The following is a 109619-nucleotide window of genomic DNA, read 5'->3' on the forward strand; positions in this document are numbered from 1 at the left end:
CGAGCAACATGTGCGTGGCAAATGGGCCTGTCGTCAGTGCGAAACGCTGATCCAGGCGCCCGTGCCGGCCCAGGTGATCGACAAGGGCATTCCCACCGCCGGCTTGTTGGCCCATGTAATGGTGGCCAAGTTCGCGGACCACTTGCCGCTGTATCGCCAGGAAAAGATCTTTGGCCGTGCAGGCTTGGTCATATCGCGTTCGACGTTGGCGCAGTGGGTAGGCCAAACCGGCGTGCAGCTCCAACCCTTGGTGGATGCATTGCGCGAGGCAGTGCTAGCTCAAGACGTTGTACACGCCGATGAAACACCGGTGCAGATGCTGGCACCCGGCGAGAAGAAAACACACAGGGCTTACGTCTGGGCCTACTGCACTACGCCGTTCTCAGCACTGAAGGCGGTAGTCTATGACTTCAGTCCCAGCCGTGCTGGCGAACATGCGCGTAACTTCCTGGACACCTGGAATGGCAAATTGGTCTGCGATGACTTCGCAGGCTACAAGGCTGGCTTCGAGCAGGGCATCACCGAAATCGGTTGCATGGCGCATGCGCGGCGCAAGTTCTTCGACCTGCATGCCGCCAACAAAAGCCAGCTGGCCGAACAAGCGCTGCACTCGATTGGCGGGCTGTATGAAGTCGAACGGCAAGCCAAAGACCTGAGTGACGAGGATCGCTGGCGAATACGCCAGGAAAAGGCCAAGCCCCTAGCCGACACCTTGCATACCTGGATGCTGGCCCAGCGCGAGCTGGTGCCTGAAGGCTCGGCCATCGCCAAGGCACTGGACTACAGTCTCAAACGCTGGGTGGCGCTAACGCGCTACCTGGATGATGGTGCCGTGCCCATCGATAACAATGCGGTCGAGAACCAGATCAGACCGTGGGCGCTTGGCAGGTCAAACTGGCTGTTCGCTGGATCGTTGCGCAGCGGTAAACGGGCTGCAGCGATCATGAGCCTGATCCAGTCAGCTCGCATGAATGGCCATGATCCGTACGCCTACCTCAAGGACGTGCTAACGCGGTTGCCGACGCAGAAGGCTAGCGAGATCGAGCAACTGCTGCCGCATCAGTGGATGCCGGGCTGATCGGCGCAAGGTGTATTCCCCGTACGCTTACCATCGTTCACCGGCTGGGTGGGGTGTGAGTACAACCCTGCGGTGGGGACCAGAGAAGGATTAAGTTGGATCCGCTCCTTTTGCGGCACTAAAAGCGAATAGCGTTTGTCGCCGAGCGGGGGGCAATATGCAAACTTTGCACATTGCTTTCCGTCGTCCCAACGTCCGTCATCCGTTGGGGGCAATGGTCATTGACAGGCTAGTCCGCACTCCAACTCAAGCCCGTCCCAAAAGAGATCGAGAAACTACTGCCGCATCAGTGGATGCCGAGCTGATCGGCGCAAGGTGCCTTCCCCGTGCGCTTACCTTTTTTTATTTTTACCGGCCGGTACGTTGCCCGGTGTTGCTTCTTTCCGCTTTTTGGAATCCGTATGCGAAGCATGTGGCACGTTGCTTGATGCACCGGCGCCGAGTCCCTGGCGCCGTGCAGATTGTTGTTAAACAGTGCGAGGCTTAGTCTGTTGGTGCGTATTTTTGGGGCTTACGCCCTTAGCCGCAGGTTCTGCCGAATACCACACTGGTTTACTTTTCCTGCTGATTCTAACTTTCGAAAGGTCTGCATTGGATGCTGCCTCCGGTAAGGAGAAATTGCGCTTCGTTGCCGTACGCCTGTCTCCATAACGCTCAATCGACCGCGTAGACCGATGCCCCATGATGTAAGCCATGAGCCTGGGGTCGATGCCGGAGGCTTTGAGGTTGGAGCCCATCTGGTGCCGTAAGCTTCTTAGCGTTGGCTGTACTTTACGCCTGGGCCAAAGCTGCCTGCATTGTTCTCGCAGAGTATCCCTGATTGCCGCAGCGCTGCGGTGTGAGTGTCGATACAGGTCTACTGCTTTAGCCGCAAGCTCAAAATCTGTTTGGTTTGGGAACGTAATATCGCGGTCGGCACCCCTGATGCCTTGATCGTCCTTTTTGGCTCCAATAATATGGAACCCCTCACCAGTGACCTGAATCGAGTGCATCTCACAGGGTCGGACGCCGAGCAGCCAAGCTAGCGTAACGGCAGCAAAAACGTCGTAGTTCCGTGTTTTGCCTAGGTGATGCAGAAGTGCGGCAATATCATCCTCGCTCAGGGCTTTAACCGCGTGAAGCTTCTCTTTAGGAGGGATGGTGCTGCCAGGCAAGGTGGTTGGATTAGGCGTTAGCACGATCCGCTTGGCTGCTGCTGGGTAGCCACGTTCACGAACGTCGAATGACAGTGCATTTTTCAGGACTCTGAAGTAGCCGGGTCTGTAGTCTGCTGCACACCCCGTCAATGCTTCGCATATCGCGCTTGTTGAGAGTTGTGTGCCTGGCATTCTCGTTTTGTAGAAGTTTCTTGCAAGCTTTCGGTATCGTTCTTCGGTGCTCTTCAGCATGTTGGCATCCTTATAGTTATTGTTATTTTTTTGATGTCAAAAGCAGCCGCTTCGCGAAGGGGCGCTTGTTTTTTCGCTCCTGGTCGGAGCGAAAAATCATGTCGGCATGGCATTGGCTGGGCCTCACCTCACCGTTGTTCGTGATGCCCTCGCCAACACCATGCCGCCACTGCGCCCCCATACCCGAAGCGCGGGTATGGTGTGTGCGCACGTACTCGCGCGCATGAGCACGTACCGTGGGTACGCGCTCTGGCAGCGCGCTGCCTGGCTTTGTTTGACATCAAATTCGGTAGCCGGCTCGGGCCGGAAATGAGAGCCAGGGCGTGGCACCCACATCAGACCTCTTCGCTGAGTTCTGGATAGACCGGATTTGACGCGCGCAATAAGCTGTAGCGAAAGCTTCATCATATTATTTTTATAGTTCCCATAGCCGCGCATTTTTTATTGCTGCCATAACATCCACAAGGAATAAAACACCGCGCCCGGCCAACTAGGCATCCAAACTTATTTATCCAGATCAGCAGCAAACCAATGACGCGCTGTATTGTTGCAAATAAGGAAAACATAAAACAATACCCAGCTTACAAATATAACCAACTTTGCCATCAGGCTCTGCGGGATTCACTTGAGGGCAGCACGGAATATAGGGAATTCATAAAGAGGGGGTGCGAAAATCGCTATAGGTGAGAGCGAAGTTCGCACTAGGGGAGAGCGGTTTCAATCCTATCGCGCAAGAGACTAGAGCAAAAATCGCAACATTACGACGCCGGCGGCAACAGGTCTCATCTTTATTTGCAGTAGTTATAAGTGAACACTTATCTTCCTGATCCGGCTTTCATCGATATCAGTGAAATTTTCAAGCTGACCTCGACATACCACATTCTTTTTGCAGCCGGTTATCTGGTAGATCTTTTCTTCTACCTTTTTTGCTGCAGCTCTTACTTCGTGAGCATACATAGTCTTGTAACCATCCGTTACGTCAACGCTACTGCCATAACCATCATGATTGCAAAGAACTTTAATCTGGTATGGGCCTATTTCTGAAGATTCAGCAATTGAGATAAATGTCGCCCTGGCAATCTTTCTGGGTAGATGCTGACCAATTCGACCACCAATTTTCATCATGTAATCACGAACAACAGACTCGGGCAGTCGATCCAGCTGAATGCCAGAGAACACGTATCTTGATGTGCTGTGTTTCATCGAAAAAAGAACCTGGCTGTATGCAGTATCATTGAGCATAAGATGAAACTCTTCACCATTTTTAAGCGTATCTTGCTCGTTTTCTTTTGTGCGCTCAGGGAAAACAATGGCGCGCATTTTATGATTAACGTACGCTTTCCTGATTTTTGCAACCTCATCTGGACGAACACCAGTAAACAGCATAAAGAGTACGGCAGCAGATGCGCATGCAAACGCTGACGCGACATTTCGCTCAGGCCCATCATTGCAGATCTTAATACACTCATTAATAAAGCTAGCCAGCTTGTCGTGCTCAATCCTGATTTTGCTTCGACGGTCTTCATGCCAGATGTTCATCTCGCGCATAATCTCGACCGGGTTCGATGTAATCAGTGATTTGCCTTCATGTCTGCTTGTGACTATTGCGAATCGATAGATAGAACCCAACAAGCCGAGGGCCTTATTTGCTGCACGTTTTCGTTCTTTTGACATCGTCCCGTTTGCCCGCAAAACGGGTTTAGTAATGCTCGCGTGAAGCTCTATCACATCTTCATAGTCGAAGTCACCAAGCGATACATCAGCAATAGAAGAGAGGTAGTTTTTGAACGTTCGACGGTAGTCTTCTCGTGTCGCTTGAGTGATCCTTTGCTTCGCCTTCATCATCTTCTCGAAAGTGCTTTCGACCGTCACAAAGCTTGACTGCTTATCTAGTTTTTCTCGCTCAATGATCTCATCTATTTCACCAATCAGCTTGGCGGCCTGATCTCGAATCGACACGATTTTTGCTTTCGAGTCGTACTTGCTGATCGTAATTCGTTTCATTGTGCCGTTGACTCTCTTTATGACAACGAACGTTTTTGCGCCCCTCGCTGTAACCCTAAGCGCGAGCCCGCGTTGAGTTTTGTCGTAGAAGATCTGCTCTGATTTACCTGCGCTGCACTCAAGCGCTCTGATCGCATCGTGCGTGAATTGAAGCTCGGCCTTTGCCACTTTTCTTACCCCCGAAAACCGGATCGCTGTGAAATCCATGGAAACTTCTGATGACATCTGAGCACCTGGAAGCCCCATTACACCTGCGCCCTGATGGAAACCCATGGAAACTTTCATGGAAACTTTCGGCCCAGCTGAGCCCATCTGTGCCCAGCCTTCGATCTCTTGCCGGTCTAGCCAAAATTGCCATGAGATCAAGAGTATCTTGTTGATTTGAAAGGAAAACAAAGCCCTAATCATGCGAACTCAGCTCATGAAGGCTGTACGCAGCTTTTCTCTGCTCAACACAAGATATGGGGGTAGATTGACTTAAAATCCCTCGATGGCAACATCGTGCCGGTTCGACCCCGGCTCCGGGCACCATCTACCACGCGTCTCGCAGCCATCCAGCAGCAAATACCCTTGGTCCGCGAATTAATACCTGCCCGCCATTCCTGGCTTGTCGCCCATGCAGCCTCACAGCCGTACCACCAAGCCAGAACCACGATCCGTTGTCGTACCCTTCGCTCGCCATGCGCCAACGCTGTTGGTGATTCAAATCAGCACATTGGTCGTCCAAATCGCCTATTCTAGACACAACAAGACGAGCGGGGGTGCTGCATGCAAGGTGAGGTTTTCTGGATAACCATTGGCTTCTTTACCGTCAGCCTGCTGTTGATCTGCATTGGCTGGGGCAAGGTAGAAGGCCGGGTTGGAGTGGCACTTATCTGGTTGGGGGCTCTCATCATGCTGGGTCTGATTTTTGTGCACATTTGGCTAGGCGTGGCAATCGAGTAGCCGTCACGGCGGCTCCGGCAAAGCATGCAGCTCCACTCGGTTGCGCCCCAGATGCTTAGCGCGGTAGAGCGCCAGGTCAGCACTGCGTAGCAGGGCATCGATATCACTGCCGTGACGCGGGAAGCTCGCAACCCCCAGTGAAATAGTCGCAGTCAGCTCGGCGCCGTGCCAATCGAGACGGAGATTGGCAAACACCGCGCGGTAGTGCTCCGCTCGCCGTTTCGCGGTATCGGCATCAGTGTTGGGCAACGCGACCAGAAACTCCTCTCCGCCATAACGACAGACGATATCGCTGGCGCGTGAATGCAATGAGAGCACGTCCGCCAGCGCCGTCAATACCAGGTCACCCGCCTGATGACCGTACTCGTCGTTGACCGTCTTGAAGTGATCAATGTCGATCAGAATCAGCGCCAGGGCCTGCTGGTGGCGAGAGCACTGCACCAGCTCGCGCTCAATACTGACATCGAAATAGCGGCGGTTGTACGCGCCGGTCAGCGGGTCGCGATCAGCCTGGGCGCGCAGCTGTTGTTGCAACAGATTGATTTCGGCCAGTTGCTGGTGCAACGCGTGATTGGCCTCCTGCAAGGCCGCCTCACTGGCGCGCAGCTGTTCGCGCGCCTCGCGAATGCGGATGTTGCGCGAGAAGGCTACGTTACCCACCATCATGAGATACAGCGTCAGGCCGACGATGCACAGCAGGTTGGCGAGCCAATGGTTCAGCGTCGTCAGGTAGGGAGGCTGGACCAGCCAGGCGAGGGCGATGCCCAGCATCAGCGCCGTTGCGGCCTGCACCATGCCGAGCGGGCCGCGAAACACCATCAGGTTGATAGTGATGCCAATCACCATGGTGTAGCTGATCCACAGCGGAAAGCCCAGCAGGCTAATCCAGACGCCAAAGAGCAGGGCATCAAGCAGTAGGCTGTTCAATTCGGTACGCAGAGGGCTGGGTGCGCGCCTGGCGCGCCAGTAGATCAGATGGGGATACAGCAGAAACTGCAGAGTCAGCAAGGTCCAGAGCAGCCAGCCCGGCTGGGTAGCGCTCAGGTGAACAGCAATGGCCGAGAACAGCAAGGCGAAGGAGCCGGTGCGGTTCTTGTGGTTGAGCTGCACAATCCAGTGCGAGTTTTCCGGCGTCGTGCCTGTCATGATCGGCTGCAGTGAAATGACCTGCAGCCGATTGTAGCGAGCAACGGTAGACCCGCATAGAGGGCTCTGAACCCTCTGCGCCACAGATCGCTGCTGTCGCGGGTGATTTCCACGTCCTGCTGGGTGTGGCTGACGTCCACGACATCCCCGCATCGGCAAAATCGCTCTCAGCCGTCATCAAGGCTTCACGTGCAATTAACGCCCCTGTCACGGTGCCGTGGCGCAATCGTTACAGCGCAACGCAGGAGCACAATCATGCAGATGACGGTCATCGGCTGTGGCTACGTAGGACTGGTAACGGCAACCTGTTTTGCCGAGATGGGGAACCGGGTGTGCTGTGTCGACAGCAACGCCAAGCGCGTTGATGCGCTGCAACATGGAGTGGCGCCGATCTTCGAGCCTGGCATCGAGCCGATGATCCAGACCAACCAGCGGGCAGGGCGCCTGACCTTCAGCACCGAGCTGGACACTGCCTGCGCCCGCTCAGAAGTCATCTTTATAGCGGTAGGCACGCCGCCTGCTGCCGACGGCGCCGCCGACATCTCTCAGGTGCTGGCCGTCGCCGCCCGGTTGGCTGCCTGCCTGGAGCAACCGACTGTCGTGGTCTGCAAGTCAACCTCTCCGGTGGGCACCGCCTGCCGAGTGCAGAGCATTCTGGACCAGCACTGCCAGCGCCGCGGCCTCAGCTGGCGCCATACGGTGGTGAGCAACCCGGAATTTCTTAAGGAAGGCGCCGCAATCGACGATTTCATGCGGCCCGACCGCATCGTGCTGGGCTGCGAAGACCCGCACGCCGAGGCCGTGATGCGGTCGCTCTACGAGCCGTTCGTGCGCAACCATGACCGCATACTGAGCATGTCACGCCGTGCGGCGGAAATGACCAAGTATGCGGCCAACACCTTTCTTGCCGCCCGCATTTCCTATATCAACGAAATCGCCAGCCTGTGCGAACAGCTCGGCGTGGATGTCGAGCAGGTGCGTAAGGGGATCGGTTCAGATCAGCGCATCGGCCACCACTTCATCTATGCCGGATGCGGCTATGGCGGCTCATGCTTCCCCAAGGACATTCGCGCGCTGCTGCACATGGCTGACGAGCAGGGCATGCAGTTGCCGATTCTCGAAGCGGTTGAGCAGCGCAATCAGCTGCAGAAAACCTGGCCGCTACGCATGCTGCAGCGGGAGCTAGGCAGCCTTTACGGTCGCACATTGGCGATTTGGGGACTCGCGTTCAAGCCGGGTACAGACGATATCCGTGACGCACCCAGCCTGGTCCTGCTGGACGCCTTGCTAGCTGGCGGCGCCCAAGTGCGGGCCTTCGATCCGGCTGCTAGCGACAACATCGCACAGCGGTATCCGGAGGCGGTGAAGAAAGGCGAACTCCAGCTATTCCAGGACCCTTATGCCGTGCTGAACAATGCCGATGCACTGGTTCTGCTGACCGAATGGAAGCAATTTCGACAGCCTGACTTTCACCTCGTTGCCCAGCGCCTGCGTACCCCGCTGCTGATCGACGGCCGCAACCAGTATGACCCGCAAGCCATGGCCGACCTGGGACTGCGCCACGTTGGGGTGGGTCGTCAGGTTGCGCCACCGGCGTCACCGGTGTTGCGCGAGGTGGTCTGATACCAACCGCTTTGCGGTATGCTGGGGCCCTTTCATTCAGCGTAGGCAGGAAGCAAGCCCATGTCCCAGTATGATTTCGACCTCTTTGTCATCGGCGCAGGCTCTGGTGGTGTGCGAGCCAGCCGCATGGCGGCCGGCTTTGGTGCCCGTGTCGCCGTCGCAGAAGACCGCTACCTGGGTGGCACCTGCGTCAACGTGGGCTGCGTACCCAAAAAGCTGTTCGCCTATGCGGCCCACTTCGCGGAGGACCTGGAGGACGCTGCGGGCTATGGCTGGAATCTGACAGCGGACAGCTTTGACTGGCCGCGTCTGGTGGCCAACAAAAACGCCGAGATCATCCGACTGAATGGCATCTACCGCAATTTGCTGACCTCCGCCGGCGTGCAGTTGTTGGAAGGGCGGGCGCGCCTGCTGGATTCGCACCACGTTGAGGTCAACGGCCAGCGCTACAGTGCCGAACGTATCCTGATCGCCACCGGCGGCTGGCCCTTCATCCCTGATTTTCCCGGTCGCGAGCATGTCATCAGTTCCAATGAAGTCTTCTTCCTGGAGCAACTGCCCAAGCGTGTGCTGGTTGTCGGGGGCGGGTACATCGCCATCGAGTTTGCCGGCATCTTCCACGGCCTGGGCTGCGACACAACCCAGCTCTACCGGGGCGAGCTGTTCTTGCGCGGGTTTGATCAAGGCGTGCGCGAACACATGGCGCACGTGCTCAAGGAAAAGGGCCTGGACCTGCGCTTCAACAGCGATGTAGCGCGCATTGAGCGCAACAGTGACGGGAGCCTGGAGGTGCAGCTCGACAACGGCGAATATCTGCAGACCGACCTGGTGTTGTACGCCACTGGCCGACGCCCGCATGTGGATGGCCTTGGACTGGAAAACACCGATGTCGAGCTGGATGCCAAGGGCAATATCCAGGTCAACGCCCACTACCAGACTACCGACCCGTCCATCTTTGCCATCGGCGACGTCACCGACACGGTCGAGCTGACACCGGTGGCGCTGGCCGAAGGCATGGCACTAGCGCGCTGGTTATACAAACCTGACGAATACCGTGCAGTCGACTACGACGACATTCCTACCGCGGTATTCTGCATTCCCAACATCGCCACGCTCGGGCTCAGTGAGGAGGCTGCGCGCGCGAAGGGACACAAGCTAAAAATCTACGAAAGCCGCTTCCGCGCCATGCGCAACACACTCGCCGGCCGCGCGGAGCAGAGTTTCATGAAGCTCATTGTTGACCAGCAGAGCGACAAGGTACTGGGTGTCCATATGGTGGGGCCGGAAGCCGGCGAGATCGTCCAGGGGCTGGCCGTGGCCGTCAAGGCTGGGGCAACCAAGGCGGTCTTTGACGCCACCCTCGGGATCCATCCCACGGCTGCCGAGGAGTTTGTTACCATGCGCACGCCAAGCCGCGAGGACTGATCGCGGCGCCTGTCTGGAGCGCCCCTCACATGACCTGGTTCTACGCTTTCGACCTGTTCGGCGTGGCGGTTTTCGCGATCACCGGCGCCCTGATGGCCGGTCGCAAATCCATGGACCTGTTTGGCGTGCTGGTCATCGCGATCATCACCGCCTTGGGAGGAGGTACGCTACGTGATGTGATTCTCGGCCACCATCCGGTGAGCTGGATTCGCAACGACGTGTACATCCTGGTCGCCACACTGGCCGCCATAGGGACCGTGCTCTGGGTGCGACTGACCCGGCCAATCAACGAAACAGGTCTGCTGGTCGCCGATGCCTTTGGCCTGGCGGTATTCACCGTCATCGGCACTCAAGTAGCACTCAGCCATGAGGTGCCGGTCAGTGCGGCCGTCATCATGGGTGTGATGACAGGGGTCGCCGGCGGGGTGATGCGCGACATCATCTGCAACGAGATTCCGCTGATATTCCATAAGGAAATCTACGCAACAGCCTGCATTGTCGGCTCGCTGGCGTACATCGCCCTGAGCCAGCTCACCCTGCGCGAAGATATCGCCGCCGGACTGTGCATCACCATTGTGCTGGCGATCCGCCTGGCCGCCATTCGCTGGCATCTGGCGCTGCCACGCTTTCACCTGCTGGACCGCAACGACAGGGCTCAGTGATGCTGATGGTGGTGTTCTTCTTGCGCCGATGACGGCTCATCATCGGCTTGCACATTTACCTGGACCTCAACCTCTCCGGTATTGGCGAACTGCAGCGTCAGCGGGTAGCTATCGCCGGCGGCGAGCGGGCGAGCCAGGTTGAACAGCATCAGGTGATAGCCGCCGGGCGCGAAGGTCACGGTGGCGCCCGGTTCAATGACCAGGGATTCGACGCGTTGCATTTTCATCATGCCATCGGCATGCACATGCTCATGGATCTCCACCTTGCCTGCCACCTCGGTTTGCGCACCGAGCAGGGTGTCAGCGCTATCACCGTGGTTGCTTATGCTCAGATAGGCCGCGCCGGCCGGAGCTACCGGAGGCAAGGCGCGAGACCAGGGATGATCAATGTGTAATTGGCCGGCATCAAACTCATGGGCTTGCACCAGTTGCGCCATTGCGCACCCGATCAGTAACAGCGATAGCTTGTTGAAACGCATGGACAGGCATCCTCGTTGTACGCGTGTTGTGGGCTCACCATACCCGGATCCGGCTGCCAGATGAAGCAGTTCACAGTCGGACGATTACAGCGTCTGCAAAATGTGCGGTAGTTATATAAATTGTGCAGAACATAGCTTTTCGCCATTATTCATTTGTCGCACACTGAGGGCAGGTGATGTGACAGCCTCGGGCCGCCTACCGGAAAAATGAGCACGCCATGACAGAACGCAGACGATTGGAGCGACACCAAGTGAGTAGCAGCCTGGAAGTGTTTGACCTCGATACCGGGGACCATCTTGGACGCATTGTAGACCTGCATGTAGAGGGTCTTATGCTGCTGAGTGATCGACCGGTCGATCTGTTCCGATCCTTCGCCCTGCAGGTCAACCTGCCGATGACCCTGAACGGAGTTCGTGAGTTTCTCCTGGATGCCGAAAGCCTCTGGAACCGCGAAAGCATCAACGGCAAGCAGTACTGGACCGGCATGCACTTCACCAACCTGCCCGAGGCCTCGCGCCTGTGCATCGAAAGAATGGTCGCCAGCGTCTGATGCCGGCGACCAGGCGGTAACTGAAGACTGGCAACACTCAGGCGCCGATGAACTGACCCGGTGTCAGGTGGTTGTCCCAGCGGACCGGAAAGCTACCGTGTGGCACTGCCTGATCATTGTCAGCCGACAGCAGATACACTCCACCTAATCCTGACGTCACTACAAAACCTTGCTCGCCAAAGGGCAGAGCGCCGGCAACATCTTGCACGGCAACCCGTTGCAGCAGCTCGCCGGTGCGATAATTGATGATGATGGCACGATTGCCCAGCGGAGCAGTGACAACGGCCAGCGGCGCATGACGGCTGATGGCAATACTGGCCGTGTAGTTACGCAAACCAGCCAGCTCTTCCTGCGGCAACTCAGGTTCGGAAAACACCCCCGTCGCCGTATCCAGCCTGGCCAGCAGCGGCGGCGTTTCCCACTCGGGGCCTTCGTACTGGTACCCGGCGATCACGACGCCGTCCGGACTGACATCCAGGTGGCGACAACTCAATTGATGGTGCGAGGGCGTGTAGCGCGCAGTGACGGCACCAGAGTGCCGGTCCAGCAGCAGCAGGGCTGGCTCCATGCGATCCAGATTCAGCTTGATGCGATCATAGTCCGGATGGGTCTCGATGCCGCCCAGCGCTACGATCAGGGTATCGCCATCCGGGTGCAGGCGCAGCTCGTGCGGCCCGATGCCCTGCAGATCGAAGTCGGCAACCTGACGATAGCCATCAAAAGCGTCGTATACCCGCACCAGACCAGCAGAGGTGTGATAGTTATTCATGGTGACATACAGCAGGCGTGCGTCCGGGCTGTACACACCGTGGCCGTAATAGTGATGACCATCGCCGGCGTGCACGCTGCGCTCCAACTGACCGGTGCGCGTGTTGATCACATGCATCTCACGGCCGGGGCGACGGGCAAACACCACAACATGGTCGCCGTGGGGCTGCGGGCAGCCACCATGGCAACGCTCGGCGACCGGGATCTGAAAGCGCTGCTGGCCGCGGCTATCCACCCCGCTGATGTAGTGCCGTCCCTCCGCGTCGTTAACGGCGCTGACCAGTTCCAGCGGCGCTGGCCGCCCCAGGAGAGCACCGGTGCTGCAGGCACTGGCCGCGGTCACCGAGGCGCCCGCAAGAGACGCCTTGAGAAAGCCTCGACGAGTGAGCATGACTCAGTCCCCGTCGCTCGAGTTGAAGCCGCGAACGATGCCCAGCTTGCTCGCGACCGGACCAGTCAGGATCGCACCGGTGGCGCGAACGTCCTCGAGCAGCGCCGTCAGGCTCGCTACGCCTTCTTCGGTCTCCAGCAGAGGGGTGATATCTGCCGGCAATCCATCAAAATGCGCCAGCGTCTTATTCAGTTGGATGCTGAACTGTTCGGCCAGATCAGCCGCGTTGTTCTCGGCCATCAACAGATTAAGGCCAGGCACAAAGTAGTCGGCCATCCCTTGCAGGGACGCCCGTAAGGTCACCAGTGACTGCTCGCTGCGCCAGGCATCAGCCAGATACGGGTTGGGCCGACCGGTTCCACGCACACCCAGCGGCGCAGCCAGCCGCCAGTCTGCCATGATTTCGAGGGCATGCATGGCAGAGGTGAGGGTGCCGTTGTTGTAATCGTTTACTTCGAGATAACGAGACTGCAGCTGCCCCCAGTCGGCAGACAGCCCTTCGGCGTTCTGCTTCAGGTTGCCGCTGATAGCCCTCAGCAGGGCACAGCTCCGCTCGGCGGGCAACGCACGCTCCCCGTCGGTGATCTGCGGGTCGTACAGCAGATATTCAGCCGCCGGAAAGCCCTGGATGGCGACACTGTCGCGAGACAGAACGTCAACATCAATCGGCTTATCATTGCCCAGCCAGTAGCGAGCCTTGCTCGCAGTCAGATTTTTGGGGTCAGGCCAGAACTGAAACTTCCAGGCCCGCGTGTTCTGCTCAATCGGCCCAAAGTCGACAAAGCGCACCGCCTGCCAGCTGTTGAAGGCGGACAGCCACTGTTCCCTGACCGCCTGCAGCCCGGCATCCGTCGGCTCAGCGCAGTACTCGCTGGTCAGTTGAGCAAAGGTGTTGGTGCTGCTGGCCAGTTGCTCGTAGCCGTGACCAATCTGGGCATGCCATGCAGCACGCGGCGTTTCCGCCATGGCCTGGGCGCTAAGGCCCAGCGTCAGGGCCGCCATCACAGGCAGGCGGAGCAGGGTGGTTGTCGCCTTCATATAAACAGGTATCCCGGTTCAGAGAGAGTTAAGGAAGCGCAGCAAAGCTTCGCGCTCGTTGACTGGCAGCAGGCGGTATTCGTCAGCAGCGGCACGGGCTTCGCCGTCGTGCCAGAGAATCGCATGCTCGACGGTTTCAGCGCGGCCATCGTGCAGGAAGCCCGCCGACGGATTGACCGTCTTGGTCAGGCCCAGCCCCCAGAGCGGCGGTGTGCGCCATTCGGTACCATCGGCCAGAAACTCATCACGCCCATCCGCCATGCCAGGTCCCATGTCGTGCAGCAACAGATCCGTGTAAGGCCAGATAACCTGTTCGCTCAAGTCGGCGCGCTCGTGCTGTCCGGTGGTGTAAGAGGGCGTGTGGCAAGCCGCGCAACCGATCTGGTTGAACAGCTCGGCGCCACGCTGCATCTGAGGATCATCCATGTCGCGGCGGGTTGGAACAGCCAGACTCATGCTGTAGAACTCGATAAAGCCCGCTACCTTGTCGCTGACCTCGGGTAGCCCGCCGTTGGGGAAACGCTCGCACTGTTGCTGCGGCGTACAGTCGGTGGACAGGGCAACGCTCGAGGTCAGCCCCATGTCGCCGGCAAAGGCATCCATGCTTTGCTGCAGCACGTTCGGTTGCCCGGCTTTCCAGCCGAAGCGACCCAGGACGGTTTTCTCCGCAACGCGGTCCCAGACCTGGTTGGCACGTCCGGAAATACCATCACCGTTTTCATCCTCAGGGTCGGCTGCAGCCAGCAGCACGTCCTCAGGAATGGCCTGTAGCAGGCCCAGACCGATCATCGGCGGCGCAACGCGGGGCGAGGTCAGCAGGTCCTCGGACATCTCGCCGTAGTTGGGGTTTTCAATGCGATAAATGGGCTTGCGCATGACCACTTCAGTGCCATCACCAAGCGTCTGGGTAACCGCCTTCCACTCGACGATCAGGTCCGCCTCGGGTTTCATGCCGGGAATAGCGGCCGTCTGCAACTGCCCGCCATAAACCGGGTCTGGTACCACGCCGTGCTCACGCAAAAAGTCTGCGTCGCGCTCGGGGTCCGCCGGAATGGACAACCGCAGAAACAGGGAGACAGAGGGAGCATCGACGGAGGCCGGCGCATGACCACGGCCATCCTTCAGGTGACACCCCTGACAGGAATTGGTGTTGAACAGCGGACCGAGGCCGTCGCGTGCGTCGGTGCTCGAAGGCGCAACCACCCAGGGATTACGAAAAAAACTGTTACCGACGCTGAAATCCAGTCGTCGGGTCATCGGCATGTTGCCCTGAGGCAACGAGTAGGCGTTCTGATCGTGCTGATCGACGCTGCCCGCACCGCCGCTCAGCGGGGTGTCCTGCAATGGATAAGAGGTCTCTGCCGCGTGGCAGAAGGCAGAAAAAAACAGAGCCGCAAAGGAGGCGGCCGAAATGAATTTTGTGTAGAGCATAAAGCCTGTATCACTGTGCGCGGTACTGGTACCAGCGAGATCAATCCTGCTCAACGAAAGCGGCGGACAGGGCTCTCAACCCTGTCCGCCGCTCTGGTTCAAGCCATCAAATCAGAACTGATGACCAGCATCGTCCGGTTCAAGGGACTCGACACCCACCACAGCAGCAACCTGCTCGATAGAGCCGGTTTGCTCGACCAGGGCCGCGATCGCATCGTTGATGACCTTGGCTCCCTCGGCGTTGTCGGGGGCAATCATCATATCAAAGGCAACCGGGTTTTCTGTCCGCTCGGCGGTCTGTTTCATGTGACCCAATGCCGCAACGCTGGCGTCCAGCTGCGCGGTCAACGCCTCATTCAGCTCAGGCTTGTCTGCTACGACCAGATCGGACAGTGATGCACCGCTCAGCTCGGTACCGTCAATACGCTTGTAGGTACCGGTATAGACATTCTGGATACCCAGCGCGTTGTAGTAGTGCGAGTTATGGGTGTTGTCGCTGAAGCAGTCGTGCTCGTCCTCGTAGGAGTTGGCTTCCAGCGCGACCTTCATGCGCTCGCCGGCCAGCTCGCCGAGCGACAGCGAGCCCATGCCGAACAGCATTTTCTGGTAGGCAGCCGACGGTGCCATGGCAGTCAGCTCAGCGCGGTAGTTGTCGTCCACGTCCGGCTTCCACTGGTCAACCATCCACTGCAGGTCGGAAACCAGCAGATCGGTTACCGCGTCCAGATACTGACCGCGGCGCTCGCAGTTACCATTTGTGCAGGCATCACCAGCAGCGTAGTCGGTGGCCTTGCGGTCGCCGGCGCCGGCTTCAAACCCGTTCAGGTCCTGGCCCCAGAGCAGAAACTCGATAGCGTGGTAGCCGGTGGCAACGTTGGCCTCGGAACCGCCCACTTCGTTGAGGCTGGCCAGCAGCTCGGGAGTCAGTGTGGTCAGGTCCATGGTCTCGCCACCGATATTCAGCTCGGTATTGGCGATGATGTTGGCGTTGGCGCCGTCGTTACCCAGCGCATGCTGGTAGTCGTCGCTCTTAACGTAGTCGATCAGGCCTTCATCCAGCGGCCAGGCGTTGAGCTGACCTTCCCAGTCGTCAACAACCGCGTTGCCGAAGCGGAAAACCTCGGATTGCTGATAGGGCACGCGGGCTTGCAGCCAGGCTTCCTTGGCAGCGGCCAGGGTTTCTTCGCTGGGGTTGGCAATCAACGCGTCAGTCGCTTTATCAAGCGCCTGCGCGGTGGTCAGCGCATCTTCAAAAACCGCCAGAGCCATATCGGAGTAGTGCGCAACAACGGCTTCTGGAGCCACCGCAGCGGCAGTGCTGGCAGCCTCTGTCGACGCCTCGGAGGTGGTTGCAGCCGGTGCGCTTTCAGCAGCGGGTGCAGCAGCCTCAGGGGCTTTGGATTCGTCGCTGTCAGAGCAGGCGGTCAGCAGAAAAGAGGTGGAAATTGCCAGCGCAAGCGCCTGCAAAGGAAAACGCGCAGCCATATAAAACTCCCTGTTGGCGTTAAAGGATTAATCAATGATAGTGATTAGCATTCGAGATTATATGCTCCTGCTCATATATTGCAATGCGGTGATCAGGCAGCAATCGGGGTCTTTGCCATACTCAGGACTCATTATCCGAATGTTGAGGAGGCCTGCGATGTCCAATCATCACGTCTACAAGAAGGTCGAGGTTGTCGGCTCATCCACTGAGAGCACTGATGACGCGATTCGGGTGGCGATTGCCGAGTGCGGCAAGACCATCCGCTATATGGAGTGGTTCGAAGTCAAGGAAACACGCGGTCACATAATCGACGACAAAGTCGCGCATTTTCAGGTAGTGCTGCAAATCGGCTTTCGCATCGCCGGCAGTTGAAAGCTCAGCCGGAGCATTGATTGCCTCTGCACGCCTGGCGGAGGCAATCGGCGCCCGCTGCAATCAGCCCTGCAGCGCCTGCCAGTGCAGCTGCATAGCTGCTGCGGCGGCGCTGGCCAGCTCTCGGCCCTTGGTAACAAAGTGCGTGCGGTAGTAAGTCTGGTGCTCAGCATGTTCATGGAAATGGTGCGGTGTGAGCACCGCCGTCAGCACCGGAATCTCGGTCTCCAGCTGCACTTGCATCAAGCCACTGATTACCGCGTTGGCTACAAAATCGTGGCGGTAGATGCCGCCGTCAACCACCAGACCGGCACAGGCAATCGCCGAATAGCGGCCGCTCTTGGCCAGCAACTTGGCCTGTAGCGGTATTTCGTAGGCGCCAGGCACAGCAATCACGTCGACCTTGTCGGCCGCGTAACCGCGCTGGCTGATTTCTTCACGGAAGCCATCCAGGCAGCGCAACACGATATCGGCGTGCCAGGAAGCGTGGATAAAGGCAATGCGCTGTTGCGCAGGATCAAATTGAGTCATCGTCTTGCTCTGATTCATGAGTACGTCTGGTTGCTAGTGAATCAGGGCGAACGGGCAGGGCTACGCGAGCCTGATGGCCACGCAGCATCCAACACGCTCTCTCTTATCCGGACTATTACCGTCGGCTCCGGAATGACACCGGATCTGCTGACCTCTGCTACTGCAGAGCGCTCGCGGGCTGGGAGCGCGAGCATGGCCTGCAGACTCCATCACCGCCGGTGGGGAGTTGCACCCCGCCCCGAGAACGATGCCGCATCACGCTGGACGCGGCGGGGCCCAATATAGGGAACAGCGTGATCGGGGTCAAAGCCGATAACCGCTAAAGTCCCTTCATCACCGACCGATATAGACAGATATCCACCTCTTTTTACAGGACACTTCCATGCGCATCGGCGACTTGACCTGGAGTAACCCGACGCCGCCTTCGGCTGAAGCAAGCGCGACGCCGACCACGGAAGGCACTGCGCCACTGAAGAGCAACCGCGATATAGCCGAGAGCGTCAAGGTGTCCCTGTCCGAGCGCGCTGAGCGTACCCAGCAAAGCCGCAGCACCGAGGACATCGATGACAGCGACCTGCCGCAGTTGATCAAGCGCCTGCTCAAGCAGATTCGCGAGCTGAAACAGCAAATAGCCGAGCTGCAGCAGCAGATGGCCGAGCTGGCTCGTCAGCAGGGGTTGACCGACGAGGAGCGCGCGACCCGCCTGGACGCTCTGCGCACTGAGCTGACCAGCCTGTCCAGCGCCCTTACCAGCGCCTACAGTGCCCTGGCGAAGGCAATGAAGCAGCAGAACCTGAGTGATGAACAGCGCACCAGCGTGCTGCAATTGATGAACGCCTAGGTACGATTTACGCAACAGTGTTTTGAGATAGCCCGCCAATAACGTTCGAGATAACTCGAACAAACATGCGTAACATGGCCTCCTTTCCAACAGGAGGCCCCATGCCTGCAGCCGAGCACCGCGGCATTACCACCGGGTTGATGTTCTTTCTTGCCGCGTGCTGCGGCGTGATCGTGGCCAATCTCTACTACGCTCAGCCGTTGGTAGGGCCCGTCAGTGCATCCCTGGGGCTGGATCCGCAGGCCAGCGGCCTGATTGTCACCCTGACCCAGATTGGCTACGTCATCGGGCTGGTGCTGGTCGTCCCGCTGGCCGACCGTCTGGAGAACCGCACACTGATCAGTGCGATGGTGTTGCTGCTGGCGGTAGCGTCATTGGGCACGGCGCTTTCGAACTCGGCGCAGACCTTCCTGCTGTGCTCGCTGATCATCGGCATTGGCGCGGTAGCGGTGCAGATCATCGTCCCATTATCGGCTCACCTGACAAGTCCGGCGTACCGGGGCAGGGTGGTCGGTAATGTCATGGGCGGACTGATGTTCGGCATCATGCTGGCCCGTCCGGTTTCCAGCATGGTTACCGACCTGCTGGGCTCATGGCGCTGGGTATTCGTGTTCTCCGCAGCGCTGATGGTGTTGCTGGTGCTGGTGATTCAGCGGGTTCTGCCACGCCGCACACCGTCAGCCAGCATGGGCTACTTCGCACTCCTTCGCTCAATGGGCAGATTGGCTGTGGAAACGCCGGTACTGCAACGCAGGGCTTTCTATCAAGCCATGATGTTTGGTGCGTTCAGCCTGTTCTGGACAACCACCCCTCTGTTGCTTGCCGGCCCCGACTATCTGCTGTCACAGTCAGGCATCGCGCTCTTCGCGCTGGCAGGGGTCGCCGGTGCCATCGCCGCGCCGGTTGCCGGTCAACTGGCCGATCGGGGGCTCACGCGCCCCGCGACTATCGGCGCCATGCTGTCGGTGATCATCGCCTTTGCCATTACCCACGTCAGCGCGCCGGGGTCGCACCTCTCGCTGGCGCTGCTGGTGATAGCGGCGGTGCTACTGGACCTGGGCGTGTCCGGCAACGTCGTCCTCGGGCAACGCCTGATCTATGCTCTGGGAGAAGCTGAGCGCAGCCGCCTGAACGCCATCTACATGGCAACCTTTTTTGTCGGCGGTGCGTTAGGTTCGGCGCTTGGCACCTGGGCCTATGTCAGCGGCGGCTGGCTGGCTGCCTCGCTGCTGGGCAGCCTGATGCCGGCAGGTGCGCTGCTGGTCCTCTGGCTTGCGGACCCAGCACCAGCAGCCGATGAAAGGGAAGCCGAGCCGGGCTAATCAGCCAGGGATCGACTAGCCCGGCCGCGTCAGTCGCACGATATCCTCAACGGCCTCCAGGCCGGGTACGGCAAGGAAGTCAGACGCGGCGTAAGCCGGGTTCGGATACTGGTAGTAGCCGCTGCCGGTCTGTAAGCCCATCTTGCCCTGATCAATCAGTTGCTCCTTGATATAGGCTGCATTGCGCAGCGTCTGCGCGTCGCTATGCTGGTGACCCCAGTAGTTCAATACGTCGTAGCAGGTCTTCATGCCGATGACATCCATGATGCCAAATGGCCCCAGCGCCACTCCCCGATTAGTGATCATGTAGGTTCGATCAACCATCTCCGGCGTTGAGATGCCATTGGTTACCAGCGTCTGCGCAGCGCCGAGTAACGGCACCAGCAGCGAGTTGAGCACGTACCCGTTCTGAGGCTTCTGGATGGGGATAGGGACCATGCCGATTTCAATGGCGAAAGCGGCAATGGCGCGCAGGGTCGGTTCCGCTGTGCCGGCATGCGCCATGATCTCGGCAACATTCATCGACCAGATCAGATTGGCGAAGTGCAGGGCGCAGTATTGAGCTGGCCGCCCAGTGTCTTCGGCAAAGTCGCTGGGCAACAACGTGGAGGAGTTAGTTGCAATCAGGCAGTGCGGCTGCAGCAACGGCGCCAGCCGGCAATACACCTGCGTCTTGACTTCGGGGATCTCCGGCACCGCTTCGATCACCAGGTCCGCCTGTGCCACCGCATCAGCCAGATCGGTACTGTACCGCAAGCGCTGACGCGCCTGTTCCAGTTGCTCGTCGCAGGCGCCCAGGTCGGCGCGATAAATCTCGGAGTACTGTTCGTGGGCTACTCTGCAGCGGCCCAGGGCCTCCTCGAACAGGTCGTAAACCACCACATCCTTGCCCATGTAGGCACTGTGCCAGGCAATCTGCCCACCCAAAACGCCGGCACCGAGTACCGTCAGCTTGTTCAGTTCACTACTCATCTCGGTCTCCGCTCAGGCCGCGCGCACATCGCGCGATGTGGGGCCGGGCTTGGCAGCTCGGCTTCGTTCAGTCAGCTCCAGCATTGTGTCCTCGACCGGCTCCTCAAGGAGCATCTCGCGGTCTCGCTCGTAGGCATTTAGCAGCCGCCAGGGCGCGCTGCGGCCCTGGCGCGGCAGGATGGTATTGCCGCGCTGCACATAACCGGACTGCAATGCCCCCATCATGGATTCAGCGGCCACCAGGTTGTTGTCGTGATCACGCGGGGTAGCCACCTGTACGCCAGCGGCGCGCATGTGGTTGAGCAAACGGCAGACCCACTGCGCAGCAATGTCCGACTTGAGCGTCCAGGGTGCGTTGGTATAGCCAAATATCCAGGCCATGTTCAGCACGTCCTGCAGCATGACGCCCTTGTAGGTCATGCGCTGATTGATATCGAACGGCTGGCCGTCGATCAGCATTCGCGTGCCGCCCAGCACCTGCAAAGTCAGACCCGTGGCCGTGATGATGATGTCCGCGTCAAGCTGTGCGCCGGACTTGAGGCGAATACCGCTCTCGGTAAAACAGTCAATCTCATCGGTCACCACAGACGCCTTGCCACTGTTGATCGCCTTGAACAGATCCCCGTCCGGCACCGCACACAGGCGCTGATCCCAGGGCATGTAGGACGGGGTGAAATGCGTCATCTGCGACGGATCATCAAGCTGCTCGGCGAGCTTCTTCAACAGAAAACGACGGGTGCCCTCAGGCCAGCGTTTGGCGGCCTTGAATATCCAGCGCTGAATCGCGATATTGCGCTTGCGTGCCAGACCAAACACCCAGTCATTCGGCAGAACCTTGCACAACATCTCGGTAATTCGATCGTGCGCTGGCACCGTCATGATGTAGGAGGGTGAGCGCTGCAGCATGGTGATATGCCCGACCTGCGGGGCCATTGCCGGCACCAGCGTGACTGCCGTCGCACCACTGCCGATAACCACCACCTTCTTGCCGCTGTAATCCAGATCCTGCGGCCAGTGCTGCGGATGAATACACTGCCCCTGATAGCGCTCGACGCCCGGAAAATCGGGCAGGTAGCCGGCCTTGTGGTCATAGTAGCCGGTGCAACTGATGAGAAAATCACAGCTGTAGTGACGGGTCTGTCCGGTGGTCAGGTCACGCGCGCTGACGACCCACTGCTGCTGTTCGGAGCACCACTGCACCTGCTCGGTCTCGATACCAAAGCGGATCTTCTGCTCAACGCCGTATTCGCGCGCGGTGTCGCTGATATAGCGACGAATCGACTCGCCGTCAGCCAGGGTCTGCAGGTCGTTCCAGGGGCGGAAGGCGAAGCCAAAGCTGAACATGTCGGAATCCGAACGAATGCCAGGGTAGCGGAACAGGTCCCAGGTGCCACCCACCTGCTGGCGGCGCTCGAGAATCGCGATGCGCTTGTCGGGGCAGTTCTGGCTGAGGTGCACGGCGGTACCGATGCCGGACAGGCCGGCACCGATGATCAGTACATCGAGGTGCTCATTCGTCATGATTGTCTCTCTTGTTGTCTGACGTTTTGCAAGGTCACTATAGACTGCCTGCAAGCCATCGCAGCCGACTGGTCGAATGACGACAATTGCTCGGCATTTGCCGCCAACTTCGCGAAGCGCCAATCAGGTCAACAAGAGTCGGCGCCGCCGCGTGACGGCGCTCAAGGGAGATCTCAGCCCAGGGAGGCTCGACGCGGCAACAGCAGCGCCATAATGAGGCTGGCCAGCGTCGAGGCCAGCAGCGCCCCGGCAAAGGGCGCCAAGGTGGGTACCGTATCTGGGAAGCTGGCCAGCAGGATGCCCTGCTGCAGACTGCCGGTATCCAGCCAACCGGGTAGCACAGCACCGACCAGACCCGCCAGCGCGCCGGCAATGGCCGCCACCGCGCTCATGCGCGACCACAATCCAAGCAGCACCGGCACCACCGCAGTGGCACACAGCAGATCGGCAATCAAGAACAACCGCAGCACAGAGTTGCCCTGCAGCGCAACCCACACTACCGGCAGCATCAGTGCCACCGTCAACCAGCGCGCCGAGGCCAGCGACAGACCGCGCTTTTCAGTGACCAGCAGCGACGCGATGGCGTTTTGCAGGGTATCAACAGACGACGCGACCAAAGTCAGCGCCAGCAGCAACGCCGGCAATGCCAGCCAGCCCGGGGCTTCTCGCAGCATGGCAAAGAAGGGTATGGGCGGCGAGCCCACGTCAGCGCCGCTCATCACAGTGACAATGCCCAGGCCGCCAATCACTGCCACCACGGCGATGGTCGCCAGCCCACCGAGCACCGCGCCACGGGCCAGCGCAGCGTCACTTTCGGCCGCCCACACCCGCTGCCAGTAACCCTGGTGGAACAGATTGGCTGCTGTTACCGCCAGCACCAGAGTCAAGGCCACCCCCAGTGCGGCGCTGGCAGGAATACCGGGCATCGCGCCGGTAGCGGTCGCCTCTGGCAGCCGCTGCATCGCCACGGCGCCGACCAGCGCCAACAGGGCGAGCAGCAACCAGGCCTGCCAGCGGTCAGTCGTCATGCTCGCACGCAGGCCACCCCAGGCGGTGTAGAGCAGGGTTGTCAGGGCAACGCCCACCACCACCAGATTGCCGTTGATATCCGACAGCATGCTGGTGATGGCGCCGATCGCGGTCAACTCGGCAATCAAAAAGCAGCTCATGTAGAGCAAAGCAATCAACCCCACCCAACGGCGTACCGCGGAACCGTAAAAGTGCTCGGCAAACTCACCGATGCTGCGCCCCTGCGGCAAGGCCCGACGAATGGCCGGCCCGAGAGCGGCAAACAGCACGAAGGGCAGGGCCGCGCCCAAGGCATAGCCGGCCAACGCCAACGGGCCGACCAGCGCGCCGACTTCCGGCGGGGCAAACAGAATCCAGCCGCCCATGCCCGAAGCAAGAAAAGACAGGCCGATGGCGCGGGCGCCCTGGGAATTGCGAGCGGTAACAAAATCATCCAGGCCCGCCTGGGCAGAGCGCGCCCGCAGACCAATCCAGGCAAACAACAGCAACACGGCAGCCAGAGCTGCCATAGACAGGTACAACATGTCGCACTTCCTCCGCCGGTATGATCCGGATCAGGTTCCAGGGTTTCGGCTGGTGATCAGCGTGTTCTCAGCCCGTGCGATGCGACGCACGGACACCCCTGGCGACGTTGACTAAAGAACGCGGCCGAACAAACGAACAAACCGCTATACGCGGGCCCGAGCTCAGAAGCACTGGCCGTTTTGCGCGCAACATGATGTCACATCTGTATCAACTCGCGTAATCTGACTTCGAGTAGCATCGCCGGTTTGCCTGCAGGGTAGTCGGCGCGCACAGCGCTCAGCCAATAAATCCGAGCTTGCGTCATGGATGAAACCAACCCGTCTCAGCAACAGACCCGCGCCAGCCAGTCCGCCCTGGAAACAGTGCTCGACAGCCTGGATGCGCTGGTTTACGTCGCCGACATGCAAACCCATGAGCTGCTTTTCCTGAACGCCTACGGCCGCGCCAGGTGGGGCGAGGTAGATCACCGCAAGTGCTGGGAGACCCTGCAGCAAGGGCAGGAAGGCCCCTGCAGTTTCTGCAACAACCACCGGCTGCTCGACAGTCACGGACAGCCCGCCGGCGTGCAGGTGTGGGAGTTTCGTAACACCCACAATCAACGCTGGTATCAATGCCGAGATCAGGCCATCCGCTGGCCGGATGGCCGATGGGTGCGCCTGGAAATCGCGACCGACATCTCCGACATCAAGCTCCTTCAGGCACAACTGCGCAACGCGCAGCACCGCGCCGAACAGTTGGCGCACGAGGATGAATTGACCGGCCTGGCCAATCGCCGGGCGCTCTTTGCCCTCGGCCAGAGCGCCATCGAGCAGGCACGTCGACTGGGGCATCCCGTTGCGCTGATAGGTCTTGACGCTGACCACTTCAAGCAGATCAACGATCAGCACGGGCACGCCGCCGGAGACGCTGTTCTGACGGCACTGGCATCCATCCTGCGTAGCCTGACCCGAGCAGCCGATATCTGCGCCCGACTGGGCGGCGAGGAGTTCGCCATAGTGCTGCCCGGCACCGACCTGGCTGCCGCCACCGAGCTTGCCGAACGCCTGCGCCAGGCGATAGCCCACATGCGAGTGGAGTATCAGGGCAAGCAGCTACTGCTCACCTGCAGCTTCGGTGTCACCGCCAGTGAGCAGGGGGCTGCGAGCCTTGAGCAGTTGCTCAGTAGCGCCGATATCGCCACCTACCGGGCCAAGCATCTAGGCCGCGACCGCGTAGCGGTCGAACACATCATTCCGGTCACAAAAACGGAGTAAGCATGATCAGTACGTCCCCTTTGCCCGACGGCATTTCCTGGGTACACAACGCCGCTGGCAAAGCCTTTGTGGAGATCGAGCACCCCAACGTTCGTGCTCGCGTTGCGCTGGAGGGCGCGCACCTGGTGTCCTGTATTCCAAGCGGACAGGCCGATCTGCTGTGGATGAGCCCCTGCGACGCTCAGGCACCGGGTGGCGTACTGCGCGGCGGGGTGCCGCTGTGCTGGCCCTGGTTTGGCAACAGCCGCAGCGGACCGGCCCATGGCATTGCCAGGCGCAGCCTCTGGCAGCTCACCGCCGCCGAGCGCGACGAGCAGTCGGTACGGTTGCGCCTGGAGCTACCCGCCACGACGCAGCATGATGCCTTACCCGACGAATCCTGGGCACTCAGCCTGGAACTGCAACTGGGTACCAGCCTGCAGATGACACTGACCAGTCGTAATACCGGCCGCAGGGCACAAACCCTGAGCCAGGCACTACATACCTACCTGCCGGTCAGCGACATCAGTGAGGTGCGCGTTGCGGGGCTCGATGGCGCAACCTACCTGGACCAGCTGAGCCGCAGCCATCAGGTGCAGCAGGGTGACCTGATGATTGAGCGCGAAGTAGACCGTATCTATCTGCAGCACAGCCAACCCATTTACCTGAGCGACGGGCAGCGCACGCTGGAAATCTGCCGCAGCGGTAGTGCCTCTGTGGTGCTGTGGAACCCGTGGCAAGACAAAGCGCGCAAGCTGGATAACTTTCCAGCCGATGGCTACCGGACCATGCTCTGCATCGAAGCGGCCAACGCCGCTGCAGATAGCCGCACGCTGCAGCCGGGTGAACATCACAGCCTTGGCTGCAGTATTCGGCAAATATAGTCCCGGGAGGTAGCACTCAAGCATTAGCGTCCGCTAGCATGCGCAAGAAGAGCAGAGCCCATCCTGGCTGCGTCCTGCACAGATGGGAAAGCGAGGGTCACCCAGCCTGCGTACTCGAGGCGGCGATGCCTCCCCCGTGAAAAGGATGCACGCCCGATGCGGCAAAAGAACAACAACAAGCAGGACCCAACCGTATCCCCCCCGCACTGGCGCCTGATTCTGCCGGCACTGCTGATCCTCGCAGCCGCCGGTATCTGGTGGCTGACACGAGCAGAACCAAACACCAGCACGCTGGACACCTCCGTCGCAACCCGCTCTCAGCCCTCTGCACCAACGCCAGCAGCCGAAGTGTCGCCGTCGCCAGTCAGCACCCTGTCCACCGGGCCAGAGTATGTCGGCCGCCAAACCTGCGCCAGCTGCCATGCCGAACAGAGCGAGCAGTTCAATGGCTCGCACCACGACCAGGCGATGCAAGAAGCCAACGCGCAAACTGTCTTGGGTGACTTCGCCGACCAGACCTTCAATTTTGGCGGCGTGACCAGTCGCTTCTTCCAGCGCGAAGAGCAGTTTTGGGTCAACACCGCCAATGCCGAGGGCGAGTACAGCGATTACCGCGTGGACTACACCTTTGGCGTCTACCCGTTACAGCAATACCTGCTGGCCATGCCAGGCGGCCGCTATCAGGCCTTCAGCGTGGCCTGGGACGCAAGGCCGGCAGAGGAGGGCGGCCAGCGCTGGTTCCAGCTCAACCCGGATGTGAACGGCGACGATCCCGTGAAGGCGCTGCACTGGACCGGTCGCCAGTTCAACTGGAACCTGATGTGCGCCGAATGCCACTCAACCAATCTGGAACGCAACTTCGATAGCGTTAGCAACAGCTACAACACCGGCTGGAGCGAGATTGATGTGTCCTGCGAAGCCTGCCACGGCCCGGCGTCCAACCACCTGCAATGGGCAACCCACCCTGACAGCCACCCCGAGATGGCCGATACCCTGGGCCTGACTGTACGCTTTGACGAACGCCAGGGTGTCAACTGGCTGCCCAATGCCAGCGGACACCCTGAACGCACTGTGCCGCGCACCAGCGAGAAGGAAATCCAGGCGTGCGCCGCCTGCCATTCGCGCCGCGCCCAGCTCTTCGACGATCGACAGGACGCCGGCCTGCTGGTCGAGAACTACCTGTTGTCCACTCTGGATCAGGGGCTTTACCACCCGGACGGGCAGATTCAGGACGAAGTTTTCGTGCACGGCTCCTTCCTGCAGAGCAAGATGTACCAGGCCGGGGTCACCTGCAGCGACTGCCACAACCCGCACTCGCTGGAACTGCGGCTACCCGGTGACGGCGTATGCCTGCAGTGCCACCAGGCCAACCAGTACCAGACACCCAAGCACCATTTTCACAGCACGGCGGCGGGCAGCGCCTGCGTTGATTGCCACATGCCGGCGACCACCTACATGGAAGTGGACCCTAGGCGCGACCACAGTCTGCGCGTCCCTCGCCCGGACCTCAGCGTCACCCTGGCCCCCCCCAATGCCTGCAATCAGTGCCACACTGACCAAAGCGCCGAGTGGGCAGCCGAGCATGTACAGCAGTGGTACGGCCACACACCACAGGGACTGCAGCAGTATGCCGAGGTCTTTGCCCACGCCCGTGCCGGAGCCAGTGGTGCTGAGCAAGGCTTGCTCGAGCTGCTCGCAAACGAATCCCAGCCGGCCATCGCCCGTGCCACCGCCGCCAGCATGCTGCAATCCTGGCCGGGGCCGGAAGTCGCGCAATCGCTGTTCGTTGCACTGCGGGCCGAGGATCCGCAAATTCGCCTGGGCGCACTGCAGGCGGTGTCCAGCTATCCTCCGATCACCCGCTGGCAACTGGTCAGCCATCTGCTGGAGGCGCCAGAGCGGGTGGTGCGCCTGCAGGCGGCCGCCCAATTGCTGGATATTCCGCCGGAGCAGATGCGCGGCGATGATATAAAACGGCTGCGAGATGCTCAGGACGCCTATCTGGCCGCCCAGCAGGCCAATGCCGACGACACCTCCGCGCAGCTGAATATCGGCGTTTTCTACCAGACCCGAGGACAGCTGGCGCTGGCCGAAGATGCCTACCAGCGCGCGATTGAGCTGGACCCGTACTTTATCGCCGCCTACGTGAACCTGGCTGATCTGTACCGCGCCTCGTTCCGCGACCCGGACGCCGAACGCCTGCTGAAAACAGGGCTGCAGCAACTGCCCGAAGCAGCGCCGCTGCACTTCAGTCTCGGCTTGCTCAACGTGCGCAACAAACAGATGGATCAGGCCCTCAGCGCCCTGCGCCAGGCGGTCATGCTAGACCCTGACACCAGCCGCTACCGCTATGTGCTGGCAGTGGGGCTCAACAGCACGGGGCAACGCGCAGAGGCCTTGGCGGAACTGGAGGAAGGCCTGCAGCGTAACCCCCACAGTCAAACCCTGCTGACCCTGCGCCAGCAACTGCAATCAGGACAACCATGAGTATCGATATCATCAACGGCGATTTGGCCAATCCAGCCCACGCGCACGCGCTTGTTCAACTGCTCAGCGAATATGCCCTGGACCCGATGGGCGGCGGCAAGGCCCTGCCTGCCGAGGTACAGCAAGAGCTAGCGCTACGCCTGGCCGAGCGCACGGATTATCACTTTGTGCTGGCCAGGGATGCATCCGGGTTTGTCGGTTTGATCAACTGCTTTGAAGGTTTCTCGACATTCAAGGGCAAGCCGCTGATCAACATTCACGACGTCATCGTATCGATGCGTGCACGGGGCAGGGGAGTGGCCCGGTTGATGCTGCAGCAGGTAGAAGCGATCGCGCGCGAGCGCGGCTGCTGCAAGCTGACACTGGAAGTGCTGGAGGGTAACCATCCAGCACAAAACAGCTATCGCGCAGTTGGCTTCAAGGGCTACGAGCTGGACCCGGTCATGGGCCGTGCCATGTTCTGGGAAAGGCCTCTCTAGACGCTGCTGACGTTCCGCTTGCCCAGTGGTAGCGGCGTCCCGGACACGACATGTCGTGTCCCTACGGCGGAGTCTGTTCCCCCATGCGTAGGGACGCGACATGTCGCGTCCGCGAGGGTCGGTGCTGCGACCTGTTTTGCTGTGTGCGCTGGCGAAGAGCCCACGGACACGCATGCCGTATCTCTATTGCTGCGCCTGACGCATCGCCTGGCTGGCTTGAACCACACGGTTGGCCGGCACCCGGAGCTGCTCCAGCAAATAGCTGGCAAAAGCGGGGTGAAACGCTTGGCGGGCAATGGCGCGCGCCATACAGTCGAGCCACTGATCACGCAGCTCGGGGCCGACCGCCCAGCGCGCATGAAAGGCGGGAATACTGATGCTGCCAAATTGCTGCTGAAACAAACGGGGGCCGCCCAGCCAGCCTGACAGAAAGGCCGTCAGTTTCTCCCGCGCCAGCGTGAGATCTTCTGCGTGCAGCGCGCGCAGTTTGCGCGCGCCTTCCCAGCTGTCCATCTCCTGATAAAAATCCGTTACCAGTTGACGAATACCCTCAAGCCCACCTGCTGCCTGGTAGGACGCGTCGGCCTGGCCGTAAGTTGGGGAATTGTCTGTCATGCCGGTTTTACCTCAAATGTGACCAGACGCATGGTAGGAAGGAAATACCTGCTGCTCAAGTGACCTGGCGCCGCACCCCGCGACGCGACATAAGGTCGCACCCCTGCGCGGCCATGTCCGCTGCTACGGCATCACGCTACAGCCCGCCCAGACCGCAGGCTACATCCATTGCTGGCCCGCTCAGCCGACCCTGGCTATCACCTGGCACACCCCTGCGCATTGACCTATGTCATGAGTTGTTACAATTGCGAAGCATCTGGAAATACTTTGTAATACTTTCCGCAACAGGTTCCAGGCGTCCGCTCTGGTTCCCCACGGAAGGCGCCGCTCCCGCGGCCGGTTTGGCGATTGATGCTGTACGCCGTCTCAGTCTGCACAAAGACATTACGCTGACCCATAAAAAACACTCGGCAGCACCTGACACGCTCATGCGGGAGCGTCACGGGGTGCTGTTGCGTGGGCTATGGGTCGGCTGGTGGGTACACATCACTGGGGCCTGTTGCACCTCGCTCCCTGTCGGGCGCGAGGGCCTGTTCAACGACTAAGGCTGCAACATGAACCCGAAGCAGATAACTTCACTCCTGAAACGGCTCGCCTGGCTGCCGCTGCTGATGCTTAGTGGCTGCAAGATGGTGTTGCTGGACCCGAAAGGGCAGGTCGGCGTCGACGAAAAGTCGCTGATCATCACCGCCACGCTGCTGATGCTGATCGTGGTCATTCCGGTCATCGTGATGACCCTGGTGTTTGCCTGGAAGTACCGTGCAAGCAACACCAAGGCGACCTACCGACCCAACTGGTCCCACTCCACCGCGATTGAACTGGTGGTCTGGATCATTCCCTGTGTGATCGTCGCCATCCTCGGCACCATCACCTGGAAGACCACCCATGAGCTGGACCCGTACCGCCCGCTCGACTCGGACGTCAAGCCGATCGAAGTGCAAGTGGTATCGCTGGACTGGAAATGGCTGTTTATCTACCCAGAGCAGGGCATCGCCACCGTCAACGAACTGGCCTTCCCGGTCGACACCCCCGTCAACTTCAAGATCACCTCCCAATCGGCGATGAACTCCTTCTTCATCCCGGCGCTGGGCAGCCAGATCTACTCCATGGCCGGCATGCAGACCAAGCTGCACCTGATTGCCAACCATGAAGGCAGCTACGACGGCTTCTCCGCCAACCTCAGCGGCGAAGGCTTCTCGGACATGAAGTTCCAGGCCATCGCCACCGATGAGCAGGGCTTCAACGACTGGGTTAGTCAGGTGAAGGCCAACGCCGAGACGCTGGATCTGAACAGCTACCCGACGCTGGCAGCGCCGAGCAAGGCCGACCCGGTGCGCTACTACGGCAGCGTCAGCCCGATCCTGTACGAGACCATCCTCATGCAATACCACAACGGCGGTAAGCACGCGGCCGGCCACGAAGACCACGCCGGTCACGCAGGCCATGACGCTGATGCAGGCGCCGAAATGGCTGGCATGCCCATGAACGCTGCCGAGGAGACCCACTGATGTTTGGCAAGCTGACACTCGAGGCCGTGCCGTTCCACGAGCCCATTATCATGATCACCCTGGCGGTCGTTGCGATTGCCGGCCTGGGGATCTTTGGCGCCATCACCTACTACCGCAAGTGGGGCTACCTGTGGACCGAGTGGCTGACTTCGGTTGACCACAAGAAAATCGGTGTGATGTACATCCTGGTTGCCCTGATCATGCTGCTGCGCGGCTTTGCCGACGCCATCATGATGCGCGGCCAGCTGGCGATTGCCGAAGGGGCTTCGCAGGGCTACCTGCCGCCTGAGCACTATGACCAGATCTTCACCGCGCACGGTGTGATCATGATCATCTTCATGGCCATGCCGTTCATGGTTGGCCTGATGAACATCGCGGTACCGCTGCAGATTGGCGCCCGTGACGTCGCCTTCCCGTTCCTTAACTCGCTGAGTTTCTGGTTGTTCGTGGCCGGTGCGATTTTGGTCAACGTGTCGCTGGGAGTAGGGGAGTTCGCCCGCACCGGTTGGGTTGCTTACCCGCCCCTTGCAGAGCTGGGCTACAGCCCGGGCGTGGGGGTCGACTATTACATCTGGGCGTTGCAGTTATCGGGGCTAGGGACGCTGCTGACCGGCGTGAACTTCCTGGTGACCGTGTTCAAGATGCGTGCACCGGGCATGAGCTGGATGAAAATACCGGTCTTCACCTGGGCCTGTACCTTCACCAACGTACTGATTGTCGCGTCCTTCCCGATTCTGACCGCCACGCTGGGCCTGCTGAGTCTGGACCGCTATCTGGACATGCACTTCTTCACCAACGAGCTTGGCGGCAACGCCATGATGTACATCAACCTGTTCTGGGCCTGGGGTCACCCCGAGGTGTACATCCTGATCCTGCCGGCGTTCGGTATCTTCTCTGAAGTGATCTCGACCTTCTCCGGCAAGAAGTTGTTCGGCTACACCTCGATGATCTGGGCCAGCGGGGCGATCACCGTGCTCGGCTTTGTGGTCTGGCTGCACCATTTCTTCACTATGGGCTCGGGTGCCAACGTCAACGCCTTCTTCGGTGTAGCGACCATGGTTATCGCGGTGCCGACCGGGGTAAAACTGTTCAGCTGGCTGTTCACCATGTTCCGCGGCCGCGTGCAGTTCACCACACCGGTGCTGTGGACCCTGGGCTTTATGGTGACCTTCACCGTGGGCGGCATGACCGGCGTTCTGCTGGCCGTACCGGGTGCGGACTACGTGCTGCACAACAGCCTGTTCCTGATTGCTCACTTCCACAACACCATCATCGGTGGTGCGGTGTTCGGCTATCTGGCCGGCTTCACCTTCTGGTTCCCGAAAGCCTTCGGCTTCAAGCTGGACGAGCGTCTGGGCAAAGGCGCCTTCTGGTGCTGGATCACCGGCTTCTTCGTCGCCTTCATGCCGCTCTATGTACTGGGCTTCATGGGCATGACGCGCCGTCTGAACCACTACGACAACCCGATGTGGCAGCCGTACCTGATCGTGGCCTTCTTCGGTGCCGGCCTGATTCTGTGCGGGATTCTGTTCCAGCTGGCCCAGCTGGTGGTCAGCCTGCGTAACCGTGAGTCGCTGCGTGACGTGACCGGTGACCCCTGGGGTGGCCGTACCCTGGAATGGTCGACCAGTTCGCCGCCGCCGTTCTACAACTTTGCCGTTACGCCGAGCGTACGTGCACTGGATGCCTTCCAGGACATGAAAGAGCGTGGCGAAGCCTACCTGCGCCCTGATCATTACGCACCGATCCACATGCCGAAGAACACCTCGGCCGGCCTGATTATCGGTCTGCTGGGTGCGGTATTCGGTTTTGCGCTGGTCTGGCACATCTGGTGGCTGGGCGCGGTCAGCTTCATCGGCATGATCGCTACCTTCATCGCGCGCAGCTACAACGAAGACGTCGACTACTACGTGCAGCCTGACGAAGTAGAGCGCATCGAGAACCTGCATCACGCCAACTTTGCGGCGCCGCGTCAGGCGCTGAACACTCAACCCGTTGCGGAGCAGATCTGACATGTCGAGCACTGTAATGCACTCCAACCACGCCGTGGCACATGACGACCACGAGCACCACGACACTGGCGGCAACACCGTATTCGGCTTCTGGCTGTACCTGATGACCGACTGCATCCTGTTCGCCAGCGTGTTCGCCACCTATGCCGTGCTGGTCAACCACACAGCCGGTGGCCCCAGCGGCAAGGACATCTTCGAGCTGCCCTACGTGCTGGGTGAAACCGCACTGCTGCTGGTCAGCAGCTGCACCTACGGCTTTGCCATGATCGCAGCGCACCGCGGCTTCAAAGGGCCGACGCTGGCCTGGCTGGCGGCGACCTTTGTGCTGGGGGCGGGGTTTATCGGGATGGAACTCAACGAATTCCACCACCTGATTGCCGAAGGCTTTGGCCCAGACAAAAGCGCGTTCCTGTCGTCCTTCTTCACCCTGGTCGGCATGCACGGTCTGCACGTGACCGCCGGTCTGGTGTGGATGATCGTCATGATGCTGCAGGTCTGCCGGCGCGGTCTGACCGACCGTAACAACACACGCCTGATGTGCCTGAGCCTGTTCTGGCACTTCCTGGACATCGTCTGGATCTGCGTGTTCACCATTGTCTATCTGATGGGGACTATCTGATGAGTCAAGCGCATTCCGACGCCGGTGCCGGCCACGGCAGCTACGGCTCTTACGCTATCGGTTTCATCCTGTCGGTGATCCTCACTGCCATCCCGTTCGCGATGGTGATGAGTGGGCAGTTCAGCCAGAGCGTCAACCTGATCGGCATGCTCGTCATGGGCGTCGTGCAGATCGTGGTGCATCTAGTGTGCTTCCTGCACATGAACACCTCGTCCGAGGGCCGCTGGAACCTGGTGGCCTTCCTGTTCACCGTGCTGATCATCGTCATGCTGGTGGGGCTGGCCATCTGGATCATGGTCAACGCCGACATGCTGATGATGCCCTGGATGTTCCAGTGAAACTCAAACGCTACCTGCTGGTCACCAAGCCCGGCATCATCTTTGGCAACCTGATTGCGGTGGCGGGGGGGTACTTCCTCGCCGCCCAGGGGCAGATCGATCTAGGTCTGCTGCTGGCGACCGTGATCGGGCTGTCGCTGGTGGTTGCCAGCGGCTGTGTGATGAACAACTGCATCGACCGCGACATTGATCGGCATATGCAGCGCACGCGGGGCAGGGTGCTGGTCACCGGGCAGATTTCGCTGCTGGCGGCACTGGCGCACGGTGTGGTGCTGGGGCTGGCCGGTTTCGGTCTGCTGTGGTGGTACACCACGCCGGTCGCCACCGCGCTGGCGGCCTTCGGCTTCTTTATCTATGTGGGCGTGTACAGCCTCTGGATGAAGCGCCGTTCGGTGTACGGCACATTGGTCGGCAGTCTATCGGGTGCCATGCCGCCGGTGGTGGGCTACTGCGCCGTGACCGGTCAGTTCGACACCGGTGCCGCGCTGTTGCTGTTGATCTTTTGTCTGTGGCAGATGCCGCATTCGTACGCGATAGCGATTTTCCGCTTCGATGATTACAGCGCAGCCGGCATTCCGGTACTGCCGGTCAAAGAGGGCATTCGGGTCACCAAGCAGCATATCGTCTGGTACATCCTCGCCTTTGCGGCGGCAGCACTGATGCTGACGCTGTCCGGGTTTGCCGGCTACGGTTATCTAGTCATCGCGCTGCTGGTCAGCATCTGGTGGCTGGTGATCGCGCTGTCCGGTTACCGCGAAGAGGTGGATGACCGCTTGTGGGCACGCAAGCTGTTCGGCTTCTCGATCATCGCCATCACCGCGCTGAGTCTGATGATGTCGATCGACTTTCGGGTCTTGCCATCGCCAACGCTGTTTGCCGGTCTTTGATTGAATGCGCCTGAGCTTAATGCTCAGGCGCATTTCCCCGCCTTAAGGCTGCTGGAGAAAGCGTAGCATCGCCTCATTTACAGCCTCGGGCGCCTCGTTCTGAAGCCAATGGCCAATCTTCGGCAGCATGACGATGTCGAGGTGCGGAACGCGTGGCGCCATCATGTCACGCAGTGCATCTGCGCCCATGCCTTGAATCACCATGTCTGCAGTACCGGCAATAAACAGCACCGGGCAGGTGATGTTGCTCTCGCGCAGTGGCAGCAGGCGGCGCCAGTTCTCGTCCAGATTGCGGTAGTAGTTGATACCGCCGGCAAATCCGCTGTGCCGATAGGCATTCAGGTAATAAGCGAGCATCTCGTCGGTGAGCCAGGCCGGTTGCTCCTTCGGTACACCCAGGCGGCCAATCCAGCCGCCGCCTTCGGAAAGCGACTTGCCCAGCACAGGAGGGTGGCGCGGCGTATCCGGGGAGCAGTAGAGCGCGCGCAGAATGCCTTCCGGGTCAGCGTCAAACTCGGCTTCGGCAACGCCCGTGTCCTGAAAGTAGACCTGATAGAAGAACTGATCTTTGAAATAGCCGCGCAAAAACTCTATTGGCGGCACATCGGCAACCGGACGCAGCGGGACGCTCATGATGATCAGCCGTTCGACGCTTTCCGGATGCAACTGCACAAACTGCCAGCTGTTGATCGCGCCCCAGTCGTGGCCGATCAACAATACCGGCGCGTCCGGGCTGTACTGCGCGACCAGCGCCTGCATAAAGCCGACAATGCGAGTGACGTTGTAATCATCGATTTGCGCTAGCGCCTCGGTTTCGCCGAAGCCGGGCATGTCAGGGGCGACCGCCGTATAGCCCGCATTGGCCAGCGCCACCATCTGCTGCCGCCAGGAATACCAGCACTCAGGCCAACCGTGAATAAACAGTGCAACCGGCCCCTCGCCAATACTGGCAATACGCGTGTTTACGCCGTCAATCAGACGATGTTCCAGCTGGATGTCGTCAACGCTGTACATGGGCAATCCTTGTTGTTGTGCGATCAAAAGCCCATTAACGTCAACCAGCAGGGCAAGCGTCAACCGTGATTGGTACAGTGAATGATGCCTTTAATGAGCTACAGTAACGCCATCGATCAGGGAGTCCCCACTATGAATGCAAAACAGCATTTATTGATAGCTGTCACGCTCTGCGCCATGCCGGCGCTGGCGAGCGAACCACTGGAGTCGCTCTGTCAGCAAAAAGCGGAAGAGATACAGCGGCAACTGGAAATAGCCGAGCAGGCGCAAAACCGAGGCCAGGTAGCGGGCCTGACACGCGCCCTGCAGGGTGTACAACACAATTGCAGCAACGAGCAATTGCTGAATGACGCAGCCCGTGAGGTACGAGAGCACACCGCCGAGGTGCGCGAGCGCGAGGCGGAGCTCTCTGAAGCCGAGCGCAGCGGTGACGCAGAAGATGTACGCAAGCGCACCGCCAAACTGGAAGAAGCCGTCGAGGAACTCGAGGCCAGCCGCCAGGCGTTGCAGGCACTGGAAGCAGCACAATGAGGTGATCCGGCAACAGCCCGGCTCAACTGGCCGGGCCCACCCTCCAGCATGCCATCACCTGTGAGCGATACCGGTCGTACAGCCAGTTGAACATCAGCGTGTAGGGCAGGAACAACAACACCAGACCGATATCCAGCATCAACGCCTGCAACAGATCAACCTGCATCCACCAGGCAATCATCGGCACCAGCGCCACAATCAACCCGACCTCAAACAGGCAGGCGTGCGCCAACCGCAGGCGCAGCGTGCGTCGCCAGCCGCGACGGCGCTCCAGTGACTCGAAGCCGGCACTGAACAGCATATTCCAGAGCACCGCGACAAAGGACATCATCAGTGTCAGCGCCCCGCTGTGCGCCAGCGACTTGCCGCTGACCAGCGCGATCAGGGGAGAGAACAGCAGCACCGCCAGCCCCTCGAACAGCAGCGCATGCACCACCCGCTCAGACACGGATTTGCGAGGCACCACCACAGCCGTACTCATAAAAATAACTCCTATCCCATCGACAGGCGCATTTTCTACGGTCTATCCTGCAGTTAGAAATTAGTAACCATCGGCAAAACCGATATGAAACTATCCCCGGAATCTCTTGAAGCCTTTGCCCAGACCGCCAGTCTGGGCAGCTTCAGCGCCGCTGCACGGCGCCTGGGTAAAAGCCAGTCCACCATCAGCGAAGCCATCGCGCGGCTGGAAATTGATCTCGGCGTAACGCTGTTTGACCGCAGCGCCAAATCGCCGGTCTTGAGCGAAGCAGGGCAGGGGTTACTGCGTCACGCCAACGCGGTACTGAGCGCAGCAGAGCGACTGCAACAAGCCGCCCACGTCCTGTCGGCAGGCCTGGAGCCTCGCCTCAGTCTGGTGCTGTCTGATGCTTACCAATCAGCCCATTACAGCGCCCGGTTGAACGAACTCGCAGAGCGGTTCCCTGAGCTGGAATTCGAGTGCATCTTTGCTGAGCACGACGACATCATCGACCTGATCAGCAGCGGCCGCGGGACCTTGGGGTTGCTGCCTGTTGCCGGCGCGCACCCGCCGGAAATCGGCCGCGCCAGCGTGGCCGAGCGCGCCGAGTTCTCCGTTTTTGTGGGCAACAGTCATCCACTGGCTGGGCGGGAGAGGGTAGAACTGGACCAGCTTGCACAGCACCGCGCGCTGCGCCTCAATACCTTGAAGGGCAAACGCCAGCCGACAGACGACTTGCCAGACGCCGCCGTACGCAGCTGGATCGCCCCAAACTATCTGATATTGCTGGATCTGGCCTTGCTCGGCTTTGGTTGGGCCAGCCTGCCACGCTGGCTAGTCGACAACTACGGCGCAGGCAGGCTGAGCGAATTACAGGTACCCGGCTGGCCCCGCCAGCAAGCACTGGAGGTCATCTGGTCCAGACAGCAGCCCCTTGGGCCAGCAGCCAGTTGGCTCCGGCAGACACTGCTAGGGCATGACTGAGGACACCCGCCAATAACAAGGCTGCGAGCTGCTATGCTGCAATAGAGTCAAACGTTCGACTGCAAGCAGGACTGCCATGAAGCCACATTATCAGCCGCTGACGACCATCCTACTTGCATTCACCTTGCTGTGTGGCCTGAGCAGCTACAGCAACGCGCAACAGGCCGTTTGGAAGATTACCTCGCTGGAGTGGGAGCCGTACTCCAGTTCCAGCATGAACAACAGCGGCAACGCCATTCAGCACCTGCGCAGCATGCTGGCCCAGTGCGGCATCGAGCTACAGGTAGAGTTCTATCCCTGGCGCCGGGCCAAGGAAATTGCCGGGCGCGACGGCTACCTTGGCTACTTTCCGGCCTGGCCAGACGGCGTAAACGAGGGCTTCGTCGCGTCCGACCCAGTCGACTATTCCGGCCTTGCGTTACTGGCGTTGGCGGGCACAACGATTGAAACAGCCGACCTGGAGCAGTTGTTCGCGCAACATAGCGTCGGCCTGGTCAGCAGCTACGTCTATCCCGCCGAGTTGCGACGCCTGATGGATGCCTATCCAGACAACACCTACCTCGGCGCCACCAGCGACCAAATGCTGCTGAAGATGCTGCTGGCAAAGCGGTTTGACCTGGCCGTCACCGATCCGACCGTACTGCAGTACCTGGCGGACCGTGACGGCACTGGGCAAATCAAGATAGTAAAGGCGCTACCCGATTTACCGCTGGTGATCGCCATGCGCAACACCGCGCAAACCCGGCAACAGATAGCATTGACGCAGCGCCTGCTGCAAAGACAAACACGCAAAGAACCGCTGCAGCCCAGCGACTGCGAAGTCAGATAAGCGAAGGAGGGCGCTCACGCGTGTATTGGCTGGGCCCATTTGAATACTCATCCAAACAGGAGCTGCTTAGCCGGCTCAAGCGGTATCTGGCTACAGCCTCCATTGGCCGGGTTACACACCCGGCCGCTTGATCTGTCGGAACTCGAAACCACCGGCAGCGGAGACACCCTGGCTTTGGTTGACCAGGACATAACCCGGGCGTTTATCGCATTTCACCTGACACAGGCGCAGCTGCAACCATCCAGCAGAACAGCCAATGCCGACAAAGGCGGACGGTTGAAACCGAGAAGGCGCAAAGCAGAGTCAGGCGTGGCGTGACGAGTTGAGTGCGAATAAACAGACAGGGCGGGCGGCGCTTGGCAGATCTGCATAATCGCCATACACATTATTTAACATAATATATATTATGCGAACCCAGATATCGTACGCACAGAACTGGATTTGTCCCCATATCAGGCGTTGAACCGCTGCGCATAGCCTTGGAAGTCACCCGCTGGCATCGGCCGGGAAAACAAATAGCCCTGACCCAGCTTGCACCCCAGATCAATCAACGCTGACTGCACACAGGCTGTTTCGATACCCTCGGCGGTAGTTTGCAGCCGCAGACTGCGCGCCATCTGAATGATCGCCGTCACGATGGCCAGGTTCTGTTCGTTGCTGCTCAGGTCGGTGACAAAGGATTTGTCGATCTTGAGCTTGTCGACCTGAAAACGCTGCAAGTAAGCCAGGTTCGAGTAACCGGTGCCAAAATCATCTATCGCCAGCTGCACGCCAAGGCGCTTGAGGTTTTGCAGGCGCTGCATAAAACGCTCGGAGTCTTCCAGCAGCATGGACTCGGTCAACTCCAGTTCAAGCAACGCCGGATCCAGGCCGCTGGCGTCCAGCGCCAAGGCGACACTTTCTTCCAGATTGCCGCGGTGAAACTGCACCGCCGACAGATTGACCGATACCCGCAGCCCTTGCCAGGTGGCTGCCTGCCGGCAGGCCTCAAGGAGCACCCAGTCGCCGATACTGGTTATCAGCCCAGATTGCTCTGCCACGTCAATAAAGACATCCGGGGCAAGTATTCCGCGCTGTGGATGACGCCAGCGTAACAAGGCTTCCGCCCCTTCCAGACGGCCTTCGGCCAACGCCATGATAGGCTGGAAATACAGCTCGAATTCATTGTGCGCGAGCGCCTGACGCAAGTCTTGCTCAATGCTCAGTCGCTCGTGCGTATTCACGTTCATCTGCTCGTCAAACAGACAGCAGGTATTGCGGCCGGTGGCTTTGGCACGCTGGGTTGCCAGTTCAGCCTTGCGTAACAAGGTGGCAAAGTCATCACCGTCGCGCGGAAACAGCGCCATGCCGATAGACAGCGAGGTCACCAGCTGCATGTCGCCAAGCGTGATGGGCTGTCCGACGATTTCCTGCATGCGACGGGCCACGGCGAGCGCCGTCTCCTGCCCATCGAGGTCGGGCAGCGTCATGATGAATTCATCACCCCCTTGCCGACTGACCGTATCCGATTCGCGCACCGCCCGCTGGAGGCGCTCAGCGATAATCTGCAGCAGTGCATCCCCAGCCGCGTGACCCAGTGAGTCGTTGATAGTCTTGAAGTTGTCGACGTCCACAAATACCAGGGCGAGCTGCCTGCCCTGCCCCCGCGCCCGTTCGATCGCCGACTGCACCAGCTCGCCAATAACCTGTCTGTTAGGCAGGTCGGTGAGCGAGTCATGCTGCCTGAGATGGCTCAGCTTGTCCTATGAGGCGCGCAGACGTTTCACCTCTTGGCGCAGCAACGCCCGCGCACAACGCAGGTCACGCATCAACAAGGAAATGGCCAGCGCAGACACCAGCAGAATGGAGCAGATTACCGTCAGGCGCCCCCAGCCTATCGGCGCCGGCGTGTAGCTGCGTATGCCTGCAACGGAGAGGCTGGTAATCGCGACCACAACGCACAGCATGAAAACCAGCAAGCCGAGAAACAGTCGGCGGGTAGCAACCGTACCCGCCACCACCAACAGCGCCGGAAACGCCAGAATGGCGCCACTATAGAGGCCCTGAGACTCCCACATAGAGATACTGACGGCAGCCGCCACAACGCTCAGCACCAAGGCAACAGCAGCCTCAAGCCGATCTCTCCGATTGAGGATGCGCCCCGCCAGCACGGTGAGCACAGCCACGGCGAGCAAGGCGCTGTTAAACCAGTCCCCCACCCATAACGTGCGTACGGCAATCACCAGCAAGACCAGAATCAACGCATTGGCAATCAGCATCAGCCGCTGCGCCTCGCGAGCACGCCCGTTGCCGTATTTCACGGAGTTCAGATCCGGGTCTAGCGGCAAGTTATCCATGCAATTCGTGCATCCTTTAAGCGAATCTGATGAAAGCAAAGTGACACCAAGGTGCGAAAGCTAACGGATAGCAAACAGGAGATTCAAGCCCCCTGCTCCGCCGCTTAGCCCCTTAAAAAAGCGCGCCCCGCTCTATCTCGGGGCGCGCGTCATAAAAATAGCGTCAAAATAATTTCGCAATATTCTAACCACTTTCACCGCTACGACATAGGTTGAGAACGCAGCGCGTCTCAACCTATGCGCTCCTCACGGCGTAACTAGCCCCACCTCGTCCGGCGTAACACGCAAGGTCAGCCCCTGGGTGGTTAGAAACTCAACCGTCTGGCGTTGCACCGCGGCCATGGTCGCCGGCCCATCGGCGACAGGAAACGCCGCATTGAAAGGCGCCATGCTGTCTGGCCGACCCGGCAGATGCAGAGAGAAGTGACTACCGCCGGTGAAGCGCACTACTCGACGAATAGGACGCTCGCTGGCGCTGCCGCTGGTCAACGCATCCAGGCCTGCGTTCTGCCACAACGGCGTTGTGCCGGACAGCGGCGCCGTCTCCGCTACCTGAGTCTCAGACAGGCCCACCGCACGGAAGATGCCGTTATACAAATCCCCATTCATCAGGTTGTTGGGCAGTACCATATCCGGGGGATTGCCGTCACTGCTGCCGACCATCTCAACCAGATGGACAGCCGCACTCCCTGCATTGATGGCATTGGCAAAGTTGATCGGGTCACCGCTGTCCTGCACCGCCTGATCGAGTGCGAAGTAGCGTTCATAGGCCTGACTGCCGAATTCCAGGCCCTGAGCGGCCAATTGCGGACGAAAGCGCGAGGCAAACACCACAGAGCCGTCAAACAGCTTGGCCATGCCGCCGCCCGGCACATTCAGCGAAAACGCCTGGACCTGCTCGTCTGCGACGGTGCCGGCAAACATGGAGCCGATCACCCCACCCATGGAAATCCCCACGTAGCCTACTCGGCTGCTGTCCAGCTGCTGACCGCCAACGTCAATGGTGTCCAGGCTGGCAAGCAACTGATGCAAGTCGGCAACGGTCTGGCGGCGAATATCACGCGTGGTTGCCGGCGAGCCATTCATCGAATGCGAACCAGAGGCATCCATCGCGCCATCGCCGTCCATGTCGATATAAAAGTGGCGCTCGTTGACCGGGTCCATCAACAAGGGCGCAAGCGGATTGCCACTGACCACACCGTGCAGCGGGTGATCGATTGCCACCATCGCCCAGCCCTCGGCTGCAAATAGGCCTGCCAGCCCAACCATGGCCGAACGATCGCTGCCCTGCCCGTGCTGATATATAACGACTGGCCAGCCGGCGCCCGGCGCAATGCCCGCAGGCACGGACATCAGCAGCGGCAAATTGACCGCCTGCTCGGTCACCGGGCCACGGCCAGCCAGCAGATCAAAACGCGTAACGCCCTGCCCGCGCTCACTGACCCACTGCCCGCTCAGCACCGAGCGAGCATCCGCCTCTGCCGTCAGTCCGCCTGCCGCACCGATGTTGTCCGGCTTGTTGGCCAGATAGTAAGGGACATTCTGCAGCACACCTTTATAGAGATGGGCATTAGCCAACACCGTGCCCGCCGGCGCCGCCAGGCTCAGGCTGCTACTGCGGGCCGGCGCCCGCTCTGCCAGATAGTCGAGCACCGCAGTGGTTGATTGGGTGCTGAATACGAAGCTCAGCACAACCTCATCGCCGTCCAAATTCTGCTGCTCGATGATCTCGCCGATCTGGCCGTAAAGCGCTTTGAGCTGCGCAGTTTGCGTCGAATCGCCAGCCGCAGCCGCAGCTGTGACCTGCGCAAAGCCCTGAGCGCGGCCAACCGGGTCTGCATCCACGCTGTTGAAGCCATCCAGCAGTACAGGCAGGTACCCGTTGGAAAACGCATCACTGCCCAGCTCAGACGCGGCTACCACGCTCTGGTAGAAGGGTCCGCCCTGCTCCAGACAGGCCAGGTCATCGCCGGGAGCCAACGGCCTGATGGGTTTGAGTAGCAGCGTGCTGGCGTCGGTAGCGGCGACGCTGACCGCAAACTGGTCGGTCACCGGGTCCGCGCAGGTGAACTCGGGCACCGGTACCTGGTGGCCTGTCAGCGGTGCATGCGCCAGACTCGCAACCGCCTCGTTGATCAAGCTGGTCGCAGGGGCAGCGCCCTCTTCTGCGTAGCGCTGTGCCGCCAGCTCCAGCAGCTCTGCTGTGGCAGGAGACACCAGGGTGGTACGCAACACCACAACGTTGCCCTCGGCAAAGGCTGGGTCAATTTCAGCGCTGAAGGGGATCTGTACTGGCGCGACGGTGGACCAGCCATCCAGGTCGTTCAACTGAGCCAATAACTGGCGGAATGACGCTGACTCAACATCGACCAACGGAATGTTCAGCGTGCCGTCGGCCGTGCCCTGCATGGCGAGGTTAAGGGGAATTGGCAACGCGTTTTCAGACAGCGACGCAGCCGGATCAAACAAGGGATAGAAGGTAGCGGGCGGCGGAGCATCATCGCCTCCCCCGCCACTACTGAGACAACCCGTCAGGGCAGCGGATAAAACCAGGGCCAGCGGGGCCCGCTTCGCAAACCAGGTATGGCGCATAATGACTCCATTTTTTTGTTATCGACTCTATCCAGAGCCTGCTTGAAGAAATCACATCGCACATTCTTAGTTCATATATAAAATTTGTACCAGATCATTCATTTTCATTAACTGGCTCGCATATCAACATATAAACAGGATGAATCAACATCTGGCACCTCACAGCGGCAGAATCTTCTGCAGACAGCGCCTCAGACATCTATCATAGGGACAACCCATCGTCCGACAGCTATAGACGCCGCTATACCTATGCCAGAAACCCCTGCTACTTCCTCCCCATCTCCAGGCCGCGCCATCGTCAGCCAAAAAAACAGTATTGCCTGGTTTGTTGCCGCGCTGGCGCTGCTGGCCACAGTGCTGTTCTGGCAGTATCAAAGCGAGCGGGAGCAGGAGGCTGCGAGCAGGGAATTCACTCTCCTCACCGACGATATTGCGGTTGCCATCCGCAAACGCATGCTCAACCACGAACAGATACTCCTGGGCGGCGCGGGTCTGATGGATGCAAGCGGTCGGGTCTCGCGGGTTGAATGGCGGGTCATGGTCGAACGCCTGAGGCTGTCCGAGAACTACCCTGGCATTCTTGGCGTCGGTTACGCCCAGGCCGTTGCACCAGAAGGGCTTGAGGAGTTTGAAGAGCGCGTCCGTGCAGAAGGGTTTCCGGACTTTCAGGTGCACCCTGTCGGCCCACGTCCTTTTTACACATCCATTCTGTTTCTGGAGCCATTCCGAGACCGCAACCTCGCCGCATTCGGGTACGACATGTTCTCCGAGCCTGTGCGTCGAGCCGCCATGCAGGCCGCCGCTGAAAGTGGCCACACTCGGATGACCGGGCCCGTCCGCCTGCTGCAGGAAACCCACGGCGAGGTGCAGGCGGGCATTCTTATGTACACGCCGATCTATCATCGTGGTGCGCCGCTCGATACCCCGGCACAACGTCAGCGCGCCCTGCGCGGCTTTGTCTACAGCCCCTACCGCATGGGTGATCTGCTGGAAGGCATCCTTGGCTCACGTACGCCGGGCGTACGTTATCGGATTACCGACACCGAGACCGGCCTGGATTTTCCACAGCTGTACAGCGACCTGACTCCAGCCAGCGCCGAAGCGGCCTACCAACGCACCCATGACCTTCATCTGTACGGTCGCAATTGGCGCCTTGAGTTTGTCAGCACCCCCAGCTTTGAGCGTGCCTCCGGGCCCAGCCCATGGATTCTGCTGATCGGCATGGCGAGCGCCCTGCTGCTATTTGCCCTAGCGTCCATGCTGGTGCTGCGGCGCGAGCAGGCGGAGCGCATTGCCCACCAGATGACCCGACGATTGCGCGCAAGTAACGAAGCCCTGCGCCAGAGCGAAGAACGCAAGCGTCTGGCGCTTCAGGGCAGCAATGACGGCTGGTGGGATGTGGACATGCAGAACTGGCACTTCCTGGCCTCCGACCGCGCCTGGGAAATTATCGGCTACCCGCCACAAGACGCGGCGCAATCGCTGCACCGCTGGCAATCGGTACTGGCGCCCCAGGCACGTCATCAACTGATCAGCTCGCTGCGTGACGTGATGCAGTCCCAGAAGGACACCTTCGCCGAAGAAACCCGCCTTACCCATCAAACCGGTCACAGCACTCCCGTTCTGCTGCGCGGCATTGTGCAGCGCGATGAAGACGGCAAGGCGCTGCGCGCTAGCGGTACCATGCAGGACCTGACTGAAGCCAAGCGTGTGGAGCAGCTTAAGAGCCAGTTCGTATCGACCGTCAGCCACGAGTTGCGCACCCCGCTGACCTCAATCTCCGGCGCCCTGGCCATCGTCAACAGTGGCAGCCTGGGCCCGGTACCCGAGGCAATGCAACGCATGCTGGAAATCGCCCAGGACAACAGCCAACGCCTCAATTTGCTGATCAACGACCTGCTCGACATGGAAAAGCTGGCCGCCGGCAAGATGCAGTTTGAGATGCGCCCCTGCCCCCTCACCGAGCTGATCGATGAGGCGCTAACCGCCAACCAGGCCTTTGCTGCCAGCCGCGACGTTTCCCTGCAGCGCCAGGGCGATAGCGCCTGCTGGGTTCGCGTCGACAGCATGCGCATGCACCAGATACTTAACAACTACCTGTCCAACGCGATCAAGTTTTCACCAGCCGGGGGTGTCATCACGGTCGAGACCGAGCTTGATGGCGGGCACGTCACTATTAACGTGATTGATCAGGGCGACGGCATCCCCCTGGCATTTCAGGAGCAGATCTTCAGCAAATTTGCGCAGGCTGACAGCTCCGACCGTCGTCAGCAGGCTGGCACCGGGCTGGGCCTGGCGATCACCCGTGAACTGGCGCACCAGATGGACGGCGAAGTCGGCTTCAGCTCGTTGCCGGGGCACGGCGCGACCTTCTGGCTACGCCTGCCGGTAGAAGCCGCCGAAGACCAACCCGCCCACGTGTCAGACCCCGCTGCCGAGCGCGCCGTCCTGGTGGTTGACGACGACCCGATGATCGCCGAGTTTGTCGCCCTGGTCGTTCGCCGCGCCGGCTATATTCCAACCACCGCGACCAGTGTGGCCCAGGCCCGCAGCTGTCTGCAGGAGCACAGCTATACCGCTTTGCTGACCGACCTGCGCCTGCAGGACGGCCACGGCCTTACACTGATACGGGATCTGCGCACGGATCCGGCATCGGCGGCATTACCGATTCTGGTGATATCTGCGTACTGCGAAGAAGGTCAACGCCTGCTGCACAACGGCAGTGCGGACCCTGCGCTGGCGTGGCTGGACAAGCCGGTAGATGAGAAGAAACTGGTGAGCGTGCTGGAAGAGTTGTTGACGCGCTGCAGAGCGACAGCCGGCTGAGCAGCCGTCGCCCCGTGCCCGCTTAGAGTGCTGCGAGAGCTGCGTCGTAGTTCGGCTCCTGGCCGATCTCGCTGACCAGTTCGCTGTGCAGAACCTTGTCGTCTTCATCCAGTACCACAACCGCCCGTGCAGTCAGACCAGCCAGCGGGCCATTCTCGATATCCACACCGTAATCACGGACAAACTCGCGGCCACGCATGGTGGACAGGTTAACCACGTTCTCCAGGCCCTCGGCACCGCAGAAACGTGCCTGGGCAAAAGGCAGATCAGCAGAGATGCACAGTACAACGGTGTTGTTCAGTGCGCTGGCCTTGCTGTTGAAGGTACGTACCGAGGTGGCGCAGGTTGGCGTATCAACGCTGGGGAAGATGTTCAGGATTTTGCGCTTGCCGGTCAGGCTGGCGAGGCTGACGTCGGACAGATCCTTGGCAACCAGAGTGAAGGCCGGAGCGCTGTCGCCCTTGGCAGGAAACTGGCCACCAACAGAAATAGGATTACCGCGCAAAGTGACGCTAGACATGATGACTCCTTGAACGTGCCGTAGCACGCAATGGGTGTGGGTACTGATGACAGACTCGGCTGCAGCCCTGCCGGGCTGCATTCAGAAGTCGATACGATAGAAGAAATCGAGCGAGCTGGCAAAGCCGCTGACGGCCTCCAGATACAGGCGCCGGGTCAGCTCGTAGCGCAGCGCCAACTGGTTGGCCGGTTCAAATACACCAACGCCGTAGCGCACGCTCAACTTGTCGGTAATGCTGCCGCTGGCGACCACCTGGGTTTCGTTACCACTGCCCTCGGCCTCGACGGCAAAATCCTCAAGCCCCAGCGCATTACCGATGCCACGGGTGATGGGTGCGCCACCGGCCAGCCCAAGCCCGAGCGCCGCCTGAGCCAGCAGGTTGTTATCACCTTCCTCGCCCAGTGGCCGCCCGAGCACCAAGTAAGACATGGCCTCTTGCTGTGACATACCGGGCTCCGAGAACACCTCAGACGTCGGGCTGGCGGCATTGCCGGTGATCCGCAGACCAGCGATGACGTCATCCACCCGGCGAATGGCCTCGACATTCAGGTACGGCTGACTTATAGGCCCGGAGAACAGCAGCAGCGCGCGACGCAGCTCCAGCTCCTGCCCCAGCCGGCGGAACTTGCCATCCAGGATCTGCAAATCGCCATTGGCGGTGAGGTTCTCCTGTACCTCCAACTGGCCTTTCAAGCGCCCGCGTAAACCAAAGGCGCTCAGGCGCAACTGATCGCCGATGTTCAGCTTGACCCGGGCAGTGATACCTAGCGCCGCGTCTTGTTCTGCTGCTTCCTGCCCGACAATCACCACGTCCGGCGACACGGTCACCGCGCTTGCCGGCAGTTCTCGCACGCGGATATCCCCTTCGGGAATCGCCAGCTCACCACCCACATGCAGGTTGTTGTCACGCAGGGTAATTGCCAGATCAGGTGCAACCTGCAGCTGGGCGTAGGGTTCCACGTTCACCGGCAAGGCGCTGCCGCGCAGCTGCAAATCAACGTCCAGCGGCGCCCAACCGACCTGCCCCGACAGCGTACCCTGACCCTGCTCGCCACTGGTCCAGCGGCTATCGACCTGGGCATTGGTGCCGTCGATACGAATATCGGTCTGCAGTTGCTCCAGACTGATGGGCAGGTTACGGCCGGCCACCAGCCCGTCACGCAGACTCAGAACACCACTGACGACCGGCTGGCTCAATACACCAGACAAGCTGCCAGAGCCGTTCAGCGTCAGCTGCAGTTCATCCACATCCGGCAGCATGGGGCGCAGGAAATCCAGCTTCAGGTCGCTCAACTGATAATCACCCGAGAGTGTCTGCGCCCCAGCAGGGTCGGCGATATCGGCGTTTACCGCCAACTGACCAATGATCTCGCTGCTCAGGCGCACTTCAGCTTGCGCTGTGCGGTCCTGCAGACGGGTATCGACAGAGAGCTGCTGGTAGGGAAAGTCGAGCAGCTCCTGATCATCACGCACCTGGATGACACCGTTTTCACTGCTCACCGTTACCTGACCGACTGGCGCGCGACCCAGCGTCTGAGTGAGTTCCACCTGGCCGTTAAGCAGCCCCTGCCAACGCAAGTCATCCGGCAGCCAGGGTTGCAGCTCGGCCAGATCAAAGTCATTCAGACTGAGGTCTACCTTGCGCTCGGGCATCAGGGTTTGCTGGCCGTTGAAACACAGACTGGCAGAGGCTTGCTGCCAGCAATGACCGGATAACTGCAGCCGCCCATAGCCCAGGCGATAGTCGATATCAGCGCTCTGCTGAAGCACCAGCTGGAACTGCTCGTAGCCAAGCTCGCCGCGCGTCAGGGTACCGCGCCAGGCCGTATCGTCCAGTGCACCGCCCAACGCCAGGTCGGCGTCAGCCACCCCGTTTTGCAGGGACAGCAGCAGTTCGTGTGCAGCGCGGCGGCCCCGCAGGGTCAGCTGCAGGTCACCCAGCTGAGTATCATCGCTGCGTATACCCTGACCAGTAACCGCCAGGTTCAGCGGCAACTGCTCGTTCAGCGTGGTGTTAGCGTCTAGGTTTAGGCTTTCCACCTGCAGGCCATCCAGGCCGACGCCTGCGCCGCGCAGCACGCTGGCCAGTTGCGGCGCGGCACTGTCACCACCAAGCTGCAGGTAGCCACCAAGGCTGCCCTTGAGGCCCGGCCAGAGGGTGGCGAGGTTATCCAGCTGCAGATCAAAACGCCCATCGACCCGCTCGCCCCAGCGCGCCCGGCCATCAATGCTGTTGGCGCCCTGGCGCACCCGCAGTTGCTGCAGCAACCAGTCGTTTTGCAGTTTCTCCAACCGCCCGGACAACGCCAGCGGCTGCTGGCGCAGGCTGCCGCTGATATCCCAGTCCGCTTCCAGGCGCAGTTGCTCACCCTGCAGCTGGCCACGGCTGTTCAGCTGGCCGTTGAGGTCGCCAGGCAGCGCCGCAACAAATACCGCAGGGTCAATACCCTGCAGCTGGAAGCGCCCGCCCCAGCTCACTGCAGGCTCCAGCGTCAGGTCCACCTCGCCATTGGCCTGACCGGCGGCGGTCAGTATCTCCAACGGCGTGACACGAAGCTGCTGCTGGTTACCGGCCACGCCAGCCTTGAGGTTCACCTGCTGACCTGCGACACCGGTCAGGCGTGCCTGCAGGTCCGCTTTCAGCTCCTCACCACGCAGCTGCGCAACCATCGCCAATTGCTGCAGCGACACCTCACCGGTATCAACGGGATACAGCCATTGCCAGGGGAATGCATCCAGAGCCAACTCCCCGTTTGCCTCCAGTGTCTGCTGCCAGCTGGCATCGGCCTGCAGAGCGAAGCGGCGCGCGGGTGCATCGGCAACGTGCATCTGCACAGCCAGCAACGGCACACCCGTGGTGGTCACCTCGCCGTCAACTTCAAGCAGCACAGTACCGCCATCACCGGGCAGGCTGGCGGTGGACTGCAGCAGGTAGCCCTCCTCCAGGTTACCCAGCAACTGCAGCTGCCAGTTATTGAGCGTCAGGGAGGCAGGCAAACTGCCGAGGGCCAGAAACGGCTCGCCCTGCCAGCGCAGATCAACCGGGATGCCCGGCTCGTACAGGTTGGCGCTGGCGTTCAGCTTACCCGGCAGATAGCCTCGACTACTGGCGCGCAGCTCCAGCTCACGCAGGGTGCCGCTGGCCCGCGCCTGCAAGGCCCAGTCGCGGCCATCCACCGGTGGCAGATTCAGGTCGGCGGTCAACTCCAGCGGCCAGTCATCGCGCGTCTGCACACTGCCGTAAAGCTGCCAGTCCAGTTGCGGGCCGATGCCGGAAAAACGCTCGATAACCAGCTGATCGCCGCTGCCGCGTGCAACCAGATCAACATCGCTGAGCAGCGCGGTTTCGCCGTCAAGCGACAGCTCGCCCAGATGCACCTCGCCCAGCTCCAACCCCAAGGGCAGCTGTACTGCCGGCAGGCTGAGCGGTTCGCTGCTTTGCGTCTCTTCGGCCGGCTGACTGACGACCACGATACGCTCCACCGTCAGCCGATCAATGCACAGCGTCTTGCCGAACAGGCACGACGGACTCCAGCGCAGCGAGGCGGCATCCACCCGCAAATCCAGCGCCGGATCGCGCCAGGCAATAAGGGAGAAGTCCCATCCGTGCCAGAAATCGCCGCCTTCAAAGCCTAGAGTCAGGCGTGGTTCCAGCGCTTCGGCTTTGGCAAACAGCCAGCGGTTGACGCCCTCGCTGGCCAGCAAAAAGCCCAGCAAGACCGGAATCATCGCCAGAATAAACAAGCCACGGACAAGCGCCCGAACCAGAAAACGGGTCACAGCTCAGGCCCCATGGAAAAGTGAATCTTGTATCCCTCGTCAGGGTCGGACAATGACCTGGCCAGGTCTACCCGTATCGGCCCGATTGGCGATACCCAGCGCACGCCGATACCCACACTCGTCTTCAAAGGATCGGTCAGCGAGTCAATGGCATTACCGTAATCGACAAAGGTCGCTGCCCGCCACTTGTCGATAAACTCGTACTGGTACTCGGCCGTGCTGGCGATCAAATAGCGTCCGCCAACCGTATCGCCGGTGCTATCGACCGGCGACAGGGTCTGATAGTCATAACCACGGATGCTCTGATCACCACCGGCAAAAAAGCGCAATGAGGGTGGAATACTAGAAAAATCGTTGGTTGCCACCGCGCCCAGCGCCAGACGGCCAAACAGGCGATGATTGTCAAAGGCAGTGTAAAGCCCCTTCACCTGCCCCATCACCCGGGCAAAATCCACGGTCGACAGAACACCCTCCTTGGCACCCTGAACATCCACCAGCATGCTGTAGCCCCGCGAGGGATCGACGCCGCCGGTAGCCTGGGTACGCTGTAGCACCAGACTGGGAATCAATAACGTGGAATTGCCGGAGTCATCGCCCAGCGAGAAGATTTCGTGCTGCAGCCGCAGACCAATGGTGCGCTGCCAGCCGCTTGCCAAACGGGTGTTGAGCTCGGCGCCGACTGCCAGGCTACGGGTCTCGACGTCGTCGATATCCTCATGCTGCCAACCAACAAAGTAGCGCAGATTGTTGTCCAGCGGCGGATCCAGCGGCACCTGGTAGAACGCAGTAACGTTCTGGCGAGGTATGGATAGTTCCATACTGGCACCGCGGCTATGGCCCTTGGGGTTAACCCAGTGCTGGTCCCAGGTGAGCTTGCCACGCACCCCGACATCGGTCGAGTAACCACCGCCCAAACCCAACGAGTGCGGGTCGCGCTCGGTGATTTCAACCTGCACCGGAACGTCCTGGCCATTCGCCCGATCCGCCGGGGCGGTCACCAGCACGCCATTGAAGTAGCCACTGGATAGCAAATCCTGATTCAGCTGGCCAACCAGGTCAGCGTCATAGGGCACGCCCGGTTCAAACGGCACCATGCGCGCCAGAAGCTCGGGGTCAAAAATGGTCTCGGAGAAATTCACCTGCCCCAGACGGTAGCGCGGGCCGGTGTCGTACTGGATATGGATGTCGGCGATATTGCGTTCAGGATCAACCCGCAGCTCACGCTTGAGATACTGCCCCTCAAAGTAGCCGTAACGTAGCGCCTGATTGTTGATCTGCGATTTGACCGTTTCGTAGCGTCCGTGATGCAGCACCGCGCCGGGCTGCAGCATCGCTGCGCTGGGCAGCAAAAAGGCATCGGTACCACGCCCAGCGCCCAGAATATCGATATTCACCTCGCCCAACCGGACCGGCTCACCCAGCTCGACTCTCAGCGTCAGAACGGGGTCATCGCCATCACCACTGATACTCAGCTCGTTACGTGAGTGGTAATAGCCAAGGGCCTGGGCCGCCAGTGTCGCCTGCTGATCGATATGCCGAAACTGGCGTTCCAGCGCCTGCGGGCTGTCGCCTTCAACTACGCCGACATAGGCTTCAATGTTCTCGCGCACAGATTTCTTTGCCGGCACTACCGTGACCTTCAGACTGGCCTGCGCGCCCGCAGCAACCAGCAGCAGACAGATCAAAACTATTGCGCGCCCCATGAGCTCCTTCCCGGCAAAATCAGCAGGCGAATGCTAACACGTTCCCATTGGCATCGCCGTGCTCAAGGGCAGGCTTTTGCGGTACTCTTGCCGCTCTCAGTCGCTAGAAAGTCACTCAAGAACGGACCTAACCATGAAGATCGTATCCTTTAATATCAACGGCCTGCGCGCACGCCCTCACCAACTGAAAGAAGTGGTGGACCGGCACTCGCCCGAGGTCATCGGTCTGCAAGAGACCAAGGTCGACGATCCTCAGTTCCCGCTGGCCGACCTCGAGGCCCTCGGTTATCACGTTGCCTTCCACGGCCAGAAAGGACACTACGGCGTGGCGCTGCTGACACGTCAGCAACCGCTGTGGGTACGCAAGGGCTTCCCGGGCGACGCCGACGATGCCCAGCGTCGCATGATCAGTGCCGCAGTACCCTGCGCCGACGGTGAACCACTGATTGTCTTCAATGGCTACTTTCCTCAGGGTGAAAGCCGCGACCACCCCATCAAATTCCCCGCCAAGGAGAAGTTCTACGCCGACCTGCAAGCGCACCTGGAGGCCGACTTCAACCCTGAGCAGCGCATTGCCATTATCGGCGACATGAACATCTCCGATACCGACGCCGATATCGGTATCGGCGCCGACAATGCCAAGCGCTGGCTGCGCACCGGCAAATGCAGCTTCCTGCCGGAGGAGCGCGCCTGGCTGCAACGTCTGAAAGACTGGGGGCTGATCGACAGCTACCGCCACCTGCACCCGGAAACGGCCGATCGCTTCAGCTGGTTTGATTACCGTAGCCGCGGCTTTGAAGACGACCCCAAACGTGGCCTGCGTATCGACCTTATCCTGGCAAGCAAGGCGCTGGCCGAGCGCTGCCTGGAAAGTGGTATCGACTACGACATCCGCAGCATGGAAAAGCCCTCCGATCACGCGCCCATCTGGACCCGCTTCGACCTCTAGAAACAAAAACGGCGCGCCCCATACAGAGCGCGCCGTTGCGTTACGCGAGAGGTGCAATCAAGCCATCTCGGCTTCCGGCACCTCGATTTCCAGCTCACCGTCACGCAGCGTCACATGGACGGTACCGCCCTGCTCCGCCAACTCCCCAAACAGGATCTGCTCGGCCAGCGGCCGCTTGATTTTGTCCTGGATCAGCCGTGCCATAGGGCGGGCCCCCATCATCGGGTCGTAGCCGTGCTCGGCCAACCAGTTACGCGCCTCCTCGTCTACATCCAGCAGCACATGCTTGTCTTCCAGCTGGGCCTGCAGTTCGGTGAGGAACTTGTCGACCACGAACTTGATGCTTTCGTGAGTCAGACGGCCAAACTGAATGATGGCATCAAGACGATTGCGGAACTCCGGCGTAAAGGCCTTCTTGATGATCTCCATGCCATCGGTGCTGTGGTCCTGCTGAGTGAAGCCGATTGATGCACGCGTCATGGTTTCGGCGCCCGCGTTGGTGGTCATCACGATGATCACGTTGCGGAAATCCGCCTTGCGGCCGTTGTTGTCGGTCAGCGTGCCGTGATCCATCACCTGCAGCAGCAGGTTGAAGACTTCCGGGTGCGCCTTCTCGATTTCATCGAGCAGCAGCACGCAGTGCGGGCTCTTGGTCACCGCCTCGGTCAGCAAACCACCCTGATCAAAACCGACGTAGCCCGGAGGCGCGCCAATCAGACGGGAGACGGTGTGCCGCTCCATGTACTCGGACATGTCAAAGCGCAGCAGCTCAACGCCCAGGCTCTTGGCCAGCTGTCGCGTGACCTCGGTCTTGCCCACACCGGTCGGGCCGGCGAACAGGAAAGAACCCACCGGCTTGTCGGCCGATTTCAGGCCCGCGCGCGACAGTTTGATCGCCGTTGACAGCGCTTCGATGGCCCCATCCTGGCCAAAGACCACCAGCTTCAGATCGCGCTCCAGGTTCTTCAGCAGTTCCTTGTCGCTGGAGGAGACGTGCTTGGGCGGAATGCGCGCAATCTTGGCGACAATGGCCTCCACTTCGGCCACATCAATAAATTCCGGACGATTCTCCGGCAGCTGTAGCCGTTGATAGGCGCCCGCCTCATCAATCACATCAATCGCCTTGTCAGGCATATGCCGGTCATTGATATAACGGCTAGCCAGCTCCGCTGCCACCTTAAGTGCCTCGTCGGTGTAGCGAATGCCATGGTGCTCCTCAAAGCGGCTCTTCAGCCCTTTAAGAATCTGGATGGTATCGCTGACTGACGGCTCAACCACGTCAACCTTCTGGAAGCGACGTGCCAGGGCGCGATCCTTCTCGAAGATCCCGCGAAACTCCTGGAAGGTGGTCGAGCCGATGCAGCGAATCTCGCCGGACGACAGCAGCGGCTTGAGCAGGTTGGAGGCGTCCATCACACCACCGGAGGCGGCGCCCGCGCCAATGATCGTGTGAATTTCGTCGATAAACAGAATGGCCTGCGGGCGCTTTTTCAGCGCCTTGAGCAACGCCTTGAAACGCTTCTCGAAGTCACCGCGGTATTTGGTACCGGCCAGCAACGCGCCCAGATCAAGCGAATACACCACCGCCTCGGACAGGGTGTCGGGCACCTCGCCATCAACGATGCGCTTGGCCAGCCCCTCGGCGATCGCCGTTTTACCCACGCCGGCCTCACCGACCAGCAGCGGATTGTTCTTGCGCCGACGCATCAGGATCTGCGCCACGCGCTCTACCTCAGAGGCGCGCCCAACCAGCGGGTCAATGCGCCCCTTGCGCGCCTGTTCATTGAGATTACTGGCGTAACTTTCGAGCGGGTTGCTGGCGGTAGCGCCTTCACCGCCCTCTTCCTCGATGCTGTCTTGCTCTTCGTTCAGTTGCTCGGCATCGCTTTGCACCTTGGAGATGCCGTGGGAGATGAAGTTGACGATATCGATGCGGGCAATCTGCTGCTGCTTGAGGAAGAAAACCGCCTGACTTTCCTGCTCGCTGAAGATCGCGACCAGCACATTCGCGCCGCTGACTTCCCCCTTGCCAGAGCTTTGTACATGGAATACAGCACGTTGCAGTACGCGCTGAAAGCCCAGCGTCGGCTGGGTTTCACGCTCCTGATCCTGCTTGGGAATCAGCGGCGTGGTGGAATCAATAAATTCAGTCAGTTCGCGGCGCAGGCGCTCCAGGTCAGCGCCGCAGGCGTTGAGCACATCCACCGCAGCCTGGTTGTCCAGCAGAGCCAGCAGCAGATGTTCGACGGTCATGAACTCATGACGCTTGTTGCGCGCTTCCTTGAACGCCAGATTCAGGGTGATCTCGAGATCTCTGTTGAGCATGTTGCCACCTCGTATGCGATGCAAATCGCCTTGTTACGCTTCCCGTTCAATCTGACACATCAACGGGTGCTGGCATTCCCTCGCGTATTCATTTACTTCTGCCGCCTTGGTCTCGGCAATGTCACGGGTATAAATACCGCAAACCGCTCTGCCCTCAGTATGCACTTTCAGCATGATCTGCGTGGCACTTTCACGGTTATGTGAAAAAAATCGCTCCAGCACCTCCACAACAAAGTCCATCGGAGTGTAGTCATCGTTAAGCATGATGACCTTGTAGCGTGACGGTGGCTTGAGCTGGGGTTTGCTGGTCTCGACCGCAAGGCCGTGATCATCACCTTGCTCAGGCTCAGCCGGCCCTTGCTGTAAGGTTAGTTGAAAATCCGTCATTGAAAACATCTGCACATTCACTGGTTGGGAGAGCCGATCACCTGCACCGCTTATCGCAAAACTGCGCACTGGGACACAGGATTTCCGGACCTGGCTTGACTTGCTCTGAATCACTGTTAAAAGTGTAAAGGTGCGCGACTGACCAGTCATCAAATACATGCACAATGACCTTGCGGTCAGTCCGGAGCGCGACACACTCACATGAAGTGACAGGCTATCAGAGGGATGCAGTATGGAGAACGGTAAGGTCAAATGGTTCAACAACGCCAAGGGTTATGGGTTTATCGTAGCCGACGGCCGGGACGAGGACCTCTTTGCGCATTATTCAGCCATCCATATGGACGGCTATAAAACGCTCAAGGCCGGGCAACCGGTTCAATTCGACATCATCCAGGGTCCCAAGGGGCTGCACGCCATCAACATTCAATCGCAAGCGGAACACGCTAGCAAGAAAGCGGATGAAATTGAAGGCGCCACTGCCAGCTACGCGCATCAATAGCGGCGCCTGATAACGGCGGTGCCAGACACAACAAAGCCGGCGATAGCCGGCTTTGTTGTATGCAATGCCAAAACGGGCTGCAGCGCAGCCCATCAGCAATTACATGGCACCGATGACGTCGTCGCCAAACTCGGAGCACTTGCGCAGGGTAGCACCGTCCATCAGACGCTCGAAGTCGTAGGTGACAGTCTTGTTGGCGATCGCACCATTGACACCCTTGATGATCAGATCAGCCGCCTCAACCCAGCCCATGTGGCGGAGCATCATTTCGGCAGACAGGATCACCGAACCCGGGTTGACCTTGTCCTGACCGGCGTACTTCGGAGCAGTACCGTGGGTCGCTTCGAACATGGCAACGGAGTCGGACAGGTTGGCACCCGGAGCGATACCGATACCACCCACTTCGGCAGCCAGCGCGTCGGACAGGTAGTCACCGTTCAGGTTCAGGGTAGCGATCACGTCGTACTCGGCCGGACGCAGCAGGATCTGCTGCAGCATGGCGTCAGCGATCACGTCCTTGACGATGACGTTCTTGCCGGTATTCGGGTTCTTGAACTGCATCCACGGGCCGCCGTCCAGCAACTCTGCGCCAAACTCGTCGCGCGCCACTTCGTAACCCCAGTCTTTGAAGGCACCTTCGGTGAACTTCATGATGTTGCCCTTGTGAACCAGGGTCAGGGAGTCACGGTCGTTATCGACAGTGTATTGCAGGGCCTGGCGAACCAGACGCTTGGTGCCGGCTTCGGAGACAGGCTTGATGCCGATACCGCACATGTCGGTGAAGCGGATCTTCTTGACGCCCATTTCTTCGGTCAGGAACTTGATGACCTTCTCGGCTTCCGGCGTACCGGCTTTCCACTCAACACCGGCGTAGATGTCTTCGGAGTTCTCGCGGAAGATGACCATGTCGACGTCACCCGGCTTCTTGACCGGGCTCGGCACGCCTTCGAACCAGCGCACCGGACGTTGGCAAACATACAGATCCAGCTCTTGGCGCAGCGCGACGTTCAGCGAGCGGATACCACCGCCTACCGGCGTGGTCAGCGGGCCTTTGATGGAAACAACATACTCTTTAACGGCGTCCAGCGTTTCAGCCGGCAGCCAGGTGTCCTGATCGTAAACCTGGGTGGCTTTCTCACCGGCATAGACTTCCATCCAGGAAATCTTGCGCTTACCGGCGTAGGCCTTCTCAATCGCCGCGTCGACGACTTTGATCATGACCGGGGAAATGTCGTAACCGATTCCGTCGCCCTCGATGAAGGGGATGATCGGATTATCGGGTACGTTCAGGGAAAGGTCGGCATTAACGGTAATTTTGTCGCCGCTGGCCGGCACCTGGATCTTTTGGTATCCCATCTTTGACTCCGTTTGTGTTGTCGTTGCACTGACAGCGTCGAGGGAGGATAACCCTCGCCGCGCCATTGAATACGGATTTTCAGCGGCGTTATTGTTGTAGTTTTCCTACAGATTGTCACGCACTTTTGTCTACAACTGTCCCGCCTGGCTACTTAACACCCCATTCGGCACACCCATCAGGGGTGATTCAGAAAAAATATGTAGTAACACTACAATTCGCACTACACGCACAACCAATCAGCATCCTAGTCGCTTTCTCCGGCTTTACCAAAGCCAGCTTCACCGCCCGAACGCTTTGCGCTACCCTATCGCACCTGCCGAGGAGTCGCGATGCGCTTTTTACCCCACGTCACCGTCGCCACCATCGTCGAGCATCAGTCTCGCTTCCTGATGGTCGAGGAAAAACGTGACGGACGTATTGTGCTAAATCAACCTGCAGGCCATCTCGAGGCCGACGAAACCCTGTTGCAAGCCGCCAGACGGGAAACCCTCGAGGAAACCGCCTGGCACGTCGAACTGGGGGCCGTCATTGGCATCTACCTGTTTCAGGCCGCCAACGGTGAAACCTATCAGCGCGTCTGCTTTAGCGCCAAGCCTATCAGCCATGATGCAGACAGACCGCTGGACGAAGGTATTATTCGTGCCCGCTGGATGACCCTGGACGAGATTGTCGACAATAGCGCCCAGCTGCGCAGCCATCTGGTTGCCGACTGCATTCGCGACTACCTGAACAAACCGCACTACTCACTGGATCTGATTCGCTGACATGTCTACCCAGACCACCACGCCCAACTCCGAAATTCGCGTTATCGTCGGCATGTCCGGCGGCGTTGACTCCTCCGTCTCTGCGGCCCTGCTGCTGGAACAGGGCTATCAGGTTGAAGGCCTGTTCATGAAGAACTGGGACGAGGACGACGGCACCGAATACTGCACCGCCAAGGAAGACCTGGCCGATGCGCAGGCCGTGAGTGACCGGCTGGGTATCAAGCTGCATACCGCCAATTTCGCGGCCGAGTACTGGGACAATGTGTTCGAACACTTCCTGGAAGAATACAAGGCTGGCCGCACGCCCAACCCGGACATCCTTTGCAACCGCGAGATCAAGTTCAAGGCGTTCCTCGACTACGCCCTGAGCCTGGGTGCCGACCTGATTGCGACCGGGCATTACGTGCGCCGGGGCGAACGCGACGGCCAGACGGTATTGTTGCGCGGCATCGACAACAACAAGGACCAGAGCTACTTTCTGCATGCCGTCGGCGCCGAGCAGATCGCACGCACGCTATTTCCCGTCGGCGAGCTGGAAAAGCCGGAAGTCCGCCGCATCGCCGAGCGCTATGAGCTGGCCACAGCCCGCAAGAAAGATTCCACCGGCATCTGCTTCATTGGCGAGCGCCGCTTCAGCGACTTTCTCAAGCAATACCTGCCAGCCCAACCCGGCGAGATCGAGACCACCGATGGCACCGTGATCGGCCGCCACGTCGGCCTCATGTATCACACCATCGGCCAGCGCCAGGGTCTGGGTATCGGCGGCCTGCAAGGCGCCAGTGACGACCCCTGGTATGTGTTGAGAAAGGACCTGACCCGCAACGTGCTCGTGGTCGGCCAGGGCAACAACCACCCTTGGCTGTTTTCCGATGCGCTGACCTGCTCGTCCATCTACTGGGTCAATGAGCTGGATGTGACTGAGCCGCTGCGCCTGACCGCCAAGGTGCGCTACCGTCAGGCTGACCAAGCCTGCACCCTAGAAAAAACGCCCCACGGCTATCTGGTGCGCTTTGACGAACCGCAACGCGCCGTTACCCCAGGACAATCACTGGTTCTCTACCACAACGATATCTGCCTGGGCGGCGGCGTGATCGAGACCGCTATCGCCAGCGAGGCCGCCGCGTGAGCCAGCTTACCGATCAGGTCATCGCCTTGGGCGCTACCTTTGAAGCCGGGTTACAGGTTGATCAACTGGCGCGCAGTGGCAAGCTGAGCGAAGGCCCCGGCAGCTGCCTGGTGGCCAGCATCCTGAACCGCTCCCCCGATCGCGTAGTGGATGTGTACGGCGGCAGCCCGCACCAGATCCGCCGCGGCCTGCAAGCACTGGAAGCGATGCTGGAGCGCGATACCGCTGCACTCCAGCGCGATGCCCTGCGCTACGTAATGAACCTGCTGACCCTGCAGCGCCAACTGGCCAAGCGTGACGACATGCTGCAGGTGCTGGGCCAGCGTATCGCCCAGGCAGAACACCAGGTCGAGCATTTCGGCCTGTTGCACGACAACGTCATGGCCTCGCTGGGCAGCACCTACCAGGACACCATCAGTACCCTGCGCCTGCGCATCCAGGTTCACGGCGACATGCGCCACCTGCAGCAACCGGAGGTGGCCAACCGGGTCCGCACCCTGCTACTGGCCGGCATCCGCTCCGCCACGCTGTGGCGGCAGTTGGGTGGGCACCGCTGGCAACTGCTGCTACAGCGTCGCAAGCTGCTGGATGCCACGCGCGCGGTGCTGCGTGGTTGAGAGCGTCCGCCTCGACCAACCGCGCCGCGGCGCACTGCTGCTGGCCCTTTCCGGGCTGCTGTTCGCCATCATGGGCGTGCTCATTCGCGAGGTCTCGACCGGCGTCAACAACGAGACGGTGGTTTTTGCCCGCAACCTGATTGGCGTTTTCTACTTTCTGCCGCTGATGCTGATCCGAGGCATTGCCCCGTTCCGCACCCGGCGCCTGGGCAGCCACTTTCTGCGCACCTTTTACGGCCTGGGTGCGATGTACTGCTTCTTCTACGCGATTGCCCACCTGCCGCTGGCAGATGCCATGGTGTTTACCTATGCCGCGCCGGTATTCACACCCGTGCTGGCCTGGTGGTGGCTGAAGGAAAGCCTGACCGGACGCATGATGCTGTCCGTCGCCATTGGCTTTGTCGGTGTCATTCTGGTCGCCAAACCCACCGGCGCCCTGTTTGACCCAAAAGCGCTGGCGGGTGTCGCTGCCAGCCTGCTCGCCGCCTGCGCCTTCGTATCGATTCGCGCCATGAGCGACAGCGAGCCGGCGACCCGCATCGTCTTCTACTTTGCCAGTTTCTCCACGCTGCTCTCGGCCATTCCGCTGCTATGGGCCTATCAGCCGCTGACGCTGCCGCAACTCGGCCTGCTGACTGCAATCGGCATTGTGGCTACCACCAGCCAACTGGTGATGTCCCGGGCCTATGCCCTGGCTCCGCCGGGCAAAATTGGCCCGCTGAGCTATCTCGCCATTGTCTTTTCCGGCGCCTTCGCCTGGGTCTTGTGGGACGAACTGCCGGGCTGGTCCTCCTGGCTGGGCGCCGGACTGATTTTTGCCGCCAGTCTGCTCAGCCTGTATCTGCCGGCAAAGCCGGGCAAAACGCCGCGCGCTGGTGTATGATTTGGCCCTTTTCCGCCAGCCCTTGACGAGAGAACTATGCAACTGACTTCCCTGACCGCCGTATCCCCGGTTGATGGCCGCTATGGCAGCAAAACCGCCGCCCTGCGCCCTATTTTCAGTGAATACGGCCTGATCCGTTTCCGCGTTCAGGTAGAGGTCCGCTGGCTGCAGTGTCTGGCCGCGCACCCAGGCATCAGCGAAGTTGCTCCGTTCTCCGACGCCGCCAATGCCATCCTCGACCGCCTGGCCGAAGACTTTGACCTGGCACACGCCGAGCGCATCAAGGAAATCGAGCGCACCACCAACCATGACGTCAAGGCGGTCGAATACCTGCTCAAAGAGCAGGCCGAACAGCTCGACGAGCTGAAGCAGGTCAGCGAGTTCATCCACTTTGCCTGCACCTCCGAGGACATCAACAACCTGTCCCACGCGCTGATGCTGCGCAGCGGCCGCGATGAGGTGATTCTGCCGCTGATGCGCCAGGTAGCCGATGCCATCCGCGCACTGGCCAAGCAGTACGCCAATGTGCCCATGCTCTCGCGCACCCACGGCCAGCCCGCCTCCCCGACCACCCTCGGCAAGGAACTGGCCAACGTGGTCTATCGCCTGGAGCGCCAGATTGCGCAAGTCGAGAGCATTCCCCTGTTGGGCAAGATCAACGGTGCCGTCGGCAACTACAACGCCCACCTGTCCGCGTACCCGGCAGTCGACTGGGAGGCCAACGCCAAACAGTTCATCGAACAGACCCTGGGCCTGCAATTCAACCCGTACACCACTCAGATCGAGCCGCACGACTACATCGCCGAGCTGTTCGATGCGGTCGCTCGCTTCAACACCATCCTGATCGACTTTGATCGCGATATCTGGGGCTACATCTCGCTGGGCTACTTCAAGCAGAAGACCGTTGCAGGTGAAATCGGCTCCTCGACCATGCCGCACAAGGTCAACCCGATCGACTTCGAAAACTCCGAAGGCAACCTCGGCATCGCCAACGCGATCATGCAGCACCTGGCCAGCAAACTGCCGATCTCCCGCTGGCAACGTGACCTGACGGACTCCACCGTCCTGCGTAATCTAGGCGTTGGTTTTGCCCACAGCGTCATCGCCTACGAAGCCTCGCTCAAGGGCATCGGCAAGCTGGAACTCAACGCCGCACGCCTGGCTGACGATCTGAACAACTGCTGGGAAGTGCTGGCGGAGCCGATTCAAACCGTGATGCGTCGCTTCGGTGTGTCCAACCCCTACGAGAAGCTCAAAGAGCTGACGCGCGGCAAGGGCATCACCCCTGACGCACTGCTGGCCTTCGTTGACAGCCTGGAGATCCCGGATGATGCCAAGGCCGAACTCAAGGCCCTGACCCCGGCCACCTATATTGGTAACGCAGTAGCCCAGGCCGAGCGTATCTGACCCACGCCGGCCAACGCCGCCACCCTGCCCCACAGCGCCCGGATCTGCCGGGCGCTGTCCATTCTGGAGCCAGAAAGATGACCATTGAATTCGACTCGCTGTTTGGTGATATCGGTGTCGATCGCTTCCTCGCCGAATACTGGCAGCGCAAACCGCTGCTGATTCGTCAGGCCATTCCCGGTTTCGAAAGCCCGATTGAGCCCAACGAGCTGGCCGGCCTGTCGCTCGAAGAAGAAGTCGAGTCACGCATTATTCTCAAAGAGGGCTCGCACCCCTGGGAGCTGCGCCAAGGACCCTTCCCGGACGACACCTACCAGCAACTCCCTGAGCGTGACTGGACGCTGCTGGTGCAGGCAGTCGACCAGTTTGTGCCCGAAGTCGCCGACCTGTTGGCTCAGTTCCGTTTTCTGCCCAGCTGGCGCGTGGACGACATCATGATCAGCTACGCCACACCCGGCGGCGGCGTTGGCCCGCACTATGACAACTACGACGTGTTTCTGCTGCAGGGCCACGGTAAGCGCCGCTGGCGCATCGGCCAGCAGTGCAGCGAGGACAGCCCGCTGCTGGAGAACCCGGACCTGCGCATCCTGGCTGAATTCGACTGCCAGGATGAGCGGGTACTGGAGCCCGGCGACATGCTGTACATCCCGCCGGGTGTCGCCCACGACGGTGTCGCCGAAACCGACTGCATGACCTACTCCATCGGCTTTCGCGCCCCCAGTCACGCCGAGATACTGGTCCATTTCACCGACTATCTGGCTCACCACCTGAGTGACGATCAGCGCTACGGCGATGCCGGTGTCAACCGTCCGTCGGATCCTGCAGCCATTGATCCTGCAGCAATAGACCGCCTGCAACAAAGCGTCCTGCGCCTGGTCTCAGACAAGGAGGCATTGGCAACCTGGTTTGGCCGCCACATGACCGAAGCCAAGTATCCGGAGCTGGCACAGGCCTACGCCGGTGAACCGGAGCCGCTGGCGGATTTGCTCAATGCCGGCATTGGCCTCGAACCCAACCCGGCGGTGCGCCTGGCGTACTGGGAAGCGGCAGATGGCAGCTTGCGGTTATTTGCCAACGGCGAGCACTGCGCGGTAGGTCCGGCCCTGCTGCCGCTGGTTCAGCTAATCTGTAACCAACGCTACCTGCCAGCCGAACTGCTGCTTGGCTGGACACAGGAAGAGGACGCCCAGCAATTACTGGAACAGCTGGTCGCGAAAGGCTTTTTGTTAATGGAGAGACAGGATGAATGACGTCTTTGTTACCACTGCCGACTGGCGCACAGGCAAAGCCCTGCGCGACATACGTCAGCGGGTATTCATTGACGAACAACAGGTTCCCGAGGACCTGGAGTGGGACGCGCTGGATGAAACAGCCACCCACTTCCTTCTGTATCGAGCAGAGCAGCCGGTCGGCACCGGCCGCCTGCTCGCCGACGGCCACATCGGCCGAATCGCCATCCTTCCAGAGCATCGCGGCGCCGGGCTGGGCGACCAGTTGATGCGCGCCATCATCGAGCACGCCCAAGCCCAAGGAATGGATGAGCTGTTGCTCAGCGCCCAGACCCACGCCATTGCGTTTTATCAGCGGCTGGGCTTCAGCGTCTGCTCTGACGTGTATTTGGACGCCGGGATTGATCATCAGGACATGTGCTGGCAAGCCCGCGATCAGGTACAAGCGCCGCTGCTCGACATTGAATTTGTTTCCCCCGGGCGCTTCAGCATACTCAACCCGGACACAGACTCGGAAGCGCCGGCCCGCTACCCCGACGACGATCCGGCACTGACCCCGCTGAATGAAAGCAATGCCCAGTCGCTGCTAAGCGAGCTGGTAACAGGCTGTCGCCAGCAGTTGCTGGTATTCGCCCCGGAGCAAGCCGCCTGGCTGTTTCAGCGCCGCGACTTCATCCGCGCCTGCGAAGCACTTATTGCTCGCAACCCCAAAGCGCAGATACGGTTCCTGCTGCAGAGCGTTGACCCGGCGTTCCTCTCCGGGCACACGCCAGTCGCCCTGGCGCATCGTTTCCCCAGTCTGTGCCAGGTGAAACGCCAGCACCCTGACCTGCCGCTCCAGGCCCAGGTACAGGTCATCAGCGACGACCGCGGATTTCTCATGTTGCCCAAGGCGCGTCAGCGCGACGGCTTCGTAAGGCACGACAGCCCCGATCAGGCCAAACGCTGGGGTGATCGTTTCGACGAACTTTGGGCCAGCAGCCAAACCGACCCGGCACTGAGGAGGTTTCTACTGTGAAGTCAGGCATACTCAAACTGCTGTGCTGGATGACGCTCTCGATCGCCACCCTGATCGCCAACGCCGCCCCAACCACCGAGGTTGTGCCGCTTGGCTACAACATGGCCGAGAATATCATCCCCGCCATCCAACCGATGTTGCAGTCCAACGAGCGCGTGTCGGCCTACGGCAACCAGTTGCTGATACGCGCCGAGCCGCAACGCATCGACGAGATCAAGGCTCTGGTCGCCCGGCTCGACACACAGCCCTCACGGTTGATGATCAGTGTTGCCAACACCGGCAGCAGCAGCGGCAGTACTGGCGGCTACCGGGTTGACGGCAGAATCGACACCGGGCCAGCCGACATCATCATTGGCGATCCCAACAACCGCGGCAACAGCGCACGTATCATCAACCGGCGCACCTACGGCAGCAACGACGGCGTACGTCAGATCATGGCCAGCGAAGGCTACCCGGTATTGATTCAAGGTGGGCAAAGCGTGCCGATTACCACGACGACCACCAACGTCTACGGCCAAGTCATCGAGCAAACCCAGTACCAGGACGTGACCCAAGGCTTCTACGCTACGGTGCAACTGAGCGGCGATATGGCGACCATCACACTCAGCGCCAACAACAACCGCCTTAACAGCCGCCGCCAGGGCGTGATTGACGTGCAGCAGGCCGACACCGTGGTCACCGCGCCACTGGGCCAATGGGTCACCGTTGGGGGGCTCGACGACGCCTCATCGGGGCGCGACAGCGACATCGGGCGACGCATCAGCACGCAACGCAGCGACAGCGGTTCGATTCGCCTGAAAGTTGACCGCGTAGACTGACGCGTCATTTGTCGAACGTTGTAGTGCCAACCAAAAAACACTACATGCGGCATTGACTTATCCCAGTCGAAGTCCCATCATTGCCCTCGCTCCCGCTAGCCAGAGACCTCAAGGTCTCCGCTTCGCACCCATACCAACGGTTCGATGCGTGTCTTTACAGCCCACAAGGCCGAATGACGAGGTGGCGACTGGAACCAAGTTGTCCTGAGGGACGGGGAAGCAATTTAAGCTGCACAGTTGACGCCAGCAGGCAAACGCCATTACCGATGGCTTAGCGCTCGCACGACTGTCACCTCCTCCCCTCTTGGCACCATGCCAGTCTCCCCCTTTTCATACTGTCCTTTGAGCGTAACCGCAGCAGCGGAGCATTGGGTCGACAAATCGTGCTGAACCTAACGCAAACTTTGAAGGATTGACCATGTCAGCTTATCAAAACGACATCAAAGCAGCTGCCGAGCTGAAAGAACAAGCAGGTAGTGGCTGGAGCGCTATCAACCCTGAGTCCGTCGCTCGCATGCGCGCACAGAACCGTTTCAAGACCGGTCTGGACGTTGCCAAGTACACCGCGGCCATCATGCGCAAAGACATGGCTGAGTACGACGCCGACTCTTCTGTCTACACCCAGTCCCTGGGTTGCTGGCACGGCTTCATCGGTCAGCAGAAGCTGATCTCCATCAAGAAGCACCTGAAGACCACCAACAAGCGCTACCTGTACCTGTCCGGCTGGATGGTTGCTGCCCTGCGTTCCGAGTTCGGTCCGCTGCCTGACCAGTCCATGCACGAGAAGACTTCCGTTGCCGCTCTGATCGAAGAGCTGTACACCTTCCTGCGCCAGGCTGATGCCCGTGAACTGGACCTGCTGTTCACCGCCCTGGACGCTGCTCGCGAAGCTGGCGACCAAGCCAAGGCTGCTGAAATCCAGTCCCAGATCGACAACTACGAAACTCACGTAGTGCCGATCATCGCCGACATCGACGCCGGTTTCGGTAACGCTGAAGCGACTTACCTGCTGGCCAAGAAGATGATCGAAGCGGGTGCCTGCTGCATCCAGATCGAAAACCAGGTTTCCGACGAGAAGCAGTGCGGTCACCAGGACGGCAAAGTAACCGTTCCGCACTCCGACTTCCTCGCCAAGATCAACGCTGTTCGCTACGCGTTCCTCGAGCTGGGCGTTGACGACGGTGTTATCGTTGCCCGTACCGACTCCCTGGGTGCCGGCCTGACCAAGCAGATCGCTGTCACCAACGAGCCGGGTGACCTGGGCGACCAGTACAACAGCTTCCTGGACGGTGACTACATCTCCAGCGCTGACGACATCCAGAACGGCGACGTTGTAATCAAGTCCAATGGCAAGCTGCTCAAGCCCAAGCGTCTGGCTTCCGGCCTGTTCCAGTTCCGCAAGGACACCGGTGTTGACCGCGTTGTTCTGGACTGCATCACCAGCCTGCAAAACGGTGCCGACCTGCTGTGGATCGAAACCGAGAAGCCGCACGTTGGTCAGATCGCTGACATGGTTAACCGTATCCGCGAAGTCGTCCCGAACGCCAAGCTGGTTTACAACAACAGCCCGTCCTTCAACTGGACTCTGAACTTCCGCCAGCAGGTATTCGATGCCATGGCTGCAGAAGGCAAGGACGTTTCTGCATACGACCGCGCCAAGCTGATGAGCGTTGAGTACGACGAGACCGAACTGGCTCAACTGGCTGACGAGAAGATCCGTACCTTCCAGGCCGATGCGTCCCGTGAAGCAGGTATCTTCCACCACCTGATCACCCTGCCGACTTACCACACTGCTGCGCTGTCCACCGACAACCTGGCAAAAGGCTACTTCGACAAGGAAGGCATGCTGGCGTACGTCAAAGGCGTTCAGCGTCAGGAAATCCGTCAGGGTATCGCCTGCGTCAAGCACCAGAACATGGCTGGCTCCGACATCGGCGACAACCACAAAGAGTACTTCGCTGGCGAAGCTGCTCTGAAAGCGGGTGGTAAAGACAACACCATGAACCAGTTCGGCTAATAGCTGACTGGCTCAGAGCCAACAGGCTCGGTGTCGAAGAAGGGGCTGCCACTGGCAGCCCCTTTTTTCTGTAAAGCATCAAACTGCTCAGGTAGAATGCGCAGCACTTCTGCCCCACTACGGTTCACGCAACAAGGCATTATTCAGTTATGGCACGCCTGCAACTCGACTTTCCCGAGAACCAGTTTTACTTCACCACTCAGCTCACGGTGCGTATCACCGATATCAACTCGGCTAACCACCTGGCAAACGACTCAATGATCTCGATGATCTCCGAGGCTCGTGCGCGCTTTCTGTATCAGTTCGGCATCGAGGAAGTCAGCGAGAAAGGCGTCGGCATCATCGTGACAGATCTGGCCACGACCTACCTGCGCGAAGCTTTCGCTCGCGACGCCCTGATCTTTGAAGTCGGACTGATGGACCTGAACAAGTACGGCGGTGACATCATCTTCCGCATCAGCAAGGCCAGCAATGGCGAGCTGGTGGCGCTGGCCAAGTCCGGCTTCGTGTTCTTCCATTTTGCTACCGGCAAGGTTCGCCCCATGCCCGAAGACTTTCGCCTGCGCTTTCCCGGCGTCAACTCGGTCGAACCTGAAGACAACACTGACGACTAAAAGCGCGTTTTCCGAACACAAAAAAACCCGGCCAATGGCCGGGTTTTTTCTGCTTGGGAGAAGTGTTACTTCACTTCAACCTGCGCTTCGACTTCAGCTTCTACGCGACGGTTCATCGCGCGGCCTTCATCGGTAGCGTTGTCAGCAATCGGGCGAGCCTCACCGTAACCGGCGGAGCTAACACGGGAGCCGTCTACACCTTCGCTGATCAGAGCTTCACGTACCGCATTGGCACGACGCTCGGACAGGTTCTGGTTGTAGGAATCGCTACCAACGGAGTCGGTGTGACCTTCAACGGTAGTGGTAACCGAAGGATAGGTCTTCATGAATTCAGCCAGGCTCTGGATGTCTTGACGGAATTCAGGACGGATGGTGTCTTTGTCGAAATCGAACAGCACGTCCAGCTCAACGCGAACCGACTGCATTTCCGGAGCGGGCGCCGGAGCAGGTGCCGGAGCAGGTGCCGGAGCGGGTTCAGCCACTGGCTCAGACTTGGAGCCAAAGTTGATACCCAGGCCTACACCAGCTTGCCATTCGGTATTGCCGTGATCAAAACCGTACAGCGCATCAACGCCGGCCTTCACGAAGAAGTTTTCGTTCAGGTAGTTTTTGATGCCCACGCCAGCCATCGCCATAGTGGTGCGATCATCAGTGTTGTCGCTATCGGCTTTCAGCTCCTGGTGAGCCAGGCCAGCTGAGATGTACGGCAGGACATTGCCAGTGCCGAAGTGGTAAACAGCTTCAACCTGAGCCAGTTTGCCTTTGACATCTTCACCATTGGCCTCGTCTACTTCGAGGTTTTTGTACTTACCCAGGCCGATGTTCAGCAGCGTGTTGTCGCTGACAAAGTAGCCCAGGCTGCCACCCACCAGGGTGCCATCGTTCAAACCGTACATGCTGTCGGTGAAGTAGCGGTCAGCAAAGGCCTCAACCTCTACCGAGCCGGCTTTGCCAGCAGCCAGCGCAGACATACTGGAGGCAGCAACCGCGGCACCAACAACGAGACCCACAGTGTTTTTCAATTTCATCTTTGAATCCCCATCAAATCCATTAAGACGTTTAGCTTTCGCAAAACTCCGACAGAGTATAGCTGAATATCGCTAATAACTATACAAGCCTTATATGAAAGGACTGTCAATCTGGTTTCGCAACTTTTCCAAAGCACGCTTGTAACGCATCTTTGTTGCGCTCAAGCCCATGTGCATGATGTCGGCGATTTCCTGGAACTCCAATTCCGCGACAAACCGCAACACCAGAATTTCCCTGTCGATCGGATTGACGTGAGCCAACAAGCGGCTCAGTCCTTCCGACCCTTCGGATGTGCTCGCTTCCTGCTCCTCGCCCTCTTCCTGAGGATCGAGACTGAGCGCATCCATCAGCCGACGCTTTCGCTTGTCCTTGCGATACTGGGTAATGCACTCGTTGTAAGTGATGCTATAAAGCCACGTTTTAAATTTGGCCTTACCCTCAAACTGCTTGAGGCCGTGCAACACTTTAAGCATTACTTCCTGGCAAACATCGTCTGCGTCGCGCTCGTTACCTAAATAACGAACACAGACGTTAAACAAAGTTCGCTGATATCGCCGCATCAGCTCCTCATAGGCAGTTGTGGTGTGAATTAGTTCACTTTTTGCCTTGAGAACCAGCGCGTCATCATCAAGATCGGCTGGGTTATAGCGGCGCGGTGTTCGGCTCTGCGTGGTCAAGGTACCAACATCTTCCGTTATCGGCTAAACCGGCGCTCAGCGCCGCACCCGCTGCTCGATCAGCTCGCGATTGGCAACCGAAATCAGCTGCCCGTCAGCGTTCAGAATCTGGGTTTTGACAGTGCCGATTTCCTCTATCACGCCCTCGACGTCACCCACTGCAATGTCATCACCCGGCTGATACAGCTCGCGGACATAGATGCCGGCGATCATCTGCGCGACCAGATCGCGACTGCCAAGACCAAGCGCCAGAGCCGCCGCCATGCCGAAGGTGATCAGTACGATGGCGATCACCATGTTCAGCAGCGCCGTCTCGATCTGCAACTGGCCGATAGCCAAAGACACGGTAATGATGACCAGCAGCCCCTGTACAAAGCGGCCAATGCCGTTGGCATACTCCACACCGACACTCTCGGCCGTACCACGTACAACCCCGTTTGCCAGGTGCGACAGCAGCAGGCCACCCAACAGAATCAGCGCTGCACCAACCACTTTGGGCAGATACAGGGTGATGGCATCCAGCGTAGACGAGACTCGGGCCAGGCCGAGCGACTCGGACGCCGACACAACAAAGGTCAAGAGGATGAACCAATAGGCTACCTTGCCCGTGATGGCCGAGACCGGCATGTTGATGCCGATACGTTCGAGCATCTTATTGACGCCCGTGCCGCTCATCAAACGGTCAAGCCCGAGCTTGGCCAGCCCCTTGCCAAGCACCGCATCGGCAATTTTGGCCACAACCAAACCAAGCAGAATGATGATCAATGCAGCGATCAAGTCAGGAATAAAGGACGCTACCTTGCTCCACAGCGTGGTCATGGCAGCAACGAAGCTTTGGCTCCAGACGTCGAACTCCATGGCAGAACTCTCCAGATTTGACAGATGAACCGCTCGTTAGAGCTCAGGCGATTGGGAATTGTCGGCATCTCGCCGCGTCGGACGCGCATGCTTCAAGCCGCGCGCGCCTCCCTCGGACAGCACCCAGCCCCAGCGGCTGAATAGCTCCAGCAGGTCGCCCGCGGCGCCGTGCAGGTGCGCCCGGTGCAAGACACTATCCAAGCGCTGGTCATCACTGCGCCGAGCATGATTGTCCGTATCGTCTTGCAGCATGGCGCGCAATGCGCGCTCCAGGGAATCGTCGTCTGACATAGCGGTCTCCGGGCAGGTTGGCAGCACTTGAGCACCAGCTATAACGCAGCAAGGGGGAGGTATTGCTACGCTCCCCCTCGCCAACTGGTGCCAGCAGGCCGTTACTCGGGCATGCTCAGCGCCGTGGGTGAAACAATAATGCCGTTGTTATCGGCATAGACGTACTCACCCGGGCGGAAGGTCACGCCGCCAAAGGTCACCACAACGTTGAGGTCACCGATACCGCGTTTGTCGGTTTTCATCGGATGGCTGGCCAGCGCCTGGATACCCAGAGCCGTTTGCGCCAACACATCGACGTCACGGACACAGCCGTAGACAATGATGCCTTCCCAGCCATTTTTGGCGGCCTTCTCGGCCAGCATGTCGCCCAATAGCGCGCGACGCAGGGAACCACCGCCGTCAACGACCATGACCTTGCCGGTACCGTCCTGGTCAACCTGCTCCTTGACGATGGAGTTGTCCTCGTGACATTTCACGGTGACGATCTGACCACCAAAGGAGTCGTGACCACCGAAGTTGCTGAACATCGGCTCAACCACCGCGACATCGGGGTAGGCATCACACAGGTCCGGCGTTACGTAGTGCTGCATGGCATTCTCCTTGAACGTGAAGGTAAACCCGCTTACTTGCCATTCTCGGCGAGGAAGAACCAGGTGTCCATGACCGAGTCGGGGTTCAGGGAGACGCTCTCGATGCCCTGCTCCATCAGCCAGCGCGCCAGATCAGGATGGTCGGACGGCCCCTGACCACAGATGCCGATGTACTTGTTGGCGGCGCGGCAGGCCGCGATAGCATTGCTCAGCAGCTTCTTGACCGCAGCATTACGCTCGTCGAACAGGTGAGCGATGATGCCGGAGTCACGGTCCAGGCCCAGTGTCAGCTGAGTCAGGTCGTTGGAGCCGATGGAGAAACCGTCGAAGTGCTCCAGGAACTCTTCAGCCAGCAGCGCGTTGGCGGGAAGTTCGCACATCATGATCAGGCGCAGGCCGTTTTCGCCACGCTTCAGACCGTTTTCACCCAGCAGCTCGACAACCTGCTTGGCTTCGCCGACGGTACGCACGAACGGGATCATGATCTCGACGTTGGTCAGGCCCATTTCGTCGCGCACGCGCTTCATGGCGCGGCATTCCAGTTCGAAACAGTCGCGGAAGGAATCGCTGATGTAACGCGAGGCGCCACGGAAACCCAGCATCGGGTTCTCTTCTTCCGGCTCGTACAGCTTGCCGCCGATCAGGTTGGCGTATTCATTGGACTTGAAGTCGGACATGCGCACGATGACCTTCTTCGGCCAGAACGCGGCGGCCAGGGTGCTGATGCCCTCAACCAGCTTGTCGACGTAGAAATCGACCGGTGCGCTGTATCCTGCAATGCGCTTCTGCACGTTTTCCTTGACGTCCGGCGGCAGGCTGTCGAAGTTCAACAGTGCTTTGGGGTGCACGCCAATCATGCGGTTGATGATGAACTCCAGGCGGGCCAGACCAACACCTTCATTGGGCAGGTTGGCAAAGTCGAACGCACGATCCGGGTTACCCACGTTCATCATGATCTTGAACGGCAACTCCGGCATGGCATCGACGCTGTTGGTTTTGACGTCGAAGGACAACTGGCCGGAGTAGATCAGACCGGTATCCCCTTCGGCGCAGGAAACAGTCACTTCCTGACCGTCTTTCAGCTCGCTGGTGGCGTTGCCACAGCCCACCACAGCCGGGATGCCCAGCTCGCGGGCAATAATCGCCGCGTGGCAGGTACGACCGCCACGGTTGGTGACGATGGCGCTGGCGCGCTTCATCACCGGCTCCCAGTCCGGATCGGTCATGTCAGAGACCAGTACGTCACCGGGCTGTACCTTGTCCATCTCGGCAACGTCATTGACGATACGCACGCGGCCGGCACCAATGCGCTGGCCAATGGCACGCCCCTCAACCAGAACGGTGCCCTTTTCTTTCAGCAGATAGCGCTCCATGACGTTGGCGCTGCTGCGGCTTTTAACGGTTTCCGGACGAGCTTGCACAATGTACAACTTGCCGCTGTCACCGTCTTTGGCCCACTCGATGTCCATCGGGCGACCGTAGTGCTGCTCGATGATCACCGCCTGCTTGGCCAGGCTGACCACTTCTTCTTCACTCAGGCAGAAGCGGCTGCGATCGGCCAGATCAACGTCGACGGTCTTGACCGAGCGGCCGGCCTTGGCTTCATCGCCGTAGACCATCTTGATCGCCTTGCTGCCCAGGTTGCGGCGCAGGATCGACGGACGATCAGCGGCCAGCGTGGGCTTGTGTACATAGAATTCGTCAGGGTTGACCGCACCCTGTACAACGGTTTCACCCAGGCCATACGCGCCGGTGATGAAGACCACATCGCGAAAGCCAGACTCGGTGTCCAGGGTGAACATGACGCCGGCAGTACCGGTTTCAGAGCGCACCATGCGCTGCACGCCGGCAGACAGGGCCACCAGCTTGTGGTCGAAGCCCTGGTGTACGCGATAGGCAATGGCGCGATCGTTGAACAGCGAGGCAAATACTTCCTTGGCCGCGTAGATCACGTTGTCTACGCCACGAATGTTCAGGAAGGTTTCCTGCTGACCGGCGAACGAGGCATCAGGCAGGTCTTCGGCGGTAGCGGAAGAACGCACGGCGACCGCCAGGTCAGGATTGCCTTCGGAAAGGGTTTCAAAGGCATCACGGATGGCCTTGTCCAGCGCCGGCGGGAACTGCGCATCCATCACCCACTGGCGAATCTGGGCGCCGGTCTGGGCCAGGGCGTTGACGTCGTCGACGTCGAGTTTGTCCAGCGCAGCATTGATGCGGTCGTTCAGACCACTTTGCTCGAGAAATTCCCGATAGGCCTGTGCAGTGGTTGCAAAGCCACCGGGAACCGATACGCCGGCATTGGCCAGGTTGCTGATCATCTCACCAAGCGAGGCGTTCTTGCCGCCTACCCGCTCGACGTCGTCAACACCCAGCTGCTCGAAGGACACTACGTACTCTAACAAGGTGATCTCTCCGTCAATCAATTAATAAATCTGGCGGCAGCAGCATACTGGCCTGCCTGCTGCAAATGCGCCACAATGCCGTTCACCGGGGGACACGCAGGCCAAAGGTCCGGGTCATCCTGTCTACGAGAGACGACATATTAAGGCTTCGTAAATGAAACGCACTGCTTTTTTCATTTCTGATGGTACTGGCATCACCGCCGAGACGCTTGGCCAGAGCCTGCTGGCGCAATTCGAGAACATCCAGTTCACAAAGTTGCTGCGTCCCTACGTGGATACCGTGGAAAAAGCGCGTGACATGGTACAACAAATCAATGCCGCTGCCGAGAAAGATGCGGCCCGGCCGATCATTTTTGACACCGTCGTCAATGACGAAATTCGCCGAGAGCTGGCCAAGTCCCAGGGCTACATGATCGACATTTTCTCGACCTTCCTGGCGCCTCTGGAACAGGAATTGGGCGACGGCTCGTCCTATTCGGTCGGCAAGACGCACTCGATCCAGCACAACACGCACTACAAAGACCGGATAGACGCGGTGCACTACGCCATGGACAACGACGATGGCGCCCGCACCCACCACTACGCCCAGGCGGACATCATCCTGGTGGGCGTATCGCGCTGCGGCAAGACACCCAGCTGCCTGTACATGGCGCTGCAATACGGCATCCGCGCCGCCAACTACCCGCTGACCGAGGACGACATGGAGCGTCTGCAACTGCCCAAGGCGCTGAAAGAGCACAAACACAAGCTGTTTGGCCTGACCATCGATCCTGATCGCCTGCAAGGTATTCGCAACGAACGTCGCCCCAACAGTCGTTACTCCAGCTTTGCCCAATGTGAGTTTGAGGTGCGCGAGGTGGAGAATCTGTTCCGCAAGGAGAACATCCCCTACATCAACTCGACGCATTTCTCTGTCGAAGAGATCTCCGCCAAGATCCTGATGCAGATGGGCATTGAGCGACGTCTTAAGTAATCGCTTCAAGCACCTGATCTAATTCAACTTTCCAACCAGATTCGCAGACTGTCAGGAGACTTCCCGGTCAGCCTTTTCAGCAAACGGCGGAAGTTGGTGCGGTCGCTGACCTGTAGATTGGCGGCGACCTGATCGTGGCTGTAGCCACGGCTCTGATAGAGCTCCAGCGCACGCTGGGCGTGAACGCTGTCGAGGATCGACTGGAAGCCTGTTCCGTCACGCTGCAAACGCCGTTTGAACGTCGCGGCGCTGAGCATGAAGTGATCGGCCACCTGTTCCTGACCGACACGGCGACCACCCTCCAGGTAAAGATGATCGAATACCGCCTCGCTCAGGCTGTCGCTGGCGGGTAGTCCCTGCAGTATCTGTCGCGTCTGCTGCGCAGCGATCTGCTCCAGCATCGCCGAGGCAGCCACCGGCTTGCGCACCACATACTCGCGGGGCAAGCGCATACAGCTGACAGGCGCTTCAAAACGCAGCCGCTCCCCCATATGAACCCAGTACTGCTCGACGTAGTCCGGCTGCGCCCAACCCAGCTGGTATTCCCACGGCAGCGCCTGTCCCACCAGGGAGCGACCCAGGCTGGTCACTGCGGTCATCCCCGCTTCCAGCAAAAACCGCCGATTACGCCCTAACCCAAAAGTCTCTCGCCAGTAAAGGTAGACGTGATGATCATCCAGATGCAGACGCGGTGCCAGCAGAGGGCTGAGCAAGGCGCGGCAACTCGCCAGACGCTCCAGCGCCTGCAACAGCGTATCGGCATGCAGCAACAGATTGCTGGCGGCGCCGTAGTGTCCTGGCAGCAAGCGTTGACCAAGCAGGAAGCTACTATCGGCAGCATCCAGCAAGGTGCGGGCGTTATCGAGCAGGCGCAGATACTGCGCGGCACTCAACCGCGTATCCGGCAGCAACAGGTCTTCGTAAAACAGACCGCTGCCACGCAGCAGTCGATGGCTGTCAATGCCGCGCCCCAGCGCGAGGTCGATCAGACAGGCTGGCTGGTGACCGGCGAGAATCACGCGCGAGTCGATGTCTAGCCAGGTAGCGTCGCTGCTCATCGCCTCAGGCCCGCTTGCGCTGCAACGTCTGCTTGGCATGCGCCAAGGCCAGATTAGAGCGTTTCAGCAACGACTCCGCGTCATCGTGGCGTGCCATCAAGGCTACGGCTGTCGCCGTCAGCACAATACGCTCGCCCTGTACGCTGCTCTTGCAGGCCAGGTGCGCGATGGATTGGCTCAGCTCCTGCGCGAGCACCTGCGCCTGCGCTTCCAGGGTATTGGGCAGCAGTACGGCAAAGCGGTCACCCGCCAGACGGCAAAGCAAGTCATGTCGACGCAGATTGAGCAGCATCTGCTGACACACCAGTTGCAGCACCCGGTCCCCTTCCTGGTGGCCGTAGCGCGCGTTGATCTGGTTGAAGTCGTCCAGATCGACAATCACCAGCGACAGCGGCTGCTGACTTTCCTCGGCCTGAGGCAGGGCAACGGCGAGCTGGCTGCGTAAATAGCCCGCTCCAGCCAAAGGCGTGACCTTGTCAAACTGCCGGTGTTCGCGAAAATGCCGTTCACGGTTGATCATTTGGGCATTGATGGCCAGTTGCTCACGGTGCCAATGGTAGATACCGACGGTCAGCAAGATGAAGCCGATCGGCATGGGCGCGGATTCCAACCAGTGATCCCAGGTCCAGGCTTCCGGCAGCGCAACAAACTCATCCAGCGTGTCCATCCACAAAGACAGGAATAGACAGGACAGGCCGACAAACAGCAGGTTGGTCACCCGCCCCGAAGGTCTCCCCTTGAGCATCAGCGCGAGCCACAGCAGCACCAGCAACGCCGACCCACCCTCCCCGGCAATATCTGTCCAGTCCCAGATGGATGCCGACTTAAGGTCTCCAAGGCTGAGATACAGCAGTAACCCGGCGTTGGCGACCAGCAGCAGTCCGGCCCATTTCAGCCGGTGCAGAAAAAACATTGAGTTCATCAGCATCTCTCGCAAGCACAGTGGCGCCAGCTGACCAAACCAAGATGACGCTTGTATTGCAGCGCAGCGGGTCAAATTGGCTCATGCCAGTGCGCGTCTGAGCATCATTTTTCTGCAGCAAGCGGCCAGAAGCCCCGGAACAGAGGCGCCAGGTAGCCGAAAACCGGGTCAAATCAGCTCATTTTCGCCGCTTATTGCGGTCCATCGCCGGCAAATCAGGCCACCCTGGCCAACACTGTCACAGAAACGCCATCTGCCCTGCCTAAGTTCCCCTCCCCAACGGGACACGAAACCCATTTCGCCAGGAGAGGAACCCCATGTCTGCCCGCCATTCACGTCTGCACGCAGGCTTTCGCATCAGCACGCTAGCCCTTGCCATCGCCGGCAGTAGTGCCAGCTGGGCGCAAGCCACCACCGAGGTCATGACCATCATCGGCCAAGCCGCCCAGATGGAACAGGCGCTCGAAGAACAGCGCCTGTCCAACAACACCGAGAGCGTGGTGCACGCCGACGCCATCGGCCAGCTACCCGACGACAACGCCGCCGAAGCGCTGCAGCGTGTCCCCGGCATTTCAGTAGAGCGCGATCAGGGTGAAGGGCGCTTTGTTCGTGTTCGCGGTCTGGGCGCCGACCTGAACAGCGTGACCATCAATGGCACCCTGGTGCCTGCGCCAGAAAGCGACCGCCGTGCGGTCGCCATGGACGTTCTGCCCAGCGAGCTGATCCAATCGCTGTCAGTGGTCAAGACCCTCACCCCCGACATGGACGCCAACTCACTCGGCGGCACCATTGAGGTCGAAAGCCTATCGGGCTTTGACCACGATGAACTGTTCTACAGCCTATCCACTGAAGCCAGCTACGACGACAACACCGGCGACACCAGCCCCGAGGTTTCCGGTGCCTTCAGCAACCGCTTCAGCGTCGGTGACGGCGTCGACAACCTGGCCATTGCCGCCGCCCTGAGCTGGGCGGACCGCAGCTTCGGCTCCGACAATGTGGAAACCGGTGGCGCCTGGGACTTTGACGACCCGGCCGGCGCGCGCCTCGAGGAGCTCGAAGAACGCCGCTACGACATCAATCGCGAGCGCGCGGGTGTCGGTTTCAACGTCGACTACCGCCCCGACGAAGACACCGAGCTGTATGTGCGCACGCTGTATAGCCGCTTCAAAGACAGCGAAACCCGCCAGGCGAACATCATCGAATTTGCCGATCCGCAGCTGCCCGGTGAGCGCGGCGATGCCGAAGGCAGCCGGGAGATCAAGGACCGCGAGGAAACCCAGGAGATCAAGAGCCTGGTACTCGGCGGCGAGCGGCAGCTGGGTGTCTGGAAGGTGGCCGCCCAATATGGCTACAGCCAGGCCGAAGAAGACAGCCCGCTGCACACACCGGGCGCCGTGTTCGAGGGCAACGACGACTTTCTCAACGCTGGCTACAACGACAGCAAGCAACCCAATGTGAGTGTCGATAACGCCTTCTACGATCCAGCCAATTTCACCCTGGCCGAAATCGAACGGGAAAAAGGGCTGACCACCGATACGGAACAGAACATCCGGCTTGACCTGACCCGCGACTGGTTCATGGCTGACCTGCCCTCGCAGCTGCAGTTTGGTGCCAAGTTCAGCACCCGCGAAAAGGACAATAACCTTGATGTCTGGGCCTACGAGGACTTTGACGCCTACGGGTTCACCGACGACCAGCTCAGCCTTGCGCAATTTGTCAGCGGCACCACCCGTCTTGGCCCGAAGATCTCCGCCAGCGCGCTGGAGCGTCTGCTCAGCGGTCTCAATCCGGCCGATTTCTATGATGATGAAGAGTCGCGCATCAACGATTTCACCATCCAGGAGAACATCAACGCCGCCTACCTGATGAACACCGTCGACATTGACGACCTGCGCATCATTGCCGGCCTGCGCTACGAAGGCACGCGCCTGGAGACCGAGGGGACCGGCCTGAATGAAGGCGTATTCGAAAGCGTTGACACCCGCAACAGCTATCACCACTGGCTGCCCGGCCTGCATGCCATCTACCAGCTTGGCGCCAACAGCCAGCTGCGTGCCAGCTGGACCAACAGCGTGGTGCGCCCCACCTTCGGCCAGCTGTTCCCGGGCTTCGTCATTGACGGCAATGAGGCCGAGTTCGGCAACCCCAACCTGAAGCCGCTGGAGTCGAGCAACCTGGACTTGGGTATCGAGCATTACATGGGCCGCGCCGGCGCCGTCTCGGCCTTTGTTTTCTATAAGGACATTGAGAACTTCGTCTACGACGCTGACCTGGCAGGCACCGGCGAGTACGCCACCTATGACGAGGCGATGACCTACGTCAACGGTGACAGCGCCACGGTCTACGGTCTTGAACTGGCCTATGCACAAAAGTTCAGCTGGCTGCCGAGCCCCTGGAACGGTCTGCTGGTCAACGCCAATACGACCCTGAGCCGATCCGACGCCGACATCGAACAGTTCAACCCGGATACCGGGCGCATGCAGTCGCGCAGCATCGACCTGCCGGGCCAGTCGGATCTGACCGGCAACCTGACTCTCGGCTGGGAGAACGACCGGCTAAGTCTGCGCGTCTCGGCCAATTACAAATCCGATTACCTGGACGAAGTGGGCGATGTGCTGGACAAGCGCTACGACTACCGCGTCGACGACCAGCTGTTCGTCGACCTCTCGGCCAGCTACTTCCTGACCGAGCATCTGCAAGTCTTCATGGCCGCCCAGAACATCACCGACGAGAGCTACTACGTCTACACCGGCGACCGCAAATACAACGCCCAGTACGAAGAGTACGGCCCAACCTACAAGGTCGGCCTGACCCTCACCCACTTCTGAGCGACTGCGGCGGGCCGCCAAACCCGCCGCTACCCGACAGATCAATGAGAATCCCCATGCGTCCAGTAACATCCATTATCGCGGTCGTTGGCAGCACACTGCTGCTGGCTGCCTGCACCGAGCAAGACAGCAGCGAGCGCCCGCAACCGCAGGCAGCAACGACTGCCGCGCCTAGCGAACTGGCCCTGCAGGTCCGCAGCGCCAACGGCATCAGCGCGCAGCACCTGATCGCTGGCGACCTGACCGGCAGCCTGGTCATCAACAGCCAGGGCATCCAGCGGCTCGACAGCAACGACAGCCCGGTGGCCGCCGCCCTGCCCGGCTACTACGACACGCTCGCCGTAGCGCAAGACGCTGCAGGCCTGATCGCCGCCAGCCACGATCTGCAGCGGGATCAACCCGTCATTCTGCGCTGGAACGCCGCTGGCGCCGCGTCCGCGCCTGAATACCTGCCGAGCACTGGCTACCCGTTGGAGGATCTGTGCTTTTATCAGGATCAGAGTGACCATCGCTATCTGTTCCTGATCGGCGAAGAAGGCCTGGGGCAGCAATGGTTGATTGGCGAACAGGGCGGCCCCTCGCGCCTGGTACGCAATCTTCACCTGCCGGTAGGCGCGAAGTCCTGTGCGGTAAACAGCGCGCTGAGCGCCTTGTTCATCAGTGAAGAAGAGGTTGGCATCTGGCAATACGCCACCCACCCCGAAACCGACAGCACTCGCCGCATCGTTGACCTGATCCACCCGTGGGGCGCGCTACCCGAAGGACCGGAAGGGCTCGCAGCCAGCCCAGACGGGCTGCTTGCACTGGACACCGGCAGCAACAGCCTGCACCGCTATCGCTGGCAGCAGGAGCAGTGGCAACACGACAGCTGGCAACTGACCGAAGGCAGCAAGCCCGAACAGCTATCAGCACGCACGGTGAATGACACACTGCAGCTGTTGATTACGGACGACAGCGGCGTCCAGCTACTCACCGAGCTGACCGGCGTCACCCGCCCTGCTGCCGCAGCGTCACTGCCCGAGGTAGTCGCCCTGGCGCAAACGGAACCCGTGCCCCATGGCGGCGACGCCGCCGACGACCCGGCAATCTGGACGCACCCAAATATCCCTGAACTTGCCCGGGTGCTGGGTACGGACAAACGTGGTGGCCTGGGCGTATACGACCTGCAGGGGCGTGAGCTGCAATACCTGCCGGTCGGCCGCATCAACAACGTGGACCTGCGCAAGGGCTTTACCCTGGGCGAGCGGGAGATTGACCTGGCCGTGGCCTCCAATCGCGACCGCAACAGCCTGGAACTGTTCGCCATTGATCCGGCGAGTGGGCAGGTAAGCGGGCTGGGCGACCTGCCTACCGAGCTGACCGATATCTATGGTCTGTGTATGGCGCAGAGCCCGGAGGGGGCTGTCTACGTCATCCCCAACGACAAGGACGGGCGCTTTATCCAATACCGGCTCGATGGCAGCAGCGGGCTGGTCACCGCCAAGGCTGTTCGCCAGTTCAAGACTGAAACCCAGCCAGAGGGATGCGTGGCTGACGATGCGCGCCAACGCCTGTTCATTGGAGAAGAAGGCGTCGGCATCTGGACCCTTTCGGCCGCAGAAGACCAGCCCACAGAACTGACCGAAGTTGCCCGTCTCAGCAAGCTGCTGCACGACGACGTGGAAGGCATGGCCGTTTACCAGCACCAGGACCGCCCCTATCTGGTCGTTTCCAGCCAGGGTAACGACAGCTACGTGGTGTTTGATGCCGTGCCGCCCTACACCGCTCGCGGCGCCTTCCGCATTGGCCTGAATGCGGCGGACGGCATCGATGGCGTATCGGAAACCGATGGCCTTGAAGTCAGCTCCGCCGACTTTGGCGTCGCCTGGCCCGGTGGCCTGCTGGTTGTGCAGGACGGCCGCAAGCGTCTGCCCGAAGGCAACCAGAACTACAAGCTGGTGCCCTGGCAGCCCATCGCCGAGCTGCTGCAGCTGCCCTGAACCTTCCTATTCAACCGATACGACAAGACCGGCCACTCGCCGGCAGAGAGGCAACTATGAGTGCAACCGATCACAGCATCTGGAGTCTGGTGATGGAGGCCAGCCTGCTGGTCAAAGGCGTTATGTTAACGCTGCTGCTGGCATCCATCGCCACCTGGTTCCTTATCGCTCAGCGCGGCCGCCTGTTCGCACAGGCGCAGGCCGCACTCAAGCAGTTTGAAAATCAGTTCTGGTCAGGTACCGAGCTGGCTCAACTCTATCGCCTTGAAGGCAGCGCCCCCGGTGTTGAGCAGATATTTCGCGCAGGCTTCAAGGAATACACCCAGCTGAACCAACGTGGCAACGGTGAGCCTGAGGCGGTGATGCAGGGCGTACAGCGCGCCATGCGGGTAGCGATCTCCCGGGAAGAGGAACGACTGGATCGTCATCTGCCGTTTCTTGCCACCGTCGGATCCGTCAGCCCTTATATCGGGCTGTTCGGCACCGTTTGGGGCATCATGAATTCGTTCATCGGCCTGTCCCAGGTCCAGCAGGCGACCCTGGCCACCGTTGCGCCCGGCATCGCCGAGGCACTGATCGCAACCGCCATTGGTCTGTTCGCCGCCATTCCGGCCGTTATCGCCTACAACCGCTTCAGTACCCGCAGCGAGAACCTGCTTGGGCACTACTACAACTTTGCGGACGAGTTCAGCGCCATTCTCCATCGTCGCCTGCACAGCCAGCACGCGGGGTAAGCCGTCATGGACATGCGAGCAACCAGAACCAAGCGCAAGCCAAAGGCAGAAATGAACGTGGTGCCCTACATCGACGTCATGCTGGTGCTACTGGTGATCTTTATGGTCACCGCGCCAATGATGACGCAGGGCGTGCAGATAGAACTGCCCAAAGTGGCTGCCGAAGCGCTTGAGCCGGACAACGCCGCCTCGATCGTGACCTTGTCGGTCGACGCTGGCGGTGGCTATCACTGGAATCTTGGCGAGAACGTTGAGACCGATAACTACGAGCACAGCGCCGCGACGCTGGACGACCTGACTCACGAGCTGTCCGCTGTCACCAGCACGCAACCGGACACTCAGGTCTTTATCCGCGCCGATGCTGCCGCCGGTTACGGTTTGGTTGTAGCCGCCATGGCGGCGCTGCAGCAGGCGGGCATCAGCCAACTCGGCCTGATTACGGAAGCACCATGAGCACAGCAAGCCCTATTCTGACCGACGCAGAGCACCGCTGCAGCGTGCCCGGCGAGGAACGCAGCAGCATGGCCCTTCCGCTGCTGGCCACCGCGCTGCTGCATACGGCGATTGCGGGCATGCTGTGGCAGGGCTGGGCGCCGGCAAGTCTGCCTCCCGCAGCGCAGACGCCCAGTCTGCGTACACAGCTCATTACCCTGCCCACACCGCAGCCCGAGCCGGTAGTCGAGCCGCCCGCGACAGCGCCGCCGCCTGAGCCGGCCCCGCCGCCACCAGTGGTCGAAGCCCCTGCCCCCGAACCGGTAGTGGACGAAGCGGCCGTTGCCCGCCGACGGGTGGCCGAGGAGCAGCGACGGCAGCGCGAGCTGCAGGAGCAGCAAGAAGCGATAGAGCGCGAGCGCAATGAACAACAGCGAGTGGCGGAGGCGGCCGCAGCGGAACAACAGGGCCGCGATGAACTGGCGCGGCAGCAGGCCGAAGCGCGCGCCGCAGCAGAGGCTGCAAAAGCCGCAGCCGCGCGGCAGTATCGTCCACTCAACAAACCCGAACCTGACTACCCCCGACGCGCCCTGGCGCAGAAGCTGGAGGGAGATTGCACCGTCGAGTACGACGTCACAGCCAGTGGCCGTGTGGACAATCCGCGGCTGGTGGAAGGCGCCTGCGATAGCCCATTGTTCGCGCGCCCTTCGCTGGCTGCCGCCAAGGATTTCATCTATCAACCCCGCCTGGTCGATGGCCAGCCGGTTACCGTAGCCGGAGTGCGTAACACCTTCCGCTACCGCTTGTCACAGTGAGGCATGCATGAGTTGGCCCAACCCGGAATTTCACAGTCAGCTGGAAGCAGTCGACGACCACTCGATCAATCCAACCAGCAGCCATGGCCTGGACAGCGTCGCCCTCAGCCGGCGCACGCTGCTCAAGGGCCTGGGTGCCGCCTCATTGGCGACCCTGCTGCCATCACTGCTCAGCGCGTGCAGTACGGGCAAGAAGCCCCAAGCCACTCTGCTTGGTTTTCAATCAGTTGCAGCACAAACCTCCAGCACATTCGATTCTGTAGTCGTGCCAGCAGGTTACCAGGCCACCCCCTTCTTCAGCTGGGGCGACGCCGTCTTGCCCGGCGCGCCGGACTGGCACAGCGATGCCAGCAACAGCTGGGAAGACCAGCAAATGCAAGCGGGCGACAACCACGACGGCATGCACTACTTCCCCTTTGCCGACCAGCCCAACGAACACGGCCTGCTGGTGGTCAATCACGAATACGTCAACCCGACGCTGCATCCTGAGGGCATGCAGTTCACCGCCGGGCCTGACAATCGCCGGGAGCGGCCCGCCGAACAGGTGCACAAGGAAATAGCGGCGCATGGCCTGAGCATTATAGAAATCCGGCGCAACGCCAACGGCCAATGGCAGCGGGTTGCAGACTCACCGTTCAACCGCCGTATTACGGCATCAACGCCCATGGCCGTCAGCGGGCCGCTGGCCGCTCACCCGACGATGCGCACCGAAAGCGACCCTACCGGACTCGAGATTCTGGGCACCATCAACAACTGTTCGATGGGCGCGACACCCTGGCAAACCTATCTGGCCTGCGAAGAGAACTTCCACAACTACTTCGTCAACCGCGACGAAGCCGATTACGACGCACGCCCTACCCATAAGCGCTACGGAATCGGCCTGGGCGGCAGCAGCCGCTACTACGCCTGGGAGGCAATCGAGCCGCGCTTCAACGCAACGCCCGACGCCAGCCGTCCCTATCAGGGGCATGTCAACGAACCCAACCGCTTTGGCTGGGTCGTCGAAGTAGATCCATTCGACCCGGATCATACGCCGCGCAAACGCACGGCCATGGGCCGCCTTGGCCGCGAGTGCGCCACCTGCGTGATCGACGACAACGGCCACATGGCGGTGTACTCCGGCGATGACGCGCGCGGTGAATACGTGTACAAATTCGTCCCGCAACAGCCCTACAGGGCTGGTGACAGCGCCCACAACCGCGACCTGCTGGACGCTGGCACACTCTACGCAGCCCAGTTTGACGCCGATGGGCGTGGACGGTGGCTGCCGCTGCGCTGGGGTGAACCCGGCCTCACGCCGGAAAACGGTTTCGCGGATCAACACGCAGTTTTGCTCAACGCCCGCGGCGCTGCTGATGCCGTCGGCGCGACCCCGATGGATCGACCCGAATGGGTCGCATCACACCCGACGACCCGCGAGATGTACGTCAGCCTGACCAACAACACCGAGCGCGGCAAGACAGACCCGACCGACGCTGCCAACCCCCGCGAGGAGAACGTCCACGGGCAGATTCTGCGCTGGCGCGAAGACGGCGCTGACCCATGGGCAACTGAATTCGAATGGGAGCTGTTCGTCCTGGCCGGCGAGCGCCAGAAAGCGGATGGCAGTGTTACGCCCAATCGCATCGGCAACATCAACGGCGACCTGTTTTCCTCACCGGATGGCATGGCCTTTGACCCGGACGGTCGCCTATGGATCTTGACCGACGCCGACGAAGAAGCCCCCTACACCGCCGACATTGGCTGCAACCAGATGCTCTGCGCCGACCCAGCCAGCCGTGAAATACGCCGTTTTCTGGTGGGCCCGCGTGGTGCCGAGATCACCGGTATCACCTGGACACCGGACGCCCGCGCCATGTGGGTCAACGTCCAGCACCCAGGCATCAGCTACCCGGCCAGCGACGGCAAAACACGCCCGCGCTCGACAACAGTGCTGATCACCCGAGAAGACGGTGGCGTCATCGGCAGCTGAACAATCGGCCGCCAAGCGAGTCACACAAGGAAGCGCTGATCCATTTCATCCGCCCTCTGCGCGCTTTCGGGCCTGAGGGCATGCGGAACCAATCAACGCTTTCTTCCACTACAAAAGGAAATGACACATGGACCTGATTCGCATCCTGATCGCGATTTTGCTGCCGCCCCTCGGCGTATTTCTGCAAGTCGGTTTTGGCGGCGCCTTCTGGCTGAATATCCTACTGACGCTGCTCGGCTACATTCCCGGCATCGTGCACGCCGTTTGGATCATCGCCAAGCGCTGACCCGCGTGCGGTTGAGCGCAGTGTCGCGACTCGCGCAGCGCTCAACCAGTTGCCGATGGAGAAGTCGTACCCCTTCAGCGCCGGGTTGCATACCTTGCTGAAACGGCAATAGTCCACCTCGGGGTGCCCTGCGGCCAGGTAGCCTAGATAATCCTGTGCCATCTCCTGATCAAACAGCGCAAACATGCTCTTGCTCATCTCCAGACCGTCCGACTCGGCAAAATCGACACCATTGTGGTAGTCGTACAGCACCACCAGCGCCCAGGCCGCAGCCAGGTGGTGACCACCCACCATGACATGCAATTCGCCATTGAGCAGCGCCCGAGTGGCCCTTTCGGTCATGTTGATCGTCGATAGCAACACGTCCTGCCCTGGCACCCGGCCGCTGGCGCGTACCCCATCGCTGGCGCCAAAGGCCATCAGATCGCTGCCGGTCCAGATCAGGCGGGTGTGTGGATAACGGTCAAGCAAAATAGGGGTTTGATAGCGGGCCAGCTCCTGCTGCCAATCGCCATATACATTCTGCCGCAACCGCACACGGGGGAAACGGCTGACAGCATGCACCATTCCTCGTGTGCGCCGCTGCGAGCTGTCGGTGCCTCGGTCACCGGAGATCGCCACCAGCTCGAGTACGTCATCTTCTGTCCCTGGCCAGCGCGCTTGAGCCTCCTTGATCAGAGCACGCGCACTGAGGAACCCGGCCTCTTCAGCGTCAGGCACCAGGCTGCCAAGCCAGTACTGAAAGCGCTGACGCGGGTACCCCAGCAAGTCACGCTCTTTGGGTTGCACACCGTTGTAGGCGGTAAAAATGGGAATGCCCGCGCCCTCAGCCAGTTCCAGCTGGCCCGGCAACACCTGTTTATCAGCGGTAACCAGCAGGTAGTCAGGCCGTTGCTCGACTGGGCGCTCTGCCACGTCACGCAGCAGACTCAGTTGGGCCAGGTGATCACGTTCAGCGTGCAGCAGCTCCAGCTCAATGCCCAACGAGGCGGCGGCGTGCTGCAGCCCCTCATCGGCATCGCGCCAGAAAGGCTCGTCCAACTTGCCTGGGCTGACAAACACCACATGCATTGCCCAGGAGGGCTGGGCCAGGATCACGCCCAGCAAGAGGATCGCCGAGGTAAACAGGCAACGAGGGCGCCCGTGCGGGCACGCGACGAAATAGGACGGAAAAGAAAGGGTCATGCAGTATTAACACACAATTTGAACTGGCAGCCGGCGTGACACAGGCCACTCGACGAACTAGCCTAGGCGACCGTATAAGATACCAGAAGTGGCCACCCTCTGGGGTATCATCGGTTGATACCCTGGCGCTGCGGTGCCACGCACCTAAGGAGCCTTGAATGATGAAAACCCTGCTCGCCGGCGGCTTGCTTTTGATCGGTGGTCTAGCCCAGGCCGCCAGCATCGACGTCTACCGTGATCCCAATTGCAGCTGCTGCCACGCCTGGATCGAACACCTGGAAGCAAACGGGTTTGAGGTCACGGACCACGTCACCCAACAGGTTGTGCCACTCAAGCAACAGCTGGGCATCACGCCAGATCTGCGCTCGTGCCACACTGCCGTGTATAAAGACATGTTTATTGAAGGACATGTGCCAGCCAGCGATATTCTGGCCCTGGATGCCGCAGAGAATGTGCGCGGCCTTGCGGTTCCCGGCATGCCGATAGGCTCACCCGGCATGGAAATGGGCGATCGGCGGGACAACTACGACGTGATTGCGGTAGGCAGCGACGGGCAGCGGCGGGTGTTCAACCGCCACTGACCCAAGTGATAGCTCAACGACCTTCGAACACTTCCTCGATGTGCGGGCCGAACCAGCTTTCGGCTCGCTCACGCGCCTGGATCTGCACATCGCGGTCAATATACATGGCGACCATGGCCAGCGCAGATGCAAACACCCCCAGGTCATCGGTAAACCCGACCAGCGGCGTGAAATCCGGAATCGCATCCAGAGGAGCAATAAAGTACGCCAGCACACTGACAATCACTGCCTTCGCCCACGTAGGAGTCTCGGGGCGCCGCGCCGCGTAATACAGGCAAAGGGCCTTCTCCACGACTTCACGGCCTGCCAGGCGGGCATGATTGGACAATTTTTGCCAGAACTCTCGATCAGTAAAAGTCGATTTCATGATGACTGACTCCCATTGGCTGCCAGTAACGGCTCAACCCTGATGGTAATCAGGTCGTCCGGTGGCTGCAACCGCCCGATTGGGTGCGGTGGGCCGGATGACCGTCTGGTCGCGACCCGCGCGCTTGGCGTCGTACATGCACTCATCGGCGTGTTTCAGCCAACCATCACGGTCAACATGGCCCCGTAACAGACTGCCGCCGATCGATACCGTCACAGGCGCCCCATCCGGTCGCAGCAGCTGATTGCGCACCCGCTGCTGCACATGCTCGGCAATCGCTTCCAGACTGATCAGATCAGCCTTGGGCACCAGCAATACGAATTCCTCTCCACCGAGGCGAAACAGCCTGTCCGATGGGCGGCATACCTCACGGACACAATCGACAAAATCGACCAACACCTGATCACCAGTGCCATGTCCAAAGCGGTCATTAATCTGCTTAAAGTGATCCAAATCGAGTACCAGCAGGCCAAAATCGATGCCGTGACGCTTGCTATCGGCCATGGCAATATCCAGCTCGGCATCCATGGTGCGCCGGTTGCCGATACCGGTCAGCGGATCGATGGTGGCCTGGCGGGCCAGCAGTCGGCGCTGAACCCGGGCGCGGTAAGCAAACACAAAGGCAAACAAGCCTGACAGCAGACAGGTGACGACAAAGGACGCCATCTGGTAATGACTCTCGAATACCCGCTCCGGGTGCAACCAGCCGTAAACGCATATCGCCACCAGCGTGCTCATCGTGGCAATCAGGCTCTGCAAGGGCGGCACAACAAAAAAGTTGAAGAGAATCAGGACATACATCCAGAACAGGCCGTTGGCACCCAGCTTCACGGAGACCAGAAAGGCACCAGCAGAATAGATCAGCGCGAGAAACTGCCCGGGCCGAATGGTATCCCCTGTGCGCCAGGCATACACCACGGCAAGCAAGGTGCTGACCACCAGAAAGGTATCGGTGGCCCCCACCAGCCAGCTGCCTTCGCCGAGCCGGAAAACCGCGTAGGGGGAGACGCCGACGACAGCCAGCAGGCCGACGAGCGTGATGATGGAGAGCTGAAAGTCGTCCTTCAGCCTGGACCAGAATGTCCGCATGCAGTGAACTCTGCAGTTGTTGTTTTTGTGGTTACAGCGATCATGTGGCAGGCCGCACAACACACTTCAGCCCGCCACTCAGTCGCAACGCGACCATAACCGCAGCCGCAGTCAAGCACAACCATTGATTGCCGCGCGCCATCACTTGGCGCAACGGCGCTTCAGGCTGCGGCGCTGGCCTGAATGCGTTGCACCATCGCGCGCAGGCCATTACCCCGCGTCACACTCAGGTGCTTAAGCAGATTGAGACTCGAGAAATAGCCCTCGATATCAAAATCACGAATGTCCTCTGCCCGCTTGCCATTGTAGGCAGCCAGCACTACGGCCAGCAGCCCCTTCACAATGAATGCATCGCTGTCAGCATCAAAATATAGCCTGTCGCCCTCGCGGCGGCTTACCAGCCATACCTGACTCTGGCAACCGCGCACCAGGTTGTCCTCGGTGCGCTGATCGGCCTCAAGCTCGGGCAGCTCGCGCCCGAGGTCGATGATGTACTTGTAACGGTCTTCCCAACTATCAAAGAACGACAAGGTATCAACGATATCGTCGCTGGTGATGTCCGTGCCAAATTGGCTCATGTATCGCTGTCCTCAGAAAAACATACCGGTTTCAAGCTGCGCTTCTTCGCTCATCATGTCACGCTGCCAGGGCGGGTCAAATACCAGATCGACCTTCACCTCGTCCACGTTGGGCACCAGCTTGACGCGGTATTCCACGTCGCCTACCAGCACCGGCCCCATACCACAGCCAGGTGCGGTCAGGGTCATTTCGATGGTCACCCTGTGCGCCTGCTGATCCACCGCCACCCGGTAAATTAGCCCCAGATTAACCAGATCAACCGGAATCTCCGGGTCGTAGACGGTTTTCAACGCCTCCCAGACCTGCTCCTCGCAGACCTGATCATCGGCAGGCTCGGGGAAAGACAGCAGCTCCGGCTCAAGACCCAGCGCTTCTGCATCCGTACCATCAACCCGTACCATCTGCCCGTTGTAGGTAACCGTATAGTTGCCACCCAGCGCCTGGGTAATGGTGACAAAGGTATCCTTGGGGATGGTCAGGGGGGTTCCGTCGGGAACTCGGCGGGCCGGACAGTCAGCCCGTGCCACCACCATGCGACGTTCCATCAGATTTCCTCACAGCAAGACAAGAGGGTGCGACGCAAACCGCCGCACCTTGAACAGCAACAAATCAATCGACGCTAAAGCTTTCGCCGCAGCCGCATTCGTCCTTCACGTTGGGATTGACGAACTTGATCTGCTGGTTGATACCCTCGCGCACCAGATCAATTTCCGTTCCGGACAGCACCTGCAGGCTCTCACCATCGACCAGCAGCTCTACCTGCTCGTCAAGCTGGTAATGCAGGTCACTGGCACCGGCCTGCTCAACCAGGTCAATGACATACTTGAAGCCGGTGCAGCCGCTTTTTTTCACACTCAGGCGCACTGCCTTGCCCTGCTGGCCGCCTAACTGGCGACGGAAGTGCGCCAGCGCGGCTGGCGTCACGGTCACTGCCTGTTGTTTGGGGTCGAAAGACTCTACGCTCATCTGCTGACTCCTATAAAAACAGCCGTACTTTTTCCAGTGCGGCAAACAACCGGTCGATATCTGCCCGGGTGTTGTAAAAGGCCAGACTCGCACGCACCGTACCCGGTATGCCGTACTGCTCCATGATCGGCTGCGCACAGTGATTGCCGGTACGTACTGCCACCCCCTGCTGATCAAGCAGCATGCCCACATCGTTGGGGTGCGCACCTTCGAGCAGGAAGCTCATGACGCTGGTCTTGTTTGCCGAGGTACCAATCAGCCGCACACCGGGTGTTGCCCTGGCACGCTCTTCGGCATAGGCCAGCAGCGCCTTCTCGTGAGCAGCGGCACCGGCTCGGTCGAGCTGGTTGAGATAATCAATGGCGGCACCAAAGGCGATCACACCGGCGATATCCGGGGTACCTGCCTCAAACTTGTAAGGCAGCTGGTTGTACGTGGTACCGGCAAAGCTGACCGACTCGATCATTTCACCCCCGCCCTGGTAGGGCGGCATGGCTTCGAGCAACGCGACTTTGCCATACAGCGCACCCAGGCCGGTCGGGCCAAACAGCTTGTGCGCGGAAAAAACATAAAAATCACAGTCAAGCGCCTGCATATCGACCGGCCAGTGGCTGACCGCCTGGGCACCGTCAATCAACGTCAACGCACCCGCGCCGTGCGCCAGGCGAATAACCTGCTCCACCGGGTTTACCGTTCCGAGTGCGTTGGAGACGTGACCGCAGGCCACCATCTTGACGCGCTCATCCAGCATGCCCTGCAGTGCGGCAAGATCCAGCACACCATCAGCATCGACCGGAATCGCTTCAACCGTGGCGCCCTTCTCCGCCGCCACCATTTGCCACGGCACAATATTGGAGTGATGCTCCATCGCCGAGACCAGCACCCGGTCACCGGCCTTCAGGTTCGCGCGCCCCCAGCTGGCCGCCACCAGGTTAATCCCCTCGGTGGTGCCACGAGTCCAGATGACCTGACGAGCCTCCGGCGCGTTGATGAACTCGGCGACTTTGATCCGCGCCGCTTCAAACTTCTGCGTTGCACGGTCAGCCAGCGCGTGAGCGCCGCGGTGAACGTTGCTGTTGTCATGTTCGTAGTAATCCACCAGCGCCTGAATCACCGCGCGCGGTTTCTGCGTGGTCGCGGCGTTGTCCAGGTAAACCAGCGGATGGCCGTTGACCTCCTGATTCAGAATCGGGAAGTCGGCACGCACACGCTCGGCGTCAAAGGGCTGCGGCTTGACCTGCTCATTCATAACCGATCTGCCCTACCGTCTCGCTGGCCTGCCCAAACAGCGACACCAGGCGCGGCCGCAGATAGTCCTGCACCGCCTGCTCCGGCACCTGGTTGAGCAACTCGTTGATAAAGCCAAAGCTCAGCATGGTGATGGCGTCAGCCTTGGAAACACCGCGGCTCTGCAGGTAGTACATCGAGGTCTCGTCCAGCTGGCTGATGGTCGCACCATGAGCGCAGCGTACATCGTCCGCATAGATCTCCAGCTCGGGCTTGGTATTGATCTCGGCGGTGCGAGAGGTCAGCAGGTTCTTGTTGCTGAGTTCGGCAAGGGTTTTCTGCGCCTGCGGGTGGATATGAATACGGCCATTGAATACCGCCTTGGCAGAGTCACCGATGATGCCGCGGAACACCTCATTGCTGGTGCAGTGGGGCACGCAGTGCTCGACGTTGGTGTGGTAATCGATTACCTGACGGTTGCGCGGCAGATAAATGCCGTTAAGGTCCAGATGAGCGCCCTCACCCAGCATGTTGACCTGGTAGTCGATGCGCTTGAGACGACTACCCTGAGCCAGGGTAAAGCCATGGAAACGCGCATCACGCTGCAGGTTTACGTGCACGCCACCAACGTGCAACAGGTCTTCCTGTTCCAGGTTGATGCGATAGTGCTGCACCTGGGCGTTGTTGCCGACCACGACCTCGGTCAGGCTGTTGACGAAGCCGTTCTGCGCATGCACATCAGAGGCGTAATGCTCGATCAGCTCCACCTCGGCGTTGTCTTCCAGCACGACCAGCAGGCGCTGACTGGCAGCCACCGGGGTCCGCTGTGGCGTGCTGATATTGACCACGTAGATCGGCTTTTCCAAGCGCTGACCACGCGGCACATGCACCAGCACACCGTCGGCAGCCCAGGCATTGCTCAGGGCGGCAAACAAGTGGCGCTCACTGTCGACGACACGGCCCAGGTGCTGACTGATCAGCGTGCGCTGCTCGTCATCGGCCTCGCCAAACCGCACGACGCCAGCCGGCAACGCGCTGGAGTGCTCACTGCTGAAGCGACCGTTGATAAACACCAGACGGGTAGCATCGAGCTGCAGCTGTTCAACCTCATCCAGCGCATGGCTGTCAGCCGCAGCGCCCCAGCCCAACTGCTGATATTGCTGCAGCGGTGCCAGCGACAGGTACTTCCAGTTCTCGGTCTTGCGCGTTGGCCAGCTTGCCTTCGCCCAAGTGCTGGCGCCCTGCTCGCGCAGGCTATTCAGCCACTCGGGAGACTGCTGCTGTTCTGCCAGCTGCAAGGCCGTCTGTTGAAAATCGCTCATCGGATCAGACTACCTCGCTTTCCAGCCAGCCGTAGCCCTTGGCTTCCAGCTCCAGAGCCAGGCTCTTGTCCCCGGATTTGACGATGCGGCCGCCCGCCAGCACATGCACGTAATCGGGCACGATGTAGTCCAGCAGACGTTGATAGTGGGTGACCACCAGGAAGCTGCGCTTGCCGTCGCGCATGGCATTGACGCCATCGGCAACCACCTGCAGGGCATCGATATCCAGGCCGGAGTCGGTCTCATCGAGAATGCACAGTTCGGGCTCAAGCAGCATCATCTGCATGATCTCGTTGCGCTTTTTCTCGCCGCCGGAAAAGCCCTCGTTGACACCGCGCTTGAGGAAGCTGGCATCCAGGTTGACGCGCTTGCAGGTTTCACGAGCCAGCTTGAGGAAGTCAACCGAGGACATCTCCTCCAGCCCCTGATGCTTGCGCTTGGCATCGACTGCTGCCTTGAGAAATTCCATGTTGCTGACGCCGGGAATTTCCACCGGATACTGGAATGCCAGAAACAGGCCTTCGCGCGCACGTTCTTCGGTTTCCATTTCCAGCAGGTCCTGGCCCTTGAAGGTCACCGAGCCGGCGGTAGCTTCGTAGCCAGGGCGACCGGACAGCACATTGCCCATGGTGCTTTTGCCCGAGCCGTTGGGCCCCATGATGGCGTGCACTTCGCCTGGCTTGACCTCGATGGACAGCCCTTTAAGGATATCCTTCTCTTCAACTTTCGCGTACAAGTCTTTGATATTTAGCATCATTTATGCCTAATAAATTACTTTAACCATTGCCGGGCGGCGTCACTGCGCTCAGCCCACGGATCCTTCGAGGCTCACCTCAAGCAGCTTGCCGGCTTCAACCGCAAACTCCATCGGCAGCTCCTTGAACACCTCACGACAGAAGCCATTGACGATCATCGAGACGGCCTTCTCGGCATCCAGCCCCCGCTGCTGGCAGAGGAACATCTGGTCATCACTGACCTTGGAGGTGGTGGCTTCGTGCTCCACGACGGCGCTGGGGTTTTTGCTTTCGATATAAGGGAAGGTGTGCGCCCCGCAACGGTCACCGATCAGCAGCGAGTCGCACTGGGTGTAGTTGCGTGCGCCATCGGCACCCGGGTTGATCCGCACCAGGCCACGGTAGGCACTGTCGCTGCGGCCAGCCGAAATACCCTTGGCCACGATGGTCGAACGTGTGTTCTTGCCCAGGTGGATCATCTTGGTGCCGGTGTCGGCCTGCTGGAAGTTGTTGGTCAGGGCTACCGAGTAGAACTCACCGACACTGTTATCGCCCTTGAGCACGCAGCTGGGGTACTTCCAGGTCACCGCAGAACCGGTCTCGACCTGCGTCCACGAAATCTTCGCGTTGGTGTGCGCGATACCGCGCTTGGTCACGAAGTTGTAGATACCGCCCTTGCCATTGGCATCACCCGGATACCAGTTTTGCACCGTCGAGTACTTGATCTGCGCATCGTCCAGAGCGACCAGCTCAACAACCGCAGCGTGCAGCTGGTTCTCGTCACGCATCGGCGCTGTGCAGCCTTCAAGGTAGCTGACGTGAGAACCCTCGTCGGCGACGATCAGCGTGCGCTCAAACTGCCCGGTGTTCATTTCATTGATACGGAAATAGGTCGACAGCTCCATCGGGCAGCGTACGCCCTTGGGGATATAGACAAAGGAGCCATCGGAGAACACGGCAGAGTTAAGCGCGGCGTAGTAGTTGTCCTTCTGCGGCACGACACTACCAAGATACTTCTGCACCAGCTCGGGATACTTGTGTACGGCCTCGCTGATCGGGCAGAAGATCACGCCTGCCTCATACAACTTCTCGCGGAAGGTGGTGACAACCGACACCGAGTCAAACACCGCGTCAACCGCCACCCCGGCGAGCATTTCCTGCTCGTGCAGCGGGATACCCAGCTTTTCATAGGTTGCCAGCAGCTCGGGGTCAACCTCGTCGAGGCTCTTGGGCTTGCTGTCCATGCTCTTGGGCGCGGAGTAATAGGATACCGCCTGGAAGTCGATTTCCGGGTAATGCACGTGGGCCCAGGTGGGCTCTTCCATTTCCTGCCAGGCACGGAAGGCCTTGAGACGCCATTCCAGCAGCCACTCGGGCTCTTCCTTCTTGGCAGAAATGAAACGGATCACGTCCTCATTCAGCCCTGGCGGCAGGGTCTCGGACTCGATGGCAGAGTGGAAACCTGCCGCATAGTCCTTTCTGATAAGGCTTTCGACTTCTTCAGTCACGGTATCACCTCAGATTCTGCAATCACGATCATGCGATCGCCAATGCTTGATTCAGGCCTGTGCCGGCACGGGCCGACACATGAAAATGGAGAGCTCTGCGGCTCTTTCAGATAATGCGTTCCAGTTCGCTCACAGTGTGACGTGCCCTGGAAATGCAATGATCCTGACGCGAACTGACGCGACGGATGTCTTCACGCGATACCAGCTCCGCCAGCGTAATGTCGTTGAGGAACTGTCGCAGCCGCGCACTCAGGTCAGACCACAGGTGGTGAGTCAAACAGACCTCTCCATCCTGACAGTCGCCCTTGCCAAGGCAACGCGTCGCGTCCATCGAGTCGTTCACCGCCTCAACAATCTGCGCCACGCTGATCGCAGCGGCGCCGCCAGCCAGGCGGTAACCACCACCGGGACCGCGCACACTCTCGACCAGCTTGCCGCGCCGCAGCTTGGCAAACAGCTGTTCCAGATAGGAGATGGAGACACCCTGGCGCATCGAAATATCGGCCAGCGTGATGGGGCCCTGGTCTTCATGCAACGCCAGATCCAGCATGGCTGTAACGGCGTAACGACCCTTGGTAGTCAGTCGCATAGACGCTCTCAAGCGGTTGATTTCACCGCGACACTATGCAATATCCAAGCAATTCAGTCAAGTATTACGCCACCCTTGGCCGGCGCATTATAGAGGCTGCAGCGCCCCTTCGGAAGGCGAACGGCCTCACCCGCGAGACACTTACACAGATACACAACAAATGTCGCCAAATTGCGTGAGTTCGCGCTGGCAGCGATGTTATGGTTTGGCGATTAAAGAAGCGCTGATTAAGTAACACCCGTCAATAACAAGGAGCCATGTGCAATGAGCCACCACCAGCAGTTCTATATCAACGGCCAATGGGTTGCCCCCAAGGGCGATCAGCAACTGGACGTTATCAATCCCGCGACCGAAGAAGCCGTTGCCACTATCGCGCTGGGCACCAAGGAAGACGTTGACGCCGCGGTCGCCGCCGCCCGCGCCGCCTTCCCAAGCTACGCCGAAACCAGCCGCGAAGAACGCATTGCCCTGCTCGAGCGTGTGATCGAGGTTTTCAAAAAACGCATGGGCGACGTCGCCGAGGCCATCTCCCTGGAAATGGGCGCGCCGACCAAGCTGGCGCAAGCCGCCCAGGCCCCCTCCGGTCTGTCGCACTTCATGACCGCTCTGGAAGCACTCAAGCATTTCGAATTTGAAGAAGAAATCGGCACCACCCTGGTAGTCAAGGAGCCGATTGGCGTCTGCGGCCTGATCACGCCCTGGAACTGGCCGATGAACCAGCTCACCTGCAAGATCGCGCCGGCACTGGCAACCGGCTGCACCATGGTGCTCAAGCCGTCTGAAGTCGCGCCGCTGTCAGCCCTGATTCTTGCCGAGATTCTCGACGAAGCCGGCGTTCCGGCCGGCGTATTCAATCTGGTCAATGGCGATGGTCCCACTGTCGGCGCCGCCATGTCCGGCCACCCGGATATCGACATGATGTCCTTTACCGGCTCCACCGCGGCTGGCCGCCAGGTCATGACCAATGGTGCACAAACCATCAAGCGCGTTGCCCTGGAGCTGGGCGGCAAGTCGGCCAACATCCTGCTTGACGACGTCAACTTCGAGAAGATGGTCGCCCACGGCGTCATGTCCTGCATGAACAACAGTGGCCAGTCCTGCAATGCGCCTACCCGCATGCTGGTTCCCAACAGCCGTATGGATGAAGTTGCCGCCATCGCGCAAGCGGCCGCAGCCAAGGTCAAGGCAGGCGATCCGAAGGCCCCCGATACCGTCATGGGTCCGGTGGTTTCCAAAGCCCAGTGGAGCAAGATTCAGGACCTGATCAGCGCCGGTGTTGAAGAAGGCGCTAAAGTCGCCGCCGGCGGCCCTGGTCGTCCGGAAGGTCTGGACAAGGGCTACTACGTCAAACCGACCGTGTTCACCCACGTCACCAACGACATGACCATCGCCCGCGAAGAGATCTTCGGACCGGTCCTGTCGATCATTGGTTATGAAGATGAAGACGACGCCGTGCGCATCGCCAACGATACCCGTTACGGTCTGTCTGGCTACGTCTCCTCCGGTGATCTGGATCGTGCACGCAATGTTGCTCGCCGTATCCGTACCGGCATGGTTCACCTCAACGGTGCCCCGCTGGATCCGAAAGCCCCCTTTGGTGGTTACAAGGAATCCGGTGTTGGTCGCGAGTGGGGCCACTACGGCTTTGATGACTTCCTGGAAGTGAAGTCCATCTACGGCTACGCCGCCAAGGCCTGAGCCTGACTGTGCCCGGCCGCCGCGGCCGGGCACATCCCCTTTCTCCCCGCCCTCGTATTAAAGCAATTTGCTCAAGACCAGCGTGGCCGCCGTCACGATCAGCGTCACGGCAATCAACACCAGCAAACCATCCCGCGCCACCAGCGCCAGGCCCATGATGGCCAGCGCCAAACCAACAATCGACGATGAGAACGGCACCAGCTCCAGCAGCGGCAAAGCGGCGGCGACCGCCACACAGAGTCCGGCGATCAGAAAGGTCGAGGTGCGATGCAGCATGAAGTCCAGACGCGGCTTGATCAGGCGATCAATTCTTCGCGCGACCGGTGTCACCCAGGCAATTGCCTTGCGCAGACGGGCCTGAGGTACCGCCCGATCCAGAATGAATGCAGGCAGCCAGAAGTTGCTGCGCCCGCATAACATCTGCAGCGCAATCAGCATGACAAAGATACCGGCGAAGATCGCCATGCCCGGGATACCGCTCAGTGGCGAAAACAGCACCACCCCCATGATCAGCAGCAATGGTCCAAACGAGCGACGGCCGATGGAGTCGACCACCGCCCGCATCGAGACCTGCTCCTGCTCGGCGGCGAGCCCGTCTACATGCTTGAGTAACTGCTCCAGATTCTGCGGTGATTCATCCACCTCACACACTCCTTCTGCGGGCGATCTACGCTCAAGCTGACCAGATAGCGTGCTTATTGGTTCCTACAGAATGCAAAAAGGCCCCTGCCCTTGCGGGCAGAGGCCTGATTGATCGGCAAGGGATCAACCCAGCGACTTGACCGCTTCGATCATCTGAACCATGACTTTCTGGGCATCGCCGTACACCATGGAGGTGTTGTCGAGGAAGAACAGCTCGTTCTCGACACCGGAGTACCCCTTACCCTGACCACGCTTGACCACATAGGCCTGACGCGCCTGATCCACGTTGAGAATCGGCATGCCGTAGATCGGGCTGGACTTGCGCGTGCGCGCAGCGGGGTTAACCACGTCGTTGGCACCCAGCACGATGGCGACGTCAGCCTGGGCAAAGTCCTCGTTGATATCTTCCAGGTCGAAGATGATGTCGTAGGGCACGCCCGCCTCGGCCAGCAGCACGTTCATGTGGCCCGGCATACGGCCGGCAACCGGGTGAATCGCAAAGCTCACCTCAACGCCCTGCTTCTGCAGCAGCTTCACGAATTCGTACAGCTTATGCTGCGCCTGGGCCACCGCCAGACCGTAACCCGGCACGATGATGACCTTGTTGGCGTAATACATCGCGATAGCGGCATCGGACGCATCGGCCGACTTCATGGTGCCCTGAATCTCGCCGTCGGCACCGTCATCCTCGCCACCAAAGTCGCTGAAGATGATATTGCTGACCTGACGGTTCATCGCCTTGGCCATCATCAGCGTCAGCAGCGTACCGGCGGAGCCCACAACGGTACCGGCAATGATCATCGCCGGGTTCTGCAGCACGAAGCCCTCAAAGGCGACAGCCAGACCGGTGAAGGCGTTGTACAGCGAGATGACTACCGGCATGTCCGCGCCACCAATCGGTGTGGTGAGCAGCACGCCCAGCGCCAGAGCAACGGCAAAGAACAGCATGATCAGCAGCACCGGCGTGTCAGCCGCACCGGCAATGGCCATGACGCTGATGATCGCACCAATGAACAAGGCACCACCCAGCAAGCAGGCGTTGACGTACTGATGCTTGGCCAGACGCCAGGTCTTGTTCATCCGGCCATCGAGCTTGGCCCAGGCAATCAGCGAGCCCGACAGTGCAACAGCACCGATCAGACCACCAAGGATGGCCAGCACGGTCACCACAACACCGTGAGCCAGAGCGTTGCCTGACAGCAGTTCGGTGGCGGCAATCGCCGCGGCCGCGCCGCCGCCCATACCGTTATACAGCGCAACCATCTGCGGCATGTCGGTCATGGCAACGCGCTTGCCACTGAACCAGGCCCAGCCGGTACCCAGCCCCAGAGCCAGAATCAGCAGGAACAGGTTGGTGCCCAGGTGCGCTTCGGCGCGCGGACTGACATCAAAGCCATAAAGGAAGGCCGCAACCACCGCCACCAGCATACCGCCGCCGGCAACAACGATGCCCGAACGCGCAGTGACCGGACTGGCCATGCGCTTGAGGCCATAAAGAAACAGAAACGCTGCGACAAAGTAGGCCGCGTCAATCAGAAAAGCACTGAACATGGTCTACTTACTCCTTGTCTGCGCCGGGCGCTTTGTTAGTCGGCTTGAACATTTCCAGCATGCGCTCGGTGACCACGTAACCACCCGCCGCGTTGCCCGCGCCCAGCAGTACGCCGACAAAACCGATGACCTGTTCCAGCGTGGAGCCCGCATTCAGCAGGGCCCACATTGCCCCCACCACCACGATACCGTGGATGAAGTTGGAGCCCGACATCAGCGGGGTGTGCAGAATGGCCGGTACGCGGCCGATGATTTCATAGCCGGCAAAGGCTGCCAGCAGGAAGATATACAGGGCTACAAAGCCTGTGATAGTGACGCTCATATCCATTTTTTAAATCCTCAAGCCTGCTCTTCAACAGCAGCGCGCGCTGCATCGTTGCGGATCTCGCCATCGTGGGTCAGCACCGAACGGGCCAATACTTCATCCTCCCAGTCCAGCGACAGCTCACCGTCCTGCACCATCAGGCCGACCAGAGCCAGCAGGTTGCGGGCGTACAGCTCAGATGCGTGCTCGGCCAGATGGCTGGCGATATTCAACGGCGCGACAATGGTCGCCGGGCCGACTTCCACGGTGTCGCCGGGCTGGGTCAGCGGCGTATTGCCACCGCCTTCAGCGGCCAAGTCAATGATCACGGAGCCACTCTTCATGCCCATGATCTGCTCTTCGGTGAGAATCTTGGGGCTTGGCTTGCCAGGAATAGAGGCAGTGGTGATGATCGCATCCGCTTGCTGCACGTGGCGCGTCAGCACCTCTTGCACCTGCTTCTGCTCGTCTTCGGTCAGCTCACGGGCGTAACCGCCCTCGCCCACTGCGGAAACACCGGTATCGACGAACTTGCCACCTACCGACTGAACCTGTTCGCGCACTTCCGGGCGTACGTCGTAGCCTTCGATCATGGCCCCCAGGCGCTTACCGGTCGCTAGCGCTTGCAGCCCGGCAACCCCGGCGCCCATGACCAGAATTTTGGCCGGGCGCAGCGAGCCGACGGCGGTGGTCATCATCGGCAGAATGCGGTTCAGGTGGGTGGCAGCCAGCAGCGCGGCGTAGTAGCCGGCCAGTGCCGCCTGGGAAGACAGCGCGTCCATTGCCTGGGCACGCGTGATACGCGGGATCAGCTCCATGGCAAAACAGGTGATACGGCGATCGCGCAGCGCCTTGACCACCTCTGGCTCGCGCTGTGCGTAGATAAAGCTGCACAGAATGGAGCCTTCGGGCATCAGCTGAATGTCAGCGAGGCTTGGCGGCTGGACGCGGAAAAACAGGCGGGTCTCGGCCGGCGCAGCGCCGATGGTGGCACCGGCGGCGGTGTAGTCGGCGTCCGGAATACGGGCCGCCTCACCGGCGCCCGGCTCCAGGTGCGGTTCAATGCCGAGCTTTTGCAGCTTGGCAACAACCGCCGGCACCAGGGCCACGCGATTCTCGTGGCGCCGGGTTTCTTTTGCGATGTGTAGTTGTATTGGCATGGTAGCTCCTCACAAGAGATTGCGCGCAAGGATACACCAGTAGCGACGTCTCGTCGCCTCAGACCGAGACAATTCAGCAGTTTGTTCGCAACGTATTAGCGGCGTCAAACTCGCGCTGACACTCGCGCATCAGCGCCTCATTATCGTGCTGCCAGGGGTGAAAGTCCTCCCGATAGAAATCGCGATAGGCACCCCAGAGGCTGGAAAAGAATCCTCCGCGTCCCCACAGCCAACGCATCCCTCGCCACCACAGGCGCAGGTCCCACTGATGTCCGTCGCGCTTGAGCATGTGCCAGACACCACGCGTAACATCGCGCAGGAAGAACCAGGTCGAGAACCGCATGGCCTCGCGCAACAACTTGCGATCACCGCACACCTGCATGTACAGATCGAAGGCGACCGCCTTGTGCTCTGTTTCTTCCAGCGCGTGCCAGCGCCAGATGCGCCGCATCGCCTCATCAGAGCCCTTGAACCAGCGCAGTTCGCGCAGCACCGCATCAGCCATGATGGCGGTGAAGTGCTCCATGGCCACTGTGCCGGCCAAACGGCGCTCAGGAGAAAGATGCTTGTTTGCGTAGGCAATGCGGCGACGCACCGGCTGGGTCAGCGCCTCGACGTTATAGCCGAGCGCCTGCAAGCGGTTGTTATATTCGATGTGCTCACGGCTATGATGCCCTTCCTGGCCGATAAAGCCACGAATCAGAGCCTGCTGCTGCGGATCGGTCACCTGATCACGAAAATGCCTGACTGAGTCGATAAAAAAACGCTCGCCATCGGGGAATAGCAGCGACATGGCGTTGAAGAAGTGGGTTTTGAAAGGGTCGCCAGCAAGCCAGTGTCGCGGCAGCGGGTCCGGCAGGCCGAAGTCAATGCGGCGGGGTTTGATAGTCAGGTTTTCAGGCGTTACCACAGTCATGACTCACCTCACGTATTGTGCATTTTTATTATCGTCGTTACGTCGAGCACTCCTCCCATCCTCTGCCCTTTCGACACTTTTGACAATAGACATTATCAGATCATCGACTGGCGCCGCGACGCAGGGCCGCTACAGTGACAGTAACAATCTATTTCAAAAGTATTAAAACCTTGGGGACAACCATGAATGCGATCATTGACGCGCTGAACACGATTTTCTGGGGTTATGTCCTGATCTACGGGCTACTGGCGGTCGGGATCTTCTTTACCATTCGCCTTGGCGCCCTGCAGTTTCTTCACTTTGGCGAGATGATTCGCTCGGTACTGGGCGCACGGCAGAGTGACAAGTCCGGCATCTCTCCCTTCCAGGCCCTGTGCACCAGCCTCGCCTCGCGAGTCGGCACCGGAAACCTGGCCGGCGTAGCCGTCGCGCTATATCTGGGCGGCGCTGGAGCCATCTTCTGGATGTGGATGGTGGCGCTGGTCGGCATGGCGACCGCGTATGCTGAAAGCACCCTGGCCCAGCTGTACAAGGTGCGCGATGGTGAGGGGCAGTACCGCGGCGGGCCGGCCTTCTACCTCTCCAAGGGCCTCAAGGCGCCGTGGGCTGGCAGCATTTTCTCGGTCTGCCTGATCATTTCCTTCGGCCTGGTATTCAATGCCGTTCAAGCCAACTCGATTGCCGACGCGATGGAAGGCGCTTTCGGCTTCAATAAACTGGTCGTCGGCATCGCCATCGCACTGGTGGCCGCGGTGGTGATCTTCGGTGGTCTGCGCTCCATCGCGCGCTTCGCTGAATTCGTCGTCCCCTTTATGGCTGCGGCCTATGTGCTGATGGCTCTGGTGGTGCTCGCGATGCACTATGACGAGGTGCCCGGCGTGCTGGCGACCATTGTCAGAAGTGCCTTCGGTCTCGAAGAAGCCGCAGGTGGCGTGGCAGGCTCGGTCACCGCCGCCATGTTAAACGGCATCAAACGCGGCCTGTTCTCCAACGAGGCCGGCATGGGCTCAGCGCCCAACGTCGCGGCAACGGCCACTCCCAACCCTCACCATCCCTCCTCGCAAGGGTTTGTGCAGGCAACTGGCGTATTTATCGACACCCTGGTGATCTGTACCGCGACCGCGGTGATGATTCTGCTCTCGGGCGTACTGGAACCAGGCAACGGAGTCACCGGTACCCAGCTGACCCAGGCTGCGATGGAAGCCCACATTGGGGATGCAGGCCGCTATTTCATTGCCTTTGCAATCCTCTTCTTCGCCTTTACCTCCATCGTCGCCAACTACTCCTATGCAGAGAACGCGATGATCTTCCTGGGGCTTGGCGGCAAGACGGGGATGCTGAGCCTGCGCTGTGCGGCGCTGGCTATGGTGGTTTGGGGGGCATATCAGGCGGTCGGTACGGTATTCAATGCAGCCGACGCGTCCATGGGGCTCATGGCAACCATCAACCTGATCGGCATACTGCTGCTATCCGGCACGGTGGCCAAGCTGACCAAGGACTATCTGGCCCAGCGCAAAACCGGCGTCGAGCCGGTATTCCGGGCTGACGATTACCCCGAGCTGAAGGACAAGATCAACTCCGACATCTGGTATTGATTGGCTTGCCAGCCGTTTTAGCCCGCTGCGTTGCAGCGGGCTATCCCTTGATTTCCTGCAACGAATTACCGCCGTCCACCACCAGCATCTGACCTGTCATGTAGCTGCAGCCTTCGCTGGCCAGGAACAACGCCACGCGGGCCACCTCATCCGGCCGCCCCGGGCGCCCAACCGGCGTATGCCTGCCCGCTTCCAGCTCGGCAGGCAGGCTTGACGGCGTGTGAATCCAGCCCGGTGCAATGGCATTGACGGTAATCCCCTGTCCGGCCACCTCGTGCGCAATGGAGCGGGTTAGCCCCACCATCGCGGACTTGGCCGCGCTGTAACCTGCGGTACCAGGAAAGGTCACCAGCGGACCGGTGACCGACGCGATATTGATGACACGCCCGAACCCTGCTGCCAGCATGTGCTCCAGCACTGGCTGACTGACGTGCACACAGGTATTGAGATTCAGGTCAATCTCACGTTGCCAGTGTTCAAAGGCCATACGGTGAAACAGATCACCAATCGGTTGTTCGATACCGGACTGCGACATCCCCGCGTTGTTGACCAGAATGTCGATTCGTCCAAACTGCTTCATGACCTGCTGGACCAGCTCTGCAGCCTGCTCCGGGTGCGTCAGGTCGGCTACCGCAGCCAGACTGCGGCTGCGCTCCGGGTCGAGCTCATTCTGCCGCTGGAAGATCCGGTTGGTCGTGGACGTGAGAACCACCGACGCACCGGCCGCGTAAAAAATCCGCGCGATGGCAAAACCGATACCATCGGCGCTGCCCGCCCCCGTAATCAGAGCGACGCGGCCATGCAGGTTAGTCATGCTGTGCGGCATTATTCCGCCAACCGCCAGGTGGTACCGCCCTTGCCATCCTCCAGCACGATTCCCATGGCAGTGAGTTGATCACGAATGCGATCAGACTCTCCCCAGTTCTTGTCGGCACGCGCCTGAAGGCGTGCTGCGATCAGCGCTTCGACCTCGGCGGCGTCAACCTTACCGGCAGCACCGGCCTGCAGGAAGGCGTCAGCATCCAGCTGTAGCACACCCAGCACTTCAGCCAACTGACGCAGACGCGCTGCCAGCCCGGCGGCTGCGGCTACATCAGATTCTTTCAGGCGATTGACCTCGCGCACCATTTCGAACAACACGGCGCAGGCCTCAGGAGTATTGAAATCATCGTCCATCGCCGCCGCAAAGCGCTCGGCAAAGGCGTCGCCACCGGCAGGAGCCGCTTCGGGCAGACCTTTCAGAGCGTTATAGAAACGCTCCAGCGCGCCCTTGGCTTCCTTGAGGTTGTCTTCGGAGTAGTTGATGGCGCTGCGGTAGTGGCTGGAGACCAGCAGGTAGCGCACCACTTCAGGATGGTACTTTTCCAGCACCTCGCGAATGGTGAAAAAGTTGCCCAGACTCTTGGACATCTTCTCGCCGTCCACACGCACCGCGCCCGCGTGCATCCAGGCTGCTGCGTACTGCTCGCCCGTTGCCGCTTCGCTTTGGGCAATCTCGTTTTCGTGATGCGGGAACACCAGATCCGGGCCACCGCCGTGGATATCAAAAGTATTGCCCAGGCAGCAGGTCGACATCACCGAGCATTCGATGTGCCAGCCAGGGCGGCCTTCACCCCAGGGAGAAGTCCAGCTCGGCTCACCCGGCTTGGCGGCCTTCCACAGGACGAAATCAAGCGGGTCCTGCTTGGCTTCGTCCACCTCGATGCGCGCGCCGATCTTCAGGTCTTCGATCTTGCGGCGCGACAACTTGCCGTAGCCTTCGAACTTGCCGACGCGGTAATAGACGTCGCCATTGCCCGGTGCGTAGGCGTAGCCCTTGTCGATCAGCGTCTGAATCATGGCGAACATGCCATCGATGTGCTGACTGGCACGCGGCTCCTGATCCGGCCGCAAAACATTCAGACGGGTTTCGTCTTCATGCATGGCCGCGATCATGCGTTCGGTCAGTTGCTGAAAGGTCTCACCGTTTTCATTTGCGCGCTTGATGATCTTGTCGTCGATATCCGTGATATTGCGCACGTAGGTGAGGTCATAGCCGCGGTGGCGAAACCAGCGCGCCACCACGTCGAACGCAACCATCACGCGCGCATGACCGATATGGCAGAAGTCATACACGGTCATGCCGCAGACATACATGCGCACCTGATTGTCGACCAGCGGCTTGAACGGCTCCTTGGTCTTGGTCAGGGTGTTGTAGAGTGCGAGCGCCATCAGCCCCCCCAGGAGTCGCGCAGAGTGACGGTGCGGTTAAAGACCATTGCACCGGCCTTGGAATCGCGTGAATCAACGCAGAAGTAGCCTTCACGCTCAAACTGGAAGCGATCGTCCAGCGTGGCATCAGCCAGCGACGGCTCGGCACGGCACCCAGTCAGCACCTGCAGGGAATCCGGATTGATATTGTCGAGGAAGGTGGTGCCCTCTTCGCCCTTGTCCGGGTTCGCCGCGTTGAACAGGCGATCGTACAGGCGCACTTCACATTCGATGCTGCTGCTCGCCGGTACCCAATGGATAACGCCCTTGACCTTGCGGCCTTCCGGGTTCTTGCCCAGCGTGTCCGGATCGTAGCTGCACAGCAGCTCGACGATGTTCCCGTCAGCATCTGTTACCGCTTCGTCAGCGCGAATCACGTAGCTGCCACGCAGACGCACTTCGCCACCCGGCACCAGGCGCTTGTAGCCCTTCGGCGGATCGACCATGTAGTCCTCACGGTCGATATAGATCTCGCGTTCGAACGGCAGCACGCGCTCGCCGATATCCTGTTTGGGATGACGCGGCAGGCGCAGTTCTTCGCTCTGACCTTCCGGGTAGTTGGTGATGGTCACTTTCAGCGGCTTGAGCACGCACATGGCACGCGGCGCGTTGGCATCCAGGTCATCACGGATACAGAACTCCAGGACGCCCATATCGACCACGCCGTCAGAACGGGTCACGCCAATGCGCTCGCAGAACTCGCGAATGGCTGCCGGGGTATAGCCGCGGCGACGGAAAGCGCTGAGCGTCGACATCCGCGGGTCATCCCAGCCATCGACATGCTTTTCGTCAACCAGCTGCTTGAGTTTGCGCTTGCTGGTCACGGTGTAGTTGAGGTTCAGACGGGCAAACTCGTACTGACGTGGCTGCGCCGGCACCGGCAGATTGGCCAAGAACCACTCGTACAGCGGGCGGTGGTCTTCAAACTCCAGGGTGCAGATCGAGTGCGTGATGCCTTCCAGGGCGTCAGACTGACCATGGGTGAAGTCATAGCTCGGGTACACGCACCATTTATCGCCAGTCTGGTGGTGATGTGCGTGACGAATACGGTAGATGATCGGATCGCGCAGGTTCATGTTTGGCGCGCTCATGTCGATCTTCGCGCGTACCACTTTGGCACCGTCAGCAAACTCGCCGGCGGTCATGCGCTGGAACTGATCCAGGTTTTCGTCGACGCTGCGCTCGCGGAAGGGGCTGTCCTTGCCTGGCTCGGTCAGCGTGCCACGGTACTCACGGGCCTGTTCAGGTGTCAGCTCGCAAACATAGGCCTTGCCGGCCTTGATCAGCTCGATGGCCCAGGCGTGCAGCTGGTCAAAGTAATCCGAGGCGTAACGCACATCACCGCCCCATTCAAAGCCCAGCCACTCGACGTCGGCCTTGATTGCGTCGATGTACTCCTGCTCTTCCTTGGCCGGGTTGGTATCGTCAAAGCGCAGGTGACAAACGCCGCCGAACTCGCGAGCCAGGCCAAAATTCAGGCAGATCGACTTGGCATGCCCGATATGCAGGTAGCCGTTAGGCTCCGGCGGAAAACGCGTGACAATGCTGTTGTGCTTGCCACTGTCCAGATCCGCTTGAACGATCTGGCGCAGGAAGTGACTCGGAGGGGTAGCGTCGGGCTTGTTCATAAGGTCGGCAAAACTCGCTCAGGTGATGTTTTTCGCATCAGGGATAACTCGGGACAGCGCCGCTATTGCAATAGTCTGCGCATCCCTAGGCCATCATGGCCAAAACCCGTATCATACCCGAAACTTGCAGGTGCCTGAATGCAGCAATGCGGCAGGCGTCTCACCCTATTTGCCCGACTGTCTGAGGATTACCCCATGGTCAAACTGCATACCAACTACGGCGTCATCACCCTGGAACTCTTTGCCGACAAGGCACCGGTGACCGTTGAGAACTTCAAGCAGTATGTGCGTGACGGCCACTATGACGGCACTATCTTCCACCGCGTCATCGGTAACTTCATGATCCAGGGCGGCGGTTTTGCGCCCGGCATGCAACAGAAGGACACCCGCGACCCGATCAAGAACGAAGCCGACAACGGCGTTGGCAACAGCGTGGGTACCGTCGCCATGGCGCGCACGCCTGATCCGCACTCCGCCAGCGCACAGTTCTTCATCAACGTGGCTGACAACGACTTCCTGAATTTCTCCGCACCCACCATGCAGGGCTGGGGCTACGCCGTGTTCGGCAAGGTCTCCGAGGGCATGGACGTGGTCGAGAAAATCAAAGCGGTACGTACCACCTCACGCGCCGGTCATCAGGACGTGCCAGCCGAGGACGTGATCATCGAGCGCGCCGAACTGGTCGACTGAGACCTCCGCCACGATGCGCTATCTGTTTATCTCGGATCTGCATCTGGAAGCACAACGCCCGGATATCACCCGGGCGTTTTTGCGTCTGCTGGAAACCCGCGCCCCGGACTTTGACGAGTTGTATATCCTCGGCGACTTCTTTGAAGTCTGGCTGGGTGACGACACCATCGATGAACTGGGCCAGGACGTTGTTCGCGCCCTCTCCCATTTGAGATCACAAGGCACCCGGGTCTACCTGATGCACGGCAATCGCGACTTTCTGCTCGGCAAGCGCTTTTGTCGCGCCGCCGGCTGCACGCTGCTGAACGATCCCACGGTAGTCAAGTTGAACGGTGAAGCGGTACTGCTGATGCACGGCGACAGCCTCTGCACCGACGACCTTGAGTACATGCGCATGCGCCGCTGGCTACGCAACCCTGCCAGCCGCCTGATATTGCGAAATCTGCCCAAGCGCACCCGTTACAAACTGGGCCGCAAGCTGCGCGACGAAAGCCAGAACCGCACCCGCATGAAAGCGCCCGAGATTACCGACGTTAACCTGGGCGCGGTTGCCCACATCATGCGCGAGAAAGGCGTAAGAACGCTGATCCACGGCCACACCCACCGCCCGGCAATACACGACCTGATGATCGACGGCAAACCAGCCCAACGCATCGTGCTTGGCGACTGGGACCAGGCCGGCTGGGCGCTTGAAGTCGACGAAAACGGCAAGCGCCTCGAAGCCTTCGCGCTGTAGAGCCGGCAGCTGGCCGGCAGCTACAAGCCGCAAGCGACAAGCAAAAGCCCTCCTAGCGTGCGCTAGACTGGGGTTCTCTTGCCGCTTGTGGCTTGTAGCCTGAAGCCGAGCAAAGAAAAACCCCGGCTCTTGCGAGTCCGGGGTTTTCTTGCAGCTTGCGGCTTGAAGCTTGCCGCTGGCTCTAAGCCGTCGGCTTAGAGCTTACCTTCCAGCTCCGGTACAGCCTCAAACAGGTCGGCAACCAGGCCGTAGTCGGCCACTTGGAAGATCGGCGCTTCTTCG

Annotated in this window: 98 protein-coding genes, 1 pseudogene and 2 riboswitches; of the genes and pseudogenes, 47 read left to right on the plus strand and 52 right to left on the minus strand. The window is 60.1% G+C overall.

Annotated features, from left to right (window positions below):
- Positions 1-1078 (plus strand): IS66 family transposase (tnpC, locus tag CNQ84_RS16645; RefSeq protein WP_096005965.1); only part of this gene is annotated, 1078 nt, incomplete at its 5' end.
- 467 nt (positions 1079-1545) lie between these two features.
- On the opposite strand, the gene CNQ84_RS16650 is transcribed toward tnpC, so the two are convergent.
- Together CNQ84_RS16650 and CNQ84_RS16655 are read right to left on the minus strand one after the other, a co-directional pair.
- Positions 1546-2466 carry a site-specific integrase gene (locus CNQ84_RS16650; protein ID WP_096005966.1) on the minus strand — a complete coding sequence of 307 codons (921 nt, stop codon included), beginning with the start codon at positions 2464-2466 and terminating at the stop codon, positions 1546-1548.
- An 801-nt stretch (positions 2467-3267) separates the two neighbouring features.
- Positions 3268-4878 (minus strand): integrase family protein, encoded by a 1611-nt coding sequence (locus CNQ84_RS16655; RefSeq protein WP_096005967.1) that lies wholly within the window; start codon positions 4876-4878, stop codon positions 3268-3270.
- A 360-nt stretch (positions 4879-5238) separates the two neighbouring features.
- Here CNQ84_RS16655 and CNQ84_RS20545 point away from each other — a divergent pair, with 360 nt between their 5' ends.
- Positions 5239-5415: a hypothetical protein gene (locus CNQ84_RS20545; RefSeq protein ID WP_165771315.1), complete on the plus strand. Its 177-nt coding sequence runs from the start codon at positions 5239-5241 to the stop codon at positions 5413-5415.
- 3 nt (positions 5416-5418) lie between these two features.
- On the opposite strand, the gene CNQ84_RS16660 is transcribed toward CNQ84_RS20545, so the two are convergent.
- Positions 5419-6561 (minus strand): sensor domain-containing diguanylate cyclase, encoded by a 1143-nt coding sequence (locus CNQ84_RS16660; RefSeq protein ID WP_165771316.1) that lies wholly within the window; start codon positions 6559-6561, stop codon positions 5419-5421.
- Between the two features lie 255 nt (positions 6562-6816).
- Between CNQ84_RS16660 and CNQ84_RS16665 the strand changes: the two genes are divergently transcribed.
- From CNQ84_RS16665 to CNQ84_RS16675, 3 genes are read left to right on the plus strand one after another with little or no spacing between them, the layout of a single operon-like run.
- Entirely contained in the window at positions 6817-8184 is a 1368-nt protein-coding gene (locus tag CNQ84_RS16665; RefSeq protein ID WP_096005969.1) for a UDP-glucose dehydrogenase family protein, read from the plus strand.
- Positions 8185-8244: 60 nt separating this feature from the next.
- Positions 8245-9609: a glutathione-disulfide reductase gene (gene gorA / locus CNQ84_RS16670; protein ID WP_096005970.1), complete on the plus strand. Its 1365-nt coding sequence runs from the start codon at positions 8245-8247 to the stop codon at positions 9607-9609.
- A 29-nt stretch (positions 9610-9638) separates the two neighbouring features.
- The gene (locus CNQ84_RS16675; RefSeq protein ID WP_096005971.1) at positions 9639-10271 is read left to right on the plus strand and encodes a trimeric intracellular cation channel family protein; all 633 of its coding nucleotides are present in this window, start codon (positions 9639-9641) and stop codon (positions 10269-10271) included.
- On the opposite strand, the gene CNQ84_RS16680 is transcribed toward CNQ84_RS16675, so the two are convergent.
- Positions 10265-10750, minus strand: coding sequence for a copper chaperone PCu(A)C (locus CNQ84_RS16680; RefSeq protein WP_096005972.1), 486 nt, complete (start codon positions 10748-10750; stop codon positions 10265-10267). The genes CNQ84_RS16675 and CNQ84_RS16680 overlap by 7 nt on opposite strands.
- 218 nt (positions 10751-10968) lie before the next feature.
- Here CNQ84_RS16680 and CNQ84_RS16685 point away from each other — a divergent pair, with 218 nt between their 5' ends.
- Positions 10969-11301, plus strand: a complete 333-nt coding sequence (locus tag CNQ84_RS16685) for a PilZ domain-containing protein (RefSeq protein ID WP_096005973.1) — start codon at positions 10969-10971, stop codon at positions 11299-11301.
- A gap of 37 nt (positions 11302-11338) precedes the next feature.
- Here CNQ84_RS16685 and CNQ84_RS16690 read toward each other — a convergent pair whose 3' ends face one another.
- From CNQ84_RS16690 to CNQ84_RS16705, 4 genes are all read right to left on the minus strand, one after another.
- Positions 11339-12460, minus strand: coding sequence for a DUF1513 domain-containing protein (locus CNQ84_RS16690; RefSeq protein WP_096005974.1), 1122 nt, complete (start codon positions 12458-12460; stop codon positions 11339-11341).
- Positions 12461-12463: 3 nt separating this feature from the next.
- Complete coding sequence (locus tag CNQ84_RS16695; RefSeq protein WP_096005975.1) at positions 12464-13498, minus strand: imelysin family protein; 1035 nt, start codon at positions 13496-13498, stop codon at positions 12464-12466.
- A gap of 18 nt (positions 13499-13516) precedes the next feature.
- The gene (locus tag CNQ84_RS16700) at positions 13517-14929 is read right to left on the minus strand and encodes a di-heme oxidoreductase family protein (protein ID WP_096005976.1); all 1413 of its coding nucleotides are present in this window, start codon (positions 14927-14929) and stop codon (positions 13517-13519) included.
- Positions 14930-15040: 111 nt separating this feature from the next.
- Positions 15041-16414 (minus strand): imelysin family protein, encoded by a 1374-nt coding sequence (locus CNQ84_RS16705; RefSeq protein ID WP_096005977.1) that lies wholly within the window; start codon positions 16412-16414, stop codon positions 15041-15043.
- Between the two features lie 157 nt (positions 16415-16571).
- On the opposite strand from CNQ84_RS16705, the gene CNQ84_RS16710 reads away from it, so the two are divergent.
- On the plus strand, positions 16572-16787 hold the full coding sequence (locus tag CNQ84_RS16710) for a dodecin (protein ID WP_096005978.1): 216 nt from the start codon (positions 16572-16574) through the stop codon (positions 16785-16787).
- 63 nt (positions 16788-16850) lie between these two features.
- Here the strand turns inward: CNQ84_RS16710 and CNQ84_RS16715 are convergent, their stop codons facing one another.
- Complete coding sequence (locus tag CNQ84_RS16715; RefSeq protein WP_235827242.1) at positions 16851-17318, minus strand: 6,7-dimethyl-8-ribityllumazine synthase; 468 nt, start codon at positions 17316-17318, stop codon at positions 16851-16853.
- Between the two features lie 91 nt (positions 17319-17409).
- Positions 17410-17568: riboswitch (FMN riboswitch) on the minus strand.
- 132 nt (positions 17569-17700) lie between these two features.
- On the opposite strand from CNQ84_RS16715, the gene CNQ84_RS16720 reads away from it, so the two are divergent.
- Entirely contained in the window at positions 17701-18159 is a 459-nt protein-coding gene (locus CNQ84_RS16720; RefSeq protein ID WP_245841454.1) for a hypothetical protein, read from the plus strand.
- A gap of 101 nt (positions 18160-18260) precedes the next feature.
- The gene (locus CNQ84_RS16725) at positions 18261-19481 is read left to right on the plus strand and encodes an MFS transporter (protein WP_096005980.1); all 1221 of its coding nucleotides are present in this window, start codon (positions 18261-18263) and stop codon (positions 19479-19481) included.
- Between the two features lie 15 nt (positions 19482-19496).
- On the opposite strand, the gene CNQ84_RS16730 is transcribed toward CNQ84_RS16725, so the two are convergent.
- From CNQ84_RS16730 to CNQ84_RS16740, 3 genes are all read right to left on the minus strand, one after another.
- The gene (locus CNQ84_RS16730; protein ID WP_096005981.1) at positions 19497-20453 is read right to left on the minus strand and encodes a 3-hydroxyacyl-CoA dehydrogenase; all 957 of its coding nucleotides are present in this window, start codon (positions 20451-20453) and stop codon (positions 19497-19499) included.
- 12 nt (positions 20454-20465) lie between these two features.
- Positions 20466-21974, minus strand: coding sequence for a flavin-containing monooxygenase (locus CNQ84_RS16735; protein WP_096005982.1), 1509 nt, complete (start codon positions 21972-21974; stop codon positions 20466-20468).
- A 173-nt stretch (positions 21975-22147) separates the two neighbouring features.
- A complete protein-coding gene (locus tag CNQ84_RS16740; protein WP_096005983.1) occupies positions 22148-23527 on the minus strand; it encodes a sodium:solute symporter family transporter in 1380 nt (459 codons plus the stop codon).
- Positions 23517-23637, minus strand: a riboswitch (TPP riboswitch). It overlaps the preceding gene by 11 nt.
- A gap of 193 nt (positions 23638-23830) precedes the next feature.
- On the opposite strand from CNQ84_RS16740, the gene CNQ84_RS16745 reads away from it, so the two are divergent.
- The 4 genes from CNQ84_RS16745 (at position 23831) to CNQ84_RS16760 (ending at position 28610) form a co-directional block, all read left to right on the plus strand.
- On the plus strand, positions 23831-24781 hold the full coding sequence (locus tag CNQ84_RS16745) for a GGDEF domain-containing protein (protein WP_096005984.1): 951 nt from the start codon (positions 23831-23833) through the stop codon (positions 24779-24781).
- 2 nt (positions 24782-24783) lie between these two features.
- Complete coding sequence (locus CNQ84_RS16750) at positions 24784-25644, plus strand: D-hexose-6-phosphate mutarotase (RefSeq protein WP_096005985.1); 861 nt, start codon at positions 24784-24786, stop codon at positions 25642-25644.
- 156 nt (positions 25645-25800) lie between these two features.
- Positions 25801-28131 carry an ammonia-forming cytochrome c nitrite reductase subunit c552 gene (locus CNQ84_RS16755; RefSeq protein WP_096005986.1) on the plus strand — a complete coding sequence of 777 codons (2331 nt, stop codon included), beginning with the start codon at positions 25801-25803 and terminating at the stop codon, positions 28129-28131.
- Positions 28128-28610, plus strand: coding sequence for a GNAT family N-acetyltransferase (locus CNQ84_RS16760; RefSeq protein WP_096005987.1), 483 nt, complete (start codon positions 28128-28130; stop codon positions 28608-28610). Before CNQ84_RS16755 ends, CNQ84_RS16760 begins: the two co-directional genes overlap by 4 nt.
- Positions 28611-28793: 183 nt before the next feature.
- On the opposite strand, the gene CNQ84_RS16765 is transcribed toward CNQ84_RS16760, so the two are convergent.
- Positions 28794-29225, minus strand: coding sequence for a group II truncated hemoglobin (locus tag CNQ84_RS16765; RefSeq protein ID WP_096005988.1), 432 nt, complete (start codon positions 29223-29225; stop codon positions 28794-28796).
- Positions 29226-29779: 554 nt separating this feature from the next.
- On the opposite strand from CNQ84_RS16765, the gene cyoA reads away from it, so the two are divergent.
- The 5 genes from cyoA to cyoE are packed head-to-tail and all read left to right on the plus strand — an operon-like array spanning position 29780 to position 34589.
- Positions 29780-30733 carry a ubiquinol oxidase subunit II gene (gene cyoA / locus CNQ84_RS16770; protein ID WP_096005989.1) on the plus strand — a complete coding sequence of 318 codons (954 nt, stop codon included), beginning with the start codon at positions 29780-29782 and terminating at the stop codon, positions 30731-30733.
- Positions 30733-32745 carry a cytochrome o ubiquinol oxidase subunit I gene (gene cyoB, locus CNQ84_RS16775; protein ID WP_096005990.1) on the plus strand — a complete coding sequence of 671 codons (2013 nt, stop codon included), beginning with the start codon at positions 30733-30735 and terminating at the stop codon, positions 32743-32745. Before cyoA ends, cyoB begins: the two co-directional genes overlap by 1 nt.
- 1 nt (position 32746) lies before the next feature.
- Positions 32747-33364 carry a cytochrome o ubiquinol oxidase subunit III gene (locus CNQ84_RS16780; protein WP_096005991.1) on the plus strand — a complete coding sequence of 206 codons (618 nt, stop codon included), beginning with the start codon at positions 32747-32749 and terminating at the stop codon, positions 33362-33364.
- Positions 33361-33702 carry a cytochrome o ubiquinol oxidase subunit IV gene (gene cyoD / locus CNQ84_RS16785; RefSeq protein ID WP_342745778.1) on the plus strand — a complete coding sequence of 114 codons (342 nt, stop codon included), beginning with the start codon at positions 33361-33363 and terminating at the stop codon, positions 33700-33702. Before CNQ84_RS16780 ends, cyoD begins: the two co-directional genes overlap by 4 nt.
- Entirely contained in the window at positions 33699-34589 is an 891-nt protein-coding gene (gene cyoE, locus CNQ84_RS16790) for a heme o synthase (protein ID WP_096005993.1), read from the plus strand. Before cyoD ends, cyoE begins: the two co-directional genes overlap by 4 nt.
- Before the next feature lie 42 nt (positions 34590-34631).
- Here the strand turns inward: cyoE and CNQ84_RS16795 are convergent, their stop codons facing one another.
- A complete protein-coding gene (locus CNQ84_RS16795; protein ID WP_096005994.1) occupies positions 34632-35603 on the minus strand; it encodes an alpha/beta fold hydrolase in 972 nt (323 codons plus the stop codon).
- A 132-nt stretch (positions 35604-35735) separates the two neighbouring features.
- On the opposite strand from CNQ84_RS16795, the gene CNQ84_RS16800 reads away from it, so the two are divergent.
- A complete protein-coding gene (locus CNQ84_RS16800; protein ID WP_165771318.1) occupies positions 35736-36134 on the plus strand; it encodes a DUF1090 domain-containing protein in 399 nt (132 codons plus the stop codon).
- A 22-nt stretch (positions 36135-36156) separates the two neighbouring features.
- Here CNQ84_RS16800 and CNQ84_RS16805 read toward each other — a convergent pair whose 3' ends face one another.
- On the minus strand, positions 36157-36615 hold the full coding sequence (locus CNQ84_RS16805; RefSeq protein WP_096005996.1) for a multidrug/biocide efflux PACE transporter: 459 nt from the start codon (positions 36613-36615) through the stop codon (positions 36157-36159).
- 84 nt (positions 36616-36699) lie between these two features.
- On the opposite strand from CNQ84_RS16805, the gene CNQ84_RS16810 reads away from it, so the two are divergent.
- A complete protein-coding gene (locus CNQ84_RS16810; protein WP_096005997.1) occupies positions 36700-37578 on the plus strand; it encodes a LysR family transcriptional regulator in 879 nt (292 codons plus the stop codon).
- Positions 37579-37654: 76 nt separating this feature from the next.
- Entirely contained in the window at positions 37655-38407 is a 753-nt protein-coding gene (locus tag CNQ84_RS16815) for a substrate-binding periplasmic protein (protein ID WP_096005998.1), read from the plus strand.
- Positions 38408-38859: 452 nt separating this feature from the next.
- On the opposite strand, the gene CNQ84_RS16820 is transcribed toward CNQ84_RS16815, so the two are convergent.
- The 3 genes from CNQ84_RS16820 to CNQ84_RS16830 all read right to left on the minus strand — a co-directional run bounded on the left by CNQ84_RS16820 (position 38860) and on the right by CNQ84_RS16830 (position 43335).
- The gene (locus tag CNQ84_RS16820; RefSeq protein ID WP_281254838.1) at positions 38860-40143 is read right to left on the minus strand and encodes a putative bifunctional diguanylate cyclase/phosphodiesterase; all 1284 of its coding nucleotides are present in this window, start codon (positions 40141-40143) and stop codon (positions 38860-38862) included.
- Positions 40144-40149: 6 nt separating this feature from the next.
- Positions 40150-40743 carry a hypothetical protein gene (locus tag CNQ84_RS16825; RefSeq protein WP_096006000.1) on the minus strand — a complete coding sequence of 198 codons (594 nt, stop codon included), beginning with the start codon at positions 40741-40743 and terminating at the stop codon, positions 40150-40152.
- Positions 40744-40989: 246 nt separating this feature from the next.
- Complete coding sequence (locus CNQ84_RS16830) at positions 40990-43335, minus strand: hypothetical protein (RefSeq protein ID WP_096006001.1); 2346 nt, start codon at positions 43333-43335, stop codon at positions 40990-40992.
- A gap of 249 nt (positions 43336-43584) precedes the next feature.
- Here CNQ84_RS16830 and CNQ84_RS16835 point away from each other — a divergent pair, with 249 nt between their 5' ends.
- Positions 43585-46161, plus strand: a complete 2577-nt coding sequence (locus CNQ84_RS16835; RefSeq protein ID WP_096006002.1) for a hybrid sensor histidine kinase/response regulator — start codon at positions 43585-43587, stop codon at positions 46159-46161.
- Positions 46162-46183: 22 nt separating this feature from the next.
- On the opposite strand, the gene tpx is transcribed toward CNQ84_RS16835, so the two are convergent.
- From tpx to CNQ84_RS16850, 3 genes are all read right to left on the minus strand, one after another.
- Positions 46184-46681 carry a thiol peroxidase gene (gene tpx / locus CNQ84_RS16840; RefSeq protein WP_096006003.1) on the minus strand — a complete coding sequence of 166 codons (498 nt, stop codon included), beginning with the start codon at positions 46679-46681 and terminating at the stop codon, positions 46184-46186.
- A gap of 81 nt (positions 46682-46762) precedes the next feature.
- Positions 46763-50461, minus strand: coding sequence for a translocation/assembly module TamB domain-containing protein (locus tag CNQ84_RS16845; protein ID WP_096006004.1), 3699 nt, complete (start codon positions 50459-50461; stop codon positions 46763-46765).
- Complete coding sequence (locus CNQ84_RS16850) at positions 50458-52164, minus strand: autotransporter assembly complex protein TamA (protein WP_096006005.1); 1707 nt, start codon at positions 52162-52164, stop codon at positions 50458-50460. Before CNQ84_RS16850 ends, CNQ84_RS16845 begins: the two co-directional genes overlap by 4 nt.
- Before the next feature lie 133 nt (positions 52165-52297).
- Here CNQ84_RS16850 and xthA point away from each other — a divergent pair, with 133 nt between their 5' ends.
- Positions 52298-53113: an exodeoxyribonuclease III gene (gene xthA, locus CNQ84_RS16855; RefSeq protein ID WP_096006006.1), complete on the plus strand. Its 816-nt coding sequence runs from the start codon at positions 52298-52300 to the stop codon at positions 53111-53113.
- 57 nt (positions 53114-53170) lie between these two features.
- Here the strand turns inward: xthA and clpA are convergent, their stop codons facing one another.
- Together clpA and clpS are read right to left on the minus strand one after the other, a co-directional pair.
- A complete protein-coding gene (gene clpA / locus CNQ84_RS16860; RefSeq protein WP_096006007.1) occupies positions 53171-55438 on the minus strand; it encodes an ATP-dependent Clp protease ATP-binding subunit ClpA in 2268 nt (755 codons plus the stop codon).
- A gap of 33 nt (positions 55439-55471) precedes the next feature.
- A complete protein-coding gene (gene clpS, locus CNQ84_RS16865) occupies positions 55472-55825 on the minus strand; it encodes an ATP-dependent Clp protease adapter ClpS (protein ID WP_407920673.1) in 354 nt (117 codons plus the stop codon).
- 232 nt (positions 55826-56057) lie between these two features.
- On the opposite strand from clpS, the gene cspD reads away from it, so the two are divergent.
- Complete coding sequence (gene cspD, locus CNQ84_RS16870) at positions 56058-56324, plus strand: cold shock domain-containing protein CspD (protein ID WP_096006009.1); 267 nt, start codon at positions 56058-56060, stop codon at positions 56322-56324.
- 99 nt (positions 56325-56423) lie between these two features.
- Here cspD and icd read toward each other — a convergent pair whose 3' ends face one another.
- Positions 56424-57680: an NADP-dependent isocitrate dehydrogenase gene (gene icd, locus CNQ84_RS16875; RefSeq protein WP_096006010.1), complete on the minus strand. Its 1257-nt coding sequence runs from the start codon at positions 57678-57680 to the stop codon at positions 56424-56426.
- 330 nt (positions 57681-58010) lie between these two features.
- On the opposite strand from icd, the gene CNQ84_RS16880 reads away from it, so the two are divergent.
- The 10 genes from CNQ84_RS16880 to CNQ84_RS16925 all read left to right on the plus strand — a co-directional run bounded on the left by CNQ84_RS16880 (position 58011) and on the right by CNQ84_RS16925 (position 68174).
- Positions 58011-58445 (plus strand): NUDIX hydrolase, encoded by a 435-nt coding sequence (locus tag CNQ84_RS16880; protein ID WP_096006011.1) that lies wholly within the window; start codon positions 58011-58013, stop codon positions 58443-58445.
- 1 nt (position 58446) lies between these two features.
- On the plus strand, positions 58447-59571 hold the full coding sequence (gene mnmA, locus CNQ84_RS16885; RefSeq protein ID WP_096006012.1) for a tRNA 2-thiouridine(34) synthase MnmA: 1125 nt from the start codon (positions 58447-58449) through the stop codon (positions 59569-59571).
- Positions 59568-60188, plus strand: coding sequence for a high frequency lysogenization protein HflD (gene hflD / locus CNQ84_RS16890; RefSeq protein ID WP_096006013.1), 621 nt, complete (start codon positions 59568-59570; stop codon positions 60186-60188). The genes mnmA and hflD overlap by 4 nt, the downstream gene beginning before the upstream one ends.
- Positions 60181-61071 carry a DMT family transporter gene (locus CNQ84_RS16895; protein ID WP_245841456.1) on the plus strand — a complete coding sequence of 297 codons (891 nt, stop codon included), beginning with the start codon at positions 60181-60183 and terminating at the stop codon, positions 61069-61071. The genes hflD and CNQ84_RS16895 overlap by 8 nt, the downstream gene beginning before the upstream one ends.
- A gap of 36 nt (positions 61072-61107) precedes the next feature.
- Complete coding sequence (purB, locus tag CNQ84_RS16900; RefSeq protein WP_096006015.1) at positions 61108-62478, plus strand: adenylosuccinate lyase; 1371 nt, start codon at positions 61108-61110, stop codon at positions 62476-62478.
- Between the two features lie 77 nt (positions 62479-62555).
- Entirely contained in the window at positions 62556-63728 is a 1173-nt protein-coding gene (locus CNQ84_RS16905; protein WP_096006016.1) for a ribosomal protein uL16 3-hydroxylase, read from the plus strand.
- Positions 63721-64725, plus strand: a complete 1005-nt coding sequence (locus CNQ84_RS21175) for a GNAT family N-acetyltransferase (protein WP_096006017.1) — start codon at positions 63721-63723, stop codon at positions 64723-64725. Before CNQ84_RS16905 ends, CNQ84_RS21175 begins: the two co-directional genes overlap by 8 nt.
- Positions 64722-65543 (plus strand): secretin N-terminal domain-containing protein, encoded by an 822-nt coding sequence (locus CNQ84_RS16915; RefSeq protein ID WP_096006018.1) that lies wholly within the window; start codon positions 64722-64724, stop codon positions 65541-65543. The genes CNQ84_RS21175 and CNQ84_RS16915 overlap by 4 nt, the downstream gene beginning before the upstream one ends.
- A 418-nt stretch (positions 65544-65961) precedes the next feature.
- Positions 65962-67560: an isocitrate lyase gene (locus tag CNQ84_RS16920; RefSeq protein ID WP_096006019.1), complete on the plus strand. Its 1599-nt coding sequence runs from the start codon at positions 65962-65964 to the stop codon at positions 67558-67560.
- 149 nt (positions 67561-67709) lie between these two features.
- A complete protein-coding gene (locus CNQ84_RS16925) occupies positions 67710-68174 on the plus strand; it encodes an acyl-CoA thioesterase (protein WP_096006020.1) in 465 nt (154 codons plus the stop codon).
- 65 nt (positions 68175-68239) lie between these two features.
- Here CNQ84_RS16925 and CNQ84_RS16930 read toward each other — a convergent pair whose 3' ends face one another.
- The 6 genes from CNQ84_RS16930 to ppsA form a co-directional block, all read right to left on the minus strand.
- A complete protein-coding gene (locus tag CNQ84_RS16930; RefSeq protein ID WP_096006021.1) occupies positions 68240-69202 on the minus strand; it encodes an OmpA family protein in 963 nt (320 codons plus the stop codon).
- Between the two features lie 90 nt (positions 69203-69292).
- Complete coding sequence (gene sigX, locus CNQ84_RS16935; RefSeq protein ID WP_096006022.1) at positions 69293-69880, minus strand: RNA polymerase sigma factor SigX; 588 nt, start codon at positions 69878-69880, stop codon at positions 69293-69295.
- A 36-nt stretch (positions 69881-69916) separates the two neighbouring features.
- Positions 69917-70738 (minus strand): mechanosensitive ion channel family protein, encoded by an 822-nt coding sequence (locus tag CNQ84_RS16940; protein WP_096006023.1) that lies wholly within the window; start codon positions 70736-70738, stop codon positions 69917-69919.
- A gap of 36 nt (positions 70739-70774) precedes the next feature.
- On the minus strand, positions 70775-71029 hold the full coding sequence (locus CNQ84_RS16945) for a hypothetical protein (protein WP_065336142.1): 255 nt from the start codon (positions 71027-71029) through the stop codon (positions 70775-70777).
- 101 nt (positions 71030-71130) lie between these two features.
- The gene (rraA, locus tag CNQ84_RS16950; protein WP_096006024.1) at positions 71131-71619 is read right to left on the minus strand and encodes a ribonuclease E activity regulator RraA; all 489 of its coding nucleotides are present in this window, start codon (positions 71617-71619) and stop codon (positions 71131-71133) included.
- Between the two features lie 32 nt (positions 71620-71651).
- The gene (ppsA, locus tag CNQ84_RS16955; protein ID WP_096006051.1) at positions 71652-74021 is read right to left on the minus strand and encodes a phosphoenolpyruvate synthase; all 2370 of its coding nucleotides are present in this window, start codon (positions 74019-74021) and stop codon (positions 71652-71654) included.
- A gap of 154 nt (positions 74022-74175) precedes the next feature.
- Between ppsA and ppsR the strand changes: the two genes are divergently transcribed.
- Complete coding sequence (ppsR, locus tag CNQ84_RS16960) at positions 74176-74994, plus strand: posphoenolpyruvate synthetase regulatory kinase/phosphorylase PpsR (protein ID WP_096006025.1); 819 nt, start codon at positions 74176-74178, stop codon at positions 74992-74994.
- Positions 74995-75017: 23 nt separating this feature from the next.
- Here ppsR and CNQ84_RS16965 read toward each other — a convergent pair whose 3' ends face one another.
- Entirely contained in the window at positions 75018-76052 is a 1035-nt protein-coding gene (locus CNQ84_RS16965; RefSeq protein WP_096006026.1) for an AraC family transcriptional regulator ligand-binding domain-containing protein, read from the minus strand.
- Between the two features lie 4 nt (positions 76053-76056).
- On the minus strand, positions 76057-76974 hold the full coding sequence (locus CNQ84_RS16970; protein ID WP_096006052.1) for a GGDEF domain-containing protein: 918 nt from the start codon (positions 76972-76974) through the stop codon (positions 76057-76059).
- Positions 76975-77291: 317 nt separating this feature from the next.
- On the opposite strand from CNQ84_RS16970, the gene CNQ84_RS16975 reads away from it, so the two are divergent.
- From CNQ84_RS16975 to CNQ84_RS17005, 7 genes are all read left to right on the plus strand, one after another.
- The gene (locus CNQ84_RS16975) at positions 77292-79802 is read left to right on the plus strand and encodes a TonB-dependent receptor (RefSeq protein WP_096006027.1); all 2511 of its coding nucleotides are present in this window, start codon (positions 77292-77294) and stop codon (positions 79800-79802) included.
- Positions 79803-79858: 56 nt separating this feature from the next.
- Complete coding sequence (locus CNQ84_RS16980; protein WP_165771319.1) at positions 79859-81781, plus strand: phytase; 1923 nt, start codon at positions 79859-79861, stop codon at positions 81779-81781.
- Positions 81782-81837: 56 nt separating this feature from the next.
- A complete protein-coding gene (gene tolQ, locus CNQ84_RS16985; RefSeq protein ID WP_096006029.1) occupies positions 81838-82515 on the plus strand; it encodes a protein TolQ in 678 nt (225 codons plus the stop codon).
- Between the two features lie 12 nt (positions 82516-82527).
- Complete coding sequence (gene tolR / locus CNQ84_RS16990) at positions 82528-82968, plus strand: protein TolR (RefSeq protein WP_096006053.1); 441 nt, start codon at positions 82528-82530, stop codon at positions 82966-82968.
- A complete protein-coding gene (locus tag CNQ84_RS16995) occupies positions 82965-83762 on the plus strand; it encodes an energy transducer TonB (RefSeq protein WP_096006030.1) in 798 nt (265 codons plus the stop codon). The genes tolR and CNQ84_RS16995 overlap by 4 nt, the downstream gene beginning before the upstream one ends.
- A 7-nt stretch (positions 83763-83769) precedes the next feature.
- On the plus strand, positions 83770-85734 hold the full coding sequence (locus CNQ84_RS17000; protein ID WP_096006031.1) for a PhoX family protein: 1965 nt from the start codon (positions 83770-83772) through the stop codon (positions 85732-85734).
- 127 nt (positions 85735-85861) lie between these two features.
- Positions 85862-86020 (plus strand): YqaE/Pmp3 family membrane protein, encoded by a 159-nt coding sequence (locus tag CNQ84_RS17005; protein ID WP_083725226.1) that lies wholly within the window; start codon positions 85862-85864, stop codon positions 86018-86020.
- Here the strand turns inward: CNQ84_RS17005 and CNQ84_RS17010 are convergent.
- Positions 85955-87205: an ABC transporter substrate-binding protein gene (locus tag CNQ84_RS17010; RefSeq protein ID WP_096006032.1), complete on the minus strand. Its 1251-nt coding sequence runs from the start codon at positions 87203-87205 to the stop codon at positions 85955-85957. The two genes, CNQ84_RS17005 and CNQ84_RS17010, sit on opposite strands and share 66 nt — an antisense overlap.
- A 158-nt stretch (positions 87206-87363) precedes the next feature.
- Between CNQ84_RS17010 and CNQ84_RS17015 the strand changes: the two genes are divergently transcribed.
- The gene (locus tag CNQ84_RS17015; protein ID WP_096006033.1) at positions 87364-87786 is read left to right on the plus strand and encodes a DUF411 domain-containing protein; all 423 of its coding nucleotides are present in this window, start codon (positions 87364-87366) and stop codon (positions 87784-87786) included.
- A gap of 13 nt (positions 87787-87799) precedes the next feature.
- Here CNQ84_RS17015 and CNQ84_RS17020 read toward each other — a convergent pair whose 3' ends face one another.
- From CNQ84_RS17020 to iscR, 10 genes are all read right to left on the minus strand, one after another.
- Positions 87800-88153, minus strand: a complete 354-nt coding sequence (locus CNQ84_RS17020) for a YkvA family protein (RefSeq protein ID WP_090475081.1) — start codon at positions 88151-88153, stop codon at positions 87800-87802.
- Positions 88154-88186: 33 nt separating this feature from the next.
- A complete protein-coding gene (locus tag CNQ84_RS17025) occupies positions 88187-89242 on the minus strand; it encodes a GGDEF domain-containing protein (protein ID WP_096006034.1) in 1056 nt (351 codons plus the stop codon).
- A 161-nt stretch (positions 89243-89403) separates the two neighbouring features.
- On the minus strand, positions 89404-89820 hold the full coding sequence (locus tag CNQ84_RS17030) for a SufE family protein (protein ID WP_096006035.1): 417 nt from the start codon (positions 89818-89820) through the stop codon (positions 89404-89406).
- A gap of 12 nt (positions 89821-89832) precedes the next feature.
- A complete protein-coding gene (gene sufT / locus CNQ84_RS17035; protein ID WP_217350120.1) occupies positions 89833-90366 on the minus strand; it encodes a putative Fe-S cluster assembly protein SufT in 534 nt (177 codons plus the stop codon).
- A gap of 64 nt (positions 90367-90430) precedes the next feature.
- Entirely contained in the window at positions 90431-90787 is a 357-nt protein-coding gene (locus CNQ84_RS17040) for a HesB/IscA family protein (protein WP_083725238.1), read from the minus strand.
- A gap of 10 nt (positions 90788-90797) precedes the next feature.
- Positions 90798-92036: a cysteine desulfurase gene (locus CNQ84_RS17045; RefSeq protein ID WP_096006036.1), complete on the minus strand. Its 1239-nt coding sequence runs from the start codon at positions 92034-92036 to the stop codon at positions 90798-90800.
- Complete coding sequence (gene sufD / locus CNQ84_RS17050) at positions 92029-93336, minus strand: Fe-S cluster assembly protein SufD (protein WP_096006037.1); 1308 nt, start codon at positions 93334-93336, stop codon at positions 92029-92031. The genes CNQ84_RS17045 and sufD overlap by 8 nt, the downstream gene beginning before the upstream one ends.
- A 4-nt stretch (positions 93337-93340) precedes the next feature.
- A complete protein-coding gene (sufC, locus tag CNQ84_RS17055) occupies positions 93341-94090 on the minus strand; it encodes a Fe-S cluster assembly ATPase SufC (RefSeq protein ID WP_096006038.1) in 750 nt (249 codons plus the stop codon).
- 51 nt (positions 94091-94141) lie between these two features.
- Entirely contained in the window at positions 94142-95578 is a 1437-nt protein-coding gene (sufB, locus tag CNQ84_RS17060; protein ID WP_096006039.1) for a Fe-S cluster assembly protein SufB, read from the minus strand.
- Between the two features lie 106 nt (positions 95579-95684).
- Positions 95685-96167, minus strand: coding sequence for a Fe-S cluster assembly transcriptional regulator IscR (iscR, locus tag CNQ84_RS17065; RefSeq protein WP_083725248.1), 483 nt, complete (start codon positions 96165-96167; stop codon positions 95685-95687).
- Positions 96168-96431: 264 nt separating this feature from the next.
- On the opposite strand from iscR, the gene CNQ84_RS17070 reads away from it, so the two are divergent.
- A complete protein-coding gene (locus CNQ84_RS17070) occupies positions 96432-97865 on the plus strand; it encodes an aldehyde dehydrogenase family protein (RefSeq protein WP_096006040.1) in 1434 nt (477 codons plus the stop codon).
- A gap of 57 nt (positions 97866-97922) precedes the next feature.
- Here CNQ84_RS17070 and CNQ84_RS17075 read toward each other — a convergent pair whose 3' ends face one another.
- From CNQ84_RS17075 to CNQ84_RS17095, 5 genes are all read right to left on the minus strand, one after another.
- The gene (locus tag CNQ84_RS17075) at positions 97923-98507 is read right to left on the minus strand and encodes an exopolysaccharide biosynthesis protein (RefSeq protein ID WP_096006041.1); all 585 of its coding nucleotides are present in this window, start codon (positions 98505-98507) and stop codon (positions 97923-97925) included.
- A gap of 123 nt (positions 98508-98630) precedes the next feature.
- Positions 98631-100058 (minus strand): NAD(P)(+) transhydrogenase (Re/Si-specific) subunit beta, encoded by a 1428-nt coding sequence (locus tag CNQ84_RS17080; RefSeq protein WP_096006042.1) that lies wholly within the window; start codon positions 100056-100058, stop codon positions 98631-98633.
- A gap of 7 nt (positions 100059-100065) precedes the next feature.
- On the minus strand, positions 100066-100380 hold the full coding sequence (locus tag CNQ84_RS17085) for an NAD(P) transhydrogenase subunit alpha part 2 (protein WP_083725301.1): 315 nt from the start codon (positions 100378-100380) through the stop codon (positions 100066-100068).
- Between the two features lie 17 nt (positions 100381-100397).
- A complete protein-coding gene (locus tag CNQ84_RS17090) occupies positions 100398-101522 on the minus strand; it encodes an NAD(P) transhydrogenase subunit alpha (protein WP_096006043.1) in 1125 nt (374 codons plus the stop codon).
- 73 nt (positions 101523-101595) lie between these two features.
- Positions 101596-102438 carry a metal-dependent hydrolase gene (locus CNQ84_RS17095; protein ID WP_096006044.1) on the minus strand — a complete coding sequence of 281 codons (843 nt, stop codon included), beginning with the start codon at positions 102436-102438 and terminating at the stop codon, positions 101596-101598.
- Between the two features lie 182 nt (positions 102439-102620).
- Between CNQ84_RS17095 and CNQ84_RS17100 the strand changes: the two genes are divergently transcribed.
- Positions 102621-104033 carry an alanine/glycine:cation symporter family protein gene (locus CNQ84_RS17100; protein WP_096006045.1) on the plus strand — a complete coding sequence of 471 codons (1413 nt, stop codon included), beginning with the start codon at positions 102621-102623 and terminating at the stop codon, positions 104031-104033.
- A gap of 40 nt (positions 104034-104073) precedes the next feature.
- Here the strand turns inward: CNQ84_RS17100 and CNQ84_RS17105 are convergent, their stop codons facing one another.
- The 3 genes from CNQ84_RS17105 to CNQ84_RS17115 are packed head-to-tail and all read right to left on the minus strand — an operon-like array spanning position 104074 to position 107911.
- Complete coding sequence (locus CNQ84_RS17105) at positions 104074-104847, minus strand: SDR family NAD(P)-dependent oxidoreductase (protein ID WP_096006055.1); 774 nt, start codon at positions 104845-104847, stop codon at positions 104074-104076.
- An 11-nt stretch (positions 104848-104858) separates the two neighbouring features.
- Complete coding sequence (gene cysS, locus CNQ84_RS17110) at positions 104859-106244, minus strand: cysteine--tRNA ligase (protein WP_096006046.1); 1386 nt, start codon at positions 106242-106244, stop codon at positions 104859-104861.
- Positions 106244-107911 carry a glutamine--tRNA ligase/YqeY domain fusion protein gene (locus CNQ84_RS17115; protein WP_096006047.1) on the minus strand — a complete coding sequence of 556 codons (1668 nt, stop codon included), beginning with the start codon at positions 107909-107911 and terminating at the stop codon, positions 106244-106246. The genes cysS and CNQ84_RS17115 overlap by 1 nt, the downstream gene beginning before the upstream one ends.
- A gap of 195 nt (positions 107912-108106) precedes the next feature.
- On the opposite strand from CNQ84_RS17115, the gene CNQ84_RS17120 reads away from it, so the two are divergent.
- On the plus strand, positions 108107-108601 hold the full coding sequence (locus CNQ84_RS17120; RefSeq protein ID WP_096006048.1) for a peptidylprolyl isomerase: 495 nt from the start codon (positions 108107-108109) through the stop codon (positions 108599-108601).
- 13 nt (positions 108602-108614) lie between these two features.
- Positions 108615-109337: a UDP-2,3-diacylglucosamine diphosphatase gene (locus CNQ84_RS17125; RefSeq protein ID WP_096006049.1), complete on the plus strand. Its 723-nt coding sequence runs from the start codon at positions 108615-108617 to the stop codon at positions 109335-109337.
- Positions 109338-109531: 194 nt separating this feature from the next.
- Here the strand turns inward: CNQ84_RS17125 and CNQ84_RS20835 are convergent.
- A pseudogene (locus CNQ84_RS20835) lies at positions 109532-109619 on the minus strand (hypothetical protein); the annotation flags it as partial.

It is taken from the genome of Pseudomonas abyssi (assembly GCF_002307495.1).
Taxonomy (GTDB): domain Bacteria; phylum Pseudomonadota; class Gammaproteobacteria; order Pseudomonadales; family Pseudomonadaceae; genus Halopseudomonas; species Halopseudomonas abyssi.

What these genes read in the sequence shown, in the direction of transcription:
- CNQ84_RS17020 (WP_090475081.1), bottom strand. Translation starts at nt 88,153, where the DNA reads ATGAAATCGACTTTTACTGATCGAGAGTTCTGGCAAAAATTGTCCAAT.
- CNQ84_RS17000 (WP_096006031.1), top strand. Translation starts at nt 83,770, where the DNA reads ATGAGTTGGCCCAACCCGGAATTTCACAGTCAGCTGGAAGCAGTCGAC.
- CNQ84_RS16815 (WP_096005998.1), top strand. Translation starts at nt 37,655, where the DNA reads ATGAAGCCACATTATCAGCCGCTGACGACCATCCTACTTGCATTCACC.
- CNQ84_RS16925 (WP_096006020.1), top strand. Translation starts at nt 67,710, where the DNA reads ATGGCACGCCTGCAACTCGACTTTCCCGAGAACCAGTTTTACTTCACC.
- cyoA (WP_096005989.1), top strand. Translation starts at nt 29,780, where the DNA reads ATGAACCCGAAGCAGATAACTTCACTCCTGAAACGGCTCGCCTGGCTG.
- CNQ84_RS16675 (WP_096005971.1), top strand. Translation starts at nt 9,639, where the DNA reads ATGACCTGGTTCTACGCTTTCGACCTGTTCGGCGTGGCGGTTTTCGCG.
- CNQ84_RS16830 (WP_096006001.1), bottom strand. Translation starts at nt 43,335, where the DNA reads ATGCGCCATACCTGGTTTGCGAAGCGGGCCCCGCTGGCCCTGGTTTTA.
- CNQ84_RS16750 (WP_096005985.1), top strand. Translation starts at nt 24,784, where the DNA reads ATGATCAGTACGTCCCCTTTGCCCGACGGCATTTCCTGGGTACACAAC.
- CNQ84_RS16690 (WP_096005974.1), bottom strand. Translation starts at nt 12,460, where the DNA reads ATGCTCACTCGTCGAGGCTTTCTCAAGGCGTCTCTTGCGGGCGCCTCG.
- CNQ84_RS16740 (WP_096005983.1), bottom strand. Translation starts at nt 23,527, where the DNA reads ATGTTGTACCTGTCTATGGCAGCTCTGGCTGCCGTGTTGCTGTTGTTT.
- CNQ84_RS16980 (WP_165771319.1), top strand. Translation starts at nt 79,859, where the DNA reads ATGCGTCCAGTAACATCCATTATCGCGGTCGTTGGCAGCACACTGCTG.
- CNQ84_RS17115 (WP_096006047.1), bottom strand. Translation starts at nt 107,911, where the DNA reads ATGAACAAGCCCGACGCTACCCCTCCGAGTCACTTCCTGCGCCAGATC.
- clpS (WP_407920673.1), bottom strand. Translation starts at nt 55,825, where the DNA reads ATGACGGATTTTCAACTAACCTTACAGCAAGGGCCGGCTGAGCCTGAG.
- cyoB (WP_096005990.1), top strand. Translation starts at nt 30,733, where the DNA reads ATGTTTGGCAAGCTGACACTCGAGGCCGTGCCGTTCCACGAGCCCATT.
- CNQ84_RS17125 (WP_096006049.1), top strand. Translation starts at nt 108,615, where the DNA reads ATGCGCTATCTGTTTATCTCGGATCTGCATCTGGAAGCACAACGCCCG.
- CNQ84_RS16710 (WP_096005978.1), top strand. Translation starts at nt 16,572, where the DNA reads ATGTCCAATCATCACGTCTACAAGAAGGTCGAGGTTGTCGGCTCATCC.
- iscR (WP_083725248.1), bottom strand. Translation starts at nt 96,167, where the DNA reads ATGCGACTGACTACCAAGGGTCGTTACGCCGTTACAGCCATGCTGGAT.
- CNQ84_RS16765 (WP_096005988.1), bottom strand. Translation starts at nt 29,225, where the DNA reads ATGACAGACAATTCCCCAACTTACGGCCAGGCCGACGCGTCCTACCAG.
- CNQ84_RS16945 (WP_065336142.1), bottom strand. Translation starts at nt 71,029, where the DNA reads ATGTCAGACGACGATTCCCTGGAGCGCGCATTGCGCGCCATGCTGCAA.
- CNQ84_RS17030 (WP_096006035.1), bottom strand. Translation starts at nt 89,820, where the DNA reads ATGAGCCAATTTGGCACGGACATCACCAGCGACGATATCGTTGATACC.
- CNQ84_RS16920 (WP_096006019.1), top strand. Translation starts at nt 65,962, where the DNA reads ATGTCAGCTTATCAAAACGACATCAAAGCAGCTGCCGAGCTGAAAGAA.
- CNQ84_RS16745 (WP_096005984.1), top strand. Translation starts at nt 23,831, where the DNA reads ATGGATGAAACCAACCCGTCTCAGCAACAGACCCGCGCCAGCCAGTCC.
- CNQ84_RS16755 (WP_096005986.1), top strand. Translation starts at nt 25,801, where the DNA reads ATGCGGCAAAAGAACAACAACAAGCAGGACCCAACCGTATCCCCCCCG.
- tolR (WP_096006053.1), top strand. Translation starts at nt 82,528, where the DNA reads ATGCGAGCAACCAGAACCAAGCGCAAGCCAAAGGCAGAAATGAACGTG.
- rraA (WP_096006024.1), bottom strand. Translation starts at nt 71,619, where the DNA reads ATGCAGCACTACGTAACGCCGGACCTGTGTGATGCCTACCCCGATGTC.
- CNQ84_RS17080 (WP_096006042.1), bottom strand. Translation starts at nt 100,058, where the DNA reads ATGTTCAGTGCTTTTCTGATTGACGCGGCCTACTTTGTCGCAGCGTTT.
- CNQ84_RS16825 (WP_096006000.1), bottom strand. Translation starts at nt 40,743, where the DNA reads ATGGATAACTTGCCGCTAGACCCGGATCTGAACTCCGTGAAATACGGC.
- CNQ84_RS16715 (WP_235827242.1), bottom strand. Translation starts at nt 17,318, where the DNA reads ATGACTCAATTTGATCCTGCGCAACAGCGCATTGCCTTTATCCACGCT.
- CNQ84_RS16725 (WP_096005980.1), top strand. Translation starts at nt 18,261, where the DNA reads ATGCCTGCAGCCGAGCACCGCGGCATTACCACCGGGTTGATGTTCTTT.
- CNQ84_RS16800 (WP_165771318.1), top strand. Translation starts at nt 35,736, where the DNA reads ATGAATGCAAAACAGCATTTATTGATAGCTGTCACGCTCTGCGCCATG.
- CNQ84_RS16685 (WP_096005973.1), top strand. Translation starts at nt 10,969, where the DNA reads ATGACAGAACGCAGACGATTGGAGCGACACCAAGTGAGTAGCAGCCTG.
- sufT (WP_217350120.1), bottom strand. Translation starts at nt 90,366, where the DNA reads ATGGAACGTCGCATGGTGGTGGCACGGGCTGACTGTCCGGCCCGCCGA.
- cysS (WP_096006046.1), bottom strand. Translation starts at nt 106,244, where the DNA reads ATGGCGCTCGCACTCTACAACACCCTGACCAAGACCAAGGAGCCGTTC.
- CNQ84_RS16665 (WP_096005969.1), top strand. Translation starts at nt 6,817, where the DNA reads ATGCAGATGACGGTCATCGGCTGTGGCTACGTAGGACTGGTAACGGCA.
- CNQ84_RS16930 (WP_096006021.1), bottom strand. Translation starts at nt 69,202, where the DNA reads ATGAAATTGAAAAACACTGTGGGTCTCGTTGTTGGTGCCGCGGTTGCT.
- CNQ84_RS17105 (WP_096006055.1), bottom strand. Translation starts at nt 104,847, where the DNA reads ATGACTAACCTGCATGGCCGCGTCGCTCTGATTACGGGGGCGGGCAGC.
- CNQ84_RS17015 (WP_096006033.1), top strand. Translation starts at nt 87,364, where the DNA reads ATGATGAAAACCCTGCTCGCCGGCGGCTTGCTTTTGATCGGTGGTCTA.
- CNQ84_RS16905 (WP_096006016.1), top strand. Translation starts at nt 62,556, where the DNA reads ATGACCATTGAATTCGACTCGCTGTTTGGTGATATCGGTGTCGATCGC.
- sufC (WP_096006038.1), bottom strand. Translation starts at nt 94,090, where the DNA reads ATGCTAAATATCAAAGACTTGTACGCGAAAGTTGAAGAGAAGGATATC.
- cspD (WP_096006009.1), top strand. Translation starts at nt 56,058, where the DNA reads ATGGAGAACGGTAAGGTCAAATGGTTCAACAACGCCAAGGGTTATGGG.
- CNQ84_RS16880 (WP_096006011.1), top strand. Translation starts at nt 58,011, where the DNA reads ATGCGCTTTTTACCCCACGTCACCGTCGCCACCATCGTCGAGCATCAG.
- CNQ84_RS16660 (WP_165771316.1), bottom strand. Translation starts at nt 6,561, where the DNA reads ATGACAGGCACGACGCCGGAAAACTCGCACTGGATTGTGCAGCTCAAC.
- CNQ84_RS17095 (WP_096006044.1), bottom strand. Translation starts at nt 102,438, where the DNA reads ATGACTGTGGTAACGCCTGAAAACCTGACTATCAAACCCCGCCGCATT.
- CNQ84_RS16780 (WP_096005991.1), top strand. Translation starts at nt 32,747, where the DNA reads ATGTCGAGCACTGTAATGCACTCCAACCACGCCGTGGCACATGACGAC.
- CNQ84_RS16850 (WP_096006005.1), bottom strand. Translation starts at nt 52,164, where the DNA reads ATGGGGCGCGCAATAGTTTTGATCTGTCTGCTGCTGGTTGCTGCGGGC.
- xthA (WP_096006006.1), top strand. Translation starts at nt 52,298, where the DNA reads ATGAAGATCGTATCCTTTAATATCAACGGCCTGCGCGCACGCCCTCAC.
- CNQ84_RS16760 (WP_096005987.1), top strand. Translation starts at nt 28,128, where the DNA reads ATGAGTATCGATATCATCAACGGCGATTTGGCCAATCCAGCCCACGCG.
- CNQ84_RS16805 (WP_096005996.1), bottom strand. Translation starts at nt 36,615, where the DNA reads ATGAGTACGGCTGTGGTGGTGCCTCGCAAATCCGTGTCTGAGCGGGTG.
- tpx (WP_096006003.1), bottom strand. Translation starts at nt 46,681, where the DNA reads ATGTCTAGCGTCACTTTGCGCGGTAATCCTATTTCTGTTGGTGGCCAG.
- CNQ84_RS16735 (WP_096005982.1), bottom strand. Translation starts at nt 21,974, where the DNA reads ATGACGAATGAGCACCTCGATGTACTGATCATCGGTGCCGGCCTGTCC.
- CNQ84_RS17100 (WP_096006045.1), top strand. Translation starts at nt 102,621, where the DNA reads ATGAATGCGATCATTGACGCGCTGAACACGATTTTCTGGGGTTATGTC.
- CNQ84_RS16695 (WP_096005975.1), bottom strand. Translation starts at nt 13,498, where the DNA reads ATGAAGGCGACAACCACCCTGCTCCGCCTGCCTGTGATGGCGGCCCTG.
- CNQ84_RS16810 (WP_096005997.1), top strand. Translation starts at nt 36,700, where the DNA reads ATGAAACTATCCCCGGAATCTCTTGAAGCCTTTGCCCAGACCGCCAGT.
- CNQ84_RS16720 (WP_245841454.1), top strand. Translation starts at nt 17,701, where the DNA reads ATGCGCATCGGCGACTTGACCTGGAGTAACCCGACGCCGCCTTCGGCT.
- CNQ84_RS17085 (WP_083725301.1), bottom strand. Translation starts at nt 100,380, where the DNA reads ATGAGCGTCACTATCACAGGCTTTGTAGCCCTGTATATCTTCCTGCTG.
- purB (WP_096006015.1), top strand. Translation starts at nt 61,108, where the DNA reads ATGCAACTGACTTCCCTGACCGCCGTATCCCCGGTTGATGGCCGCTAT.
- CNQ84_RS16970 (WP_096006052.1), bottom strand. Translation starts at nt 76,974, where the DNA reads ATGAACTCAATGTTTTTTCTGCACCGGCTGAAATGGGCCGGACTGCTG.
- icd (WP_096006010.1), bottom strand. Translation starts at nt 57,680, where the DNA reads ATGGGATACCAAAAGATCCAGGTGCCGGCCAGCGGCGACAAAATTACC.
- CNQ84_RS16700 (WP_096005976.1), bottom strand. Translation starts at nt 14,929, where the DNA reads ATGCTCTACACAAAATTCATTTCGGCCGCCTCCTTTGCGGCTCTGTTT.
- gorA (WP_096005970.1), top strand. Translation starts at nt 8,245, where the DNA reads ATGTCCCAGTATGATTTCGACCTCTTTGTCATCGGCGCAGGCTCTGGT.
- CNQ84_RS17070 (WP_096006040.1), top strand. Translation starts at nt 96,432, where the DNA reads ATGAGCCACCACCAGCAGTTCTATATCAACGGCCAATGGGTTGCCCCC.
- CNQ84_RS16835 (WP_096006002.1), top strand. Translation starts at nt 43,585, where the DNA reads ATGCCAGAAACCCCTGCTACTTCCTCCCCATCTCCAGGCCGCGCCATC.
- CNQ84_RS16650 (WP_096005966.1), bottom strand. Translation starts at nt 2,466, where the DNA reads ATGCTGAAGAGCACCGAAGAACGATACCGAAAGCTTGCAAGAAACTTC.
- CNQ84_RS17120 (WP_096006048.1), top strand. Translation starts at nt 108,107, where the DNA reads ATGGTCAAACTGCATACCAACTACGGCGTCATCACCCTGGAACTCTTT.
- CNQ84_RS17045 (WP_096006036.1), bottom strand. Translation starts at nt 92,036, where the DNA reads ATGAATGAGCAGGTCAAGCCGCAGCCCTTTGACGCCGAGCGTGTGCGT.
- CNQ84_RS17090 (WP_096006043.1), bottom strand. Translation starts at nt 101,522, where the DNA reads ATGCCAATACAACTACACATCGCAAAAGAAACCCGGCGCCACGAGAAT.
- CNQ84_RS16705 (WP_096005977.1), bottom strand. Translation starts at nt 16,414, where the DNA reads ATGGCTGCGCGTTTTCCTTTGCAGGCGCTTGCGCTGGCAATTTCCACC.
- CNQ84_RS16975 (WP_096006027.1), top strand. Translation starts at nt 77,292, where the DNA reads ATGTCTGCCCGCCATTCACGTCTGCACGCAGGCTTTCGCATCAGCACG.
- CNQ84_RS16655 (WP_096005967.1), bottom strand. Translation starts at nt 4,878, where the DNA reads ATGATTAGGGCTTTGTTTTCCTTTCAAATCAACAAGATACTCTTGATC.
- CNQ84_RS17010 (WP_096006032.1), bottom strand. Translation starts at nt 87,205, where the DNA reads ATGACCCTTTCTTTTCCGTCCTATTTCGTCGCGTGCCCGCACGGGCGC.
- CNQ84_RS17025 (WP_096006034.1), bottom strand. Translation starts at nt 89,242, where the DNA reads ATGCGGACATTCTGGTCCAGGCTGAAGGACGACTTTCAGCTCTCCATC.
- CNQ84_RS21175 (WP_096006017.1), top strand. Translation starts at nt 63,721, where the DNA reads ATGAATGACGTCTTTGTTACCACTGCCGACTGGCGCACAGGCAAAGCC.
- CNQ84_RS16680 (WP_096005972.1), bottom strand. Translation starts at nt 10,750, where the DNA reads ATGCGTTTCAACAAGCTATCGCTGTTACTGATCGGGTGCGCAATGGCG.
- CNQ84_RS16795 (WP_096005994.1), bottom strand. Translation starts at nt 35,603, where the DNA reads ATGTACAGCGTTGACGACATCCAGCTGGAACATCGTCTGATTGACGGC.
- CNQ84_RS16995 (WP_096006030.1), top strand. Translation starts at nt 82,965, where the DNA reads ATGAGCACAGCAAGCCCTATTCTGACCGACGCAGAGCACCGCTGCAGC.
- clpA (WP_096006007.1), bottom strand. Translation starts at nt 55,438, where the DNA reads ATGCTCAACAGAGATCTCGAGATCACCCTGAATCTGGCGTTCAAGGAA.
- sufD (WP_096006037.1), bottom strand. Translation starts at nt 93,336, where the DNA reads ATGAGCGATTTTCAACAGACGGCCTTGCAGCTGGCAGAACAGCAGCAG.
- tolQ (WP_096006029.1), top strand. Translation starts at nt 81,838, where the DNA reads ATGAGTGCAACCGATCACAGCATCTGGAGTCTGGTGATGGAGGCCAGC.
- ppsR (WP_096006025.1), top strand. Translation starts at nt 74,176, where the DNA reads ATGAAACGCACTGCTTTTTTCATTTCTGATGGTACTGGCATCACCGCC.
- mnmA (WP_096006012.1), top strand. Translation starts at nt 58,447, where the DNA reads ATGTCTACCCAGACCACCACGCCCAACTCCGAAATTCGCGTTATCGTC.
- CNQ84_RS17005 (WP_083725226.1), top strand. Translation starts at nt 85,862, where the DNA reads ATGGACCTGATTCGCATCCTGATCGCGATTTTGCTGCCGCCCCTCGGC.
- CNQ84_RS16730 (WP_096005981.1), bottom strand. Translation starts at nt 20,453, where the DNA reads ATGAGTAGTGAACTGAACAAGCTGACGGTACTCGGTGCCGGCGTTTTG.
- CNQ84_RS20545 (WP_165771315.1), top strand. Translation starts at nt 5,239, where the DNA reads ATGCAAGGTGAGGTTTTCTGGATAACCATTGGCTTCTTTACCGTCAGC.
- CNQ84_RS16940 (WP_096006023.1), bottom strand. Translation starts at nt 70,738, where the DNA reads ATGGAGTTCGACGTCTGGAGCCAAAGCTTCGTTGCTGCCATGACCACG.
- CNQ84_RS17040 (WP_083725238.1), bottom strand. Translation starts at nt 90,787, where the DNA reads ATGAGCGTAGAGTCTTTCGACCCCAAACAACAGGCAGTGACCGTGACG.
- CNQ84_RS16965 (WP_096006026.1), bottom strand. Translation starts at nt 76,052, where the DNA reads ATGAGCAGCGACGCTACCTGGCTAGACATCGACTCGCGCGTGATTCTC.